At 71.2% G+C, this 112549-nt stretch carries 114 protein-coding genes, 2 tRNA genes and 1 pseudogene (2 of these 117 running past the window's edge); 79 read left to right on the top strand and 38 right to left on the bottom strand.

Annotated features, from left to right (window positions below; all coding sequences use genetic code 11):
- Positions 1–176 carry the end of a hypothetical protein gene (locus AB0J93_RS20715; protein WP_363923938.1) on the top strand. Its footprint begins 448 nt before the window's first position, so only the last 176 of its 624 coding nucleotides appear in the window; its start codon lies beyond the left edge, outside the window; the stop codon is at positions 174–176.
- Between the two features lie 38 nt (positions 177–214).
- Here AB0J93_RS20715 and AB0J93_RS20710 read toward each other — a convergent pair whose 3' ends face one another.
- Both AB0J93_RS20710 and AB0J93_RS20705 read right to left on the bottom strand, forming a co-directional pair.
- On the bottom strand, positions 215–1006 hold the full coding sequence (locus tag AB0J93_RS20710; protein ID WP_363923937.1) for an enoyl-CoA hydratase-related protein: 792 nt from the start codon (positions 1004–1006) through the stop codon (positions 215–217).
- A complete protein-coding gene (locus tag AB0J93_RS20705; protein WP_363923936.1) occupies positions 1003–1827 on the bottom strand; it encodes a PaaX family transcriptional regulator C-terminal domain-containing protein in 825 nt (274 codons plus the stop codon). Before AB0J93_RS20705 ends, AB0J93_RS20710 begins: the two co-directional genes overlap by 4 nt.
- Positions 1828–2017: 190 nt before the next feature.
- On the opposite strand from AB0J93_RS20705, the gene AB0J93_RS20700 reads away from it, so the two are divergent.
- Together AB0J93_RS20700 and AB0J93_RS20695 are read left to right on the top strand one after the other, a co-directional pair.
- A complete protein-coding gene (locus AB0J93_RS20700; protein ID WP_013283866.1) occupies positions 2018–2185 on the top strand; it encodes a DUF3117 domain-containing protein in 168 nt (55 codons plus the stop codon).
- A 149-nt stretch (positions 2186–2334) separates the two neighbouring features.
- Entirely contained in the window at positions 2335–3801 is a 1467-nt protein-coding gene (locus AB0J93_RS20695; RefSeq protein WP_363923990.1) for a leucyl aminopeptidase family protein, read from the top strand.
- Positions 3802–3871: 70 nt separating this feature from the next.
- Here the strand turns inward: AB0J93_RS20695 and AB0J93_RS20690 are convergent, their stop codons facing one another.
- Positions 3872–4546: an O-methyltransferase gene (locus AB0J93_RS20690; RefSeq protein ID WP_363923935.1), complete on the bottom strand. Its 675-nt coding sequence runs from the start codon at positions 4544–4546 to the stop codon at positions 3872–3874.
- 185 nt (positions 4547–4731) lie between these two features.
- Between AB0J93_RS20690 and AB0J93_RS20685 the strand changes: the two genes are divergently transcribed.
- Together AB0J93_RS20685 and AB0J93_RS20680 are read left to right on the top strand one after the other, a co-directional pair.
- Positions 4732–6051 (top strand): trypsin-like peptidase domain-containing protein, encoded by a 1320-nt coding sequence (locus AB0J93_RS20685; RefSeq protein WP_363923934.1) that lies wholly within the window; start codon positions 4732–4734, stop codon positions 6049–6051.
- Positions 6052–6125: 74 nt separating this feature from the next.
- A complete protein-coding gene (locus tag AB0J93_RS20680) occupies positions 6126–6542 on the top strand; it encodes a preprotein translocase subunit TatB (protein ID WP_363923933.1) in 417 nt (138 codons plus the stop codon).
- Positions 6543–6680: 138 nt separating this feature from the next.
- On the opposite strand, the gene AB0J93_RS20675 is transcribed toward AB0J93_RS20680, so the two are convergent.
- From AB0J93_RS20675 to AB0J93_RS20665, 3 genes are all read right to left on the bottom strand, one after another.
- A complete protein-coding gene (locus AB0J93_RS20675) occupies positions 6681–7829 on the bottom strand; it encodes an Mrp/NBP35 family ATP-binding protein (protein WP_363923932.1) in 1149 nt (382 codons plus the stop codon).
- A gap of 65 nt (positions 7830–7894) precedes the next feature.
- A complete protein-coding gene (locus tag AB0J93_RS20670; RefSeq protein WP_363923931.1) occupies positions 7895–8521 on the bottom strand; it encodes a DUF1003 domain-containing protein in 627 nt (208 codons plus the stop codon).
- Positions 8514–9824, bottom strand: a complete 1311-nt coding sequence (locus tag AB0J93_RS20665) for a CBS domain-containing protein (protein WP_363923930.1) — start codon at positions 9822–9824, stop codon at positions 8514–8516. The genes AB0J93_RS20670 and AB0J93_RS20665 overlap by 8 nt, the downstream gene beginning before the upstream one ends.
- Before the next feature lie 177 nt (positions 9825–10001).
- Between AB0J93_RS20665 and AB0J93_RS20660 the strand changes: the two genes are divergently transcribed.
- Both AB0J93_RS20660 and AB0J93_RS20655 read left to right on the top strand, forming a co-directional pair.
- Positions 10002–10871: a PhzF family phenazine biosynthesis protein gene (locus tag AB0J93_RS20660; RefSeq protein WP_363923929.1), complete on the top strand. Its 870-nt coding sequence runs from the start codon at positions 10002–10004 to the stop codon at positions 10869–10871.
- Between the two features lie 22 nt (positions 10872–10893).
- The gene (locus AB0J93_RS20655; protein WP_363923928.1) at positions 10894–11418 is read left to right on the top strand and encodes a hypothetical protein; all 525 of its coding nucleotides are present in this window, start codon (positions 10894–10896) and stop codon (positions 11416–11418) included.
- A 44-nt stretch (positions 11419–11462) separates the two neighbouring features.
- Here the strand turns inward: AB0J93_RS20655 and AB0J93_RS20650 are convergent, their stop codons facing one another.
- Positions 11463–12173, bottom strand: coding sequence for an HAD family hydrolase (locus tag AB0J93_RS20650; protein WP_363923927.1), 711 nt, complete (start codon positions 12171–12173; stop codon positions 11463–11465).
- 107 nt (positions 12174–12280) lie between these two features.
- On the opposite strand from AB0J93_RS20650, the gene AB0J93_RS20645 reads away from it, so the two are divergent.
- Positions 12281–13243 carry a DMT family transporter gene (locus AB0J93_RS20645; protein ID WP_363923926.1) on the top strand — a complete coding sequence of 321 codons (963 nt, stop codon included), beginning with the start codon at positions 12281–12283 and terminating at the stop codon, positions 13241–13243.
- A 15-nt stretch (positions 13244–13258) separates the two neighbouring features.
- Here the strand turns inward: AB0J93_RS20645 and AB0J93_RS20640 are convergent, their stop codons facing one another.
- Together AB0J93_RS20640 and AB0J93_RS20635 are read right to left on the bottom strand one after the other, a co-directional pair.
- Complete coding sequence (locus tag AB0J93_RS20640) at positions 13259–13978, bottom strand: GNAT family N-acetyltransferase (RefSeq protein WP_363923925.1); 720 nt, start codon at positions 13976–13978, stop codon at positions 13259–13261.
- A gap of 96 nt (positions 13979–14074) precedes the next feature.
- Positions 14075–14899 carry an SDR family NAD(P)-dependent oxidoreductase gene (locus AB0J93_RS20635; RefSeq protein WP_363923924.1) on the bottom strand — a complete coding sequence of 275 codons (825 nt, stop codon included), beginning with the start codon at positions 14897–14899 and terminating at the stop codon, positions 14075–14077.
- A gap of 110 nt (positions 14900–15009) precedes the next feature.
- On the opposite strand from AB0J93_RS20635, the gene AB0J93_RS20630 reads away from it, so the two are divergent.
- The gene (locus tag AB0J93_RS20630; protein WP_363923923.1) at positions 15010–15966 is read left to right on the top strand and encodes a CoA ester lyase; all 957 of its coding nucleotides are present in this window, start codon (positions 15010–15012) and stop codon (positions 15964–15966) included.
- Positions 15967–16020: 54 nt separating this feature from the next.
- On the opposite strand, the gene AB0J93_RS20625 is transcribed toward AB0J93_RS20630, so the two are convergent.
- Positions 16021–16593 (bottom strand): DUF4190 domain-containing protein, encoded by a 573-nt coding sequence (locus AB0J93_RS20625; RefSeq protein ID WP_363923922.1) that lies wholly within the window; start codon positions 16591–16593, stop codon positions 16021–16023.
- A 121-nt stretch (positions 16594–16714) separates the two neighbouring features.
- Between AB0J93_RS20625 and AB0J93_RS20620 the strand changes: the two genes are divergently transcribed.
- Entirely contained in the window at positions 16715–17620 is a 906-nt protein-coding gene (locus AB0J93_RS20620; RefSeq protein ID WP_363923921.1) for an SDR family NAD(P)-dependent oxidoreductase, read from the top strand.
- 6 nt (positions 17621–17626) lie between these two features.
- On the opposite strand, the gene AB0J93_RS20615 is transcribed toward AB0J93_RS20620, so the two are convergent.
- Positions 17627–18115: a DUF4190 domain-containing protein gene (locus tag AB0J93_RS20615; RefSeq protein WP_363923920.1), complete on the bottom strand. Its 489-nt coding sequence runs from the start codon at positions 18113–18115 to the stop codon at positions 17627–17629.
- A 209-nt stretch (positions 18116–18324) separates the two neighbouring features.
- Between AB0J93_RS20615 and AB0J93_RS20610 the strand changes: the two genes are divergently transcribed.
- Positions 18325–19521, top strand: a complete 1197-nt coding sequence (locus tag AB0J93_RS20610) for an acyl-CoA dehydrogenase family protein (RefSeq protein ID WP_363923919.1) — start codon at positions 18325–18327, stop codon at positions 19519–19521.
- A 50-nt stretch (positions 19522–19571) separates the two neighbouring features.
- On the opposite strand, the gene AB0J93_RS20605 is transcribed toward AB0J93_RS20610, so the two are convergent.
- The 3 genes from AB0J93_RS20605 to AB0J93_RS20595 form a co-directional block, all read right to left on the bottom strand.
- Entirely contained in the window at positions 19572–20105 is a 534-nt protein-coding gene (locus tag AB0J93_RS20605; RefSeq protein ID WP_363923918.1) for a DinB family protein, read from the bottom strand.
- 42 nt (positions 20106–20147) lie between these two features.
- Positions 20148–20555 carry a CoA-binding protein gene (locus tag AB0J93_RS20600; RefSeq protein ID WP_363923917.1) on the bottom strand — a complete coding sequence of 136 codons (408 nt, stop codon included), beginning with the start codon at positions 20553–20555 and terminating at the stop codon, positions 20148–20150.
- An 82-nt stretch (positions 20556–20637) separates the two neighbouring features.
- Complete coding sequence (locus AB0J93_RS20595; RefSeq protein WP_363923916.1) at positions 20638–22698, bottom strand: intein-containing Rv2578c family radical SAM protein; 2061 nt, start codon at positions 22696–22698, stop codon at positions 20638–20640.
- Between the two features lie 92 nt (positions 22699–22790).
- Here AB0J93_RS20595 and AB0J93_RS20590 point away from each other — a divergent pair, with 92 nt between their 5' ends.
- Entirely contained in the window at positions 22791–23189 is a 399-nt protein-coding gene (locus tag AB0J93_RS20590; protein ID WP_363923915.1) for a DUF393 domain-containing protein, read from the top strand.
- Positions 23190–23247: 58 nt separating this feature from the next.
- Here AB0J93_RS20590 and AB0J93_RS20585 read toward each other — a convergent pair whose 3' ends face one another.
- The 3 genes from AB0J93_RS20585 to trxA form a co-directional block, all read right to left on the bottom strand.
- Complete coding sequence (locus tag AB0J93_RS20585; RefSeq protein WP_363923914.1) at positions 23248–24153, bottom strand: MFS transporter permease; 906 nt, start codon at positions 24151–24153, stop codon at positions 23248–23250.
- Positions 24150–24611 carry a hypothetical protein gene (locus AB0J93_RS20580; protein WP_363923913.1) on the bottom strand — a complete coding sequence of 154 codons (462 nt, stop codon included), beginning with the start codon at positions 24609–24611 and terminating at the stop codon, positions 24150–24152. The genes AB0J93_RS20585 and AB0J93_RS20580 overlap by 4 nt, the downstream gene beginning before the upstream one ends.
- 123 nt (positions 24612–24734) lie before the next feature.
- Entirely contained in the window at positions 24735–25097 is a 363-nt protein-coding gene (gene trxA / locus AB0J93_RS20575; protein ID WP_093408323.1) for a thioredoxin, read from the bottom strand.
- A 601-nt stretch (positions 25098–25698) separates the two neighbouring features.
- Here trxA and AB0J93_RS20570 point away from each other — a divergent pair.
- From AB0J93_RS20570 to AB0J93_RS20520, 11 genes are all read left to right on the top strand, one after another.
- Entirely contained in the window at positions 25699–26214 is a 516-nt protein-coding gene (locus tag AB0J93_RS20570) for a MaoC family dehydratase (protein ID WP_363923912.1), read from the top strand.
- Between the two features lie 150 nt (positions 26215–26364).
- Entirely contained in the window at positions 26365–26832 is a 468-nt protein-coding gene (locus AB0J93_RS20565) for a hypothetical protein (RefSeq protein ID WP_363923910.1), read from the top strand.
- Between the two features lie 196 nt (positions 26833–27028).
- A complete protein-coding gene (locus AB0J93_RS20560; RefSeq protein WP_363923909.1) occupies positions 27029–27652 on the top strand; it encodes an RNA methyltransferase in 624 nt (207 codons plus the stop codon).
- Positions 27653–27833: 181 nt separating this feature from the next.
- Positions 27834–28589 carry a DUF6758 family protein gene (locus tag AB0J93_RS20555; protein ID WP_363923908.1) on the top strand — a complete coding sequence of 252 codons (756 nt, stop codon included), beginning with the start codon at positions 27834–27836 and terminating at the stop codon, positions 28587–28589.
- A 116-nt stretch (positions 28590–28705) separates the two neighbouring features.
- Positions 28706–28864 carry a hypothetical protein gene (locus AB0J93_RS20550; RefSeq protein WP_007455302.1) on the top strand — a complete coding sequence of 53 codons (159 nt, stop codon included), beginning with the start codon at positions 28706–28708 and terminating at the stop codon, positions 28862–28864.
- 6 nt (positions 28865–28870) lie between these two features.
- Entirely contained in the window at positions 28871–29746 is an 876-nt protein-coding gene (locus AB0J93_RS20545) for a PH domain-containing protein (RefSeq protein ID WP_363923907.1), read from the top strand.
- Between the two features lie 100 nt (positions 29747–29846).
- The gene (locus AB0J93_RS20540; RefSeq protein ID WP_363923906.1) at positions 29847–30566 is read left to right on the top strand and encodes a SigE family RNA polymerase sigma factor; all 720 of its coding nucleotides are present in this window, start codon (positions 29847–29849) and stop codon (positions 30564–30566) included.
- Between the two features lie 56 nt (positions 30567–30622).
- Positions 30623–31825 (top strand): hypothetical protein, encoded by a 1203-nt coding sequence (locus tag AB0J93_RS20535; RefSeq protein ID WP_363923904.1) that lies wholly within the window; start codon positions 30623–30625, stop codon positions 31823–31825.
- Positions 31826–31852: 27 nt separating this feature from the next.
- On the top strand, positions 31853–32713 hold the full coding sequence (locus AB0J93_RS20530) for a PHP domain-containing protein (RefSeq protein WP_363923903.1): 861 nt from the start codon (positions 31853–31855) through the stop codon (positions 32711–32713).
- Between the two features lie 40 nt (positions 32714–32753).
- The gene (locus AB0J93_RS20525) at positions 32754–33368 is read left to right on the top strand and encodes a MarC family protein (RefSeq protein WP_363923902.1); all 615 of its coding nucleotides are present in this window, start codon (positions 32754–32756) and stop codon (positions 33366–33368) included.
- A 44-nt stretch (positions 33369–33412) separates the two neighbouring features.
- The gene (locus AB0J93_RS20520) at positions 33413–34348 is read left to right on the top strand and encodes a PD-(D/E)XK nuclease family protein (RefSeq protein ID WP_363923901.1); all 936 of its coding nucleotides are present in this window, start codon (positions 33413–33415) and stop codon (positions 34346–34348) included.
- A 167-nt stretch (positions 34349–34515) separates the two neighbouring features.
- On the opposite strand, the gene AB0J93_RS20515 is transcribed toward AB0J93_RS20520, so the two are convergent.
- Positions 34516–35379, bottom strand: a complete 864-nt coding sequence (locus AB0J93_RS20515) for an oxygenase MpaB family protein (RefSeq protein ID WP_363923900.1) — start codon at positions 35377–35379, stop codon at positions 34516–34518.
- Between the two features lie 127 nt (positions 35380–35506).
- Here AB0J93_RS20515 and AB0J93_RS20510 point away from each other — a divergent pair, with 127 nt between their 5' ends.
- The 3 genes from AB0J93_RS20510 (at position 35507) to AB0J93_RS20500 (ending at position 37326) form a co-directional block, all read left to right on the top strand.
- Complete coding sequence (locus AB0J93_RS20510; protein WP_363923899.1) at positions 35507–35992, top strand: DUF2231 domain-containing protein; 486 nt, start codon at positions 35507–35509, stop codon at positions 35990–35992.
- A gap of 840 nt (positions 35993–36832) precedes the next feature.
- Positions 36833–37006 carry a hypothetical protein gene (locus AB0J93_RS20505; protein ID WP_363923898.1) on the top strand — a complete coding sequence of 58 codons (174 nt, stop codon included), beginning with the start codon at positions 36833–36835 and terminating at the stop codon, positions 37004–37006.
- A 98-nt stretch (positions 37007–37104) separates the two neighbouring features.
- Positions 37105–37326: a hypothetical protein gene (locus tag AB0J93_RS20500; RefSeq protein ID WP_363923993.1), complete on the top strand. Its 222-nt coding sequence runs from the start codon at positions 37105–37107 to the stop codon at positions 37324–37326.
- Positions 37327–37340: 14 nt separating this feature from the next.
- Here the strand turns inward: AB0J93_RS20500 and AB0J93_RS20495 are convergent.
- Both AB0J93_RS20495 and AB0J93_RS20490 read right to left on the bottom strand, forming a co-directional pair.
- Positions 37341–37481 (bottom strand): annotated as a pseudogene (locus AB0J93_RS20495) (FmdB family zinc ribbon protein); the annotation flags it as partial.
- A gap of 61 nt (positions 37482–37542) precedes the next feature.
- Positions 37543–38199: a 5-formyltetrahydrofolate cyclo-ligase gene (locus AB0J93_RS20490; RefSeq protein ID WP_363923897.1), complete on the bottom strand. Its 657-nt coding sequence runs from the start codon at positions 38197–38199 to the stop codon at positions 37543–37545.
- Between the two features lie 91 nt (positions 38200–38290).
- On the opposite strand from AB0J93_RS20490, the gene AB0J93_RS20485 reads away from it, so the two are divergent.
- The 13 genes from AB0J93_RS20485 to AB0J93_RS20425 all read left to right on the top strand — a co-directional run bounded on the left by AB0J93_RS20485 (position 38291) and on the right by AB0J93_RS20425 (position 52173).
- Positions 38291–40426, top strand: a complete 2136-nt coding sequence (locus AB0J93_RS20485) for a diguanylate cyclase (RefSeq protein WP_363923896.1) — start codon at positions 38291–38293, stop codon at positions 40424–40426.
- Positions 40427–40679: 253 nt separating this feature from the next.
- Positions 40680–41633 (top strand): UTP--glucose-1-phosphate uridylyltransferase, encoded by a 954-nt coding sequence (locus AB0J93_RS20480; RefSeq protein ID WP_363923895.1) that lies wholly within the window; start codon positions 40680–40682, stop codon positions 41631–41633.
- Positions 41630–42943 carry a gephyrin-like molybdotransferase Glp gene (glp, locus tag AB0J93_RS20475; RefSeq protein WP_363923894.1) on the top strand — a complete coding sequence of 438 codons (1314 nt, stop codon included), beginning with the start codon at positions 41630–41632 and terminating at the stop codon, positions 42941–42943. Before AB0J93_RS20480 ends, glp begins: the two co-directional genes overlap by 4 nt.
- Before the next feature lie 61 nt (positions 42944–43004).
- Positions 43005–43613, top strand: a complete 609-nt coding sequence (locus AB0J93_RS20470) for a GNAT family protein (protein ID WP_363923989.1) — start codon at positions 43005–43007, stop codon at positions 43611–43613.
- A gap of 178 nt (positions 43614–43791) precedes the next feature.
- Entirely contained in the window at positions 43792–44733 is a 942-nt protein-coding gene (locus tag AB0J93_RS20465) for a hypothetical protein (RefSeq protein WP_363923893.1), read from the top strand.
- Between the two features lie 229 nt (positions 44734–44962).
- Positions 44963–45039: transfer RNA gene (locus tag AB0J93_RS20460), tRNA-Ala, on the top strand.
- Between the two features lie 109 nt (positions 45040–45148).
- Positions 45149–45715, top strand: a complete 567-nt coding sequence (locus AB0J93_RS20455; RefSeq protein ID WP_363923892.1) for a class I SAM-dependent methyltransferase — start codon at positions 45149–45151, stop codon at positions 45713–45715.
- Positions 45716–45733: 18 nt separating this feature from the next.
- Positions 45734–46477: an SDR family oxidoreductase gene (locus AB0J93_RS20450; protein ID WP_363923891.1), complete on the top strand. Its 744-nt coding sequence runs from the start codon at positions 45734–45736 to the stop codon at positions 46475–46477.
- Positions 46478–46664: 187 nt separating this feature from the next.
- Positions 46665–48113, top strand: coding sequence for a family 43 glycosylhydrolase (locus AB0J93_RS20445; RefSeq protein WP_363923890.1), 1449 nt, complete (start codon positions 46665–46667; stop codon positions 48111–48113).
- 56 nt (positions 48114–48169) lie between these two features.
- Complete coding sequence (locus AB0J93_RS20440) at positions 48170–48565, top strand: hypothetical protein (RefSeq protein ID WP_363923889.1); 396 nt, start codon at positions 48170–48172, stop codon at positions 48563–48565.
- Positions 48565–50988, top strand: a complete 2424-nt coding sequence (locus AB0J93_RS20435) for a DUF4132 domain-containing protein (protein ID WP_363923888.1) — start codon at positions 48565–48567, stop codon at positions 50986–50988. The genes AB0J93_RS20440 and AB0J93_RS20435 overlap by 1 nt, the downstream gene beginning before the upstream one ends.
- A gap of 52 nt (positions 50989–51040) precedes the next feature.
- On the top strand, positions 51041–51466 hold the full coding sequence (locus AB0J93_RS20430) for a DUF6153 family protein (RefSeq protein ID WP_363923887.1): 426 nt from the start codon (positions 51041–51043) through the stop codon (positions 51464–51466).
- Positions 51467–51594: 128 nt separating this feature from the next.
- Positions 51595–52173 (top strand): DUF305 domain-containing protein, encoded by a 579-nt coding sequence (locus AB0J93_RS20425; protein ID WP_363923886.1) that lies wholly within the window; start codon positions 51595–51597, stop codon positions 52171–52173.
- 166 nt (positions 52174–52339) lie between these two features.
- Here the strand turns inward: AB0J93_RS20425 and AB0J93_RS20420 are convergent, their stop codons facing one another.
- Genes AB0J93_RS20420 through AB0J93_RS20410 form a run of 3 tightly spaced genes read right to left on the bottom strand, consistent with a single transcriptional unit; the run spans position 52340 to position 55135 of the window.
- Positions 52340–53125 carry a peptidase gene (locus AB0J93_RS20420; RefSeq protein WP_363923885.1) on the bottom strand — a complete coding sequence of 262 codons (786 nt, stop codon included), beginning with the start codon at positions 53123–53125 and terminating at the stop codon, positions 52340–52342.
- 3 nt (positions 53126–53128) lie between these two features.
- Positions 53129–54421, bottom strand: a complete 1293-nt coding sequence (locus AB0J93_RS20415; protein WP_363923884.1) for a VWA domain-containing protein — start codon at positions 54419–54421, stop codon at positions 53129–53131.
- A 57-nt stretch (positions 54422–54478) separates the two neighbouring features.
- Positions 54479–55135: a 4'-phosphopantetheinyl transferase superfamily protein gene (locus tag AB0J93_RS20410; RefSeq protein ID WP_363923883.1), complete on the bottom strand. Its 657-nt coding sequence runs from the start codon at positions 55133–55135 to the stop codon at positions 54479–54481.
- A gap of 233 nt (positions 55136–55368) precedes the next feature.
- On the opposite strand from AB0J93_RS20410, the gene AB0J93_RS20405 reads away from it, so the two are divergent.
- A complete protein-coding gene (locus AB0J93_RS20405) occupies positions 55369–55674 on the top strand; it encodes a hypothetical protein (protein ID WP_363923882.1) in 306 nt (101 codons plus the stop codon).
- A gap of 346 nt (positions 55675–56020) precedes the next feature.
- On the opposite strand, the gene AB0J93_RS20400 is transcribed toward AB0J93_RS20405, so the two are convergent.
- Positions 56021–57601 carry a phospholipid carrier-dependent glycosyltransferase gene (locus tag AB0J93_RS20400; RefSeq protein ID WP_363923988.1) on the bottom strand — a complete coding sequence of 527 codons (1581 nt, stop codon included), beginning with the start codon at positions 57599–57601 and terminating at the stop codon, positions 56021–56023.
- A gap of 192 nt (positions 57602–57793) precedes the next feature.
- On the opposite strand from AB0J93_RS20400, the gene rsmI reads away from it, so the two are divergent.
- A complete protein-coding gene (rsmI, locus tag AB0J93_RS20395; protein ID WP_363923881.1) occupies positions 57794–58642 on the top strand; it encodes a 16S rRNA (cytidine(1402)-2'-O)-methyltransferase in 849 nt (282 codons plus the stop codon).
- 9 nt (positions 58643–58651) lie between these two features.
- Here the strand turns inward: rsmI and AB0J93_RS20390 are convergent, their stop codons facing one another.
- Positions 58652–59593 (bottom strand): hypothetical protein, encoded by a 942-nt coding sequence (locus AB0J93_RS20390; protein ID WP_363923880.1) that lies wholly within the window; start codon positions 59591–59593, stop codon positions 58652–58654.
- 158 nt (positions 59594–59751) lie between these two features.
- Here AB0J93_RS20390 and metG point away from each other — a divergent pair, with 158 nt between their 5' ends.
- Positions 59752–61554 (top strand): methionine--tRNA ligase, encoded by a 1803-nt coding sequence (gene metG / locus AB0J93_RS20385; protein ID WP_363923879.1) that lies wholly within the window; start codon positions 59752–59754, stop codon positions 61552–61554.
- A gap of 111 nt (positions 61555–61665) precedes the next feature.
- Here metG and AB0J93_RS20380 read toward each other — a convergent pair whose 3' ends face one another.
- Complete coding sequence (locus AB0J93_RS20380; RefSeq protein ID WP_363923878.1) at positions 61666–62517, bottom strand: alpha/beta hydrolase; 852 nt, start codon at positions 62515–62517, stop codon at positions 61666–61668.
- Between the two features lie 83 nt (positions 62518–62600).
- Positions 62601–63857 carry a hypothetical protein gene (locus AB0J93_RS20375; protein WP_363923877.1) on the bottom strand — a complete coding sequence of 419 codons (1257 nt, stop codon included), beginning with the start codon at positions 63855–63857 and terminating at the stop codon, positions 62601–62603.
- Positions 63858–63946: 89 nt separating this feature from the next.
- On the opposite strand from AB0J93_RS20375, the gene AB0J93_RS20370 reads away from it, so the two are divergent.
- The 7 genes from AB0J93_RS20370 to AB0J93_RS20340 all read left to right on the top strand — a co-directional run bounded on the left by AB0J93_RS20370 (position 63947) and on the right by AB0J93_RS20340 (position 70095).
- Positions 63947–64855: a TatD family hydrolase gene (locus tag AB0J93_RS20370; protein WP_363923876.1), complete on the top strand. Its 909-nt coding sequence runs from the start codon at positions 63947–63949 to the stop codon at positions 64853–64855.
- A gap of 18 nt (positions 64856–64873) precedes the next feature.
- Positions 64874–65746: a 16S rRNA (adenine(1518)-N(6)/adenine(1519)-N(6))-dimethyltransferase RsmA gene (gene rsmA, locus AB0J93_RS20365; protein WP_363923875.1), complete on the top strand. Its 873-nt coding sequence runs from the start codon at positions 64874–64876 to the stop codon at positions 65744–65746.
- A 9-nt stretch (positions 65747–65755) separates the two neighbouring features.
- Entirely contained in the window at positions 65756–65953 is a 198-nt protein-coding gene (locus AB0J93_RS20360; RefSeq protein WP_363923874.1) for a Uma2 family endonuclease, read from the top strand.
- On the top strand, positions 65950–66897 hold the full coding sequence (locus tag AB0J93_RS20355) for a 4-(cytidine 5'-diphospho)-2-C-methyl-D-erythritol kinase (RefSeq protein ID WP_363923873.1): 948 nt from the start codon (positions 65950–65952) through the stop codon (positions 66895–66897). The genes AB0J93_RS20360 and AB0J93_RS20355 overlap by 4 nt, the downstream gene beginning before the upstream one ends.
- A 116-nt stretch (positions 66898–67013) precedes the next feature.
- Positions 67014–68816, top strand: coding sequence for an ABC-F family ATP-binding cassette domain-containing protein (locus AB0J93_RS20350; RefSeq protein WP_363923871.1), 1803 nt, complete (start codon positions 67014–67016; stop codon positions 68814–68816).
- Between the two features lie 123 nt (positions 68817–68939).
- Positions 68940–69395: a DUF4383 domain-containing protein gene (locus AB0J93_RS20345; RefSeq protein WP_363923870.1), complete on the top strand. Its 456-nt coding sequence runs from the start codon at positions 68940–68942 to the stop codon at positions 69393–69395.
- 223 nt (positions 69396–69618) lie between these two features.
- Entirely contained in the window at positions 69619–70095 is a 477-nt protein-coding gene (locus AB0J93_RS20340; protein ID WP_363923869.1) for a DUF4383 domain-containing protein, read from the top strand.
- A 27-nt stretch (positions 70096–70122) separates the two neighbouring features.
- Here the strand turns inward: AB0J93_RS20340 and AB0J93_RS20335 are convergent, their stop codons facing one another.
- The 3 genes from AB0J93_RS20335 to AB0J93_RS20325 form a co-directional block, all read right to left on the bottom strand.
- On the bottom strand, positions 70123–70809 hold the full coding sequence (locus AB0J93_RS20335) for a TetR/AcrR family transcriptional regulator (protein ID WP_363923868.1): 687 nt from the start codon (positions 70807–70809) through the stop codon (positions 70123–70125).
- Positions 70810–70915: 106 nt separating this feature from the next.
- Positions 70916–71875 carry an acyl-CoA desaturase gene (locus AB0J93_RS20330; protein ID WP_363923867.1) on the bottom strand — a complete coding sequence of 320 codons (960 nt, stop codon included), beginning with the start codon at positions 71873–71875 and terminating at the stop codon, positions 70916–70918.
- Positions 71876–72108: 233 nt separating this feature from the next.
- A complete protein-coding gene (locus AB0J93_RS20325; protein WP_363923866.1) occupies positions 72109–72642 on the bottom strand; it encodes a hypothetical protein in 534 nt (177 codons plus the stop codon).
- Positions 72643–72647: 5 nt separating this feature from the next.
- On the opposite strand from AB0J93_RS20325, the gene AB0J93_RS20320 reads away from it, so the two are divergent.
- The 8 genes from AB0J93_RS20320 to cysN all read left to right on the top strand — a co-directional run bounded on the left by AB0J93_RS20320 (position 72648) and on the right by cysN (position 80322).
- Positions 72648–72719 (top strand) — tRNA-Gln (locus AB0J93_RS20320).
- Positions 72720–72820: 101 nt separating this feature from the next.
- A complete protein-coding gene (glmU, locus tag AB0J93_RS20315) occupies positions 72821–74356 on the top strand; it encodes a bifunctional UDP-N-acetylglucosamine diphosphorylase/glucosamine-1-phosphate N-acetyltransferase GlmU (protein WP_363923865.1) in 1536 nt (511 codons plus the stop codon).
- Positions 74357–74418: 62 nt separating this feature from the next.
- Positions 74419–75399: a ribose-phosphate diphosphokinase gene (locus AB0J93_RS20310; protein WP_164446188.1), complete on the top strand. Its 981-nt coding sequence runs from the start codon at positions 74419–74421 to the stop codon at positions 75397–75399.
- Positions 75400–75653: 254 nt separating this feature from the next.
- Positions 75654–76343 (top strand): 50S ribosomal protein L25/general stress protein Ctc, encoded by a 690-nt coding sequence (locus tag AB0J93_RS20305; protein WP_363923864.1) that lies wholly within the window; start codon positions 75654–75656, stop codon positions 76341–76343.
- Between the two features lie 115 nt (positions 76344–76458).
- A complete protein-coding gene (gene pth, locus AB0J93_RS20300; protein WP_363923863.1) occupies positions 76459–77049 on the top strand; it encodes an aminoacyl-tRNA hydrolase in 591 nt (196 codons plus the stop codon).
- A 161-nt stretch (positions 77050–77210) separates the two neighbouring features.
- Complete coding sequence (locus tag AB0J93_RS20295; protein WP_363923862.1) at positions 77211–78038, top strand: inositol monophosphatase family protein; 828 nt, start codon at positions 77211–77213, stop codon at positions 78036–78038.
- 74 nt (positions 78039–78112) lie between these two features.
- Positions 78113–79021, top strand: a complete 909-nt coding sequence (gene cysD / locus AB0J93_RS20290) for a sulfate adenylyltransferase subunit CysD (RefSeq protein ID WP_363923861.1) — start codon at positions 78113–78115, stop codon at positions 79019–79021.
- On the top strand, positions 79021–80322 hold the full coding sequence (gene cysN / locus AB0J93_RS20285; protein ID WP_363923860.1) for a sulfate adenylyltransferase subunit CysN: 1302 nt from the start codon (positions 79021–79023) through the stop codon (positions 80320–80322). Before cysD ends, cysN begins: the two co-directional genes overlap by 1 nt.
- A 38-nt stretch (positions 80323–80360) precedes the next feature.
- On the opposite strand, the gene galK is transcribed toward cysN, so the two are convergent.
- Positions 80361–81530, bottom strand: coding sequence for a galactokinase (gene galK / locus AB0J93_RS20280; RefSeq protein WP_363923859.1), 1170 nt, complete (start codon positions 81528–81530; stop codon positions 80361–80363).
- Positions 81527–82510: a UDP-glucose 4-epimerase GalE gene (gene galE / locus AB0J93_RS20275; RefSeq protein ID WP_363923857.1), complete on the bottom strand. Its 984-nt coding sequence runs from the start codon at positions 82508–82510 to the stop codon at positions 81527–81529. The genes galK and galE overlap by 4 nt, the downstream gene beginning before the upstream one ends.
- Positions 82511–82588: 78 nt before the next feature.
- Between galE and AB0J93_RS20270 the strand changes: the two genes are divergently transcribed.
- The 5 genes from AB0J93_RS20270 (at position 82589) to AB0J93_RS20250 (ending at position 86745) form a co-directional block, all read left to right on the top strand.
- Positions 82589–83584, top strand: a complete 996-nt coding sequence (locus AB0J93_RS20270; protein WP_363923856.1) for a hemolysin family protein — start codon at positions 82589–82591, stop codon at positions 83582–83584.
- Positions 83585–83616: 32 nt separating this feature from the next.
- Entirely contained in the window at positions 83617–84642 is a 1026-nt protein-coding gene (trpS, locus tag AB0J93_RS20265; RefSeq protein ID WP_363923855.1) for a tryptophan--tRNA ligase, read from the top strand.
- Between the two features lie 36 nt (positions 84643–84678).
- On the top strand, positions 84679–85248 hold the full coding sequence (locus AB0J93_RS20260; RefSeq protein WP_363923854.1) for a 2'-5' RNA ligase family protein: 570 nt from the start codon (positions 84679–84681) through the stop codon (positions 85246–85248).
- Positions 85249–85310: 62 nt separating this feature from the next.
- Positions 85311–86234: a YhjD/YihY/BrkB family envelope integrity protein gene (locus AB0J93_RS20255; RefSeq protein WP_363923853.1), complete on the top strand. Its 924-nt coding sequence runs from the start codon at positions 85311–85313 to the stop codon at positions 86232–86234.
- 73 nt (positions 86235–86307) lie between these two features.
- Positions 86308–86745: a hypothetical protein gene (locus tag AB0J93_RS20250; protein ID WP_363923852.1), complete on the top strand. Its 438-nt coding sequence runs from the start codon at positions 86308–86310 to the stop codon at positions 86743–86745.
- Between the two features lie 164 nt (positions 86746–86909).
- Here AB0J93_RS20250 and AB0J93_RS20245 read toward each other — a convergent pair whose 3' ends face one another.
- Positions 86910–88541, bottom strand: coding sequence for a glycoside hydrolase family 13 protein (locus AB0J93_RS20245; protein WP_363923851.1), 1632 nt, complete (start codon positions 88539–88541; stop codon positions 86910–86912).
- Between the two features lie 168 nt (positions 88542–88709).
- Complete coding sequence (locus AB0J93_RS20240; RefSeq protein WP_357581464.1) at positions 88710–89798, bottom strand: LacI family DNA-binding transcriptional regulator; 1089 nt, start codon at positions 89796–89798, stop codon at positions 88710–88712.
- A gap of 329 nt (positions 89799–90127) precedes the next feature.
- Between AB0J93_RS20240 and AB0J93_RS20235 the strand changes: the two genes are divergently transcribed.
- From AB0J93_RS20235 to AB0J93_RS20225, 3 genes are all read left to right on the top strand, one after another.
- Positions 90128–91432, top strand: a complete 1305-nt coding sequence (locus AB0J93_RS20235) for an extracellular solute-binding protein (protein WP_363923850.1) — start codon at positions 90128–90130, stop codon at positions 91430–91432.
- Positions 91433–91536: 104 nt separating this feature from the next.
- Complete coding sequence (locus tag AB0J93_RS20230; RefSeq protein WP_363923849.1) at positions 91537–92553, top strand: sugar ABC transporter permease; 1017 nt, start codon at positions 91537–91539, stop codon at positions 92551–92553.
- Between the two features lies 1 nt (position 92554).
- Positions 92555–93472, top strand: coding sequence for a sugar ABC transporter permease (locus tag AB0J93_RS20225; protein WP_363923848.1), 918 nt, complete (start codon positions 92555–92557; stop codon positions 93470–93472).
- Positions 93473–93529: 57 nt separating this feature from the next.
- Here AB0J93_RS20225 and AB0J93_RS20220 read toward each other — a convergent pair whose 3' ends face one another.
- Positions 93530–94126 carry a TetR/AcrR family transcriptional regulator gene (locus AB0J93_RS20220; protein ID WP_363923847.1) on the bottom strand — a complete coding sequence of 199 codons (597 nt, stop codon included), beginning with the start codon at positions 94124–94126 and terminating at the stop codon, positions 93530–93532.
- Positions 94127–94228: 102 nt separating this feature from the next.
- Between AB0J93_RS20220 and AB0J93_RS20215 the strand changes: the two genes are divergently transcribed.
- From AB0J93_RS20215 to AB0J93_RS20175, 9 genes are all read left to right on the top strand, one after another.
- On the top strand, positions 94229–95200 hold the full coding sequence (locus AB0J93_RS20215; RefSeq protein ID WP_363923846.1) for a hypothetical protein: 972 nt from the start codon (positions 94229–94231) through the stop codon (positions 95198–95200).
- Between the two features lie 18 nt (positions 95201–95218).
- Positions 95219–95560 carry a hypothetical protein gene (locus AB0J93_RS20210; RefSeq protein WP_363923845.1) on the top strand — a complete coding sequence of 114 codons (342 nt, stop codon included), beginning with the start codon at positions 95219–95221 and terminating at the stop codon, positions 95558–95560.
- A gap of 278 nt (positions 95561–95838) precedes the next feature.
- Positions 95839–96903: a BMP family ABC transporter substrate-binding protein gene (locus AB0J93_RS20205; RefSeq protein WP_363923987.1), complete on the top strand. Its 1065-nt coding sequence runs from the start codon at positions 95839–95841 to the stop codon at positions 96901–96903.
- 161 nt (positions 96904–97064) lie between these two features.
- A complete protein-coding gene (locus AB0J93_RS20200; RefSeq protein WP_363923986.1) occupies positions 97065–98798 on the top strand; it encodes an ABC transporter ATP-binding protein in 1734 nt (577 codons plus the stop codon).
- A gap of 61 nt (positions 98799–98859) precedes the next feature.
- A complete protein-coding gene (locus AB0J93_RS20195) occupies positions 98860–100185 on the top strand; it encodes an ABC transporter permease (protein WP_363923843.1) in 1326 nt (441 codons plus the stop codon).
- A gap of 3 nt (positions 100186–100188) precedes the next feature.
- Positions 100189–101469 carry an ABC transporter permease gene (locus AB0J93_RS20190; protein ID WP_363923842.1) on the top strand — a complete coding sequence of 427 codons (1281 nt, stop codon included), beginning with the start codon at positions 100189–100191 and terminating at the stop codon, positions 101467–101469.
- 15 nt (positions 101470–101484) lie between these two features.
- Positions 101485–102186 carry a cytidine deaminase gene (locus AB0J93_RS20185; protein ID WP_363923841.1) on the top strand — a complete coding sequence of 234 codons (702 nt, stop codon included), beginning with the start codon at positions 101485–101487 and terminating at the stop codon, positions 102184–102186.
- A 231-nt stretch (positions 102187–102417) separates the two neighbouring features.
- Positions 102418–103698 carry a thymidine phosphorylase gene (locus AB0J93_RS20180; RefSeq protein ID WP_363923840.1) on the top strand — a complete coding sequence of 427 codons (1281 nt, stop codon included), beginning with the start codon at positions 102418–102420 and terminating at the stop codon, positions 103696–103698.
- Positions 103699–103804: 106 nt separating this feature from the next.
- Positions 103805–104485, top strand: a complete 681-nt coding sequence (locus AB0J93_RS20175) for a DUF4272 domain-containing protein (protein WP_363923839.1) — start codon at positions 103805–103807, stop codon at positions 104483–104485.
- On the opposite strand, the gene AB0J93_RS20170 is transcribed toward AB0J93_RS20175, so the two are convergent.
- Complete coding sequence (locus AB0J93_RS20170; RefSeq protein WP_363923838.1) at positions 104482–105348, bottom strand: putative RNA methyltransferase; 867 nt, start codon at positions 105346–105348, stop codon at positions 104482–104484. The genes AB0J93_RS20175 and AB0J93_RS20170 overlap by 4 nt on opposite strands.
- A gap of 144 nt (positions 105349–105492) precedes the next feature.
- Between AB0J93_RS20170 and AB0J93_RS20165 the strand changes: the two genes are divergently transcribed.
- Positions 105493–106572 carry an adenosine deaminase gene (locus tag AB0J93_RS20165; protein ID WP_363923837.1) on the top strand — a complete coding sequence of 360 codons (1080 nt, stop codon included), beginning with the start codon at positions 105493–105495 and terminating at the stop codon, positions 106570–106572.
- A gap of 18 nt (positions 106573–106590) precedes the next feature.
- Here AB0J93_RS20165 and AB0J93_RS20160 read toward each other — a convergent pair whose 3' ends face one another.
- A complete protein-coding gene (locus AB0J93_RS20160) occupies positions 106591–106935 on the bottom strand; it encodes a hypothetical protein (protein ID WP_363923836.1) in 345 nt (114 codons plus the stop codon).
- A 460-nt stretch (positions 106936–107395) separates the two neighbouring features.
- Between AB0J93_RS20160 and AB0J93_RS20155 the strand changes: the two genes are divergently transcribed.
- From AB0J93_RS20155 to AB0J93_RS20140, 4 genes are all read left to right on the top strand, one after another.
- Positions 107396–110875: a nitrate- and nitrite sensing domain-containing protein gene (locus AB0J93_RS20155; protein ID WP_363923835.1), complete on the top strand. Its 3480-nt coding sequence runs from the start codon at positions 107396–107398 to the stop codon at positions 110873–110875.
- Positions 110872–111276, top strand: coding sequence for a roadblock/LC7 domain-containing protein (locus tag AB0J93_RS20150; protein WP_013731521.1), 405 nt, complete (start codon positions 110872–110874; stop codon positions 111274–111276). The genes AB0J93_RS20155 and AB0J93_RS20150 overlap by 4 nt, the downstream gene beginning before the upstream one ends.
- 100 nt (positions 111277–111376) lie before the next feature.
- Positions 111377–111754 carry a DUF742 domain-containing protein gene (locus AB0J93_RS20145; RefSeq protein ID WP_091634396.1) on the top strand — a complete coding sequence of 126 codons (378 nt, stop codon included), beginning with the start codon at positions 111377–111379 and terminating at the stop codon, positions 111752–111754.
- A 1-nt stretch (position 111755) separates the two neighbouring features.
- Positions 111756–112349, top strand: coding sequence for an ATP/GTP-binding protein (locus AB0J93_RS20140; RefSeq protein WP_363923834.1), 594 nt, complete (start codon positions 111756–111758; stop codon positions 112347–112349).
- A gap of 96 nt (positions 112350–112445) precedes the next feature.
- Here the strand turns inward: AB0J93_RS20140 and AB0J93_RS20135 are convergent, their stop codons facing one another.
- On the bottom strand, positions 112446–112549 hold the final stretch of the coding sequence (locus AB0J93_RS20135) for an ABC transporter substrate-binding protein (protein WP_363923833.1). It continues 1114 nt past the right edge of the window; the window shows 104 of its 1218 coding nt (coding positions 1115–1218); its start codon lies off the right edge, out of view; its stop codon occupies positions 112446–112448.

Raw genomic sequence — 112549 nt, 5'->3', positions numbered from 1 at the left:
ACCTCCCGATCGAGGCCGACTCGCCGGCGGAGGCGGTCCGGCTGTTCTGGGCGTACGTGCAGGAGCTGGGCCCCCGGGAGCTGCCCGCCTTCGTCTCACCCTCCGGCGACGAACTGGCCATGCAGGCGTTCGTGCTCGGCGCGGAGGCGAACCAGGACCCGGAAGAGGACGACTGACCGACCCGGGCCGGCCCGCCGGGTAGGCCGGCGGCGGCTCAACGGCCCTCGAAGACCGGCCTCTGCTTGCTGACGAAGGCCATGGTGGCGGCCCGGTGGTCCGTGGTCGCGCCGCAGATGGCCTGGGCCTGCGCCTCGGCGGCCAGCGCGTCGGCCAGGGTGCCGGCGTCGGCGACCGAGAGCTGACGCTTGATCGCCCCGTAGGCCACGGTCGGTCCGGCGGCGAGCCGGACGGCCAGTTCCTGCGCGGTGGGCAGCACCTGCTCGTCGTCGTCCGTCATCCGGTTGAGCAGCCCGAGCCGGCAGGCCTCCTCGGCGCGTACCGGCTCGGCCAGCATCAGCAGCTCGACGGCCTTGGCGTGGCCGACCAGCCGCGGCAGCGTCCACGAGGCGCCGGTGTCGGCGGCCAGCCCGACCTTGGCGAACGCCATCAGGAAGCTGGTGGACGGGCCACCGATGCGGATGTCGGCCAGGAAGGCCAGGGAGGCACCCGCCCCGGCGGCCATGCCCCGGACGGCGGCCACCACCGGCTTCGGCAGGCTGGCCAGCCGGGCGGCGATCGGGTTGTAGTGCGCCTGGACGGTGTCCAGCGGGTTGCCGTCACCGCCCTGGAGGGTGTCGACGTGCTCGCGCAGATCCTGACCGGCACAGAACGACCCGCCCGCCCCGGCCAGCACCACCGCCCGGCAGCCACGGTCGGACTCCAGCTCGGCGAGGGTGTCCCGCAGCGCCTCCTTGAGCGCCACGTCGAGCGAGTTCATCGCCGTCGGGCGGTTCAGGGTGAGGGTGACGACGGCGTCGGTGCGGTCGACGAGCAGCGGCTCGGTCACGTCTGGCGACCCTTCTGTCGGGCTATCCGGTGTCCACCGTCGAGACACTGCTCGACGTACCGGTCGGCGGCCGGCCGGAGTCGGGCCGCGTGGCGGTCGAAGAAGCTGGCCGCGGCGATGCCGGGCCAGCGCTCGGGCAGCAGCGCCGGTGGCAGCTGCGGGTCCCGGAACAGGAACGTACGCCATGCGTGCACCAGCCGGAACCGGGCCGCGTACGCCTCCTCGTCGCCGCTGCGGGCGTTGACGCCGGTCAGCAGCGTCCGCTGCTCGGCGACGAACTCCTCGTACGCCCGGCCGATCTCGGCCAGGTCCCAGGCCCGGCGGACCAGGCCCATCGCGCCGGGCGTGCCGGCGGCGTGCGCGGCGCTGAACCGCTCGAAGCGTACGCCCCCCTCGCTGAGCAGCAGGTCGACGTCCTCTGCCGGACGGGTGGCCACCCAGGTCTGCTCGTCCAGCGTGCCGTAGCCGAGGTACCGCAGGTTTGCGGCGAGTCGCTGACGGTCCCGGCGTGCGCTCGGCGCGTCCAGCACCAGCAGGTCGAAACGCCCGTCCCAGGTGACCCGACCGGTGCGGTAGATCCGGGAGGCGGCCTCGTCCAGCCGGCGGGCCGCCTTCGGTGTGATCGAATATCCGGGGCCGGACGCCAGTCTGATCGGTTCGAGCCAGCCCTGGCGCACCATTCGGGAGACCGCCGTACGTACGGCGGGGGGCGCGATCCCGAGCGGCGCCAGTAGCTTGACCAGCGCGGCAACGGGTGCGCGACCACCCCGCGGCCGGAGGTGGTCGCCGTACAGGTCGAAGAGTGCCGACCGTGCCTGCATGACCGCACATTGTGACAGGCCATCTAAGGATAAGCTAGATGCTGTTACATCAATGCTGCTTCGGTTTGGGTCCGGCGGTGTTCATCAGGGAAAATCGTCGGTCGACACCCACGTGCAAGTTGCGGGTGGTCATGGCGAAGTGGCTGTGGGGCAACCCACCGACCCTGGTGTAGGTCTGAGGGGAGACAACATGGCGGCGATGAAGCCGCGGACGGGCGACGGTCCGCTGGAAGTCACCAAGGAGGGCCGGGGCATCGTCATGCGGGTCCCGCTGGAGGGCGGTGGCCGGCTCGTCGTCGAGATGACTCCCGACGAGGCGACTGCTCTCGGTGACGCGCTGAAGGCGGCCGCCGGCTGAGTGAGGCCGGTGCGTCGGCGACGCTCGCCGCCGCGGACAGTTCGTCTGATCCTGGCTCTGAGCCACCGGTCTCACCGGTGGCTCAGAGCCGTCACACCTTCGCGCGGGCCGATCCACCGCGCGTCCGTTTCCAGGAGGTACGGCTCCGCGTGCTCGCCATCCGTCTGACCGCCGAGCCGGAACGGCTCGGCACCCTGGTCCTACCCGTGCGGCCCGGTGCCGGCGACGACGCACCGGCCGAGCTGGTGCCGACCGGAGTGGCCCCACCCGACGGGGTCGCCGACGAGGTGGCCGCGCTGATCCCGGTGGCGCGGTTCCGAGGCCGGGCCGGTGACGTGCACACGCAGCTGCGCCCCGGAGGTACTCCCGGCCGGCTGCTGCTGCTCGGGATCGGTGCGGCGGACGAGGCGGCCTGGCGGGCGGGCGGCGCGGCGCTGGCCCGCGCAGGCAAAGATGAGACTCATATCACACTCGCGCTGCCGACGGGGGTGGCGCCCGAAGCGGTTCGCGGACTGGTCGAAGGGCTGCTGCTGGGGTCGTACCGGTTCCGGCTGGGTGCGGACACCGACGCCCCCACGCTGACCGACGTCGACCTGGCGGTCACCGACCCCGAGGCGTACGAGCAGGCCGTCACCGTGGCGGTGACCACCGCCCGGATGACCCGGCTGGCCCGGGACCTCACAAACATGCCCTCCTCGGTGAAGAACCCGCAGTGGTTCGCCGAGCAGGTCACCGAGGCCGTGGCCGACCTGCCCGGGCTCATGCTGCGGGTCCGCGAGCCGGAGCAACTGGCCGCGGAGGGCTTCGGCGGCATCCTCGCCGTCGGTGGCGGATCGGCCAGCGGCCCGCGCCTGGTCGAGATGGACTGGCATCCCTCCGACGCCCGCACCCACGTGGTCCTGGTGGGCAAGGGCATCACCTTCGACACCGGCGGCATCTCGATCAAGCCCGTGCCGGCGATGAAGCTGATGCGCAAGGACATGGCCGGCGCCGCCGCCGTCGTGGCGGCCACCCTCGGTGTCGCTGCGCTGGGCCTGCCGGTCCGGGTGACCACGCTCGTGCCGCTGGCCGAGAACATGGTCAGCGGGGCCGCGTTCCGGCCCGGCGACGTCGTGCGGCACTACGGCGGGTTGACCAGCGAGACGACGAACTCCGACGCCGAGGGCCGGCTGGTCCTCGCCGACGTGCTTGCGTACGCGGTGCAGGAACTCCAGCCCGACCTGCTGGTCGATCTGGCCACCCTGACCGGTGCCAACTCGGTGGCGTTGGGTACCCGCACCGGCGCGCTCTACAGCGACAACGATCAGCTCGCCGAGGAACTGCTGGCGGCGATCAGCGCGGCCGGCGAGTCAGCCTGGCGGATGCCGCTGCCCATCGACTACGTCGAGCACCTCGGCAGCGACCTGGCCGACCTGCACAGCGCGCCGACGCAGGGCGCCAGCTCCGTGCTGGCCGCCCTCTACCTGCGGGAGTTCACCGGCGACCTGCGCGACCGTTGGCTGCACATCGACATGTCCGCACCCTCCTGGTGTGAACGCGACGACGCGGTGCTGACCAGGGGTGCGACCGGCTGGGGCGTACGCGGGCTGCTGCGCTGGTTGGCGGCGCTGGACTGACCCGGCCGCGGGGCGTGCCGGTCGGCTCGCCCCGCGGCCGGTCGCTCGGTACGGCCGGCCCGGCGGCGGCTCAGCAGCGCACCGCGGCCAGCAACCCGTGGCCGACCGGCAGCAGTGCCGGAATCCAGTGCTCCGACTCGCGGATTGCCTTCACGGTCTCGCGAACCGTGACCGTCTCCGTGTCGCGGGCGGCCGGGTCGCCGATCCGACCGGCGGCCAGCGCACCGTTGAGCACCAGCACTCCCCCCGGCCGTAGCAGCCGCAGCGCGGCGTCCACGCAGGCGGTGAAGGCGGTCACCTCGGCGTCGACGAAGACCAGGTCGTACGCACCGTCGGCGAGCCGAGGCAGGACGTCCAGCGCCCGGCCGGTGATGATCCGGGTCCGGCCGGAGACGAAGCCGGCCTCGGCGAAGATGCGGCGGGCGATCCGCTGATGCTCCACCTCGACGTCGATGGTGGTGAGCACTCCGTCAGTCCGCATACCGCGCAGCAGCCAGACGCCGCTGACGCCGGTGCCGGTGCCGATCTCGACCACCGCGCGGGCGTTGCCGGCGGCGGCGAGCAGGCGCAACGCGGCACCCGCGCCTGCGGTGACCGCGTTCAGACCGACCTCGCGGGCGAGGCTGCGCGCGGTCCGCAGGACGAGGTCCTCGGTGACGTACGACTCGGCGAACTGTAGGGCCGGGTTCGTCGAACTGCTGGAACCGGCGACCGTGGCGATGGGGCACCTCCGGGCGACGAGCATGATGCGCAGGGCGGTTGGGCACTGTGACTCTAAAGGCGGCCCGTCCTGAGCGCAGCGGGGCATCCACCCGCGGTGACAACCGCTGACCCCGCGCGGCGCATCCGTGCAATCCTGGAAGCGGTATCCCGTCGCCCGCGCCGGACCGCGGACGCGTGGATATCGGGGACGGGAGTGGGAGGCACCGAGTGACCGACGGCTGGGACTGGCGCCAGCCCGGCGTGGGCGGAGCACCGGCCGGGCAGCCGGCGGCCGGGTATCCGGCAGCCGGTGGGCCGGCGACACCACAGGACGGCGGCCATGCCGCTTCGCCGTGGTGGTCCGACGCGCTCGCCGATCCGTGGCGGGATCCGCACGCACCGGCGGCAGTGGTGCTGCCCGCCGCCCCGGCGGCCGGCAGCGAGCCGGAACCGGTCACCGATCCCGACGCGGCTGGCCGGCCGAGGCTCCAGCAGCTCCTGCTCATTCCGCTGGTGACCGCCCTGCTGGCGGGCGCGCTCGGTGGTGCGCTCGGCTACGCGTTCGCGATCCGTGGTGGTGCCGGTGGGGCGGTGCTGGGGGCGGTCCCCGGTGCGGCGCCCACGCTCGCCCAACGTCCACCGGAGTCGCTGGCTGGCGTCGCCGAGCGCGTACTGCCCAGCGTGGTCACCGTCCGGGTCGCCGGGCTCGGTGGCACCAGCGAGGGCTCGGGCTTCATCGCCAGCGCCGACGGGCATGTGATCACGAACGATCATGTGGTGGCCGGCGGCACCGGGAAGGCGTCGGTCATCTTCAACGACGGCAGTTCGGCATCCGCGACCGTGGTGGGGCAGGACGCGGAGTCCGACATCGCGGTGATCAAGGTCTCCCGCACCGGGCTGCGTCCGGTCGAATTCGGCGACTCCGACGCCCTGGCCGTCGGTGACCCGGTGCTGGCGATGGGTTCCCCGCTGTCGCTGGCGAACACGGTCACCGCGGGCATCGTCAGTGCCCTGGACCGGACGATGCACGCCGGCGAGCCGGGCGGCCCGACGCGCTACTACGCCGCGATCCAGACCGACGCCGCGGTCAACCACGGAAACTCGGGCGGCCCGCTGGTCGACGCGGCGGGGCGGGTCATCGGCGTCAACTCCACGATCAAGTCGCTGGTCGCCGAGGGGCAGGAGGCCGGCAACATCGGCCTCGCCTTCGCCATCCCGATCAATCAGGCGAAACGGATCACCCAGGACATCATCGGCACCGGGAAGGCCCGCCGCACGGTGATCGGTGCCCAGGTCGGCGGGCCCGGCTCGGGCACCAACGGTGCCGGCGTACGCCTCGCGACGGTCGAGCCGTCCGGTCCGGCGGCCGGCGCCGGACTGCGTGCCGGTGACGTGATCCTGAAGCTCAACGGCCGCCCGATGACCGAGCCGACCGACCTGATCGCCCTGGTCCGCAAGTACGCGCCCGGATCGGTGGTGACGGTCGAGTACCGCCGGGGTTCGACCCGGCAGAACGCCTCGGTCACCCTCGCCGCGGACGCGAAGTGACCTCGCACCCTCTTCTGGCAGCGGCACCTACGTGCGTACTCTGGCTGCGGTAGCCGGGGGAAGGGGGACCGAGGGTGTTCGAGAACCTGAACGTGTGGGAGGTTGGCGCGCTGCTGCTGCTGGCGCTGCTGATCTTCGGTGACCGGCTGCCGGTGGTGATCAGTGACGGACTGCGGATGGTGCGCAACCTGCGCACCATGGCCCGCAGCGCCACCACCGACCTGAGCAAGGAGTTGGGCACCGACATCCAGTTGGAGGACCTGCACCCCAAGGCGTTCATCCGCAAGCACCTGCTCAGCGAGGAGGACGAGCAGGCGATCCGGAAGCCGCTTCAGGGTGTCTACGACGGCCTCCGAGCGGACGTCACAGGCGTGCACGACGAGCTCAAGGACGTCGCGAACGCGGCGGACCCGCGTCGGCCCGGCCCGGCCCCGGCGAGCGCCGGCCCGGCGCCGGCTCCCCGCGCGGTCAGCTACGACGACGTCACCTGACACCTGTCGTCCCTCCGCGAACGACCGGGTCGGGCCGCGAGCCGCCGTCTGAGCGAACGAGGGCGTCGGCCGGGGCCGACCCGAAACGGCATCCTCAGCCGAGGGCCGATTCGGGCCGGACGAGGTTGACCGTGTGGGTCAGCGCCCGGACGGCTTGAGGCCCAGCGGCTTGCCGAGCAGGGACTCGCGGCGCAGCGCGAGCCGGTCGGCCACCTGGCCCAGCGCCTTCGCCGCCGGGGAGTCCGGCTCGGCGAGCACGATCGGGTTGCCCTCGTCGCCGGCCTCCCGGACCCGGGTGTCCAGCGGCACCTGGCCCAGCAGCGGCACCTGCGCGCCGATGGTCTGGGTAAGCGAATCCGCCACCGTCTGACCACCACCGGCCCCGAAGATCTCCATCCGGGAGCCGTCGGGCAGCTCCAGCCAGGACATGTTCTCGATCACGCCGACCACCCGCTGGTGGGTCTGCAGGGCGATCGCGCCGGCCCGCTCGGCCACCTCCGCGGCGGCGGCCTGAGGGGTGGTGACCACCAGGATCTCGGCGTTCGGCAGCAGTTGGGCCAGGGAGATCGCCACGTCGCCGGTGCCCGGGGGCAGGTCGAGCAGGAGGACGTCGAGGTCGCCCCAGTAGACGTCGGCGAGGAACTGCTGCAACGCGCGGTGCAGCATCGGGCCCCGCCAGACCACGGCGGCGTTGCCGGCGGTGAACATCCCGATCGAGATGACCTTCACCCCGTGCGCCTGCGGCGGCATGATCATGTCCTCGACCCGGGTGGGCAGGCCGTCCGCACCGAGCATCCGCGGCACGGAGTGCCCGTAGATGTCCGCGTCCACCACGCCGACGGAAAGGCCCCGGGCAGCCAGCGCGGCGGCCAGGTTGACCGTCACGCTGGACTTGCCGACGCCGCCCTTGCCGCTGGCCACCGCGTACACCCGGGTCCGGGAGCCGGGCTGGGCGAACGGGATCACCGGCTCCGCGGTCGCGCCGCCACCGCGCAGCTTCGCCTGGAGCTCCTGGCGCTGCTCGGTGCTCATCACACCGAACTCGATCTCGACGCGGCTGACCCCGCTCACCGCGCCGACGGCCGCGGTGATGTCCGAGCGCAGCTTGTCCTTCAGCGGGCAACCGGCCACGGTCAGCAGCAACTCGACCCGGACCACGCCGTCCTCGCCGACCTCGGCGGAACGCACCATGCCGAGTTCGGTGATCGGCCGGCGGATCTCCGGGTCGTTGACGGTGGCCAGGGCGGCCAGGACGGCGTCGCTGACGGTGCTGACGGGAGCTGACATGCCCGCAATGCTACGTCGGCGGCAGGCGGCCACCGGTGCCGGTCACAGCGGTGTGAGCGAGTCGATCAGCTCTCCGGGCGGTGGGAGGTCGCCGGGTCGTGACGACCGTCACCCGGTTGGTCGCCGTCCACCTCGTCACGGGGTTCATCCAACCCGTCGCCGCCGGTCCGGGCGGCCGGGTCCCGGTGCCGGCGTTCCAGCCGCTGACGCCGCTGCGCCGCCTCGTCCAACTCCTCGGCGAGCCGGGTCAGCTCGGAGCGGACGAAGTCCCGGGTGGCCACCTCGCCCAGCGCGATCCGCAGCGCGGCGATCTCCCGGGCCAGGTACTCCGTGTCGGCCTTCTGCATGGTCGCCCGGCGCCGGTCCTCCTCCATCGCCACCCGATCGCGGTCGGCCTGGCGGTTCTGCGCCAGCAGGATCAGCGGTGCCGCGTACGACGCCTGGATGGAGAGCACCAGGGTGAGGAAGGTGAAGGTGTACGGGTCGAAACGCATTCCCGCCGGGGCGAGGGTGTTCCAGAGGAACCACGCGCTGATCACCAGCGTCATGTAGACGATGAAGTTCGCCGTACCCATGCCGCGGGCGATGCCCTCGGCCCAGCGCCCGAACGTCTCCTGGTCCACCCGGGGCAGCTTGAACCCCCGAGGCTCCCGCGGCAGGTCCAGCCGCTCCGCGCGCCGTTGCTCAGTCATGGCCACCGTCCGTCGCCGGTTGCGGAACGTTCGAGGCCGATGCCCCGTTCGGTAGGCCGCTCGGCGCCGTGTCCCGGTCCCGCCAGTCCCGCGGCAGCAAGTGATCCAGCACGTCGTCGACGGTGACGGCGCCCACCAGCCGGTTGTTCCGGTCGATCACCGGCATGGCCACCAGATCGTAGGTGGCCATCCGACGGGTGATCTCCGGTAGTGGGGTGGTCGGGCGCAGCGGATCGATGTCGTTGACCACCACCCCGCCGAGCAGATCCGCCGGGGGCTCCCGGAGCAACCGCTGGAAGTGCACCATACCCAGGTAGCGACCGGTGGGCGTGGCCATCGGCGCCCGGGTCACGAACACCTGCGCGGCCACCGCCGGGGAGAGCTGCGGCTCCCGGATCCGCGCGAGGGCCTCCGCCACCGTCGCGTCCGGGGGCAGGATGACCGGTTCGGACGTCATCACGCTGCCCGCCGTGCCCGGCGTGTACTTCAGCAACTGTCGCACCGAATCGGCCTCGTCCGGCTCCATCAGGTCGAGCAGCACGTCCTGTTCCGGCGGCGGCAGCTCACCGAGCAGATCGGCGGCGTCGTCCGGGTCCATCTCCTCCAGGATGTCGGCGGCCCGCTCGCGGTCCAGCGCAGCGAGGATCTCCACCTGGTCGTGCTCGGGCAGTTCACTGAGCACGTCGGCGAGCCGCTCGTCGTCCAGGGCCGCCGCGACCTCGTTACGTCGGGCGTCGGGCAGGTCCTGTAGCGCGTTGGCCAGGTCCGCCGGACGCATGTCCTCCAGTACGGCAAGCAGGTTGGCGGTACCCCGGGTCTCCGCCACCCCACTGAGCCCGCGTACCTGATTCCACTCGACCTGATGCAGGTGGCCCCGACGAGCCAACCGACCGGTCTGCTCGCGGACCGCCACCCGGGTCAGTGACCACTCGCCACTACGACTGCACTCCATCGCCACGTCGACCACCGACGCCGCCCGGCCCTCCGGGGCGACCTGCACCCGGCGGTCCAGCAGCTCCTGTAGGACGAGCAACTCGTTGGGCCGCTTCTCGAACCGGCGGAGGTTCAACGTGCCACTGCCCAGCACGATGGCGTCGGCGTCGATCGAGGTGATCCGGTTGATGGAGAGAAAGATCCGTCGGCGCATCGGCATCTCGGCGACCAGACCCACGACCTCGGGCGGTCGTTGGCTCGCGCGTAGCCGGGCCACCGCGTCGCGTACCCGGCCGACCTGGTCGCCGTTGGGGTCGAAGACGGCGACTCCGGCAAGTCGGGCGATGTACACCCGGGTCGGCGTGCTCACGGGCACCAGCCTAGGGGGTATGTCGACGCACCGGCCCGAGTCGTGGCGAGGCCCCGGCGGCGAACGGGCGGCGCGGGGATCGCCGTCACGTCGTTCGAACCAGCCGGCGACGGTCCAGGGCCGGCACGGCCCGGCAGTGACCCCGATATACGGCCTGAGGGCCTAGTGTCTATCAACATGTCGACCTTGGCTTACGAGATCGTGGACGTCTTCACCGACCGTCCGTACGCCGGGAACCCGCTCGCGGTGGTCTTCGGCGCTGACGGGCTGGCGACCGACCAGATGCAGGCTCTGGCCCGCGAGTTCAACCTCTCGGAGACGGTCTTCGTGCTGCCTGCCACCCAGGTCGGCGCCACCTATCGGGCCCGGATCTTCACGCCGGTCGACGAGTTGCCGTTCGCCGGCCATCCCAGCGTCGGCGCCGCGGTCACCGCCGCTCGTCGGGGCATGTTCCCGACCGGGCAGGTCAACCAGGAATGCGGTGCCGGCGTGCTGCCGATCGAGGTGAGCGACGGTGCCGCCGTCCTGACCGGCGGCAGCCCCACCCTCGGGCCCGAACTGGAGCCGGAGCCGCTGCTGGAGATGGTCGGGCTCGGTGCTGAGGACCATTCCGGTCCAGCGCCGCGGGTCGCCGGCTGCGGGCTGGAGTTTCCGTTCCTGCCGGTACGCCCGGACGCCCTCGCCCGGGCCCAGGTGAACCCGGTCGCGGCCGGGCGGTACGGCATCGAACATGTGAGCGTCTTCTCCTGGAACCCGGCGACCCAAACCGTGCACGCCCGGGTCTTCGTCCCCGGTCTCGGCGTACCCGAGGACCCGGCGACCGGGTCGGCCGCGCTCGGTCTCGGGGTGTGGCTGGTCGCCAGCGGCCTGTTACCCGGCGAGGGACAATCGTCGTACACCGTGCGGCAGGGCGTCGAGATGGGCCGGCCGTCCTCACTGGCCTGCATTGTGACCGCAGCCGGTGGCGTGGCGGTGGGCGCGAGCGTCGCAGGTCAGGTGATGCCGGTGGCGCGGGGGGAGATCCTCGTCCCGCCGTTCGTCGGCTGACGGCCGACGCGGACCGGCCCGGATGCGAGAGGATGCCGCGGTGACCGACGAGCGCGAGAACCATCCCCTGGTCGACGAGGCGATGAAGAAGGCCTCGGTGGCCTGGGTCGCGGTGGCGGACCGCCCGCCACTCGCCCTGTGGTGCGTACCCCTGGAGGCGGCGCTGTTCGTGGTCAGCGGCCCCGGCGAGCAGTCCGCGCCAGGGCTGGCCGAGGCCGACGAGGCCCAGGTGACCCTGCGCGGTGACCACGGGGGCCGGATCGTCACCTGGCCGGCGCGGGTCAGCCGGGTGGCACCCGGCACCGAGCAGTGGGACACGCTCGCGCCGCTGGTGGGGGCCAAGCGGCTGAACGCGCCCGGACCGACCACCGGACTGGTCGCCCGCTGGGCCGCCGACGGCTGCGTCCTGATCCGGCTCGCTCCGGCCGGCCAGCCGACGCACGGCGCCGAGTTGCCGGCCGGCTCGCTGGCCGAGCAGCCCCGGCCGACGCCGGCCGTCCGGGCCACCCGCCGTCCGTTCCGGCTGCACCGTGTCCGGCGTCGTTGACCCGCCGTACCCCGAGGCGACGCCGGCCCGGGGTACGTGCGTGGCTACGACGGTGCGCCGACCGGGCTGGGTGCCTCGTCGACCAGGTCGACCACCTCGCGGAGGGACGCCAGGCTCCGGCCGGCCCAGTCGGCGTCGAGGTTGAACACCAGATGGTTGGCGAGGTCGGGCGAGGCGAGCCGGGCCGCGCTCAGGCCGGCGCGCTGCGCGCCGGTCAACTCCTGGCTGCCGCCGTCACCCACGTAGAGGCAGTCTGCCGGCGACAGACCCAGCCGCGCACAGGCGGCCAGGTAGAGGCTTGCGTCCGGCTTGCATCGCCCCACCTGCACGGAGAACACCCGGACGTCGAGCAGCGGGGCGATCGCCAGCTCCGGCAGGAACGCCGGCAGCTCGTGGGTGCAGTCACTGATCACGCCGGTCCGTACGCCCCGTCGCCGCAGCGCCCGCAGGGTCGGCACGGCCTCGTCCCGTAACCGGGTGTCCGCGCGTACGGCCTGGTGCCGGGCGGCGGCGGCAGCCCGCAACGCCTTGGCCGGAGGGTGTACGCCGGCCTGTTCGCACACCCAGCGCAGGGTCGCCTCGACGCTGCCGAAGCGTCCGCTGGCGCGGTCGTAGAAGCTGCGGTCGAGCACCTCAAGGAAGGTGTCCGGCGGGCAGCCGAGCAGCTCGGCGGTGCTGTGGTGACCCTTGCCACGCTGGACCGGACCGGTCAACGTGCCGAAGAAGTCGAACAGCACCGCCCGGAACCTGGGCATGGGAATGCCTCCGGGCGGATGGGGAGGAGCCCTGGTGAGGACGCGCATGAGCGTAACCGAACATTGACGGAAAGTGGCGTCCGTGGGACGTGTGAAGATTGCACCTCGTGGTCCCCGAAGCTCATCGTCCCCTACTTGACCTGCGGATCGGCGCGGCACTTGCCGTGGCCGTCTTCGCCGTCTCGTCATCCGCGCCGCTGATCGCCTTCGCCGCCGCGCCCGCCCTGGCGGTCGCGTTCTGGCGCAACGTGCTGGCGGTCGCCGTGCTGAGTCCGTTCGCGCTGACCCGCCGACGGTCCGAGTTCCGCTTCGTGGCCACCGGCGCGGGCCGTCGCGAGGGCATGTTCTGTGTCCTGTCCGGGGTGGCGCTGGCGGCGCACTTCGCCACCTGGATGCCGAGTGCGAAGCTCACCTCGGTGGCTGCGGCGACGGCGCTGGTGGCCACCCAGCCGGTCTGGCAGGGGCTGATCGCCCGGGCGCAGGGCCGCCGGCTGCCGGCGGGGGTCTGGGCCGGCATCGGGGTGGCGGTGGCCGGGGCGGTGCTGGCGACCGGAGCCGACTTCACGGTTTCCGGCCAGGCCTTCGCGGGCGACCTGCTGGCGCTGGCCGGTGGCCTGTTCGCGGCGGTGTACACCGCGCTGGGGGAGCGTGCCCGGGTCACCGTCAGCAACGCCACCTACACCACCATCTGCTACAGCGTGTGCGGGCTGATCTTGCTGGTGTTCTGCCTGGTCGGCGGGGTGCCGCTGAGCGGCTTCGACACCGGCACCTGGCTGGCCGTGCTCGCCCTGGTCGGCGGGGCACAGTTGCTCGGCCACTCGATGTTCAGCTACGCGCTGCGGCGGGTGCCGGCCACCACGGTCAGCGTGCTGATCCTCCTGGAGGCACCCGGTGCGGCGCTGATCGGCTGGGCGTGGCTGGGTCAGCTGCCCGACCCGGTGACCCTGCCCGGCCTGTCGCTGCTGCTGGTCGGTGTGGCCGTGGTGGTGTTGTCCAGCGCCCGCACGGGCCGCCGTGCGACCCGGGTCAGTACTGCGGCGCCGGCGGACGCGGCACCGGTCCGCGACTGACGCCGGCCCCGCCGGTCACACCTCGTGCACCTCAAGCACCCGGGCCCGGGGTGCGGCCTCCCCCAGCGTCCCGCGCAGCGCGGTCCGCTCCGGATCGGCCAGGAACGCCTCGTAGCCGGCCCGGGTGTCGAACCGGATGACGTGCACCTCGGAACGCCCGTCCCCGGTACGCAGCCGCCGTTCCAGCCGGCCACCGTGCCGTGGCAGCAGGGCGAGCACCGTGTCCTCGTACCGTTGCCCGGCCTCGACCGCATCGTCGGGCAGCTCCACGAGCGCGACCAGGCGCACCGCTGCCGACGTCTCGGTGACAAGTGACTTCCAGAACTGGTGGTCGACGTGACCGCCCGGGATGCCCTCCCGCCGGCCGGTGTCGAGGTAGCCGTGCCGGCGGTAGAAGCCCGGGGCCTGGAACGAGAACGAGGCGACCGAGATTTCGGTGCAGCCGCGTCGTCGGGCCTCCTGCTCGGCGGCTGTCAGCAGGCGACCGCCCCAGCCTTCGCCGCGCCGGTCCGCGCGGACCCAGACCATGTTGATCCCGGCACAGGTACCCCAGCTCCATCCGGTCAACCCGGCCAGCAGCTCGCCGTCCGCGTCGGTGACCCGGACGGACAACTCCGCCTCGTCGGTGGCACCGGTGGCCCGCTGGTTGAAGGCGGTCAGCTCGGCATCCAGCCGCGCGGCCAGCGCCTCGTCCTTGCCGAGCACCCGCAGGTTGGCGCCCTCTGTGACGGTCATGGCGCGGAGTATCGCAATGTTTCCCGACCGCGGCGACCCGGTTGCCCCGCCCGATGCATCGGCAGGCCGGGCGACCCGGTTGCGCCGCCGGTGTCGTCAGTCCGGAATGCCGACCGCGGCGGCGCTGGCCGCCCAGAGTCGCGCGGCGAGCCGCGGGTCGGCCGCCTTCGGCCATGGGCGGCGTGGTCGGCAGTCGAAGTAGTAGCCACCGTTGTGCAACCGGGACCGGTCCTGGTTGGCCAGCCAGACCAGCGTCTGCGCGCCCTTGGCCGGGCTGCGGAACGGCAGCAGACGCATGCCCATGGCGACCACCCGACTCTCGTTACCGAAGCGGGTCCGCACCACCCCGGGATGGAAGCAGTACGAGTCGATCTGCGGCCACCTCCGGGCCGCCTCGGCGGTGAACAGGATGTTCGCCTGCTTGCTGGTGCCGTACGCGGACATCGGGCGGTAGCGGCGCAACGGCGCGTTCAGGTCGTTCGGATCCAGCGTGCCGCTGCGATGCGCGCCGGAGGCGGTCACCACCATCCGACCCACCCGGTCGGCCAGCAGGTTGGCGAGCAGGAAGGGCGCCAGGTGGTTGGCCTGGATGGACAGCTCGAAACCGTCGACCGTGGTGACCGGCTGGAGCACGATCGCACCGGCGTTGTTGGCCAGCACGTCGATCCGGTCGTACGCGGCGCGTAGCCGCTCGGCCATCTGCCGGACGTCGTCGAGGACGGCGAAGTCGGCGCGGAACACCTCGGGTCGCTCCCCGGAGGCCTCGCGTACCTCGTCGGCGGCGGCCCGCAGCCGGGCCGGATCCCGGCCGACCAGGACCACCTGGTCGCCCCGGCAGGCAAGACCGGTGGCGGCAGCCAACCCGATGCCGGAACTCGCTCCGGTGATCACGACCAGTCGACGGTCAGTGACATCTTCCACAGGTCCATTCACCGCGGTCACGGCACGAGGTTACCGTGGCGTCACAAGCACCTTTGGGATCGTTAAGTCAGGGGCGGCGGGCCTGCCGTACCCCGGAAGGAGCGCCGTCGATGGCCGTTGTTGGGCGTCCCCGCCGGTCCTGTCTGGCCGTGCCCGGATCGAGCGTCAAGATGCTCGGCAAGGCCCAGGGCCTCCCGGCCGACCAGGTCTTCCTCGACCTGGAGGACGCGGTCGCCCCACTGGCCAAGCCGGACGCCCGCAAGAACATCGTGGCCGCGCTGAACGAGGGCGACTGGGCCGGAAAGACCCGGGTCGTCCGGGTCAACGACCTCACCACCCCGTGGACGTACCGGGACGTCATCGACGTGGTGGAGGGGGCGGGGGCCAACCTCGACTGCGTGATGTTGCCGAAGGTGCAGAACGCGGCGCAGGTGCAGTGGCTGGACATGACCCTCACCCAACTGGAGAAGACCCTCGGCCTGGAGGTGGGCCGGATCGGCGTCGAGGCGCAGATCGAGAACGCCGCCGGCCTGGTCAACGTCGACGCCGTCGCCGCCGCGTCGCCACGCGTCGAGACGATCATCTTCGGCCCGGCCGACTTCATGGCCTCGATCAACATGAAGTCGCTTGTGGTGGGGGCCCTCATCCCCGACTACCCGGGCGACCCGTACCACTACATCCTGATGCGCATCCTGATGGCCGCCCGGATGCACGACAAGCAGGCCATCGACGGCCCGTTCCTGCAGATCCGGGACACCGACGCGTTCCGCGAGGTCGCGAAGCGGTCCGCAGCACTCGGCTTCGACGGCAAATGGGTACTGCATCCCGGTCAGATCGAGGCCGCGAACGAGGTCTACTCGCCGGCCCAGGCCGACTACGACCACGCCGAGTTGATTCTCGACGCGTACCAGCACTACACCTCGGAGGCGGGTGGCCGGCTGGGCGCGGTGATGCTCGGCGACGAAATGATCGACGAGGCTTCCCGCAAGATGGCGCTGGTGATCGCCGCCAAGGGCCGGGCCGCCGGCATGACGCGCACCACGACGTTCGACCCGCCGGCCGAGTAGCCGTACCAGTCACCCCGCGCCCGCCCCGACCTCGGCCGGGGCGGGCGTCGCTGGTCAGGTGGTGGAGGACGAGCTCGCGATGGCGAAGGCGATCGCGACGGCGTAACCGATGATCACCAGCGCGAGCAGGCCGGTGAGGATCCAGCCGACGATGATGGCGGCCTTGGCCATTCCCTCGCCGCTCTCGCCGGTCTCCCGGATCTGGCGCATGGCCACGTGTCCCATGATGGCACCGACCGGAGCGGTGATACATGAGCCGATCCCGATCAGGGAGAGGACCAGGGCGACGATCGCCATGGAGTTCGTCTTCTGCTGCGGGTAGCCGTACCCGGGCGGGGGGTAGCCGTAGCCGGGCGGGGCCGGCGGGTAACCGGCGGGCTGAGCCGGCGGGTAACCGGCGGGCTGAGCCGGCGGGTAACCGGCCGGCGGGTACGGCGCGGCGGCCGGGTCCGACTTCATGCCGGCGTACGGGTCGGCCGGCGACGGCTGATACGGATCGTATCCGGACGGTTGCGGGGGAATCGGTGGCTGCGGGCTGACCTGCAGGGTCGGGTCGGCGGGCGGGCCGGACGGCTGGCCGGTCGATGCGGGGTCGGGCCAGCCGCCCGCCGGCGGGGGTTGCGTCATCGGGCTTCTCTTCCGTCGCGATGATGTGGCGCAGTCAGGGTAGTCACCGCCACGCACCCCGCGACGCGCCCGGCACCGGGTGCGCGTTGCCCGACAGCGGCGGGAAGGGCAGGATCTCGGCATGGGGATTGACGCACGTGCGGCGGACCGTTCCGGCAACAGACCGAGACGGGACGTCAGCCGGCCGGGTATGAGCCGGCGGCCACGCCCTGCCGCAGCATCGGAGCCCGGCGACCAGGATGCTCCAGCTTCACTGCCCGAGCCGGTGACCATGCGGTTGGACGGCAAGGTCGCGCTGGTGACGGGGGCGGGTAGCCCGGACGGCATCGGGTACGCGACCGCTCGCCGACTGTCCGACCTCGGCGCCCGGGTGGCGATCGTGTCGACCACCCGGCGCATCCACGAGCGGGCCGGCGAACTCGGGGTGACCGGTTTCGTCGCCGACCTCACCGACGAGTCTGAGGTGGGCGCGCTGGCCGATGCGGTGGCCGAGCAACTCGGCGACGTCGAGGTGCTGGTCAACAACGCCGGTTTGGCCAGTCGGGCCAGCCCGGAGGTGCTGCGCCCGGTCGCCCAGCTCAGCTACGACGAGTGGCGGGGCGAAATCGACCGGAACCTCACCACCGCCTTCCTGTGCAGCCGGGCCTTCATCGGCGGCATGGCCGAGCGCGGTTGGGGCCGGATCGTGAATCTGGCCGCCACCGCCGGTCCGGTCAACGCGCTGCCCACCGAGGCGGCCTACGCGGCGGCCAAGGCGGGCGTGGTGGGCCTGACCCGGGCGCTGGCCATGGAGATGATCGCTGACGGGGTGACGGTCAACGCCGTGGCCCCGGGCACCATCTACACCGCGGCCTCGACCATGGCCGAGATCAAGCAGGGGCTGGGTACGCCGGTGGGACGCCCCGGCACCCCCGACGAGGTGGCTGCGGCGATCACGTTCCTCTGCTCACCAGCCGCGTCATACATCACCGGGCAGATGCTTGTGGTCGACGGCGGCAACAGCGTGCGGGAGGCCCAGTTCCGCTGAACGGGCTCAGGTGCCGGTGCCGTCGGAGCCGGCCCAGATCGCCAGCGCCAGCCAGCCGCAGCAGGCCAGCAGGAAGAGGCCGGTGAAGATGTAGCTGAGGATCAGGCCCCAGGTGGCGAGCTGCTCGCCGTCCTCGCCGCTGGTGCGCAGCTGCCGCTTGGCCAGGTGCCCGAGGGCGATGCCGGCGGGGGCGAAGACGAAGGCGAAGACCAGCGACAGGATGGCCAGCACGTTGGTGCCGCGCCCGCCGCCCTGGCCGCCCGGCGGTCCGTACTGCCCGTAGGGCACCTGCGGGGCGTACGGCGGTTGCTGACCCCACTGTTGGCCGTGCGGCGGCTGCCCCGGATGCTCGTACGACGGCTGCCCGTACGCCGGCTGTCCGTGCTGCTGTTCGCCCGGCTGCTGTCCGTACGGTTGGCCGTACTGCGGCTGCTGCCCGCCGGGCGGTGGCTCGTAGGGCGACGGTGGCTGGTCCGGCTCCGGTGGTTGGCCCACGCTCTCCTCCTCCGTACCGCCCTACGGGTCCCGCGCGACCCGTCCGCCCTGGTGGGGAAGGCCCTCATTGCGGGACGCTACCCGCAGCGGTGAAGCTTTTCACAGCGGTTGTGTGGACTGGTCACCTTGGCCGCCTCGGCCCGGGCGACGATACTGATCGAGCGTTTAGTTACCAGTGAGTAGGCGACGCCGATTCCCCGGAGGCTGAGATGGCTCGACTCGCCCAGACGCCCGGCCTGACCGACGAGCAGCAGTCGATCCTGGAGACCGTCCGGGAGTTCGCGGACAAGGAGATCATCCCGCACGCGCAGCGCCTGGAGCACGCCGACGAGTACCCGGCCGACATCCTCGACGGGATGAAGGAGATGGGCCTGTTCGGGCTCACCATCGCCGAGGAGTACGGCGGTCTCGGTGAGTCCCTGCTGACCTACGCACTGGTGGTGGAGGAACTCTCCCGGGGCTGGATGTCGATCTCCGGCATCGTCAACACACACTTCATCGTGGCGTACCTGATCTCCCAGCACGGCTCCGCCGACCAGCGGGCCCGGCTGCTGCCGAGGATGGCCACCGGCGAGGTACGCGGTGCCTTCTCCATGTCGGAACCGGAGTGCGGCTCCGACGTCTCGGCGATCAAGTCGAAGGCGGTCCGCGACGGTGACCGCTTCGTCATCAACGGCCAGAAGATGTGGCTGACCAACGGCGCGTACTCGTCGGTGGTGGCCACCCTGGTCCGGACCGAGACCGGCGCCGACTCGGTCTACGGCAACATGAGCACCTTCCTGTTGGAGAAGGAGCCCGGCTTCGGCGAGACAGCCCCGGGCCTGACCATCCCCGGCAAGATCGAGAAGATGGGTTACAAGGGCGTCGAAACCACTGAGATGGTGCTCGACGGCGTCGCCGTCCCCGACAGTGCCGTCCTCGGCGGTGCCGACCAGGTGGGCAGGGGTTTCTACCAGATGATGGACGGCATCGAGGTCGGCCGGGTAAACGTCGCCGCCCGGGCCTGCGGCATCTCCATCCGGGCCTTCGAACTCGCCGTCGGGTACGCCCAGCAACGCCGGACCTTCGGTCAGCCGCTCGCGAAGCACCAGGCCATCGCCTTCAAGCTGGCCGAGATGGGTACGAAGATCGAGGCGGCGCACGCCCTGATGGTCAACGCGGCCCGACTCAAGGACGCCGGCCAGCGCAACGACGTCGAGGCCGGGATGGCGAAGCTGCTCGCCTCGGAGTACTGCGCCGAGGTCGTCCAGGAGGCGTTCCGCATCCACGGCGGCTACGGCTACTCCAAGGAGTACGAGATCGAGCGGCTGATGCGGGAGGCTCCGTTCCTGCTCATCGGGGAGGGCACCTCCGAGATCCAAAAGACGATCATCTCCCGGGGCCTGCTCCGCGAGTACAAGCTCTGAGCGGTACGGAAAGGACCCCTCGTGGGGTCAGGGTTCCCGCCTGACGTGGGTCACGCCGAGGAGGCCTGCGCCGCGCGCATCAGCCGGAGCTGACCGATCTCGGCCACGTTCTTCATCAGCTCGGCGTTGACCCAGCCCACCAGGTGCCGGACGGTGTGCCCGCTCTCCGCCGGCCACGGAAACGTGGCAGCGGCCTCAAGATCGCCGTCGGTGAGGTCGTCGAGCACCGCCAGCCACCGGGTACGCAGGTCTCGCAGCCACGACACGGTCTCCGCGCCCGGTCCGGGCCAGTCGACGTCCTCCCGCGCCGGCACCGGGTGTCCGCTCAGGTGATCGGCAGCCGAGGTCCACCACCAGCCGAGGTGCCAGCTCAGCCAGCCGATCGTGGGCACCGGGACCGGATCGGGTTCAGCGTCCGCCCAGTCCGGTTTCCACAGGCCCTCGGAATCGCGGCGCATGGTCCACAGATGCTCGGCCGGCTGCCACCCGAAATCCGCCGGCTCCAACCGTTCGAGGTGGTACTCGAACAGTGACCAGGTGAGGTCGAACTGCCACCGGAGGAGGCTCTGGCACGACGTGGGCATCCGCACAGGATGCCGCTGATCGCCGCCCGGGTCGACTGGTATTCAGCTCCGCCGGGTCAGCCCGGCCCTGGCCCGCTCCACGATCAGGCAGCGGTCCTCGACGTAGTCGATCCCAGCCTCCTCGGCGATCTGCCGAGCCTGCGCCGAGACGATGCCGAGCTGCAACCACACCGCCGGGGCGCCGACCGCCACCGCCTGCCGCACCACTTCCACGGCGTCTTGGGCCGGCCGGAACACGTCGACCAGGTCGACCGGGTGTGGGATGTCGGCCAGGGACCGGTAGACCGGCTCGCCGAAGAGTTTGTCGGCGGTCGGGTTGACCGGAATGATGCGCCAGCCATGCCGCTGCATCTCCAGCGGTACGCGGTGAGCAGCCTTGAACGGATCGCGGGACGCACCGACGACGGCGATCACGGCGGCGTCGGCGAGGATCTGCTTGGCGGCACGCATCCGACGACTGTAGCCGCGTCGCTGTCCAGGCTGCCCCCGATCGACCTTTCGACAACGCTCAGCCTCCCCCGCCCCGCCCTGTTCAGAGCAGGCTCAGCTGCTCCGGTGCTGGTGCTGGCTGCGGCGCGGCACGGTGTTCGCCGGCCTCGGCCCGGATCAGCCCGTGACGGCGGGCGGCGATGCGGACCCGGGCGGTCAGCTCCCGCTGGTAGGACTGCGGCGCGTACGCGCCCGCCCGGAACAGCTCCCGGTAGCGCGGAACCAGATGGGGGTGCTCCCGCCCGAGCCACCGCGCGTACCACTCGCGAGCGCCGGGACGCAGGTGTAGCGCAAGCGGCGTCACGCTGGCCGCGCCCGCCGCGGCGATCGCCGCCACGGTGGCCTCGATCGACTCGTCCGAGTCGGAGAGGCCGGGCAGGATCGGCGCCATCAGTACGCCCACCTCGAAGCCGGCGTCGGCGAACCGGCGTACCGCGTCGAGCCGGCGGCGTGGGCTCGGCGTGCCGGGCTCGACCGAGCGCCACAGTCGCTCGTCGACGAACCCGACCGAGAAGGAGACGCCCACCCGAGCGGCCTCGGCCGCCTGCCGCAGCAGCGGGAGATCACGTTGGATCAGGGTGCCCTTGGTCAGGATGGAGAACGGATTCGCGAAGTCGCGCAGCGCCTCGATGATCGGCGGCATGAGCCGGTAGCGCCCTTCGGCCCGCTGGTAGCAGTCGACGTTCGTGCCCATCGCCACGTGCGCGCCGCGCCAGCGCGGTGCGGCCAGCTCACGGCGCAGCAGCTCACCCGCGTTGACCTTGACGACCACCCGGCTGTCGAAGTCCGCCCCCGCGTCGAAGTCAAGGTAGGTGTGAGTATTTCGGGCAAAGCAGTTGTGGCTCACCACCCCGTCGGCGATGAAGTCACCGGTGCCCGTGGTGATGTCCCACAGCGGAAGGTCCAGCCCGAGAGATTCGATCTCGGTGACCCGCAGCCTGGCCCGGCACTTCACCGCAGCCCCCTCGATCGAACGTTTGCGGGTGATGGCGGGATCGGTCAGGTGGAAAAACCGCAGACGTTCCGCGAGGCCACCCGTCACCCTCAGGGTGCGGACCCGGTTGGCCCGCCCAGAACCCTCGAGTATGGCGGAGAGGTCGAAGTGACGTAACGCGTCCGCTGTCCGGGTCAGGATGGCGTCGTCGGCATTGGAGATCCGGAGGATCCCCCGGCTACAACTTCCTTCGGCGTCGAAGATGCCGGCGAGGAAACCTCGGTACCAGTCGTCGTCGGGCTGCGCGGGCCACGCGATGAGCCTCCGGATGGCGTTCAGGTCCGCCTCCCTGGAGGAGCGGATGGCTCCCATCGCCCGGCGATGTGAACTGGCCGGTGTGAAGGAGAACCGTGTCGTGTCAACTCCGAACGCGCGCAGATAGCGCTGGGTGCGGTGCAGCGCTTCCTCGTCGGCCAGCGCGAGCCGGAACCTGTGCACGACGCCGTACGGGTAGACGTAGGTGCCGAGGTTGCCGTCCCCGCGGATCATGCCGCTGAGATAGCCCTTTCGGTAGGCGTCGTTCTCCTTCGGTCCGGCTGCGAATCGCCCTGTGCCGATCAGGCGGTTGTTCGTGGTCAGGTAGGGGCGCTGGCCGTCGCCGTGCATGGCGCCCGTGACGTGCTTCCAACCCCGTTCGGTCAGGAAGCGGTGATCGCCACTCGCGACAAATGTCGTGCCGTCCTCGAGCGTGAGCCGGTAGGCCGGCTTCATCGTCGACCACTTGGCCAGAACGGTGGTCACCACGTAGCGGCGGTAGGCACCCCGCCGTTCGGTCCCATAGATGCGGTCGCCCACCTCCAGATCGCGTATCGCTCTGATGCCTCCGTCGGCCATCAGGATCGGAGTGTCCCCGGACAGGCAGTACGAACATGCATGGCTGCATCCCCGGTACGGATTGATCGTCCACTCGAACGGGACGCGGGAGGTGCCCGGGACCTTGTTGAGGATCGACTTGGCGCGTACCTCGTAGAAGGTCATGCCGGCGAAGTCCGGTGTGTCGAAGGTGCGGACGACCGCATCGGGCAGCGCCAGCGGCAGGGGTGGCGTCGCTGGCGCTGCCCGTCCGGGAACTCCCTCGACCGGGGGAGCGGTGAGGTTGTCCCAGCGCATGGCCAGTATTCGAACACATGTGCTATCTGCGTGCAAGTGACTCGCCGGACACTCGCGTGTGCGGTAGCCGACGCTGGGGGCAGGATGAGTGCATGTCGACCTTCGTCTACGACGGGGACTGCGCCTTCTGCACCCGCTGCGCGGAGTTCATCGAGCGGCGCATCCCGACCGGTGCCCGCGTGGTGCCCTGGCAGTTCGCCGACCTCGACCGGCTCGGCCTGACCGAGGCGGAGTGCGAGGAGGCGGTGCAGTGGGTCGGCGCCGACGGCAGCCGGGCCGCCGGCCCGGACGCCATCGCCGCGCTGCTCGCCAGCAGCGGCCGTGGGTGGCGGCTCGCCGGAGCCGGGCTACGGATCCCGCCGGTACGCGCCGCCGCCTGGCCCGCGTACCGCTGGGTGGCCCGCAACCGGCACCGCATGCCGGGCGGTACGGCCGCCTGCTCGCTGCCCCAGGAGACCCGGGACCGCCTCTACGGCCCCTCCGCCGGCTGACACCTCGCACGAATGCCTGCCCGCTCCGGGTCGTACGGCGCACGGGATCGTGGGCCGGTCAGGGCGCTGCCGGATCCGGCACCGGCGGGGTGTCGGCCGGCAGCGGGTCCGAGCCGAGCCTTCGCTGGTCGGGCGTGAACCTGCGGGCCAGGAACTGTCGTACTGCGACGAGCGGGCGGACCTTCTCCAGTGGCAGGAAGCTGGTCATGGCGACCAGGTGCGGTGCGAACGAGATGGTGATGGTCGCGATCGTCACCAGGTGGAACGAGTAGAAGAAACCGACCGTTGCGAGCCGCCAGCGCTCGGGCAGCACGAAGACCAAGGGGCTGAGCAGTTCGAAGGCGAGGATGCCGAACTGGGCGACGAGCAGCAGGTGGGGCACCTGCGCGATCAGGTCCGCCAGGTCGGTGCCGCGTCGGATGATCGCCTTGGCGAGCACCGAGCCGGTCGCCCAGTCCAGGCCGCCGAAGCGGAACTTCGCCCAGGCCGCCAGGAAGTAGGTGCAGACCACCGAGATCTGGGTGACCCGCAGCGCCCAGCCGCCTGCCTCCGTCCTGGTCGGGTCGCCGTGCCGGGCCCGGCCCGCGGTGGGCAGCACGGCCAGCGCGACGAGCAGGGCGAACCGGTCGTGGTCCACCTTGCCGTAGCTCATCGCGACGATCATCCACTCCAGGTAGAGCGCGAAGACCGTCCAGCCGAGCAGTCGGGGAGCCCGTCCGGTCGCGGCGGGCAGGGCCAGCAGCAGCAGGGCCCAGAAGATCACGCTTACCAGCGTCGCGGTGGGGGTGGGCAGCGGCAGGACCCGCCCGACGAACAGCGGTTGGTAGAGGTTGCCGGGTACGTCGACGCGATCTCGTACCCAGGGGGTGAAGACGACCAGGTCGGCGGCGACGAAGAGGTAGACAAGCGTGCGGAACGCGGCGACGCGACCGCGGGGCACCGCTTCGGTGAGCCAGCGACTCATCGGGTGACCTGCCAGCGGACGACGGTCTCGTCGACCCATCGACCGGTGGGCCGACGGTCGGTGATGTCGTGCCACCGGATCACGATCCGGACCTCGGTTAGTTCCGGTGCGTCGGGATGGCGCCGGCCGTACGCCTCGGCGATCTCGCGCAGCCGGCTGGGGTCGTCGACGTACCGGCTCTGCTGACCCTCGATCTCGGCCCGGCGGATGCCGGTCGCTCCCTCGCCCAACTCGACGAGGTTGCCGCTGAGGTCGACCCCTTCCACCCGGGTGTCCGGGGCGTCCGCGTCGGCCGGATCGGAGGTGGAGTACATCCGGAAGGGACCGAACGGGAAGTGGTCGTCCGCGCCCCAGGTCGTGCCGGCGAGCAGGACGGCGAGGCCGAGTGCCGTCACCGCCACCCGGACCGTACGGCCGCGGCTCGTCAACGCATCCATCGCGTGCTGAAGATACGGCACGGGCGCTCGTTGGAGTGGCCTGATCGGCGGGCCGTGTCCCAGCTGTGACGGGTCCGGCGTCAGGTGGGAGTGCGGACGCCGATGGCCGGGCCCGATGCGGGCCCGGCCATCGATTCCGTGAGATCAGTGCTTGTGCTCGGCGAGCTTCTTGCGAACGTCGTCCATGTCGAGCGCCTGAACCTGCTCGATGAGGTTCTCCAGAGCCGACTCCGGCAGCGCACCCGGCTGGGCGAAGACGATCACGCCGTCGCGGATCGCCATGATGGTCGGGATGGACCGGATGTCGAACTTGGCGGCGAGTTCCTGCTGCGCCTCGGTGTCCACCTTGCCGAAGGTGATGTCCGCATGCTTGTCGGACGATCGCTCGTAGACCGGAGCGAACCGCTTGCAGGGACCGCACCAGTCGGCCCAGAAGTCAACCAGCACGATGCCGTTGCCCTCGGTCACCTGGTCGAAGTTAGCCGTGGTCAGCTCGACGGTTGCCATGTGAGTCTCTCCGATCACGCGAAACAGCTACGTCTGGTGGAACTCGGGCGTACCCCATCGCATTCCCGCCGTGGTGCCACCGTAACCCTGGTCGCAGTCCGGGTGGGGTCTTTGTCCGCATCGATCATCGTCGGTCTTCGACGGTGTCCGCAGATCGCACATGCATGTCGCATTTGCGTGACCGCCCGTAATGGGAGCGTTTCCAATGAGATCAACGCTCTGACCCGGTACGAAGCAGTAACTTTGGCGTTGACGAGCGGCGATTCGACCTGCAGAGATCGCTTTTTGGCCGACGATCAGTCACTAAGAGTAATGTAACAAAAAGATAAATGTGACCTCGGTCTCTGTGCGACCGGACGGGTGTACGGCAGAATCTTGAGACATCAGAGCGTGGGCGGCGGGTGCCGGGGAGGGCCCCGCCGCTCATTGCGTCCGGCCTCGGTTTCTCCGCGCCGGCCCCGCCCGCTCAGGTGCTGATCAAGCGGCCTTTCCGGGGTCGGCTGGTGTGACATTCCGACGCCTGTCCCGCCCTGCGGTTCGCCTTAACCCTCGATAAGGCATGCTGTGCCGAACTCCGCCGCCTCCGTCGAAGGAGACCAGGATGCAGTTCGGCCGCTACTACGAGGAGTTCGAGGTCGGCGCGGTCTACCGGCACTGGCCGGGCAAGACGGTCACCGAGTACGACGACCACCTGTTCTGCCTGCTCACCATGAACCACCATCCGCTGCACATGGACGCGCACTACGCCGAGACGGCGAGTCAGTTCAAGCGCAACGTCGTGGTCGGCAACTACATCTACTCGCTGCTGCTCGGCATGTCGGTGCCCGACGTCAGCGGCAAGGCCATCGCGAACCTGGAGATCGAATCGCTGCGGCACGTCGCACCCACCTTCCACGGCGACACGATCTACGGCGAGACCACGGTGCTGGACAAGCGCGAGTCCGCGTCCAAGCCGGATCGTGGCGTGGTGGCGGTGGAAACCCGCGGCTACAACCAGGACGGCACGCTGGTCTGCGTCTTCCGGCGCAAGGTGATGGTCCCCAAGCGGGAGTACGCCGCGGCATCCGTGCCTGACGGCGTCGACCCCGAGCGGCCCAGTTTTCCCGAGCCCCGCTGACCCGTGCGCGGGTGATTCCGCCCGAGGACGGGCTCGTCGCGCCCGGTCGGGTCGCAGCCGGCGGGGGTAGGGCGGCGCGCCGCAGCGGGTTCCCGGCGTAGGGGTTCCGTCCCCGGTCCGGGCGCATATGCTGGCGCCGGAGGTCCCGCCATGAGCGAGCGAATCACCACCGCCACCGCCTATTCCGCCACCGAGTGGGACCTGCTCACCAGCCTGCCCGGGCGGGTGATCGTGGCCGCTGCCGAGCCCGGCCCGGGGCGCCCGCACCGGGGCGTGGCGGCTGGCCTGGCCGGACTGGACGCGGTGGCGGCTGGGCGAGCCTTCGACAGCGATCTGGTCCGGGCGGTGGTGGCCGCGATCTACGCCCGGCACGACGGGGCATCCCCGCCAGCGGCCCAGCTCACCGACCTGGTGGACGTGCTCGCCGCCTGCCGGGCCGTCGTGCGGGTACTGGATCGCCATACCGACCCCGCCGACTCGGCGGCCTACCGACAGTGGGTGCAGTCGGTGGCCGCACGGGTCTGTCGTACCGCGTCCTCGGCAGGGCCCGGCGGCATGCTGGCTCCCGCCGACCGCCGTTTCCTCGACCGGCTCGGCGGCGCCCTCGCCCTGCGCTGAGCGGCACCCGCACCCCGCGCTGAGCGGCGCCTTCGCCTCGCCCTTACTGACGCGCTCTCGCCCTGCGCTGACCGGTGCCCTGGCCCGGTGGGAGCCGGCGGCCGGGCGGCAGGCGTAGGTCGGACGGCAGGCATAGGTTCGGCGGTGGCCGGGCGGCGGGGTGTGGCCCGAACTGCGGGGCGTAACCTGCGTGATCGTGACCGGTGAGCAGCTCGACGTCGGCGTGGGTCCCTGGCCCGGGGACCTGCCGGAGGATCCCCGCTACGACCCGGAACTGCTCGCCGAGGGGGATCGGCGCAACGTGGTCGATCGCTACCGCTACTGGCGGCGCGAGGCGATCGTCGCCGACCTGGATCGGCGGCGACACGACTTCCACGTGGCGATCGAGAACTGGCAGCACGACCTCAACATCGGCACGGTGGTCCGCAACGCCAACGCGTTCCTCGCGGCCGAGGTACACATCGTGGGCCGGCGGCGCTGGAACCGCCGCGGCGCGATGGTCACCGACCGCTACCAGCACGTACGCCACCACGAGACGATCGATGAGTTGGTCGGCTGGGCGGCGGAGCACGACCTCCCGCTGGTCGGGATCGACAACCTGCCCGGCTGTGAGCCATTGGAGACAAGCACGCTGCCGCGGCGATGCGTCCTGCTGTTCGGTCAGGAGGGCCCGGGCCTGTCCGGGGCCGCGCATTCCGCGTGCGACCACGTCTTCTCCATCGCCCAGTTCGGCTCGACCCGCTCGATCAATGCCGGGGTGGCCAGCGGAATCGCCATGCACGCCTGGATCCGCACCCACGCCACCCCACCCCCCGCCTGACCGCCCACCCACACCTGCTCTCCCCCCACCACCAGCTCCCGTCGATCATGAAGTTGTTGTCGCGACACGCCGGGGGGCGAGGGAACAACTTCATGATCGTGTAGCTCCGCGTTCGGCGGCGGAGCCGGCCGGGGGGTGGGGGTGGGGGTGGGGGCGGCTCGGTGGGGGTGGGGGCGGCTCGGTGGGGGGCAATGAGGGCGCTCGGCTTGACGGGGGGCGGCCACGGGGTGACGGTGGAGTAGTGACGGTTGCGGTGAGTTGTCCCAGATGCGGTGGGCCGGTCCGGTCGCCGGACCTCATGCACCCGGATTCCCGCTGCCCCGACTGCGGGCCGGTCGCACCCCTGCACGTGCCCGAGCACATCGGCGCGGAGATCGTGGCCAGCGTGGTCGAACACATCCAGGCCGCCACCCGGCCGCAGCAGCCGGCGGTTCCGCTGTGGTGCCCGTGGCCGCTGCCTCCGGGTTGGACCACGACCGGCGTGGCGTGGGCCGGCGACGACCGGCTCGGAGTGCGGGCCACGGCGGTCGCCTGCGCCGGGCCCGCCCCGCTGGCCGGTGGCCCGGCGGACCTGGTCTTCGTGGCCGAGGAACCCGGCGTGGGACTGGGCACGCGATACGCCGGGGTGCTCGGCCCGGACGCCGGACCGGAACTGGCTGAGGCGCTGACCGACCCGGGCCCGGGGCATCCCGGCCATGTCGGACGCGCCGGGATCAGGGTGGCTGGCCACCCAACTCCACTGTGGCTGGTGAACTCACTGCCGGATCGAAGCGCGTACGCCGGCGAGGCTCGGGGAATGTGGCTCTATGCGATAGCCTGGCCGGCGAGTGCGGGGCATCTGCTCGCGGAGGACGTGCTGCTGCACGACCTGGTCGAGTGGACGCCACCCGAGCTCGTGTACGGCGCTCCATCTCCGTACCTGCACGGGAAGGCTTGACAAGCCTCCCGGAATGTCGGAGAACGGACGCAGATATTCACGGTAAGACACCACGCTGATACTCTGGGTGCCGCTGCGGTAATGGGACCCGGCGCCGCGCGAGAGGATGGCCCGCCATGGTCAAGAAGGTCCTCACCTGGGCCGGAATCGCATTCTTGATCTTCTTCGTCGCCTACCGGCCAAATTCCGCCGCGGACGTGTTCAAGTCGCTGGGCGGCGGCATCATGGACATCGCCCAGGGCTTCGGCGACTTCTTCACCTCACTGGTCGCCTAGCCTCCGATGGGAAGCCCCTCCGGCCCACCCTTCGATCCCGACGATCCCGACCGGGCCCGCCGGGAACGCGACACAGAGCCGATCCCTCGAATCGATCCCGACGACGGGCCGGGCTACGGATCCGGCGCTCGCCTCTCCGACGGTCCGTCCTTCTCCGACGACGCCGGCTACGGCGACGGTCCGGGGTACGCCGGCGAGGGGCGGTCGGGTCGGGCCTGGGTACGCGATCCGGAGGCCGGTTATCTGCCCCCGGAGATCTCCGAGGAGGAGCTGGCCGGCCTGCGTGCCGATGCCAGCGGTGCCGCCCCCCGCCGGGTGCTGCCGCTGGAGGACGAACCCAGCTCGTTGGTCGCCCGATACCTCTTCCCGACCGAGCGGTACCGGGGCGAGTGGAAGCGGCACTGGGTCCACCTCGTCACCCCGATCATCGTCGGCGTCGCCGCCACCTTCGTGCTCGGCTACCTCTCCGGCTTCCTCGCCGGTCAGGACGTCGGCGCGCTCACCACGATCGCGGTGCTGCTCTGGTTCGCGGTGATGGGCTGGGTGGCGTGGCGGGTCGCCGACTGGTGGTACGACCGCTTCATCCTGACCAACAAGCGGGTCATGGTGGTCAACGGGATCATCACCCGGCGAGTGGCGATGATGCCCCTGGTCCGGGTGACCGACATGAAGTACGAGCAGACGCCAGCGGGCCGGGCGCTCAACTACGGCACCTTCGTGCTGGAGTCCGCCGGTCAGGAGCAGGCGCTACGCGAGGTCAAGAACCTGCCGAACCCCAACGAGCTCTATCTGCGCGTCGTCGAGGAGATGTACGAGCCGCAGGCGGTCGAGGCACGGTTGGGCAAGGAGCAGGACGAGGCGAAGGCCGACGACGGAGCCTGAAACTTCCTGACCGAACATCGGAGATATTGCGCACCTCCCGTCCTCGACCCGCTGGTCACGCTGTGGCAGGCTGCGGCAGGATCAGGCACGGAGGTGGCGTGTGGCCAGCAGCAACCCGCTGGAAGAGGAGTTTCGCGACTTCGTCGCGGCCCGCTCCGGCGCCCTGCTGCGTACCGCGTACCTGCTCACCGGGGACTGGGGCACGGCGGAGGACCTTCTCCAGACCGCGCTGACCAAGACGTACCTGGCGTGGAAGCGGCTGGGCGGGATCGAGGCGATCGAGCCCTACGCCCGACGTGTCATGGTCAACACCTCGACGAGTTGGTGGCGGCGTCGCTGGCACGGTGAGCGGCCGACCGAGGTGCTGCCGGAACATGCCGCCACCGACGAGATCGAACGCCAGTTGGACCGGGACGTGCTCTGGCGGCACTTGCGTGCGCTGCCCGCCCGGCAGCGCGCGGTGCTGGTGCTGCGTTTCTACGAGGACATGTCGGAGGCGCAAACCGCCGCCATACTCGAGATCTCGCCGGGCACCGTGAAGAGTCAGACCTCGCGGGCACTGGCCACGCTGCGGCGACGGATCGGCGCGGAGGAAGCCTTCGGCCTGCGCGCCCGCAGGCCGGAGCCAGCCGAGCAGCCGGCCGGCGGGACCGTCCCGGCCGGCGGCGCCGACCCCGGCGGTGCGACGGCCTCCCCTGACGTGGTCTCCTCGCTCGGCACGCCTGGGTCGGCAGGGGCCGGCGGGCGTGCCGACCCGGCGACCGCACCCGGGTCGGCGGCAGCGCAGCCCGACGGCGCGCTGGTCGGAGAGCGACGGTGAACCGGAAACCACCAGCTCATGACAACCAGAGCCGGTTCCCGGATCGTTCATTGGACGTGCCGCCCAACGAGCTGGAAGGTGCCCTCCGGGAGATGTTGTCCCGGCGGGTAGCCGTAACGCGTGCGGTCGCCGTCGACCCAGCGGGTGCGGCGATCCGACGGGCCAACCGGATCCAGCGCCGCCGGACCCTGGCCGGGATGGGCCTGGCCGTGATGGCGATCGTGGCGGTCAGCGCGGGCAGCCTGCAATTGCGCGACAACCGGCCACCGGCGGGTGGCACGGTGGTGATCGGAGACCCGGATCAACGACCGCTCGTCGATCGCACCATCCCGCCACCCGGGCCGGACACCGCGCCCCCGCTCGCCGAGGTCGATCTGGTGATTGACGGGTCGATCGCCACCGCGCAAGGTCGACGGGTGCCGCTGCTCGGCACCGGCGAGGTGGAACGGGCACATCGGCTCACCGACGGTCGTGGCTGGCTGGCCGTCGGGGCGTCGACCCTGGCCGGGCGGTTCCTGTGGGCGGTGGCTGCGGACGGCACCGCCCAGGTGCTGCTGGCCGGTGCCGACGAGATCGTCCTGGACGCAGACGGCCGGCAGGTCGCCTGGAAACAGGGCACGGTGCTGGCCGCCGCCGGGATCGTCAACGGTGAACTCGCCACCACCGTTCGGGCCGAGGCGCCGGCCGAGGCGGTGCCGCTGCGATTCGTCAACGGTGCCGTGCTGGTCAGGTTGGCGCCCGACCGTCCCGGCCACGCGCTGTGGTCACTGCGGCCCGGTCCACTGGCCCAGGGCGCTGACCGGGCCAGTACCCACATCTTCGGTGCGCTGCCCGACGGACGCCTGGTCGGTGAGATCAGCCCGGGTGCCGGGCTGCCCGTCTGCCTGGCCCTGCTCGAACCGGCCCGGGATCTCGGGCCCAGCCAGCCGGACTGTGGGCCGAAGTCGGCCGGCGACGGCCGGGGTGCGGTGTCACCGGACGGGCGCTGGCTGCTGGTCAACGGGCGGACGGCGGGTGCGGACTCGGCGCTGCTGGTGGACCTGGCCGAGTTCGACAAGTCCACCGGGGTACGGCCCGCCGGGCCGCCGATGAGCGGCACCGTGGTCTGGGGTACGCCCGACACGGCCTACTACGCCGACGCCGCCGGCGGCCTGGTGCGGGTGGCCGTGGATCGGGTCATCGCAGGCCGTCCCGCCGCGCCGACCGCCCTGCCCGGCCTCCCCGCCGGTGAGCTACCGGTGGTGGTGAGCGGTGGCTGACCGGGCAGCCGGTAACGGCGGGCGGCGATGACTTCCCGGATCGACCTGCACACGCATTCCACGGCCAGCGACGGCACTCTCGACCCGGCCGAGCTGATGCACGCCGCCGCCGCGGCGGGACTGGACGTGGTGGCGATCACGGACCACGACACCACCGACGGTTGGGAGCCGGCGCTGGGAGCCCTGCCGCCCGGGCTGCGGCTGGTCCGTGGCGCGGAGCTTTCCTGCCGATGGGACGGCGAGCAGCCCCCGGTGCCGCTGCACCTGCTGGCGTACCTCTTCGATCCGGAGCATCCGGAGCTGGTCGCCGAGCTGACCCGGGTGCGGGCAGCGCGGTTGGCCCGGGGAGAACGGATGGTGGACCTGCTGCGTGCCGACGGTATCGACGTGGACTGGCCGGAGATTCTGGCCTTGGCCGGCGGCGGGACGGTGGGCCGGCCGCACATCGCCCAGGCGCTCATCCGGGCCGGTCTGGTCACCACCACCACTGAGGCGTTCGGGCCGGAGTGGCTGGGGGAGCGGTACCGGCTCCCCAAGGAGGACATCGACGTGTTTCGGGCCGTTCGGCTGATTCGGGCGGCCGGCGGCGTGGCGGTGTTCGCCCATCCCCGGGCGAGCCGTCGCGGCCGGATCGTGCCGGACGAGCTGATCGGTGAACTGGCTGGGGCGGGACTGGTCGGCCTGGAGGCCGACCACGAGGACCATTCGCCGGCCGAGCGGGCCCAGGTACGCGGTTTGGCCGCCGAACTGGGCCTGCTGGTGACCGGCTCGTCGGACTTCCACGGCAGTCACAAGACGGTACGGCTCGGTGCCTTCACCACCGGCGTCGACGCGTACGAACGGATCGTCGCCGCCTCATCCGGGGTGACCGAGGTCGCTTCGGGCTGACCTGGGTTTCGACGCCGACCGTCACGGCTACGGTGACCGGGTGGATCTCAAGCTCTTCGGCGAGGTCTTCGTGACCCTGCTGGTGATCGTCGACCCGCCCGGCATGATGCCGATCTTCCTGGCGTTGACCGGCCCGCTGTCCGCGCGGGAGCGCAACCGGGCCGCCTGGCAGGCGGTCGCGCTGGCGCTGGGCGTGATCGTGATCTTCGCGGTGGCGGGTCAGACCCTGCTCGCCTACCTGCACGTCGACCTGCCGGCGTTGCAGGCGGCCGGTGGGCTGCTGCTCATCCTGGTCGCGCTCGAACTGCTGACCGGCAAGACCGACGACCCGACCAAACAGGCCACCGCCAACATCGCCCTGGTGCCGCTGGGTACGCCGTTGCTGGCCGGGCCCGGGGCGATCGTGGCGACGATGCTCTTCGTCCAGCGGGCCGACGGGCCGGCCGACTTCTCCGCGATCGCCGCCGCCATCGTCGCGGTGATGCTCACGGTCTGGATCGTGCTGCGATTCTCCGGAGGCATCGTGAAGGTGCTGCGTCCGGGCGGGATCGAGGTGCTCACCCGGATCGCCGGCCTGTTGCTGGCGGCGATCGCCGTACAGCTCATCGCGGACGCGATCGCGGCGTTCGTGGGCCAGTACAGCGGTGCCGGCTGACCGGCTCGCCCGTTCTGTCGGGGGTGGATGGCAGGATCAGGTTCGTGCGACGAGCCTCCCCAGCCGGACGACCCGCCGCCGGTGGCCGCCCGCCCCGGCCCCGCGACCCGCAGCCCGAGCAACTCGGCTTCGACGGCATGCCGGAGCGACTGTTCGTCTGCACGCCGAGCCGCCTCGGTGCGTACGCCGACTGTCCACGGCGCTACCGCTACTCCTACGTCGATCGCCCGCCGCCGCCGAAAGGTCCGCCCTGGGCGCACAACTCGCTCGGCGCCAGCGTGCACACCGCCCTGAAGAACTGGTATGCGCTGCCCGTCGACCGACGCCGTCCAGAGGTGTTGCCGACCCTGCTCAAGGGCACCTGGGTGCGCGAGGGCTACCGCGACGACGAGCAGGAGCGTGAGGCCTACCGGCGGGCGCTCGGCTGGCTGGAGGCGTACGTGGGCGGGCTCGATCCGGCCGACGAGCCGATCGGGGTGGAACGGGTGGTGGCGGTGAAGACCGGGGTGCTGGCCTTCAACGGCCGCGCCGACCGGATCGATTCGCGGTCCGGCCCGCAAGGGCCCGAACTGGTCATCGTGGACTACAAGACCGGCCGCGCCGGGTTGGACGGCGACGACGCGCGCGGTTCGCAGGCGCTGGCGCTGTACGCGTACGCGGCCGAGCGGGTGTTCCGCCGGCCGTGCCGCCGGGTCGAGTTGCACCACCTGCCGAGCGGCACCGTCGCCGCACACGAGCACAGCGCCGAGTCGCTGGCGCGGCAGGTGACCCGCGCGGAGGAGACCGCCCGCGACATCATGGCCGCCGAACGGGTGGTCGCCGACGGCGCCGATCCGGACGAGGTCTTCCCGACCGCCCCCGGCCCGCGCTGCTCCTGGTGCGACTACCGACGCACCTGCCCGGCGGGCTCGGCCACACCGGGCAAGGAACCGTGGGCCGCCGTGGAACGCTTCGCCGTGCCGGCAACCGAGGAGGACTGACCCGGATAGCTCGTCCGACATGGACGATCCACCCGGTCGCGGCGTGGCGTCACCCGTCATTGGCGCTGCCCGCGCTGAGGCTGCCTGCCGGAACGCCGCTGAGACGGGTGCTGCGCCGCGCTGTGGCTGTCCCGCCGGTGCGCGGGCGAAGGTGCTGAGGTTGTGGGTCAGGTGGTGCTGGAGGCGGCGGTGAGTCGCGCCGCGCGTTCCTTGGCAGCGCGCTGCACGGGGCCTTCCCGCCAGTCGCGGGGCAGGGCGGTGAGAGCGAGCCGCAGCGCACGTACCGTCACGTCGGCGGACAGCGCGGTGGTCGGCAGGCCCAGCCCGCCGTACAGCCGCCGTGCCCACGGCGGCAGCAGGGCGAGCGCGGTGCCGGCGATGCCCAGGTACGCCCACCGGGGCGGGCCGAGGTTCAGCCCGATCCGGGCCGGCAGGCTGAGCTTCCACGGCAGGGGTGGAGCGGTCAGGAACAGGGCGGTCTCGGCGGCCTCCCGGGTCATCCGCAGCTCGGGCCGGATCCGCTGGTAGTAGTCAGCAACCTCCGCGGCGGTGCCGGGCACGGTCTCCGGAACCAGCCCGACGAGGGCAGCGGTCCGTCGCTGCTCGGTGTAGTAGCGATCCACCTCGTCGGCGTCCAGCGGTACGCCGGCCCGCCGCGCGGTGTCGAGGAACGACTCCACCTCGGTGACGTGCACCCAGCGGAGCAGGTCCGGCTCGTCGATCCGGAAACGCTCGCCGGTGGTCGGGTCGACCGCGGTCATCCGGGCGTGCAGCCGACGTAGCCGCCGTCCGGCCCGCTCCGCCTCGTCGGTGGTGCCGTAGACGGTGGTGCCCACGTAGTCGGCGGTGCGGATCAAACGTCCCCAGGCGTCCTGACGGTAGTTGCTGTTCTGCGTCACTCCGGCCATCGCCCGCGGATGCAACGCCTGGAGGTAGAGGGAACGCAGACCGGCGACGAACAGGATGGGCTCCTGGTGCAGCTTCCAGGTGACCGAACCGGGACCGAACAGGCCGACGTCGACGGTATCCACCAGTCAAGGGTGCCACGTCGACCGACTTGAACCCGTCCGGTCCGGCCTGCGTGTGGAGCAACAGGGCGTTGGGCGGATCAAGCATGGGCCCGTACGCTGACACCCACGATCACCCTCGGAGGTGCCGATGTTCGAGAAGGCGCTGGGCCTGCCCCTACACGTACTGGTGGTGCACGCGGTCGTCGTGTTCGTGCCGCTGCTGGTGCTGCTCGCCCTCGCGTACATCGTGCTGCCCCGGTTCCGCGCGCGGCTGGACTGGGCGGTGGCGGTCCTGGCGGTGGTCGCGCCGATCACCGCATGGGTCGCCACGAGGTCCGGCGAGGCGCTGCAGGCCCGGCAGATCGAACGGGGGTTCTCCGGCGAGATCCTCGACAAGATCAACGAGCATGCGGCACACGGCGAAGTGCTGTTCCGCGTGACGTTGGGACTCGGCCTGGTGGTCATCCTGCTGCTGGTCGCCACAAGCAACCACCCCCGGGTGCCGAAGTTGCCCGGCTGGGTGCCTGCGGTGCTGTCCGTCGTGGTGCTGGGGCTGGGCGTCGCCGCCCTCATCTACGTCTGGCTCAGTGGTCACTCCGGTGCCGAGATGGTCTGGGGCAACACCTACGAGTAGGCCGTCCACGGCCGCTGTGAACAGGTCGTCCACGGCCGGCACCGGGTGCCTCCTCCCCGGGTGCCTCCTCAGAACAGCAGCCGGGTGCAGAGCAGACAGGTCAGCACCACCAGGACGGCTCCGGCGATCGCGCCGACGGCCCAGGTGACCCGCTGCGCCCGCTGCTCCTGCGCGTCCAGGCTGATCATGTCCTGGCCCGGTAGTTGGCGAGGCGGCGCCGCTTGCAGGTGCACCGGTGGCCGCCAACCGGGCGGTGGCGCGGTGGTGGCTGGTGGCCCGCTGTAGCCGCCCGCCCCGCCCGAGACAACATGCCCAGGGCGCGGGGTTGGGGCGCCGCCGGGACTCGGTCCGCCGCTCGGGGATGAGGTGCCGCTCAGGGCTGGGGGGCCGCTCGGGTTCAGGCCGTGGCTCGGGCTTGGGGTGTCCGGGGTGTGAGTTGGGTTGGTGGTGCCGGTCAGTCCACCGCCGTCATCGGGGCCTGTGCCGCTGGTGGGGCTCAGGGGGGTGATGGGGTCGGAAACCGGGCCTGATACGGACGGTCCCGGGGGCGAGGGCTGACTGGCGTCGGCCGGTGCCGGGACGCGCTCCGCCGGAGGGCCAGCGGAGGACCCGTCGCCGGAATCGGGCCGGCGCCAAGGATCGTCGGGATCCTGACCGGGTCGGGGCATCGTCACGCCGTCCGACGCTACCAACCACCTCACCGCCGCACCGTCAGGCCGCGCCCGTAGCGATTGACTCGGACAACTTCGGCGATAGTGCTGTCTGCCGTGACCGAGACCCAGCGCTATCGCCGAAGTTGCTCGGACCTTCGGTGCCGCAGCTGCGTTAGCCTTGCCGTTCGTGAGCATTCGCGAACCCGACGGGCGGGGCGACGATGATCGCGCGGTCGAGTTGACCGACGACTTCGTGGTGCTGCCGGAGCAGACCGCAGACGACACCGACCATGGGTGGGGCGAGCGGGCCGGCGGCAACGACGACTGGCTGCTCGCCGAGCGCCCGCCACACTGGGACTGAGCGTCCCGCGAAGGCTGACGCCCGAACTCGCCGGCCGACGCCGTGCCGTCCGCCGCGCCCGCAGCCGGGAACGGGCGATCGGTCAGGAGGGGCCGGCCGTGGCCGTCGCCTTGCTCGCGCCGCCGGAGGACCCTCCCGACGAGCTTCCGGACGACCCGTTGCCGGAGCCGGACGAGCCAGCGTCGGACGAGGTGGAACCGGACGAACTGGAACCGCTCGACGAGGAGTTCGACGAGTTCGAGCCGGAGGACGACTCCGACTTGCCGCTGGAACCGTTCGACGTGGTGTCCGAGCCGGAGGAGCGGGAGTCGGTGCGGTAGAAACCCGAGCCCTTGAAGACGATGCCGACCGAGTTGAACAGCTTACGCAGTCGTCCCTCGCACGCCGGGCAGTCGGTCAGCGGCTCGTCAGAGAAGGACTGCACCGCCTCGAGCTGGTGACCGCACGCGGTGCAGGCGTACTGGTACGTGGGCACGTTCTCCTCCGGATCTGGCACGGCCGGTTGGCACTCGACGTATTCGAGTGCCAATGGTGCGTCATCGCCCCCCGGTTCGTCCAGCGGAAGTGTGGGGCACGACACCCGGGAGGGTCAGCAGGCCGTGGGTCGGCGTGACCACCGCCCGTACCGGCTGGTCGTGCGGCTCGGCCGGCAACGCGGCCAGCAGCTCACCGTCGTACAGCGGCACCACCGTGAGCACGGTCGCCGGCACCCGCGCCAGGGCGCGATCGTACGACCCGCCGCCGCGACCCAGGCGGACGCCCCGCTGGTCGACCGCCAGCGCCGGCACCACCATCAGGTCGGCGGTGGCGAGGGCGGCGACGCCCAGCCGGGGCCCGGCCGGCTCGCGGATGCCCCGTCCGGCGGCGACCATCGCCTGCGGTCCGTCCCAGGCGGCCCAGTCCAGGTCGAGGTCGTCGCGGAGCACCGGCAGCAGCAGGTCCGCCCCGGCGGGCAGCGCGTCGGCGAGCACCGTCGGCAGGTCCGGCCCACCCGGTTCCCCGCCCACCGGGGCGTACGCGGCCACCCGGCCCGGCCGCAGCCGGCGTACCAGGGAGGTCAGCTCGGCCTGGACGCTTGTCGCGGCGAAGGCGCGCTCAGCTTCGGTGCGGGCGCGGCGGCGCGCGAGCAGCCCGACTCGCGCGGCCTGCTTCGCGTCATGCGCCACTTCCGCTCCTTCAGCAAATTCCGGCACGCAACACTCCTCACGCAACGCTCGTCCCGCCGTCGCTCTGTGTCAGCATCGCAGGCAACGGTCGCGCAACTTCCGGGGGGAAGGGGAAGCGTTGACGCTACGCGGGCGGTTGACCGCAGCCTTCCTGGCGGTGGCGCTCGGCCCGGTCCTGCTCGGTGCCGTCTTCGTCGCCTCCACCGTAGCGGCGGTTGACCGCAGCCGTGCCACCGAGCGGCTGGCGGTGGCCGCCACGGCCGTACGTACCTCGATCGACGCCCTCTGCCAGCAGCTACGCGCCGCCGCCGACGCGGTCGCCGTCACCGCTGACCACGCCGAAGCCGCCGCCCAGGTGGTCAGTCGGGGCCTGGCCACCGCGGTGCTCGTCACCGACGTGACCGGTCGGGTCAGCTACGCCACCCCCGACCCGCCCCCGGCACCCTGGCGGGACTGCACCGCGCAGGCCACGCCCGGCGGACCGGTGAGCGCCCTCGTGGTGCGGGTGCAGCTGCGCGACGCCGCCGGCTCGGCACTGGGTACGGTCGCCGCCGCCCTCCCGGTCGATCCCGCCTTCGTCGCGCGACTCGCGGCGGTGACCGGGGTGGCGGTGACCCTGCTCGACGGGGTCGCCCCCATCCAGGTGGCCCACACCACCGAGTCCGGCAGCGGTCGGGACGCGGTGCTCGCCGCTGCGGCCTCCCTACGCGACGAGCATGTCACCGGCACCACCGAGGGTCGGTATGTGCGCCGTGCCGGCCCGACCGTCGGGCAGCCGCTGCCCCTGCTGCTCTCGGTACCCAGTGACCAGCCGCCCGGTCTGCACGCGGTGCTGGTCGCCGTGGTGCTGATGGCCGCGTTGCTGGGGGTGGCCGTCGCCTGGCGGCTGGCCCGGGTCACCACCCGGCCGCTTGTGGAACTGGCCGGTGCGGCGGACCGGGTCGCCACCGGCGATCTCACCGCCCGGGTGCCGGTACGCAGCAGCGACGAGATCGGTCGGCTGGCCGTCGCCTTCAATCGGATGACCCGCGAGACGGGTGGCTACCTGGCGGCGTTGGCCAGCAGCCGGGACCAGCTGCGCGGGCACCTTGCCGTACTCGGCGACACCCTGGCGAGCACCCATGACCTGCCCCGGATCCTGCGGGTGATCCTGCACAGCGCGCTCGCCGCGACGGGGGCCCGGGCAGGAGCTGTGCTGCTCACCGAGGAGGGTGAGCGGCTCGTCGCCCGGTGCAGCGTGGGGCTCGACGACCGCTGGCCCGACACCGAGCCGCTGCGGGTGCCGCTGGGCAGCGGGGTGGTCGGCGTGGTCGCCGCGACCGGTCAGCCCCGTCGGGGTCGGATGGAATCGACAAGCGCCGCCTCGGACGAGCCGCGCTGCCGGACGTACATCGCGGTGCCGTTCGCCGCCCCCGACGGGACCGGCGGCGACGCACCGGGCGCGGCCTCGGTGGCCGACGCTTCGGGCCGACCAGCGGAGGTGGTGTTGGGCGTGCTGGCCCTCTACGACCGCCTGGGCGGGGAGGAGTTCGACGACGAGGACCTGGCCACCCTGCGCACCTTCGCCCGGCACGCGGCGGTCGCGGTGGACAACGTACGGGTACACGAGGAGGCGCAACGACTGTCGCTCACCGACCCGCTGACCGGACTGTGGAACTACCGTTACCTGCGCGAGTCGCTGCGCCGGGAGGTGGAACGGGCCAGTCGGTTCGGTCGCATGGTCGGCGTGCTCGCCCTCGACCTGGACCGCTTCAAGAGAGTCAACGACACGTACGGGCACGCGGCCGGGGATACCGTGCTGGCCGAGTTCGCCCGACGGGTACGCGGCGAGATCCGGGAGGTGGACCTGGCCTTCCGCCGGGGCGGCGAGGAGTTCGTGGTGCTGCTCCCGGAAACCGACGCCCGTGGCGCGGCCATCGTCGCCGAGCGGCTCGGCGCGGCCGTCCGCGACACCCCGGTGACGGTGGTGGGGCACGCCGGGGTCCGCGAGCTGATCCCGGTGACCGTCTCCATCGGCATCGCCGTCTTTCCCGACCACGCCGACACCGGTCCGCAGGTGTTGGCGGCGGCAGACGAGGCGCTGTACGCCGCGAAGACCGCCAGCCGGGACACCTGGCGACTGGCACCGGCCCGGGAGCCGTCGCCGACCCGTGAGGTTCCAGTACCGGTGGCGGCCCGCAGCCCCGCCGACGGACTGCCCCGGGCCGGACCCGACGTGCCGGTCGTCACCGGCGACCCGTCGGCTGCGCCCTGACCTGCCGGCGTCGGTCTGTCGGGCTGGGCCGCACCTTGCTGGCGTCGACGCGTCGGCTCGGCCCTGAGGCCGGTCCGGGCAGGCCGGTCACCGGCGGTCCACCGGCCCGACCCTGGCACCACCGCAAGCCGGCCACCGGCAATCCACCGGCCCAACCGGGGCACCACCGGCAACCGGCAGAACCGGTCCGGTGGGCGGCGCGTCTTCTGGTCCTCACCCGCCGAGGCAGGGCCATGGCCGATAGTCTCGCGACATGTCGGAGCACTCAGCGAACCCCTCAACGGCCGCCGCCACCGGTCGTCCCCGTGCCGTCAAGGCCGTCATCCCGGCCGCCGGCCTGGCCACCCGGTTCCTGCCGGCCACCAAGGCGGTCCCCAAGGAACTGCTGCCGGTCGTCGACCGTCCGGTGTTGCAGTACATCGTCGAGGAAGCCGCCCAGGCCGGCATCGGCGACGTGCTGCTGATCACCGGCCGAGGCAAGACGTCGATGGTGGACCATTTCGACCGCCGCCCCGACCTGGAGGAACGGCTCGCGGAGAAGCCCGACCTGCTCGCCGCCGTCAAGCGGACCGAGGAACTGGCGTCCATCTACACCTGCCGCCAGCCGGAGCAGTTGGGTCTCGGGCACGCCGTCGGGTACGCCGAGTCGCACGTCGGCAACGAGCCCTTCGCGGTGCTGCTCGGCGACGAGTTCGTCAACCTCAGCGAGCCGCTGCTGCCGGCGATGCTGGAACTCCAGGCGCGTACGGGTGGGGTGGTGCTCGCCTTCTTCGAGGTCGATCCGGCGGAGACGAAGCGGTACGGAATCGCCTCGGTCGAGCCGGCCGAGTCCGAGCTGACCGACATCGGTGAGGTCGTGAAGGTGACCGGCATGGTGGAGAAGCCGAAGCCGGAGGACGCGCCGAGCAACCTCGCCGTGCTCGGCCGGTACGTGCTGCCCGGCAGGATCTTCGACGCCATCCGCCGGACGGAGCCCGGCAGCGGCGGCGAGATCCAACTGACCGATGCGATGGAGATCCTGCGTACCGAGGGCACACCGGTGCACGCCATCGTCTACCGCGGCATCCGTTACGACACCGGTATGCCGCTGGGCTACCTGCAGACCGTGGTCCAGATCGCCGCCGACCGTGAGGATCTGGGCGGCGAGTTCCGCAAGTGGCTGGCCGAGTTCGTCAACTCCGACGCGTCGGGCGGTCCGAATACATGACCGCGACGGCCGACGCCGAGGCGGCCGAAAACGGGTTGACGCCGCTCGCCGACTACCTGGGCAGCGTGCTGCGCAGGTTGCGCGCGCTGCCTCCGCTCGACCTCGACCTCACCCAGGCGTACGGCAACGTCCTCGCCGAGGACGTCGTCGCCCCGCATTCGTTCCCGGCCTTCGACCAGGCGGCCGTGGACGGGTACGCCGCGCGCTGGGAGGACATCTCGGGCGGGGGTCGGGGCGTGGGATACGTCCCGGCCCAGTCCAGTCGGCCGGGTGGTCGCACCGTACGGCTAAATGTCGTCGGTGATCTCGGTGCGGCGAGCTGGCGGCCGGTCCGACTCACCCCGGGGTCGTGTTTCTCGGTGGCGGCCGGCGCACCACTGCCGATCGGCGCCGACGTGGTCGTCCCGGTGGAGTGGACCGACCAGGGCATGGCGGCGGTGGAGATCTTCCGGGTTCCGAAGCGGGGGTACGGGGTTCGTCGGACGGGCGAGGAGGTGGCCGCCGGTGCGCTGCTCGCCCGCTCCGGCACCTACGTCTCGCCGGCGCTGGTGGCGGTGCTCGCCGCGACCGGCATCGGTCACGTGGTGGTGCGGCCGAGCCCCCGGGTGGTGATCGTGGCCACCGGCGATGAACTTGTCGACGTGGGTCGGGGCAGCCAGCCCGGTCAGGTCGTGGACGCCAACTCGCACGCCCTGACCGCCGCGGCGGCGGAGGTGGGGGCGCTGGCCTACCGGGTGGGCATCTGTGACGACGATCCGGAAGGACTGCGCGGGCTGCTGGAGGACCAGACCCTGCGGGCCGACCTGATCATCACGACCGGCGGCACCGGCACCGGTCCGGGCGACATGGTCCGCCGGATCCTGTCCCGCCGGGAGGGCAGCCGCGCCGGTCCGGTCACCTTCACCGACGTGGCGCTCTATCCGGGTACCGCCCTCGGTTTCGGCACTGTCGGTGCCGAGGAGGTGCCGGTGGTGTGTCTGCCCGGCGACCCGGGGGCCGCGATGATCGGCTTCGAGGTGTTGGCCCGGCCCGCGATCAACCTGCTGGCCGGCGCCGAGCCGGTGTTCCGTCCCAGCGTACGGGCGCACCTGCTGGAGACCGTCTCCTCGCCGGCCGGGCTGCGCGAGTTCCGGCCCGCGCACGTCGCTGAGCGGCGTGGCGGGGGTTACACTGTTCAGCCGCTCAACGGCGGCCCGTTCACGCTCTCCGGCCTGGCAGAGGCGAACGGACTTCTCGTTCTCGGCGAGCGGGTGACCGCCGCCGCCGCCGGCTCCACCGTCGACGTGTTGCTGCTGGACCGCCGCCGGTGACCCACCGGTGACGCTCGGGAGTGGAGGTTCGGTGTTCCGACGGGCGCCTGGCTGGCCGGCTGTGCTTTCCGACGGCCCGGTGCTGCTGCGGCCGTACCGGCGGTCGGACGCGGTGGCCTGGTCGCAGGTGCGTCGGGCCAACCGGGAGTGGCTGGCCCCCTGGGAGTCGTCGGTACCCGGTGACTGGGACGACCTGAACTCCCCGGCGACGTTCCGCTGGGTCTACCGCGACCAGCGACGCTCGGCGCGTACCGGCGAGGGGATGCCGTTCGCGGTCTGCCTGCACGATGACGGTGTGGAGCGGCTGGTCGGTCACATCAACGTGGGCAACATCGTGCGCCGGGCCTTCTGCTCCGGGTACGTCGGTTACTGGGTGGACCGGCGGGTCGCCGGCCGAGGGGTCATCCCCACCGCGCTGGCCCTGGCCGTCGACCACGCCTTCGGCTCCGGTGGGTTGCACCGGATCGAGGTCAACATCCGCCCCGAGAACCGGCCGTCCCGTCGGGTGGTGGAGAAGCTGGGCTTCCGCGAGGAGGCGTACCATGCGCGCTACATGCACATCGACGGTGCCTGGCGCGATCACATCGGCTACGCGATGACCAGCGAGGAGATCGCCGCCGAGGGTGGCCTGCTGGCCCGTTGGCACCGGCTGCGCGCCCGTACCCCGTGAGCCGTCCCACGTGCGGGATCGGCGCGGCGCGGCGGTTCCGGCGACGGTGACCCGTAACCTCAGGTAACTGCAAGCTGCGGCAGGCGCTGCCCGCCCCGCATGATTCACGTCGCCGACGCAGATCGGTGAAAGATCCTGCGGCCGGTCGGTGCTTGCTCCGAATCTGGTGACGGGAGGGGTGAGGGTGCCGACCTCGGTGCTCCTCGCCGTCCTCGCCGCCGCCGGGCTGCTCGCCCTCGCGCCGGCGCTGGTCCGCCGGTACGACGCCGCCGAGCGGCTGGTGGCGGAGCGGGCGCAGTCGACGGCGCGGGTGCTCCAGCGCCGCCGGCGCCGTCGCACTGTCCCCGGTCGGCGACCGGTCAACCCGTCCCGTGCCCTGGTGATCACCCTCAGTGAGGATCGCGCCTCGGGGGAACTCGCCACTCCGGTCTCCGGCCCGCCCGCTCTGCGTCGCGCGGTTCCCGCCCCGCCTCGCTCAGGTGAGGCACCCGGCGGGGTACCGCGCTCGCGTCCCGCTGATGACCCAGGTGATGGCCGCTCCGGCGGTAAGGCAGCGCGCGGTGGGGAGGCCGGGCGCGCGCTGCCCCGCCGTTCCGGTCGGCCGAGCCGGCTGCGCGCCGTGCCGGCAGGCGGGAACCGTCCCCGCCGCCGCCCCGACCGGCGGCACCACCACACCCCCGCCATCTACCGCCGCCGTCGGGTGCTGGCCGCGCTGGTGCTGCTCAACGCCGTCGAGCTGATCGGCGTGCTGGTCGTGAGCCCCGGCTTCTGGATCAGCTTCGCGGTCACCGCCACCCTGCTGATCGTGTACGTCGTACACCTGCGCGCCCGCGCGGTGGCCGACCGCCGCCGACGCCGGGCCCTGGCCCGCGAGGCCGCATGGCTGGCCGCCCGCCAGGCCGAGGTGCGCCGGGAGCAGGCGCGCCGGGCGGCGGCCCGCCGGGAGGCGCAGCGCCGCCTGGCGGCCCAGCGGGAGTCCGTCCGGCGCAGTGCGATGGGCCTGGACCGGCCGGCCGACCTGCCACAGGCGGCGAACGGCGGCGGCTCGGTGTCCTACCGCCGGGCCGGCGGCCTGCGTGGCCGCCCCTACGAGGCCGGCCCCGGCTCCCACAGCGCCTGACCGCGCTGAGGACGCCGTCCCTCGCCCGGCCCCCTCGCTCGGGCGAGGCGACAAGTTCGGGGAAGGTGCTGCCTCACCCGGGCCGAAGGTCGCATTGGCGGGGAAGCTGCGCGGATCTTGCGGGGCGCCGTGGGCGGGGTGGTTCGCGGCAGGAGCGCTCGACCTGTTAGCCTTGTCGCCGGCCCGCCCGGTGACAGCCGGGTGGGACCGACGCCGGTTGACCGGCGGAGGGGCTGTGGCGCAGACCGGTAGCGCACCTCGTTCGCATCGAGGGGGTCAGGGGTTCAAATCCCCTCAGCTCCACCAAGAAAGTAAAGGTCAAAGGGCAGGTTCTCGAAGATCGAGAGCCTGCCCTTTGACCTTTCACCGGCGGCTGAGCACCGCCAGGGCGCCGAAGCTGGTTCAGACTGGCGGGATGCGGGGTGAGGAACGGACAGCGCGGGTTCGCAAGGTACGCCGCCGGCTTGCGCAGTACGGTCCGCCGTGGACGCGAGATCATGAGCGGGACTTCGAGACGGTCACGCTGCCGGAACGGGACTGTGATCTGCTCCGGGACCTGTTGATCTCTGATCGGGTCGCGGCTGTCGTCGAGGTCGGGCTCGCGTACGCCAGCTCCGCGCTCGCGATCGGGGAGGCGCTGGTCACGGTCGACCCGCCGCACCCTCGGCACATCATTGTCGATCCCTTCCAAGGGCGGGCATACGCGAATGTCGGCTGGGAGCTGCTGTGCGCCGCCGGTCTGGACTCCACCGTGCAACTGATGCGCGACTGGTCCTCGATCGCGCTTCCGGAACTCGTCACCGACGGGCTGGTCGTCGACGCGGCGTTCGTGGACGGTAGTCACCGCTTTCACGAGGTCTTCGTGGACCTCTACTTCCTGCGCAAGATCGTTCGGCCGGGCGGGTTGATCGCTGGTCGAGCCGCCATTCGAGCGGTTCCACCCGTTCTGACCAGGGCCCCGCCTCACCTCTGTCCTGAGTGAACTGTCAGGATTGCCGGCATGACGGTCCGACTTGGTGACAGGGTCGCGCTGGTCACGGGTGGCAGCCGGGGCATCGGTGCCGCCGTCGCGCGGCGGCTCGCCGCCGACGGCATCGATGTCGCATTCACCTACCGCACCGCGGGGGACAGCGCGAAATCGGTCCTGGCCGACATCGAGGCGTACGGGCGTGCGGGCCTGTCGATCAGTGCGGACAGCGCGGATCCGGCGGCGGTGGTCGGTGCTGTGGAACGGACCGCTGCCGAGTTGGGGCGGCTGGACATTCTGGTGAACAACGCCGGGGTGTTCGCGGGTGGGCCGATCGAGTCGGTCAGCTTCGACGCTCTCGATCGAGCTGTCGCGGTCAACGTACGCGGGGTGTACCTGGCCACCCAGGCGGCGGTACGCCACATGGGCGATGGTGGTCGGATCGTCAACATCGGCAGCAGCTTCGCCAGCCGGGTCCCCGCTCCCGGGGTGAGCGCGTACGCGATGACCAAGAGCGCGGTCAACGGGCTGACCCGGGCGCTGGCCCGGGAACTCGGACCGCGCGGAATCACGGTCAACCTGATCCTGCCCGGCTCGACCGACACCGACATGAACCCGGCGGACAGTGTCGGCGCCGACGCCCAGCGGTCGCACATCGCTCTCGGCCGCTACGCGGCACCCGCCGACGTGGCGGCCACGGTCAGTCATCTGGTCGGCGACGGCGGACGGCACATCACCGGCGCGTCGATCGCCATCGACGGCGGCGCGACCGCCTGAGCGGTCTGCCGCCACCGGCTGGGTGGCGGGCGGCCACGGCGTCGGCGGTGCGGCAGATACTTGTCATTGCCTTGACGTTGATAAATGTTAACGCTATCAATGAGGAAGCGGGCACGGCGGGCACGGTCGGACGGGGACCGTGCCCGTCCCGGATGGCCGGCTCGCGGTCGGCGGGAGGGCGAAGGCGATGGCGCGTCGGAAGCTCACGTACCGCAGTTGGGCAGCGGTGACCGCCGCCCTGGTGATGGCGGCGATCAGCTCCTTGGCGGGGCCGGCCGTCCCGGCGCGGGCCGCCGCCGTCACATTCACCAACCCGCTGGCCGAGCAGCGCGCCGATCCGCACATCTACCGGCACACCGACGGCTACTACTACTTTACCGCCACGGTGCCCGAGTACGACCGGATCGTGCTGCGCCGCGCCACCACCCTCCAAGGGCTGGCCACCGCCGCCGAGCGGGTGATCTGGCGCCGGCACGGCAGCGGCGAGATGGGCGCGCACATCTGGGCCCCGGAGATCCACTTCATCGACGGCCGGTGGTACGTCTACTTCGCCGCCGGCCGCACCGACGACATCTGGGCCATCCGGCCGTACGTGCTGGAGAGCGGCGCCGCGAACCCCCTCGACGGCCCGTGGACGGAGCGTGGCCAACTCCAGCCGGCACGCAACAGCTTCTCCCTCGACGCCACCACCTTCGTACACAACGGCCAGCGCTACCTGGCCTGGGCGGAGTACGCCGGCAACAACTCGAACATCTATCTCGCCCGGGCCGTCAACCCCTGGACGTACGCGGGCACGCCGACCCTGATCGCCACCCCGACGTACGCCTGGGAGACCCGGGGTTACCGGGTGAACGAGGGACCGGCGGTGCTGATCCGCAACGGCCGGGTGTTCATGACCTACTCGGCGAGCGCCACCGACGCCAGTTACGCCGTCGGGCTGCTCACCGCCTCGGCGAGCAGCGATCTGCTGAACCCGGCGTCGTGGACCAAGCGCGCCACACCGGTGCTGGCCAGCGACGGCCGGACCGGCCAGTACGGCCCGGGGCACAATTCGTTCACCGTCGCCGAGGACGGCAGCGATGTGATCGTCTACCACTCCCGCAACTACGAGCGGTATCTCGGCAACGGCTACGACCCGCTGAGCGACCCGAACCGGCGTACCCGGATCCAACGGGTCTACTGGAACGCCGATGGCACTCCGAACTTCGGCGTACCGGTGCCGGACGGCCTGACCCCGGTCCGGCTGCGCGCCCACGACCTGCCCGATCGGTACCTGCGGCACTGGGAGTTCCGGGTCCGGCTGGAACCGAACGTCACAAACCTGGCCGACTCGCAGTTCCGGATCGTCGCCGGCCTGTCCAACTCCGCGGCGATCTCGCTGGAGTCGACCAACTATCCCGGCTATTTCCTGCGGCACCGTAACCACCAGATCTGGGTGGAACGCAACGACGGCTCGAACCTCTTCCGGCAGGACGCCACCTTCACCCGGCGGGCCGGGCTCGCCGACGCGACGAAGGTGTCCCTGGAGTCGGTCAACTTCCCTGGCCAGTACGTCCGTCACCGCGACGGGCTGCTCTACCTGGAGGCGGTACCGGACGTGGCCGGACGCGCGTCGGCCACCTTCGCCCTGGAGTAGCCCGCCGCGGCCCGTGTCGGCCTGCCTGTCGGAGGGCGTACCTAAACTCTCGCGACATGGCGACGGTGACCTTTGTGGATGAGAGCACCGCGGGTGCTCGGATTCCCGCGTGGGCCTTGCAGATCTTCGAGGAGCGGTTGACGCTTCGTGAGCTGATCCACCGGCGGATCCATCAGGAGGTGGCCGAGCACAACGCGGCCAGCCCGGAGCCCCGCCGGCTGCTGGTGCAGCCCACCGCGACCGAACGTGCCCTCAACGGCGACCGGGGCGAGCCGCCTCGACGCCGCGTCGACCCGCAGCGGCAGATCGCCCTCGCCGAGCAGGCGTTCCGCGGCAACGGTTTCGTGGTGCTGGTCGGCGACCGGCAGGTCGAGGAGCTGGACGACGAGGTCGATCTGCGTCGCGACACCGAGGTCACCTTCCTCAAGCTCGTCCCGCTGGTCGGCGGCTGATGACCACCACCACCGAACCGGTCTGGTACGCCGACCGGGCCCGCGAGTTGGTCGCCGCGAACGATCTGGACAACCTGGCGGCTCACCTTCACCGGCACGCCCGCATCTGCCGGGACGACCCGGAGGTACGCGCCGCGCTGCGCAAGTTGTCCCGGGCGGACGTGGCACCCCTCGTGCTGGCCATGGCCGCCCGCGTGCGGCAGGACGGTAAGCACTTATGGCCGCCGCGCGACCTGATCGGCCAGCTGTCCCGTCGGTTGCCCACCGAGCTGGCCCCGGAGCAGCTCCAGGAGCTCGCCGCGTTCGCCGTCGACGAGCCGTACTCGTTGTCACCGACCGCGCTGGAGACGGTGGCCCGTGGCCTGGCCGCCACCGGCCCGCTCTCCGCGGACCTGATGGAGGTGCTTGTCGACCGGTCCGACGAGAGCCAGCGGCTGCGGCAGTTCATCGCCGAAGTGGCCGGGCCACGTCTCGACGCGGACGACCCCTGGGCCCGGCAGATCCTGGCCGAGCTGCCCACCCTCGACCCGGCGTGGCGGCAGCTGGTCACCCACGCCAGCACCGCCACCATGCCCCGCCCGAGCGCCGGCTGGTCGGCCGAGGCGGCCCGGCTGCTCGCCGAGGTCGACCTGAGGGAGGCCGGGCAGCGCTTCGACCGGTGGCTGGCCACCGCCTCCCGCGCCCCGCACCAGCAGCCGAGCTCGGTAAACGCCGACCTGTTGCGTGGCCTGCTCTGGCTGGTCGAACGGACCGGGCCGGCGCCGGAGCAGGTACGCCGCATCGGCGGCCTGGTCGAGGTGATGCTGCGTCGGCTACCCGGCGTGGGGCCGGCCTGCCCGAAGGTGGCAAACGCGGCGGTCGGGGTGCTCGGGCGACTCGACGGCGAGCCCGCGCTGGCGCAGCTCGCCCGGCTGTCGGCGCGGGTCACCTACAAGGGCACCCGCAAGGAGATCGACAAGGCGCTCGACACGCGTGCCGCAGCCCTCGGCATCAGCCGGGACGAGATCGAGGAACTGGCCGTTCCGGACTACGGCCTGGCCGGGGTGGGGCGGCACGAGGTGTTCCTGGGCGGTTGTCGGGCCGAGCTGTCGATCGTTTCCACCGGCGTCGCCCTGGTCTGGTACACGGAGGCCGGCCGGCAGGTGAAGAGCCCACCGGCGGTGGTACGCCGGGATCACGCGGCGGAGTTGGCCGACCTGAAGGGCCTGGCCAAGGAGATCACCGGGATGCTGACCGCCCAGGTGGCCCGGCTGGACCGGCTCTTCCTGGCCCAGCGCAGCTGGACCCTGGCCGCATGGCGGCAGCGCTACCTGGATCACCCGCTGGTCGGCGCGCTGGCCCGCCGGCTGCTCTGGCTGGTCGACGGGGTGCCCTGCGGTTGGGCCGACGGCGCGCTGCGCACCCTGGACGACACTGCGGTGACCGCTGGCGACGCCGCCGAGGTGCGGATCTGGCACCCGATCGGTAGGCCGGTGCCGGAGGTGGTCGGTTGGCGGGAGTGGTTGGAACGGCACCGGGTCGTGCAGCCGTTCAAACAGGCACATCGTGAGGTCTACCTGCTCACGCCGGCCGAGGAGACCACCGGCACGTACTCGAACCGGTTCGCCGGGCACGTCCTGCGGCAGCACCAGTTCCACGCCCTGGCCGCGGCTCGGGGTTGGACGGACCGGTTGCGCTTGATGGTCGACGACTCCTACCCGCCGACCTTCCGGGAGTTGCCCGGGTGGGAGCTGCGCGCCGAGTACTGGGTGGAGGGGATCGGCGACGACTGGACGGCCGACACCACCGACAGCGGGTCGTACCTGCGGCTGGTCACCGACCAGGTGCGCTTCTATCCGATCGCCGCCGCACAGAACTGGTCACACGCCTCCGGCGGCGGCTACTCGGCAGCGCGGTGGACGGACGCCCGGCCGGGGGATCCCCTGCCGCTCGACCGGATCCCCCCACTGGTGTTCAGCGAGATCATGCGCGACGTCGATCTCTTCGTCGGGGTGGCCAGCGTCGGCAACGACCCGACCTGGTCGGACGGTGGCCCGCAGGGCCGCTTCCGGGACTACTGGTCGTCGTACAGCTTCGGTGAGTTGTCCGCGACCGCCGAGACCCGCCGGGAGCTGCTGGCCCGGCTGCTGCCCCGCCTGGCGGTGGGCCAGCGGGCGCACATCGATGGCCGCTTTCTGGTGGTCGACGGCGACCTGCGCACGTACCGGATCCACCTGGGATCGGGCAACATCCTGATGAGCCCGAACGACGAGTACCTCTGCATCGTGCCGGACCGTGGCGCGGGCCGGACCGGGGAGCAGCAGTTCCTGCCGTTCGAGGGGGACGGCCTGCTCGCGGTCATTCTCAGCAAGGCGATGCTGCTGGCCAAGGACGCCGAGATCACCGACGCGACGATCACCCGCCAGATCAGACCGGCCGGGTAGCTGACGGACGGGATCGCGGTGCTGGTGGTATGCCGCGCGATACCGTGATCGGGTGCGAGGCGAAGCGGCAACCACCGGGCGATGGCTCCGGTTCGTGCTGCTGGCGTGCACCCTGTTCGGGCTGGCCGTGATGCACAGCCTGGGCCACGATCCCGTCCTCGGCGCGGCCGGGCACGGCAGCCATGCCGCACCGATCTCGTCAACTCACGTCGACGGCTGCCACACGGGGCAGTGTGTGGCACCGGCCGCCCAGAGCACGCAGGAGCCGGGACACGGTCACCCCTCGGGCTGGGCGGTCTGTGTGGCGATCGCCGCCGGCTTCGCACTCGCCGTCGTGCTCACCGTCCGCCTCCTTCGGCGTACGCGCAGCGTGCTGCCACGGGATCGTCGGCTCACCCGAGCCCGGGGCGCCCGTGCCCCGCCCGACTTTCCCATGATCGGCCTGACCACGGCCGCCGTGTCGGTGCTGCGGATATAGGAGCGACCAGCGCGCACCCGGTTGGGTGACCGCGCGACTCGCTTCTGTCCACCGACTCCTGAAAGGCCCTGTCAACCATGAATCGCACCCGTACACGCCGTGCCGTCTGGGCCGGCGTGAGCCTCAGCGTGGCGATCGGTCTTGCCGGCTGCGGCTCCGACCATCCGGCCGGTGCTGGCCACGACATGCCAGGTAACCCATCGTCAAGCGCGATCAGCGGCGAATCCGCCACCAGCAACGCGGCCGACGTGATGTTCGCGCAGATGATGATCCCGCACCACGAGCAGGCGGTCGAGATGTCCGACCTGGCCACCACCCGCGCGTCCGACCCGGAGGTGAAGCAGCTCGCCACGCAGATCAAGGACGCTCAGGCGCCCGAGATAGCCCAGCTGCGGACCTGGCTCACGTCCTGGGGCGCACCGATGCCGATGGCCAGCAGCGACGCCCATGGCATGCCCGAGATGGACCACGGGATGCCGGGCATGATGTCCGAGGCCGACATGACCCGCCTCGCGGCAGCCTCCGGCACCGAGTTCGATCGACAGTTCCTCACCATGATGATCGATCATCACGAGGGGGCCGTCACGATGGCCGAGGAGGAGGCCGCCCAGGGTGCCAACCCGGACGCCAGAGCGTTGGCGCAGCGGATCGTCACCACGCAGCAGGCCGAGATCGACACCATGAGGACGATCCTCGCCCGGCTCTGACGTCGGCCGGTGCCCGGGCGCTCCCGCCGCCCGGGCACCGTTGCGCACCGATGCCACCGCCGACCGCTTCCGGATGCGGTGGCGCTGTTCCGCTGCCGGCGACGGCTGATTGGGTGGGACCGCCGGCAGGTCGTCTGGGCACCTCAGCACGACCTGCCGGCGGGGCTCACCTGATGGCGGGACGGCGGGTGAGGGCGAATCCGACCACGCCCGCGACCGCGGCCAGCATCCCGCCGGCGGTGGTCCAGATCCAGCGGGAGCCGGCCTCGGGCAGCCAGCCGGTGAGGCTCAGGTTCCAGCCGTCGTCCCCGTCGCTCTCCGGTGCGACCGTCGGCTCGGCGTCCACGACGGTGCCGGCGTTTGTCGGTGGCACCAGCGCCGCCTCCAGTCTGCCGTCGTCGGCGGAGCTGCCGGCGTCGTCGGTGGTCGATACCAGCAGGTCCACGTCGATCGGTAGGCCGAGGTCGGGCTCGGGCACGTCGACCACGGCCAGGCGCACGTAGTAGGTGCCGGGCAGCGGGTCACCGGACCATGGCTCGGCCCAGGGGCGCACCCGCCGCATCGTGCAGCCGATGCCGACGGTACGCGCCGAGGCGTCAGCGGTCGGCGTCTGCGCGCCGGCCGTGCACGCCTGCCGGCGGCGCAGGCCGTCGAAGACCTCCACGCTCCAGGTGGATCGACCGTTGCGGTTCTGCGCGAGGGTGACCGTCGCGGTGATCTCGTGAATCTCACCCGCAGCGGCTGGGAACGACCAGTAGAGGTATTCACCGGTCGAGGCGGCGACCCGGACGGGTTGGCCGGCGGCGACCGGGGTGGCAGTGAGATACGAGGTGCCGGCCCTGGTGACGGTGACGGCACCGGGGGAAGGGGTGGGCGCGGCGAGCGCGGTGCCGGGGGTCAGGGCGACACCGGCGGCGATCAGCGCGGCGGCGGTTGCCCAACGGATACGCATCACTCAGTTCCTCCAGGTGGCTACCCACCAGCGGGTGAGCAGGCCGGTGACGAGCCCGGTGAGCAGGCCGGCGAGGGCCAGCAGGAGCAGCAGCACCCAGCCCCGGCCCAGGTCCGGACCGTCCGGGGCGGACGACGCGGCGACCACGTCGACGGTCAACTCGACGGGCATGCCCGGATCCGCGGCGGTGCCCGCCCGGGGCGAGAACATGTTGCTGACCACCAGGCAGACGGTGGTGACGGTCGAGGGCGCGCCGGCCGTCGGAGTCGGGTCGGTGCCCTCGGCCCGCTCGGCGTCGTCCCCAGCCGACCAGCGCAGACCGGTGGAGACCACGTCGGTACGTCCGCTGCCGGCGTCCACCCCGCGGACCAGTTCCCGGCCGTCGGCCGTCGTCGCCCGCAGCAGTACGCCGTAGTCGGGGTTGACCGGGCGGTCGAGCGCGACGCTGACCGAGGCCCGTAGCTCCTGTCCCGGCCGTACCGGCACCCGGTACCAGCGATGTTCGGAGAAGGTCTCCCGGTCGGTGTAGACACCGGGGGAGAGCAGGGGTGCACCCGGGCAGGTGTCCGTCCCGTCGACCTTCGCCGGGATGGTGGCGTACGTGTCGCGGGCCCGGTCCACCAACTGCTTCAGCCGGTCGGTCAGATCCTCGGCGCTCTGCGCGGCCGTGTAGGTGCCGCCGGTGGCGGCGGCGATGCAGAGCAACTGCCGGCGCACCTTCTCGTCCGGTGCGAGGCCGAGGGTGTCCACCACCAGCGTGGTGCCCTGGGCGGCCAGTTCCCGGGCCACCTGGCAGGGGTCCGGCGGGGCGCAGGTGTCCTCGCCGTCGGTGATCAGCACGATCCGGCGGGCGGTGGTGCCGGTACCGAGATCCTTGGCGGCTTCGCGCAGGGCGAGCCCGACCGGGGTGAAACCGGTCGGGCGTAAAGTCGCCACGGCGGCCTTGGCCTGCGTCCGGTCGACTGGACCGACCGGCACGATCTGCTGGGTGTCCAGGCAGCCCTGCTGCTTGTTCTTGCCCTGGTAGGTGGCGCCCAGCACCCGGATGCCCAGCTGCGTCTCGTCGGGCAGGGCGTCCACCACCTCGCCGAACGCCTGCTGGGCAACCGAGATCCGGCTGCGCCCGTCGATGTCGGTGGCCCGCATCGAGCCGCTCACGTCCAGTACCAGCTGGACCCGGGGTGGCTCGGTGGGCGGTTCCGCCCGGTCGTCGGCGAGTGCCGGCACCGGGCCGGCCAGCGTGGTCGCCGTCAGCAGCCCGAGGAGGACGGCTGACGACCATCTCTTGTTGATCACCGGGCGGAGTGTAGACAAGTCCACTCAGGACTGATCATCCGGCCGTGGTGCCGGTCGCTACGGCGGGGTGAGCGCGGTGGCCGTGCGTACGAGGTCGGCGTCGACCGCGAAGCGACCGTTGATCAGCGTGGGCGGGTGGTCGACCGGTGCCTCGTCGACCCGGGCGGGTGAGATCCGCGCGGTGAACGTCCCGGCGTCGGGATCGAGGCGCACCAGAGCGTCGTGGAAGTCGAGCCAGTTGCCGACGATCGGATGCCACACCTTGTAGACGGTTTCCTTCGCACTGAAGATCACCGCCGGCCAGTGGACGCCCGCGGGAAGCCGTTCGACCTGCTCGTCCTCCTCGGGCAGGCAGATCAGTCGGCGTACCCCCGCACCGAGTTCGCGGTGTTGCTCGGCGTCCATGCCGACCGCCCGGATCTCGTCGCTACGGGCAACGGCTGCCGCGCAGTAGCCGCGGGTGTGCGTGATGGTGCCGACCAGGCCGGCCGGCCAGACGGGTGAACGGTCGGCGGCGGCCGGTACGGCGACCGGCGGCAGGCCGAGTGCGGTCATGGCGCGGCGGGCGCACATCCGACCGGCGGTGAAGTCACGGCGGCGGCTGTCCACCGCGCGGTCCCCGAGACAGGCCGCCTCGGCCGCGTGCAACCGACCGGACCAGTCGTCCGGACCCGCCACGGCCACCGCGACGGCGGGTGGGAGCAGATCACGCACCTGCGGCTCCGGGATGGTGCTTTCGGCCAGTGGCACCGGTGCCAGCGACCGGCGACGATGGATGCTTCCGGTTGATGCATTGCCTGGGGCGGGTCGCGGCGGCCATGGTTGGTCAACGTACCGCAACGACGTAACGCCGCAGCGTTCCCGGACGCTGTAGATGCGCACGGGCATGTTCGACCCGGCGGTGGGCGGCAGGCCCGCCGTCACCGGTGGAGGCGGAGAGGAGCGCGATGACGGGTGTTACGGATCGCTCGGGTGTCACGGTGGCGGAGGCGGACGGAGCCGCGTCCCCCGAGCGGGTGGGCGAGCACGCCCCGCTGACCCCCGAATGGACGTGTGGCACCTGTGGCGCCGAGTGGCCCTGCGCGCCCAAACGGGAGCAGTTGCTGACCGAGTACGGCGTGGATCGGGCGATGCTCAGTGTCTACCTGGGTGCCTGTCTCGCCGCAGCCGCCGAGGACCTGCATGTCGTCGGGTCGACGTCATTGCAGGACCGGTTCTTCGGCTGGTTGCCGCGCCGCCCGAGACGACACTGACTTCTCGTCCGGACGATCGCCCCGACCGACGGCGCTTCGATGACGGGCGATGCCACGCGTGGCTGAGCGGCTGCACGGATCGGTTCAGCCGTCCGCCGGACGGCGGCTCCGGGGCGGCGCAGAGTCCGCGCGGAGTCACGCAGCGACAACGGTGGCCGCGACTTCTTGTCGCATTCGGCATTCGTCGGAAATCTGACCCACGCCGCCCCGTTGTGCCCTCGGTCGCTGGTGGTTAAGCTGCTGGTGCGCGCCCCAATCGCCCGCTTCCCCCGTGGCAGGCGATCGGGGCGCGTCCTATTTCCCGACGGAGGGCCCGCACGCCTCGGCGTGCGGGCCCTCCGTGGTGTCAGATCCAGCGGCCGTCCAACCACATCCGCGCCGACCAGTCCTCGTACGGCAACACCAGGCCCACGAAGATCGGGTAGAAGTACGCGAAGCAGAGGACGACAAGCGCCACGTACGCCCCGGCGATCACCCCGCCGACCAGCCGGCGGTCCCGGCTCGCCTCCTCGTCGGCACCGGTCACGGCCTGGGTGCCGCTCGGCCCCGCCGGCGAGGCGATCGCACCGAGCACGTAGACCACGGCGAGCACCAGGAACGGCACCGTGGGCGCGGCGTAGAAGGAGAACATCGTCCGGCCGTCGAGGGCGAACCAGAACCAGGGCAGCAGCCCGGCCGCCACGGCGAGCAGGATCGCGCCGGCCCGCCAGTCCCGCCGGGCCAGGCCGAGCCAGACCAGCGCCACCAGCGCGGGCAGGAACGACCACCACAGCAGCGGGGTACCCAGCAGCAGCACCTCCTCGGCGCAGCTCGCCGCGCCACAGGGGCCCTCGCCGGTCCAGTGGAACGCCACCGGCCGACCCAGCAGCAGCCACTGCCACGGCCACGACTGGTACTTGTGCGGATCATCGAGCTGGCTGTGGAAGCCCAGTGCCGCCTGGTGGTACTGGATCAGGTTCCACAGCGGACCGACGATGGGCGCGTCGCTGAGCCCGGCGTCCGGGTACCGCTCGGCGAGCCGGTAGTAGCCCTCCTGGCTGAACAACCAACCGGACCACGTCGCGACGTAGGTCACCGCCATCAGCAGACCGGCGAGCACCATCCAGGGCACGCCGTCGAGCAGGGTGTCCCGCCACGGTCGGGGTACCCCGGCCGACCGTCGGGCGCCGACGTCCCAGAGGAGCATCAGCAGCGCGAAGACGGGTACGAAGAACAGCGCGCTCCACTTCACCGCGAAGGCGCAACCGAGCAGCACCCCGGTCGCCAGCCGCCACCAGGGCCAGTTCCGCCAGCCGCCGGGCGGGCGGCCGGCACGCCCCCGGGCGGTCGGATCCAGCCCGGACTCCAGTGCCCGGGCCCACCGGCGGCGGGTCGCGTCCCGGTCCAGCACCAGCGCGCCGAAGGCGGCCAGGATGAAGAAGAGCAGGAAGATGTCGAGCAGCGCGGTGCGCGAGAGCACCAGGTGGAATCCGTCGACCGCGAGCAGCAGGCCGGCGGCGCAGCCGAGCACCGTGGAGCGGAACATCCGGCGGCCGATGCGGACCAGCAACAGCACCGACAGGGTGCCCATCAGGGCCGCCGAGAAGCGCCAGCCGAACTCCGGCGCGGTGGTGAACAGGTGACCGGGTACCGAGATGCCGTGCTCGGCGTCGCTGTAGCCGAAGGCCCACTCGCCGAAGCCGATCAACCACTTGCCCAGCGGCGGGTGGACCACGTACGACGGGGCGTTGTTCGTGTAGTTCCACTCCACGCCCTTGTCGATCAGCCCCCAGCCGTCCCGGGCGTAGTAGACCTCGTCGAAGATCTTGCCCGGCGGATGGCTGAGATTCGCGAACCGGAGAACCGCCGCGATGACCACGACCACCGCCGTGGCCAGCCACGAACGGTCGTCCAGCCCGGCTTCGACGGTGGCCAGCCGGCGGCGGATCGCCGCCGGTACGCCACCCCTCGCCGGACCGGGGGCGGTGGCTGTGGCCGCGCCCGGCTCCGCGGGCTGGTCGGGGCTCGCGCTCTGTGCTGTCGACGCACTCGTCACCCGGCGATCGTAGGCTGCCAAGGGGGTCGGTGGCGCCTGTCGTCCCCATATCCGGTACACCCGTCGATGAAGGAGTGCGCTGCTGTGGGTGGAATGTCCGAAAACGGTCGCCTGATTCTGCTCGGCGCGCCGCTCGGCAACCCCGCCGACGCCTCCGGCCGACTGCGGGACACCCTCGCCGTGGCCGACGTGGTCGCCGCCGAGGACACCCGTCGGCTGAACCGGCTCGCCCGCGACCTCGACGTGACCATCGCCGGTCGGATCGTCTCGTACTTCGAGGGCAACGAGGAGCGGCGTACCCCGGAACTGGTCGACGTGCTCACCGCGGGATACGTGGTCGCGCTGATCACCGACGGCGGCATGCCGAGCGTCTCCGATCCCGGCTACCGGTTGGTCCGCGCCGCCCTGGACGCCGGGGTGCCGGTCACCGCCGCGCCCGGTCCCAGTGCCGTCACCACCGCCCTCGCCTTGTCCGGACTGCCCTGCGACCGGTTCTGCTTCGAGGGGTTCCTGCCCCGTGCCCCCGGCGCCCGGCGCGCCCGGCTGCGGGCACTGGCCGCCGAGGAACGGACGCTGGTCCTCTTCGAAGCGCCGCACCGGATCGCCGCCGCGTTGACCGACCTGGCCGCCGCGTTCGGCGCCGACCGGCCCGCCGCACTCTGCCGGGAGCTGACCAAGACCTACGAGGAGGTGCTGCGTCGCCCGCTCGGTGAGCTGGCCCGGTGGGCCGCCGACGGCGACCCGCGCGGCGAGATCACGCTCGTGGTGGCCGGCGCGCCCGCCGCACCTGCCGTCCGTCCCGACGACGACTCGCTGCGCGCAGCGGTGGCCGAGCGGGAGGCGGCGGGCCGGAGTCGCCGGGACGCGATCACTGACGTCGCGGCCGAGTACGGGTTGCGCCGGCGCGACGTCTACGCGCTCGTGCACCAGTGAACCTGGGTGCTACCAGGCGGCGATCAGGAAGCCGAGGGCGGTCAGCAGCGGGCCGGCCAGCGAGGCGGCGACCGCCCAACGCCGCTCAGCCGGATCGGGCAGCCGGGTCGCACCGGTCCAGCGGGCGATGCCCACCGCGCAGCCGAGCACCCCGAGCACCCCGAGCAGCCAGCGCAGCTGAGCGCCCACCCCGCGGTCGGCGTACGCGACGTGTCCGTCCGGGCCGGTCACCCGGGCGGGCAGGGCCGAACCGGGCACGGCACGGTCCCGGGATACCCCGCTGACCCGTACGCCGTGGATCCGGAACTCCTCCTCCGTCGCCGTGAAGATGCCCCGGCACCGCTGGGTCAGGCCGTCGCCGGTGCACCTGGTGACAACCACCGTGCCGGAGGTCGCATGCCCCACGGCGAGCCAGAGCGGGCCGGCGCTGACCCAGGCGAAGAAGGCCGCCGCGAGGCTCAACCCGATCAACACGGACAACCCCGCCAGGGGATCCGGCGGATGGCTGCTCCGTTCCCGGCGCCGCAGTACCGGTCGGAACCGCTTCCACCACGGATCGACGTCGCCGGGCTCCTCCTGCCGCACCGGCGTGCCGTCCCAGTGCACCTGCTCGATCGGTGCCCAGAAGGTGTCCTCGTCCGGCGTACCGTCGTCGCGCGTCCGGTGCCGGCGGCCCCGACGCCCGGCAGGCCGGACCGGGACCCGCCGCGGCAGCGTGTCCACCGGTGCGCCGGTCGTCGGCTCCACCTCGCCTCCGCTTCGTGACTCGACGGTGGCGGGATCGGCCCGGTCCGGCCCGGTCGCGCCGGCCGCACCCTCGGGTGCCGCCGAGGGCACCGCGCGGGGCTGGGGAGCCACCGTCTGGGTGCGCGGCGCCGCCGCGGTGGAATCCGACCCGGCGTCGGGGAGAGGGCCGTCGGAGTGGTCTCGGGCGGCTCGGCTGCCAGTCACGCGTTCATTGGACACCCGTGAGGGTGGTTGATCAGGCAGCTCAGGCAGCGTGTCGACGACAATTCGGACTATTTGCCGACGGCGGTTCGGTCCTCGGGCCGACCGGGGACCCCTATTGGTTCGCGGTCACCTCGCGGGGGTCACTAGGCTTTCTGTCCATGAGTTACGTTCTCGCGGCAGTGGCCTGGCCGTACGCCAACGGTCCGCGCCACATCGGCCACGTCTCCGGTTTCGGCGTTCCCTCCGACGTCTTCGCCCGGTACATGCGGATGGCCGGCCACGACGTGCTCATGGTCTCCGGCACCGACGAGCACGGCACCCCGATCCAGGTGCAGGCCGACGCCGAAGGGCTCAAGCCGCGGGAACTGGCCGACCGGTACAACCGGGTGATCGTCGAGGACCTGCACGGCCTCGGCCTCTCCTACGACCTGTTCACCCGTACCACCACCGGCAACCACTACTCCGTGGTGCAGGAGCTGTTCGAGGGGATGTACCGCAACGGATACATCGTGCCGAAGACCACCATGGGGGCCATCTCGCCGTCCACCGGACGGACCTTGCCCGACCGGTACATCGAGGGCACCTGCCCGATCTGCGGCTACGACAGTGCCCGTGGCGACCAGTGCGACAACTGCGGCAACCAGCTCGACCCGATCGACCTGATCAACCCCCGCTCGAAGATCAACGGGGAGACGCCGGAGTTCGTCGAGACCGAGCACTTCTTCCTCGACCTGCCCGCCCTGGCCGACGTGCTGCGGCAGTGGCTGGACACCCGGGAGGGCTGGCGCCCGAACGTGCTGCGCTTCTCCCGGAACCTGCTTGACGATCTGCACCCCCGGGCCATCACCCGCGACCTGGAGTGGGGGGTACCGATCCCGCTCGACGGCTGGCGTGAGCGCACCGACAAGCGGATCTACGTGTGGTTCGACGCCGTCATCGGCTACCTGTCCGCGTCCATCGAGTGGGCCCGCCGCACCGGCGACCCGGAGGCCTGGCGGAAGTGGTGGTCCACCGATGGTGAGGGAAAGGACTCGCAGTCCTACTACTTCATGGGCAAGGACAACATCGTCTTCCACTCGGTGATCTGGCCCGCGCTGCTGTCCGGCTACTCCGGCGAGGGCAGCCGGGGCGGCGAACCAGGCCAGCTCGGACGGCTCAACCTGCCCACCGAGGTGGTCTCCAGCGAGTTCCTGACCATGGAGGGACGCAAGTTCTCGTCCTCGCGCCGGGTGGTCATCTACGTCCGGGACTTCCTCCAGCGGTACGACGCCGACGCGTTGCGCTACTTCATCGCGGTGGCCGGGCCGGAGAACAACGACACCGATTTCACCTGGGCCGAGTTTCTGCGCCGCAACAACGACGAACTGGTCGCCGGCTGGGGCAACCTGGTCAACCGGTCCATCTCGATGGCGGCGAAGAACTTCGGCGAGATCCCACCGATCGGCCCGGACGGGCTCACCGAGGCCGACGAGGCGCTGCTGGCCGTGGCACGCGCCGGCTTCGGCACGGTCGGCGACCTGATCGCCAGACACCGGCAGAAGCAGGCCATCGGCGAAGCGATGAAGGTGGTCGCCGAGGCCAACAGGTACCTCTCCGAGCAGGCGCCGTGGAAGCTCAAGGACGAGGCCGCCAAGCCCCGGATGGGCACCATCCTGCACGTCGCCCTCCAGGTGGTCAGCGACGCCAACACGCTGCTCACCCCGTTCCTGCCGCACTCCGCGCAGAAGATCCACGAACTGCTCGGCGGCACCGGGGTGCACGCACCGATGCCGGTGATCGAGGAGGTCGCCGACCTCGACGCCGGGCCCGGGTACCCGGTGCTGACCGGTGACTACACCCAGGGCGCGAGATGGGAGTCGGTACCGCTCGTGGTGGGCCGGGCGCTCGCGGCGCCCAAGCCGGTCTTCCGCAAGCTCGACCCCTCGATCGTCGACGAGGAACTGGCCCGGCTCGAAGGCTGACGGTCCGGTCGTCCGCGCGACGGGCGCGACCCGCTCGGGGTCGCGTCCGTGGCGTGAGTCGCTGGCCGCGCGTCCGTCGGCGGTACGCGCCGGACGTCGGCTCGGCCTGCGTCAGGCGCGGGCCATGGCCGGCGAGCCGATGAACTCCATGATCGCCTTGTTCACCTCGTCGGCGTTGGTCCACGGGGTACCGTGCGGTGCGCCCTTGAGGGTGATCAAGCGGCTGTCGGCGAGCATCGGCTGCAACCGCTGGCCGGTCTTCGGGTACGGCAGCACGTTGTCCTTGTCGCCCTGCACGATCAGCACCGGCACGTCGATCCGGGACACGTCGGCCCGGAAGTCCGTACCCCAGGCATCCACGCTGTCGTGCGTGGCCTTGGCGGAGGCCATCGCCCCGATGTTCCAGTGCGCCCGGTACGCCTCCTCGCTGACCAGCCTGCCCTTGTTCTCGTCGTAGTTGAAGAAGTTGTTGCAGAACTGCGTGAGGTAGGCGAACCGGTCCTGCGTGATCGCCTGCTTGAACCCCTCGAAGAGGCTCGCCTCGACACCCTCGGGGTTGTCCGGTGCCTTCCGCAGATACGGTGCCAGCGGTGCCAGCAGCACCGCCCGTTCCACCCGATCCGAGCCGTACGCGCCCAGGTAGCGGGTCACCTCGCCGGTACCCATCGAGTGGCCGACCAGGATCGTGTCACGCAGATCCAGCTCCGTCATCAGCACGTCGAGGTCGGCGGCGAAGGTGTCGTAGTCGTACCCGAACGCCGGCTGTGCCGAGTTGCCGTAGCCGCGCCGGTCGTACGTGATCACCCGGTATCCGGCGTCGAGCAGCGGTCCGGAGACCTTCTCCCAGGTCGCCCCGTTGAAGGGGAATCCGTGGATCAGCACGATCGGCTGACCCGACCCATGGTCCTCGTAGTACAGGTCGATGGGCGCGGAGTTCTCCGTGCCGACGGTGATGAAGGGCATCTCGTCCTCCTGTCAGGGTGGGAAACCGAGGCTTCCCCGGCGGGCATCCGATATTCCTGCGCCACCCCACCCGACAGACCAGGTCAGAGGAGATACGGGTGGTCCACCACCTGGTCGTCGGTGACCTCACCGCCCGGGGCCCACGTCTCGTACACGCCCCGTTCGTGACACTGTGCGCCGACCGCAGCGACCGCGTCCGGATCCGGACGTCGCAGCCGCAACCGCAGCCAGCCCGCCTCCTCACGCAACACCAGACACGGCACCCCCCGCCAGGCGGCCAGCCGCAACCGTCGGCTCACCCCGTCGACCGGGTAGCGGGCGGCCCTGGTCAGCGCCAGCACCCGGAAATCGCCGGGCAGGTCGGCGACCGCCTCGTACTCCCCGCCCGCGTACGTGCCCACCAGCCGGGTCGAACGCGGCGCCTCGCCGGTCGGCACGTACTCCTGATCCGGCGACAGACCCGGCACCGCGGCGAGCAGGTGTCGCCACTGCGGCCCGACCATCCGGAGCCAGCCCCGCTGCTCGGCCTGGTAGGCGTAGAGCACCACCTCCAGGCCCTCCGCCGGGTAGGCCAGCAGGGTGGCGTTCGCGGGCATCGGCAGGTCGGCGAAGTCCCGAGTGACGAACTCGGGGATCAGGTGGTGACTGCTCGGCGTGAAGCCGGTACCCAGCACCGCCGGGCCCAACCGGTCCCGGGCACCCAGCGCCGCCAACCCGCGGTACGCCGCGCCCGCCGGCACGTCGTAGTCGCCCGGGTCGGCGGCACGCCAGCGCAACGCGTACGTCACGTCCGCACCGTCCCGCCCGTCCCCGCCGTCCGTACGCAGCACACTCGTCGTCGTCGGGGTACGCAGATGCGCCACGTCGTGTTCCCGGTAGCAGAACCCGTGCGGCAGCCAGCCGCGTACGTAGCCGGCGAGCTGCCGGGCGGAGAGGATCTTCATCATCCGGGTGCCCCGCCGTACGCCGGCCGAGGCGCGTACCGCCGTGATCAGCGGGTCGTCCGCGCCGGCCGGCTGCTGGGCGAGCCGGTGCACCTCCGACCAACCCCGCTCGCGATGCAACGGCACCAGCAGGGGCAGCTCCGGATCCTCGGCCTGAGCGGTCCCCCCGTACACGGCGCCGACCTCGGTGACGTGCACGAACCGCCGCCACGGCAGCGCCGAGTTCACCCGGGGCGCCCATTCGAAACCGGCCACCTCGGCGGCGCTGAACAACTCGTACGCCGCACCTCGGGCGATCTCCTCGGCCGGGTACACCGCGCCGCCGAACGCCACCCGCAGACCGGTCCGCTCCGGCGCCGTACCGCCGGGCCGGGAAAGCTCGCTTCGCGCGTCCACTCCGCGACGGTAGGGGCGCGGGGCGTAGCCGAGGTGAACTCCGGGTGGCTTCCGGGTGGACTCGTCCGGTGTGTGATCCTGTCGAGGAGATGAGCGAACCGACCGAGTCCCGTAGCCAGCGTGCGGCCCGCCGCGCCGGAGAGTTTCCACCCGCACCCGAGCCGCTGCCCCGACCGGTGCTGGACAGCCACACCCACCTCGACATCACCGTCAACGAGGCCGGGATACCCGGTGGTGGCGACGCCGCCGACCCGGTCGCGGCGGCCATCGACGTCGCCGCCGCCGTGGGGGTGGACCGGCTGGTGCAGGTCGGTGTGGACGTCGCCTCCTCCCGTTGGGGCGCCGAGGTGGCCGGCAGATACCCGGCGGTACTGGCCACGGTGGCGCTGCACCCCAACGAGGCGCCCCGGCTGGCCGACCTCGACGGCGCCCTGCGCGAGATCGAGGCGCTGGCCGGTCAGGAGCGGGTCCGCGGTGTCGGTGAGACCGGAATGGACCGCTACCGCACCGGTGACGAGGGCCGCGCCGCGCAGGAGGAGAGCTTCCGGGCGCACATCGCCATCGCCAAGCGGTACGGCCGGACGCTGGTGATCCACGACCGGGACGCGCATGCCGACGTGCTGCGCATCCTCGACGACGAGGGCGCACCGGACACGGTGGTGATGCACTGCTTCTCCGGCGACGCCGAGTTCGCCGCCGAGTGCGTCCGCCGGGGCTACCTGCTCAGCTTCGCCGGCACGGTCACCTTCGCCAGTGCCGGGGCGCTGCGGGAGGCTGCCGCGCTGACCCCGCTGGACCAGATCCTGGTGGAGACCGACGCGCCGTACCTCACCCCCGTCCCGCACCGTGGCCGGCCCAACGCCTCGTACCTGATCCCGCTGACCGTCCGGGCGCTGGCCGTTGCCACCGGCGCCGACCTCGACGAACTCTGCGCCGCCATCTCGGCCACCGGGGAACGGGCCTTCGGTCCCTGGCACCCGGCTGGCATCGGCGGCTGACCCGTACGCTGTCGGGTTATGGCCGCAGACCTGCTCGGCCCGGCGGAGATCCGGGACCTCGCCGCCCGGCTCGGCGTCGCACCCACCAAGAAGCTCGGCCAGAACTTCGTGCACGACCCCAACACCGTCCGCCGGATCGTCGCCACCGCCGGGCTCGCCCCCGACGACGTGGCGTTGGAGGTCGGCCCCGGGTTGGGTTCACTCACCCTCGCCCTGCTGCCCGCCGCCACCCACGTGCACGCCGTCGAGATCGACGCCACGCTGGCCGGTGCGCTCGCCGGCACCGCAGCCCGGCACGCCGGCCCGTCCGCCGAACGGCTCAGCGTGCACCACGCCGACGCCCTGCGGGTCACCGCCGCCGACCTGGCCGACCCGGCGCCCACCGCGTTGGTGGCGAACCTGCCCTACAACGTCGCCGTACCCGTGGTGCTGCACCTGCTCGCCGAGCTGCCCAGCCTCCGGCATGGCCTGGTGATGGTGCAGAAGGAGGTCGCCGACCGGCTCGTCGCCGGTCCCGGCTCCAAGGTGTACGGCATACCGTCGGTCAAGCTCGCCTGGTACGCCCACGCCCGTGCCGCCGGGAAGGTGCCGCCGAACGTGTTCTGGCCGGTGCCCAACGTCGACTCCGGTCTGGTCGCCTTCACCCGCCGCGAGCCGCCCCGCACCGACGTTCCCCGGGAGCAGGTCTTCTCGGTGGTGGACGCCGCCTTCGCGCAGCGACGCAAGACCCTGCGCGCCGCCCTGGCCGGCTGGGCCGGCGGCGCCGACCGGGCCGCCGCCGCGCTCATCGCGGCCGGCGTCGACCCCGGAGCACGTGGCGAGTCACTCACCGTCGAGCAGTTCGCCGCCGTGGCCGCGTCGGCCCCGAGCCGTACCCCGGCAGCCCAGTAGGCTGAGCCCGTGCCCGCCGACGAGAAGCCCGCCGACTACGCCGACGCCGGGATTCCGCATTACTGGCGGATCGAGCAGAATCCCGTGCACGTGTACGCGTACGACCTTGTCGACGGCCGCTACGAGCTGGTCGCCGACTCCGCCGAGGAGCTGATCGTGACCAAGCCGTTCGACGTGCGGTTGCCCATCCGGGACATCACCCCGTGACCGAGGCCTGGCGTCCGGAGGATGACGAGCCGCGCGGGGCGACCGGTCCGGTCCGGGTACGGGTGCCCGCCAAGGTCAACCTGCATCTGGGGGTCGGCCCGCTGCGCCGGGACGGCTACCACGAGCTGAACACCGTCTACCACGCGATCTCGATCTACGACGAGCTGACCGCCCGACGCGGCGACACGCTGACGCTCACCATGGAGGGCGAGGGCACCGGAGAACTCGCCCTCGACGACTCCAACCTGATCATCCGGGCGGCGCACGCCCTCGCCGGATACGCCGGCGTGATGCCGCATGCCCGGCTGCACCTGCGCAAGCAGATCCCGCTGGCCGGTGGGCTCGCCGGCGGTAGCGCCGACGCCGCCGCCGCCCTGGTCGCCTGCGACGCCCTGTGGGGCACCGGCCTGTCCCGTGACGAGTTGGCGAGCATCGCCGCCGACCTCGGCTCGGACGTGCCCTTCCTGATCCACGGCGGTACCGCGCTGGGCACCGGCCGGGGTGAGGCGGTCAGCCCGGTGCTGGCCCGACCCACCTCCTGGCACTGGGTGGTCGCCATCGCCGACGGCGGCCTGTCCACCCCACAGGCGTACCGGGAACTCGACCGGCTCCGCGAGACAGGTGCCGCCGGTCCGCCGCTGGGCAGCACCGACGGCCTGCTCGCCGCACTGCGGCAGCGCGACCCCCGGGTGCTCGCACCGACCCTCGGCAACGACCTCCAGGACGCCGCCCTGGCCATGCGACCGTCGCTGGCGAACACCCTGAAGGCCGGCGAGGCGGCCGGGGCGCTGGCCGGCATCGTCTCCGGCTCGGGACCCACCTGCGTGTTCCTCACCGCCGACGCCGCCGACGCCGAACGCGTCGCCGCCGAACTGGAGGCCGCCGGGGTGTGCCGACAGGCCCGCGTCGCCCACGGCCCGGTACACGGCGCCCGCGTCAGCTGACGCCGACGGACCGCCCTCGGGCGCCGGAGGGTGGGGATGCTCCGCGTACCCTGGAACGACAGGCGTCCCCAGGTGCCAGCCGGCACCGGGACGCCTTGATCATGAAAGGTGGGTACGTGGCCAACATCGTCAACCTGGACCGGGTGTCCAAGGGCTACGGCGCGGCCGGGCCACTGCTCACCGATGTCTCGCTCGGCCTGGAGGACGCCGATCGGATCGGCGTCGTCGGGCTCAATGGCGCCGGCAAGTCCACCCTGCTACGGATGCTGACCCGCACCGAGCAGCCCGACGACGGCCGAGTCACCCACCGCCGCGACCTGCGCGTCGCCTGGCTGCCACAGAATCTCACCCTCAGCCCCGAGGCCACCGTCCGGGACGTCGTCCTCGGCACCGAGTGGCTCGCCGAGAGCATGGGCGCGGAGCACGAATGGGCCGGCGACGCCGGCGTACGCGCCATCCTCGACGGGCTCGGCATGCCGCACCTGGGCCTCGACGCCCCGGTCGGGCCGATGTCCGGTGGCGAGCGCCGGAGGGTGGCACTGGCCGCGCTGCTGGTCCGCGAAGCCGACCTGCTCATCCTCGACGAGCCCACCAACCACCTCGACGTCAGTGGCGTCGACTGGCTGGCCCGGCACCTGCTCAGCCGCAAGGGTGCCCTGGTCGTGGTCACCCACGACCGCTGGTTCCTCGACGCCGTCTGCACCACCACCTGGGAAGTCGCCGACCAGACCGTCCACGCCTACGAGGGTGGCTACGCCGCCTGGATCCTCGCCCGCGCCGAGCGGGAACGAATCGCCGCCGCCACCGAGGCCCGCCGGCAGAACCTGCTCCGCAAGGAAATCGCCTGGCTGCGCCGTGGCCCCCCGGCCCGCACCTCGAAGCCGAAGTTCCGCATCGACGCTGCCAACGCCCTCATCGCCGACGTGCCGCCGCCGCGCGACGCCATGTCGCTGCAACGGCTCGCCACCGCCCGGCTCGGCAAGCAGGTGTACGACCTGGAGCACGTCCGGCTGCACGCCGGTCCCAAGACCATCCTCGACGACGCCACCTGGCAGGTCGGCCCCGGCGACCGGGTCGCCATCCTCGGCGCCAACGGCGCGGGCAAGACCACCCTGCTACGGATGCTGGCCGGCGTCACCCGCCCCGACAGCGGGCGGCTGGTCACCGGCAGCACCGTACGGCCCGCCTTCCTCTCCCAGGAACTCGCCGAACTGCCCAGCGACCTGCGTGTCCTCGAAGCCGTCGAGGAGGTCGCCCGGCGGGTCCGCCTCGGCGATCGGGAGATCTCCGCCGCCCAGCTCGCCGAGGTGTTCGGCTTCGACGACCGGCGCCTCTGGACCCCGGTCGGCGACCTCTCCGGCGGCGAGCGGCGTCGGCTCCAGATGCTGCGACTGCTGGCCGGCGAACCGAACGTGCTGCTGCTCGACGAACCCACAAACGACCTCGACACCGACACCCTCGCCGCGTTGGAGGACCTGCTCGACTCCTGGCCCGGCACGATCGTGGTGGCCAGCCACGACCGCTACCTCATCGAGCGGGTGACCGACTCGGCGTACGGCATGTTCGGCGACGGCCGGCTGGTGCACCTGCCCGGCGGTGTCGACGAATACCTCGCCCGGGTCAACGACCGACCGGGGCTCGACCGTACCCCGGCACCCGCGGCACCGACCAGCGTCCCGGCCTCCGGCGGGATGAGCGCCGCCGAGGCCCGGCAGGCCCGCAAGGAACTGTCCCGGCTCGAACGGCAGGTCGGCAAGCTGGAACAGAAGGAAGCCGCGCTGCTGGACCAGCTCGCCGCGAACGCCACCGACTACACCAGGGTGGCCGAGCTGGACGCCCAGCTAACCCAGGTACGCGGCGAGCGGGAGGAGGCCGAGCAGGCCTGGCTCACCCTGGCCGACGAGATCCCCGCGAGCTGACCCGCCCACCCCCGACCGGCACGCCACCCGGCGTGGCGTGCCGGGACCCCGTGTGCGGCGTCACACAACCGGATGCGGGAGAATCGCCGTCGACCCTCAACCAACGGCGTTGGAGACACAGACATGGCCCACACCCCCGTCAACCACCCCGCGCGGCCGATCTACCGGGCGATCGGCGGGCTGATCGGTCTGTACCTGGTGGCCTTCGGTGTGATCGGCCTCCTGACCAGCACCGGCGAGCCCTTCTTCGGCCAGGGCGACACCCAGGCCCTGGGGCAGGGCACCAACCTCGGCTTCTCCCTGTTCAACATCGTGGTCGGCGCGATCGTGCTGGCCGGCACCGCCATCGGGCGCAACCTCGACGTGCTGATCAACCAGTGGTCGGCGTACCTGATCATGGCGGTCAGCCTGGCGGGCCTCGCCTTCATCCGGACCGAGGCCAACATCTTCAACCTGAGCGTCGCCACGGTGATCGTCCAGATGCTGCTCAGCCTGGTGCTGCTGATGGCCGGAATGTACGGCAAGGTCGGCAGCGACGACGAGCACGAGGCGTGGCAGAAGGCTCGGCTCGTGCTCTGAGGTTTTGCTTTCTGGTTCCGGTTTGGGGTTTTCGCCGGAGCCCGACCCGCTCCGGGCGGTCAGGCTTGATCCCTGCGCGGGTCGGGCTCCGGCGAAAACCTGTCGGGGTTGCGCATCCGTCCGGAGCGCCCGGCCGGAAGCGGGGGATCTTGGCGTTTGGGGGGCGTGGGCTGCGTGGTTGCGGGACAATGTCGTTGTTGTCCCGCTTTGCGTGGAGGAGTCGATGCCGCATTTTCCGGTCAACCATCCGGCGCGGCCGTTCTACCGGGCGCTGTCCGGTCTGGTCGGGCTCTACATCCTGATCTTCGGCGTCTGGGGGACTGCGCTCACCTGGGGCGATCCGCTGTTCGGCCGGAACGGCGACTGGGCTCTCGGCCTCCGCACCAACCTGGCCTTCTCGCTGGCCTCCGTCGCCTTCGGCATCGTGCTCATCATCGGGGCGTCCCAGCGAACCAACCTGGGCCACTACATGAACCTCACCGCCGGAGCCGTCTTCCTGGTCACCAGCATCCTGATGATGTCGGTGCTCCAGACCGACGCCAACTTCCTGAACTTCTCCATGTCGACGGTGGTCGTCTCGATGCTCTTCGGGCTGATCCTGCTCGGCACCGGCCTCTACGACAAGGTCGGCCCGCATGAGGACGCCGAGGCCGAGCGGAGCCGCCGGAACCACCCGGTCGCCGAGATCCACCGCCGCTGAGCGTGTTCGAGGAGGATCGCCGGCGGGTCAGCGACCGCCTGCGGTGATCAGACCCGGCTTGGCCTCCAGATGCGACAACCCGTTCCAGGAGAGATTGACCAGGTGCGCGGCCACCGTCTCCTTGCGCGGCTTCCGCACCTCCAACCACCACCGGCCGGTCAACGCGACCATGCCCACCAGCGCCTGCGCGTACAACTCCGCCAGCTTCGGGTCGTAGCCGCGACTGGAGAACTCCGCGCCGAGAATGTGCTCCACCTGGTGCGCCACGTCGTTCATCACGCTGCTGAAGTTGCCGGTCGCCGAGAGCACCGGCGACTCCCGTACCAGCACCCGGAACCCGCTGGTCTCCTCCTCGATGTAACCGAGCAGGGCCAGCGCGGCCTGCTCCAGCAACTCCCGCGGATGACCTGCCGTCAGCGCCGTGGTGATCCGGTCCAGCAGGGACCGGACCTCCCGGTCCACCACCACCGCGTAGAGCCCTTCCTTGCCGCCGAAGTGTTCGTAGACCACCGGCTTGGAAACCTTCGCACGCGACGCCACCTCCTCGATGGAGGTGGCGTCGAAGCCGCGCTCGGCGAAGATCTGCCGGCCAATCGAGATCAACTGCTCGCGACGCTGAGCGGCGGACATGCGTACCCGGGACGTCGGCTTGACTGCGGCGGCGGGCACCGCCCGCCGCCGCTTGCCGCCCTCCACGTGGGGAGTCTCGGCCATCTCGTCACCTCGCTGGCGCTCAGTGACGCCCTGTCGTGGGATGCTGCCTGTTTTCCGCCCGGTCACCCGAACATACTGCCAGGTAACTTGCGGGTTGGCCGCCCGGTTACCGCTGGGCCGCCGGCTTGGCCAGCTTCGCCGCGATCCGTTCCGGCTTCGGCCAGCGCACGTCCCACGCCGCGCCGACCTTCTCGAACAGCCAGATCACCCGGGCCGAGATATCGATCTGCCCCCGCAGGACACCGTGCCGGGCGCTCGTCGGATCGGCATGGTGCAGGTTGTGCCAGCTCTCCCCGAAGGACACCAGCGCCAGGGGCCAGAAGTTCGCCGCCCGGTCGCCGTGGCGCATCATGAACGGCCGCTCCCCGTACACGTGGCACACCGAGTTGATCGACCAGGTGACGTGGTGCAGCAACGAGATGCGGACCAGGCCGGCCCAGAACAGCGCGGTCAACGCCCCCTGCCAGGACCACGTCAACAGCCAGCCCATCGCCGCCGGCCCGAGCACCGAGACGATCACCAGCACCGGAAAGAACCGGTCCATCCGCCGGATGTCCCGGTCGGCCACCAGATCCGGCGCGAAGCGCTCCCGGTTGGACAACTCCCGGCCGAACAGCCAGCCCATGTGCGCGTGGAACAGGCCCTTGATCAGACCCCGCACGGTGGTGCCGAACCGCCACGGCGAGTGCGGGTCCCCCTCCAGGTCCGAGAAGGCGTGGTGCCGCCGGTGGTCGGCGACCCACTGGATGATCTCGCCCTGCACGGCGAGTGAGCCCGAGGCGGCCATCGCGATGCGCAGCCACCGCTTCGCCTTGAACGAGCCGTGGGTGAAGTAGCGGTGGTAGCCGACCGTGATGCCCAGGCCCGACACCACGTACCAGAAGGCCGCGATGCCCACGTCGACCCAGCTGAGCCAGCCACCCCAGGCCACCGGCACGGCGGCGATCAGCGCCGCGAACGGGATCACCACGAAGGACCACAGCGCGATCAGAATGCCGCGTGACTGGGTGCCCTGGGTGAGGGGCTTGGGGCTGGTCGGTTGCGGGTCGAGAACGGCGGCGGACATGGCACCTCGCAGGGGTCGATCGGTCTGCAATCTACGCCTACGTCACCGTAACTTAAGGGCTCGGAAGATCGCATCAGACAGCGGCGCGAATGGATGCCTGACGTGTCGCACGCTCGTCCTAACCTGCACCACATGACTGGTATCGACGCCACCGAAGTGCGCCGACTGCGTACCGAGGAGCAGCTCTCGGTCCGGGAGATCCGGGCCCGCACGGGCCTCGGCCGCAACCGGATCTACGAGATGCTGCGGGGCGTCCCCGCGCCGGACCGGGTCCGACGCCCCAGGGCAAAGGACGACCTGCGTGCGGAGGCGGTGGCGCTGGTGATCTGCTCATCCTCGGTGCGGCGATCTACTGGTGCGAGGGCACCAAATCGAAGCCGTGGCGTCGCGATGACCATCTTCAGTTCGTCAACAGCGATCCGGGCCTGCACGCCCTTTTCCTGCGTTTCCTCGAAGTCTGCGGGGTCGACCGCGCCGTGCCGACCTACCGGGTGAGCATCCACGAGACTGCCGATCCGGACGTGGCGGCCGAGTGGTGGGCGGCCGAGCTCGGCGTACCACGCGAGCGCTTCCGCCGGGCGAACCTGAAGAAGCACAACCCCGCCACCGTCCGTCGAAACGCCGGTGACGAGTATCGAGGCTGTCTCGTGATCAATGTGCCGCGGAGCCGCGAGCTCTACTGGCGAATAGAAGGTATGATCGCCGAGCTGTTCCGGTCCGTGGCTGAACGCGCTCCTATGGTTTGACGCGGCCTGTCGGCTTGACATGTATATGGGGTGTGGGGTAACGGCAACCCGCAGGCCTTTGGAGCCTTGAGCTCCTGGTTCGAATCCAGGCACCCCAGCAAGCACCAGTGACTGCCGATCCTCGTGCCCCTGCCGAACAGGCCGGATTGTCTGGTTAGCATGGCCGCGAGACTGTCCGCGTTCCGACGGGAGCCACGTCGTGCCCGAGCCCCACACCCGTACCGTCGTCGTACTCGCCGCCGGTGAGGGCAAGCGGATGAAGTCCTCGTTGCCCAAGGTCCTGCACCCGCTGCTCGGCCGGACGCTGGTGGGCCACGTCCTCAACGCGGCCGAGCCGCTGGCTGCCGCGCGGACCCTGGTGGTGGTGGGGCACGGCGCCGATCAGGTCCGCGCCCACCTCGTCGGGATCGCCCCCGAGGCCACCGCGGTTCACCAGGCGGAACAGCTCGGCACCGGGCACGCGGTGCGGATCGCGCTGGAGGCCGCCCCGGAGGTCACCGGCACGGTGGTGGTGCTCAACGGCGATGTGCCCTTGCTGCGACCCGAGACGGTCGGCGAGCTGGTGACGGCCCACGAGAGCGAGGGCGCCGCGGCGACCGTGCTCGCGGCGGAGGTGCCGGACCCGGCCGGGCTTGGACGCATCGTGCGGGACGGGACGGGCCGGCTGGAACAGATCGTCGAGCAGCGTGACGCGACACCCGCGCAGCTGGCGGTTCGGGAGATCAACGCCGGGATCTACGCGTTCGACGCGGCCCGGCTGCGGGACGTGCTCGGCAAGCTGTCGACCGACAACGACCAGGGCGAGGAGTACCTCACCGACGTCTTCAAGATGTTGGTCTCCGCCGGCGAGCCGGTGGGGGTGCACCTGGCGGCCGACCACACCGAGACGCTCGGTTGCAACGACCGGGTGGAGCTGGCGGCGTTGCGCCGGCTGTTGCGTGACCGGGTCAACGAGCGGTGGATGCGGGCCGGCGTCAGTCTGCTCGACCCCGAGACCACCTGGATCGACGTGACGGTGGCCCTGGACCGCGACGCGGTGGTGGATCAGAACACCCAGCTACGTGGCGGTTCGGTGGTCGGCAGCGGCGCGGTGGTCGGGCCGGACGTGACGTTGATCGACACGGTGGTGGGGCCCGGCGCCACGGTGCTGCGCAGCCACGCGGTCGGTGCCGAGGTGGGTCCGGGTGCCAGCGTCGGGCCGTACGCGTACCTGCGGCCGGACGCGCGGCTGGCTGAGCGGTCGAAGGTCGGCACGTTCGTCGAGGTGAAGAACTCCGAGCTGGGTGCCGGTGCCAAGGTGCCGCACCTGTCGTACGTGGGCGACGCGACGATCGGAGCGAGGGCGAACATCGGCGCGGCGACGATCTTCGTGAACTACGACGGGGTGAACAAGCACCGCACCGTGGTCGGCGAGGCGGCGTTCGTGGGCTGTGACACGAGCCTCATCGCACCTGTCGAGGTGGGTGCCGGGGCGTACGTGGCGGCGGGTAGCGCGATCAGCAAGGACGTGCCGCCGGGGGCCCTGGGGTTGACCCGGGCACCGCAGCGCAGCGTGGAGGGCTGGGTGGCGCGCAAGCGTGCCGGTACGGCTTCCGCGGAGGCGGCGGAGCGTGCCCTTCGGGGTACGCAGGGTGCTCCGGCTGCGACGTCGTCCGCAAGCGAAGGTGAGGCAATCCACGGCACCGCCGAGTCGGTGGGCGGTACGCCCGGGCCGGGAGATACTGCAACCGAATAGTCCCCGGCCGACCACCACCGCAGGCCGGGTACCGCCGACCGAATACGGGAGCAGACGGGCCCATGGGCAGCATCGTCGCCGAAAACCGCAAGAGCCTGATGCTCTTCTCCGGACGTGGTTTTCCAGAGTTGGCCAAGGAGATCGGTGAGGTGCTCGGCGTCGCGCCGACGCCGGCCGACGCGTACGAGTTCGCCAACGGCGAGATTTTCGTACGGTTCAAGGACTCGGTACGTGGTTCGGACGCCTTCGTGGTGCAGTCGGTCACGCACGGGGTGAACACGTGGGTCATGGAGACCCTGATCATGGTCGACGCGCTGAAGCGTGGTTCGGCCAAGCGGATCACGGTCGTCCTGCCGTTCTATCCGTACTCCCGGCAGGACAAGAAGCACCGTGGCCGGGAGCCGATCTCGGCGCGGCTGGTCGCCGACCTGCTGAAGACCGCCGGGGCGAACCGGATCCTCACCGTGGACCTGCACACCGCGCAGATCCAGGGTTTCTTCGACGGCCCGGTCGACCACCTCTTCGCGATGGACATCCTGGCCGAGTACGTGGAGCGCAAGTACGCGGGCCGGCCGATGACCGTGGTCGCGCCGGACTCGGGCCGGGTGCGGGTGGCCGAGCGGTGGACGGACCGGCTGGGTGGTTGCCCGCTGGCGTTCATTCACAAGACCCGGGATCCGATGAAGCCGAACCAGGTGGTGGCGAACCGGGTGGTCGGTGAGGTCGAGGGTCGGGTCTGCCTGATCGTCGACGACATGATCGACACGGGCGGCACGATCTGCCGGGCGGCGGACATTTTGAAGGAGTCGGGGGCGGCGGACGTGATCGTGGCGTCCACCCACGCGCTGCTGTCCGATCCCGCGACGGAGCGGTTGAAGAACAGCCCGATCAGCGAGGTCGTGGTGACCAACACGCTCCCGTTGCCGCCGGAGAAGCAGCTCGACAAGCTCACCGTGCTGTCGATCGCGCCGCTGCTGGCGCGGGCGATCCGCGAGGTCTTCGACGACGGTTCGGTGACCACTCTCTTCGGCGGGCTGAGCTGAGCGCGGTTCGTCGCTGAGACGTCGGGTCGGTGCCGGGCGGGTACGGGGACTGCCGGAAACCCGGGAAACCGCTCGGGTAGACTGGTGCGGTTGCCACGGCGAGGGTGCCCTGCGGGCCGCTGAGAAGCGCCGCACGGAGGCACCGTGATCGACGCGGTGCTCCGGGCAGTCTTCTGACGCATGAGCCCCTGCGAGCCCCCCGCCCAGCACCGCCAGACGACAAGCTGCCGCAGCGAAGCATCAGGAGTTTCCCCGTGTCCGAGGTAAAGATCAGCGCCGAGCCCCGCACCGAGTTCGGCAAGGGTGGTGCCCGCCGTACCCGCCGGGCCGGCAAGGTGCCCGCCGTGCTGTACGGCCATGGCGAGAAGCCCAAGCACATCGCGCTGCCGGCCCGTGAGTTCGCGGCGGCCATCCGTAACGGTGGCGCCAACCAGCTCCTCGCGCTCGACATCAGCGACGGCACCCAGGCGCTGGCGCTGCCCAAGGCGATCCAGCGGGACCCGATCAAGGACACCTTCGAGCACGTCGACCTGCTGCTGGTGCGTCGCGGCGAGAAGGTCACCGTGGACGTGCCGGTCCAGCTCACGGGTGAGGCCGCGCGTGACACGCTGATCGTGCACGACCACGACACCCTCTCGGTGACCGCCGACGCGACAAAGGTGCCGGATCACCTGGAGGCTTCGATCGAGGGCGCCGAGGCGGGTTCCCAGATCACCGCCGCTGACGTGTCGTTGCCGGCGGGTGTGGAGCTGGCCGTCGACCCGGAGATGCTGATCGCTTCGATCACCGCCGCGCCGACCGCCGAGCAGTTGGAGTCGACGCTGCCCGAGGTCGAGGAAGCCACCGAGGAGGCCGAGGCCGAGGTCGGCGAGGTCACCGAGGGTGCCGCCGAGACGCCGGCCGCCGAGGGCGAGGCGGACACCGAGGGCCGCACCGAGGCCTGACAGTTTCTCAGTTTGCGGCAGGCGTCCCCGGTTCTTCGGGGGCGCCTGTCGGCGTATAAGGATGATCGGCGGCGCGGGTGGTGGTTGACCGCGGTGCGAGCGGGAGGGGCGGGCGGTGACGGACGAGACCGGGCCGTGGCTGGTGATCGGCCTGGGTAACCCGGGCCGGGAGTACGCGGGCAACCGACACAACGTCGGGTTCATGGTCGCCGACCTGCTGGCCGGTCGGCTGGGTGGGAAGTTCGGCCGGCATCGGCGAGCGGTGGCGGAGGTCGCGGAGGGGCGACTGGAGTTGGGTGGGCCGAAGCTGGTGCTGGCCAAGCCGCTGACCTACATGAATCTGTCCGGTGGTCCGGTGGCCAGCCTGGCGCAGTTCTTCAAGGTGCCGCCGGGTCGTGTGATCGCGGTGCACGACGAGCTGGACATCGGTTACGGCCAGGTGCGGGTCAAGTGCGGCGGCGGTGAGGGCGGGCACAACGGCCTGCGGTCGATGTCGAAGTCGCTGGGCACGAAGGATTACGTGCGGGTGCGGTTCGGGATCGGTCGACCGCCGGGGCGGCAGGATCCGGCGGACTATGTGCTGTCGGATTTCGGCACGGCGGAGCGCAAGGAGTTGGACTTTCTGGTGGACCGGGCCGCGGACGTGGTGGAATCCGTGGTCAGCCGGGGTGTGGAGCCGACCCAGAACCTCTACCACGGGGTTTGACGCGGGTGCCGGGACCTCCGCCTCGGCTCCCGAAGGACCGCGACACACGCGCCAGAGGCGGACTGCGGCGGTCGGGTTCGCCAGTGGCCCGGTAGTGTGCGGGTTCGGCGGGGCGGGCCGGCCGCTCGGCGTACGCGGATCGTGGCGACGGGAGCGGAAGCATGAGCGGTCCACCGATGATCGACGGGGCGTTCGCGCGGTGGCTGGCGGATCGTGCCGGGCAGGCGCTGCTGGGCCTGCGGGCGGAGATGGGGTTCGCCGATGCCGGTGCGTTGAAGTCGGCGGGGGACAAGGTCTCCCACGACCTGATCCGTACCGAGTTGGCGAAGTGGCGCCCGGGTGACGCGGTGCTCTCCGAGGAGGACGAGGGTTCCCGGCTGGCGTGGGCGGCCGAGGTGAACGCCGGTGCCGTGTCGCGGTTGACCGCCGACCGGGTCTGGATCATCGACCCGCTGGACGGTACGCGGGAGTTCAGCGAGGAGGGGCGCGCGGACTGGGCGGTGCATGTGGCGCTCTGGGCCCGTAACGCGACCACCTCGCATGGTCTGGTCGCCGGTGCGGTCGGGCTGCCGGCGCAGCATCGGGTCCTGGGTACGGACCTGCCGCCGGCCTATCCACCGATGACGCCGGAGGCGGCGACGGCGGGCGGTGCGGTGCGGTTGGCCGCGAGTCGCAGTCGGCCGCCGGTGTTCCTGACCGATCTCGCTGAGGAGGTCGGGGCGCAGTTGGTGCCGATGGGCTCGGCCGGGGCGAAGATCGCCGCAGTGGTGACCGGTGAGGTGGACGCGTACATCCATGCCGGCGGGCAGTACGAGTGGGATTCGGCGGCGCCGGTCGCTGTGGCGACGGCCACCGGACTGCACGCTTCCCGGATCGATGGTTCTGCGCTGAAATACAACGAGGCGGATCCGCGCCTGCCGGACCTGCTGGTGTGCCGTAAGGATCTCGCCAGCCGGTTACTTGCGGCGTTGCAGCGGCATTGCGGGTAGCCTGTCGCTACTTCCTGACATCCCCGACCGGAAAGGTCTGGAAAGCGGATGACCGAGCGAATCGAGCCGGTGTCATGACCAGTGCTGCGTACCAGGTCACCCATCTCGACGCGCTGGAGGCGGAGAGCATCTTCGTGATGCGCGAGGTGGTCGCCGAGTTGGAGCGGCCGGTGCTGCTCTTCTCCGGTGGCAAGGACTCGATCGTCATGCTCCGGCTGGCGCAGAAGGCGTTCGCCCCGGGTCACATTCCGTTCCCGGTGATGCATGTCGATACGGGTCACAACTTCCCGGAGGTGCTTGACTACCGCGACCGGCGGGTGGCCGAGCTGGGCCTGCAACTGGTGGTGGCCAGTGTGCCGGAGGCTCTGGCCAGCGGCCTGGTCCGGGAGCCCGCGGACGGGACGCGTAACCGGATCCAGACGCCGGTGCTGCTGGAGGCGGTGGAGAAGCATCGTTTCAACGCCCTCTTCGGCGGGGCCCGGCGGGACGAGGAGAAGGCCCGGGCGAAGGAACGGATGTTCAGCTTCCGTGACGAGTTCGGCCAGTGGGATCCGAAGAACCAGCGGCCGGAGCTGTGGGCGCTCTACAACGGTCGGCATCATTCGGGCGAGTCGATCCGGGTGTTCCCGCTGTCCAACTGGACCGAGTTGGACGTGTGGCACTACATCGCCCGCGAGCGGATCGAGTTGCCGTCGATCTACTACGCGCACGAGCGTGAGGTGGTCGAGCGCGACGGGATGCTGTACGCGGTGAACGAGTTCCTGCCGGCGCGGGCCGGTGAGGAGCGGTTCAAGGCTCGGGTGCGGTACCGCACGGTGGGCGACGCCTCCTGCACGGCGGCGGTGCGCTCCGACGCGGACACGGTCGAGAAGGTCATCGAGGAGGTCGCCGCGACCCGGATCACCGAGCGTGGTGCGACCCGGGGTGACGACCGGGTCAGCGAAGCCGCGATGGAGGACCGCAAGCGGGAGGGCTACTTCTGATGAGCACCGAGACTCTGGACGCCGCTCCCGTGGCCGAGGGCCGGCCGATGGACCTGTTGCGTTTCGCCACGGCCGGGAGTGTGGACGACGGCAAGTCGACCCTGATCGGTCGGCTGCTCTATGACACGAAGTCGCTGTTCACCGACCAGTTGGCGGCGGTCGAGGCGGTCAGCGCGGCCCGGGGTGACGAGTACACCAACCTGGCGCTGCTCACCGACGGGCTGCGGGCGGAGCGGGAGCAGGGCATCACGATCGACGTGGCGTACCGCTACTTCGCCACGCCCCGACGCAAGTTCATCATCGCCGACACCCCCGGGCACATCCAGTACACCCGGAACATGGTCACCGGGGCCTCCACCGCCGACCTGGCGCTGATCCTGGTGGACGCCCGCAAGGGTCTGGTCGAGCAGTCCCGCCGGCATGCCTTCCTCTGCTCGCTGTTGCGGGTGCCGCACCTGGTGCTCTGCGTGAACAAGATGGATCTGGTCGACTTCTCGCAGGAGGTCTTCGAGCGGATCGCCGACGAGTTCACCGCGTTCGCCGCGAAGCTGGACGCACCGGATCTGACGGTGGTGCCGATCTCCGCGTTGCGGGGTGACAACATCGTCACCCGTTCGGAGAACATGCCCTGGTACGAAGGCCCGGCGTTGCTGCACCACCTGGAGCGGGTGCACATCGCCAGCGACCGTAACCTGGTCGATGTCCGCTTCCCGGTGCAGTACGTGATCCGCCCTCAGTCGACCACGGTGACCGACTACCGGGGCTACGCCGGCCAGGTGGCCTCGGGGGTGCTCAAGCCGGGTGACGAGGTGATGGTGCTGCCTTCGGGCTTCACCAGCCGGATCGCCGCGGTGGAGACCGCCGACGGGCCGGTCGCGGAGGCGTTCCCGCCGATGTCGGTGACGGTACGCCTGGAGAACGAGATCGACATCTCGCGTGGTGACATGATCTGCCGGCCGAACAACGCGCCGGCGGTGGCCCAGGACATCGAGGCGATGGTCTGCTGGATGGACGAGACCCGTCCGTTGCAGGTCGGCGGCAAGTACTCGATCAAGCACACGACCCGCGCGGCGCGGGCCATCGTCCGGGGCCTGCACTACCGTCTCGACATCAATTCGCTGCACCGTGACGAGTCGGCGAACGAGTTGCGGCTCAACGAGATCGGCCGGGTCCGCCTGCGGACCACCGTCCCGCTGCTGGCCGACGAGTACCGCCGCAACCGCACCACCGGCGGGTTCATCATCATCGACGAGGCCACCAACCGCACGGTCGGCGCCGGCATGATCGTCGAAACCCCCTGACCCACTTACCCGGAGCCCCCGGGAACCCTGGTTGAGGGTCAGTCCAGGCGGGTGGCGCCGGGGGCGGGGGTGGCGGGGGTGACGGTGGGGGTGGGGAAGGCGCGGTTGGCGTAGGCGGCGGTGACGGCGGTGCCGACGCGGTCGGACTGGTCCGCCTCGACCAGGGCCAGCACGCAGCCGCCGAAACCACCGCCGGTCATCCGGGCGCCGAGCGCCCCGGCGGCCAGCGCGGCCTCGACGGCGGTGTCCACCTCGGGGACGGTGATGGCGAAGTCGTCCCGCATGGAGGCGTGCGAGGCGGTGAGCAGCGGCCCGATCTGCCGGACCTGCCCGTCGCGGAGCAGCGCGACGGTGTCGAGTACCCGCTGGTCCTCGGTGACCACGTGGCGGACCCGGCGGCGGGTCTCGTCGTCGGGAAGCCGGGCGAGCGCGTCGTCGAGGCCGGTCGGCGGCACGTCACGCAGGGCGGGCACGTCGAGCAGTGCGGCCGCCTTCTCGCAGCTGGCTCGGCGGGCCGCGTACTCGCCGTCGGCGTGTCGGTGCGGGGCTCGACTGTCGATCACCAGGACCGCGAGGCCGGCGCCGTCGAGGTCGAACGGGATGTGTTCGACCCGCTCGGTGCGGCAGTCGAGGAAGAGGGCGTGGCCGGCGCGGCAGCGGATCACCGCCGACTGGTCCATGATGCCGGTGGGTGCGCCGACGTACTGGTTCTCGGCGCGCTGGGCCAGCCGGGGCTGCTGGTCGGCCGGCAGCTCCAGCCCGCCCAGGTCGACAAGTGCGGTGAGCACGGCGGCTTCCAGCGCGGCGGAGGAGGAGAGGCCGGCGCCGAGCGGCACGTCGGAGGCGACGGCCAGCCGGGCACCGGGTACGGGGTGCCCCGCCTCCCGCAGCGCCCACACCACCCCGGCCACGTACGCCGCCCAGCCGGTCACCCGGCCAGGGCGGGTCACCTCGTCGGTGCCGAAGCTGACCGTCTCGCCGGTCAGCTCGGAGCAGACCGTCCAGCTGCCGGTCGGCTGCGGCGTAGCCGCGACGACGGTACGCAGCGGGAGTGCGAACGGCAGCACGAACCCGTCGTTGTAGTCGGTGTGCTCACCGATCAGGTTGACCCGGCCGGGAGCCGCCCAGCGGCCGGCGGGCGCCTGGCCGTACGCGTGCTGAAAGCAGGTGGTGGCGCGGTCGGCCACCTCGTCGGGGTGGTTGGTCACGGGCGGTCCAGGACCTGCGCACGGTAGAAGGCCCAGGCGTCGGTGACCATGTCGTGCAGGGTGGGCTTGCGGGGTTCCCAGCCCAGTTCGGCGCGGGCCAGCGCGGAGGAGGCGACCAGTTCGGCCGGATCGCCTTCCCGGCGGGGCGCCACCTCGACCGGCACCGGGTGCCCGGTGACCTCGCGGACGACCTCGACCACCTGCCGGTTGGTGAAACCGTTGCCGTTGCCGAGGTTGTAGATGCGGTGTTGTCCGGCGGTGGCCGCGTCCAGGGCGAGCAGGTGAGCCCGGGCCAGGTCGGAGACGTGGATGTAGTCGCGGACGCAGGTGCCGTCGACGGTGGGGTAGTCGTCGCCGAAGAGTTGCAGCTTGTCCCGCCGGTCGGCGGCGACCTCCAGCGCGATCGGGATGAGGTGGGTCTCGGGCTCGTGCCGTTCGCCGAGGACGACGTCACCGTCGAGGTGGGCACCGGCGACGTTGAAGTAGCGCAACGAGACGGCGGCCAGGCCGTGCCCGATCGACTCGGAGGTGAGCGCCATGTCGACGGCGAGCTTCGTCGCCCCGTACGTGTTGGTGGGTGCCTTGACCGCGGTCTCCGGGATGGGCAGCTCGGTGGGATTGCCGTAGACGGCGGCGGTGGAGGAGAACACCAGCCGTGGTACGCCGGCGGCCCGCACCGCGTCGATCAGCGCCAGTGTGCCGACGGTGTTGTTGTGCCAGTACCGTTCGGGGGCGACCATCGACTCGCCGGCGGCGATCAGCGCGGCGAAGTGCAGTACCCCGTCGAAACCGGCCTGCGGGGTGAGCACCTTGGCGGCGTCGTGGATGCCGGCCTCGACGTGGGTGGCGTCGGGGGCGAGGGCCGCCCGGTGGCCGGTGCGCAGGTCGTCCAGCACGACCACCTCGTGCCCGGCGTCGAGCAGCAACCGGGTCACCACGCTGCCGATGAAGCCGGCCCCGCCGGTGACGAGCAGTTTCACGTCGGTTCCTCCCGCCTGGCCGGCACGGTCGCGGCCTTGGTGGTCACCATACGGCCTGGGCTGGCTACCATCACTCCTATGCGGGCCTCGCGTCGGCGCATATCCCGACGGCGTAGCCACGACCTGCACCGCCGTCAGCCGGGACCGGTGGGCCGAGCGGTCGCCCGGGTCGTGGTCCGGGCCGCCGACGGCGCCCTGCGGCTCGTCACCGACCTGCTCGGTGCCGGCCCGACCGCCGGCCGGGAACGGATCAGCGAGGCGGAGTTGCGGGACCTGGTCGCCGCCAACACGATTCTGGATCCGGTGGAGCGGCGCATCATCGACGACGTGCTGGTGGCCGGTGCGAGCCTGGTGCGCGAGGTGATGATGCCCCGCACGGAGGTGGTGTTCCTCTCCGCGGCGCTGACGATCGCCGAGGCGGAGCCACTGGTGCGGGCCGGCCCGCACACCCGTTACCCGGTGGTCGACGGCACCCATGACGACGTGGTCGGCGTGGTGCACCTGCGTGACCTGCTGTTCGGCCCGGACCGGGAACCGGGCACCACGGTCGGTCAGCTGGCCCGCGAGGTCAAGCGGCTGCCGGCCAGCAAACGGGTGCTCGCCGCGTTGACCGAGATGCGACGGGAGGGGCATCACCTGGCGGTGGTGGTCGACGAGTACGGCGGCACCGCCGGCATCGTCACCTGCGAGGATCTCATCGAGGAACTGGTCGGTGAGATCCATGACGAGTACGCGGACGTTCCCGAGCCCGCGTACACCGGGCTTCCGGCGGTGGTGGACGGTCGGCTCAACCTCGCCGACTTCGCCGAACGCACCGGTGTGCCCCTGCCGCCGGGACCGTACGAGACGGTGGGCGGCTTCGTGATGGCCGCGCTGGGGCGGCTACCGGCACCGGGTGACGAGATACCGGTCTCCGCCGAATCGGCGGGAGTGCCGGCCGGCGGCTGGCTGCTACGGGTGCTGACCCTGGAGGGTCGACGGGTGGCCCGGCTGGCGGTCACCGTCGCGCGCCTGCCCGAACAGCGGCGCGTGGTCTCGGCCGCCGCCCGGGCCCGACCCGCCGGCCCGTCATGACGTACGCCGGGCTAGCTGACAGAATTGCCGGCATGTCCGACGTTCCCGTCCGCCCCCGCGTCTTCTCCGGCATCCAGCCGACGGCCGATTCGTTCCATCTCGGCAACTACCTCGGGGCGGTGCGGCACTGGGTGGCGTTGCAGGAGTCGCACGACGCGTTCTACTGCGTGGTCGACCTGCACGCCATCACCGCCGGGCACGACCCGAAGGTGCTGCACCAGCGTTCCCGGGTGGCCGCCGCGCAGCTGCTCGCGGTCGGTCTGGACCCGGAACGCTGCACCCTGTTCGTGCAGTCCCAGGTGCCCGAGCACGCCCAGCTGGCGTGGGTACTCGGCTGCATCACCGGGTTCGGCGAGGCCAGCCGGATGACCCAGTTCAAGGACAAGTCGCAGAAGCAGGGCAACGAGCGGGCCAGCGTCGGCCTGTTCACCTACCCGATCCTGCAGGCCGCCGACATCCTGCTCTACCAGGCCAACGCCGTACCGGTCGGTGAGGACCAGCGCCAGCACCTGGAGCTTTCCCGTGACCTGGCACAGCGGTTCAACTCGCTGTTCGGCCGGACCTTCACGGTCCCGGCGCCGCACATCGTGAAGGCCACCGCGAAGATCACCGACCTACAGGACCCGACCGCCAAGATGTCGAAGTCGTCCTCGTCGCCGGGCGGGATCGTCGATCTGCTCGAGGACCCGGCGCGTTCGGCGAAGAAGATCCGCTCGGCGGTCACCGACACCGGCCGGGAGATCGTCTTCGACGAGGTCACCAAGCCGGGGGTCTCCAACCTGCTCACCATCTTCTCGGCGTTGAGCGGGCGGGGCATCGACGACCTGGTCGCGGCGTACGACGGTAAGGGCTACGGCGACCTGAAGAAGGACCTCGCCGAGGTGGTCCGGGAATTCGTCAGCCCCATTCAGGAGCGCACCCGTTCTTATCTCGACGATCCCGCCCAGTTGGACAAGCTCCTCGCCGCCGGCGCGGAGAAGGCCCGCGCGGTGGCGGCGCCGACGCTGCGTACCGCGTACGAGCGGGTGGGTTTCTTCCCACCGGCGCGCGGCGAGTGACCGCCCGAGCGAGGGCGGCGGTGCGGGCAGGGGTCGATGGCCGGAGGGGTGGCGTGCAGCGTGGATCAGGGGACCGGGGCGCCGGCGGTCGGTGACAGCGTCCAGATCGGCATCGCGGTTGACATCCCGGAGCCGTGGGGCAGCCTGCTGACCCGGCGTCGGGTGGAGGCCGGTGACCCGAACGCGGTGCCGGCCCACGTCACCCTGCTCGGGCCGACCGAGATCCCGGTGACCGCGTTGCCGGCCGTGGAGCGGCACCTCGCCCGGGTCGCCGCCGCTCACCTGCCATTCAGCCTGCATCTGCGCGGCACCGGCACCTTCCGGCCGGTGACCCAGGTGGTCTTCGTCGCGGTCGCCGCCGGCATCAGCGAGTGCGAACTGCTCGCCGCCGCGATCAATGCTGCCCCGCAGCTACGCCGGGAGCTTCGGTTTCCCTACCATCCGCATGTGACGGTCGCCCAGGACGTCGCGCCGGAGGCGCTGGACAAGGCGTACGAGGACCTGGCGGACTTCTCCGCGATGTTCGAGGTGGACCACTTCACGCTCTTCTCGCACAGCGGACAGGCGCGGTGGCAGCCACGCCGGGACTTCCGGCTGGGCGGCTGACCGTCCGGCCGGCACGTCGGGTACCTCTGACGCGGCGACGACGGATCGGTGAGGATGACGACGTGAACCTTCTGGGTCGGGTCGAGGCGGTCGTCGACCGCCGGCTGGCTGCCGCGCGCCGCCGCTCCCGGGTCTTCGGTCACCTGTGGCGTGCCGGGGTGCTCTACACCGACCTCCAGGGTGGCCGGCTGGCCGCCGCGATCGCCTACTACGGCTTCTTCGCGGTCTTCGCCCTGGCCCTGGTCGCGTACGCGATCTTCGGCGCGGTCCTGGAGGACAACGACGAGGTGAGCGAGGCGGCGGAGGAGTTCCTCGGCGAGAATCTGCCGTTCCTCGATCCGACCCAGGTCGCCGACAGCAGCGGCACCGCCGGGGTGGTCGGTCTGTTGATCCTGGTGTTGACCGGGATCGGGTGGGTGGAGGCGATCCGTTCCTCGCAACGGCTGATCCACGGGCTCAATCAGCATCCGGGCAACCTGGTCGTGCGCCGTCTTGTCGATCTGGGTGTGCTGCTTGTCGTCTTCGTGCTCCTCGGCCTCTCGGTAGCGGCCGTGGACGCGTTGGAGACGCTGCTGCGGTTCCTGCTGCGCAGCACCGGCTCGTTCGCGCTCACCACGGTCAGTGCGCTGCTCAGCGTGTTGGTCAACGCGGTACTGGCCACGCTGCTGCTGGTCGCGGTCCCTCGGGTACGGATGAGCCGGTCCCGGCTGCGGCCGGTGGTGCTGATCGTCGCGGTCGGCATCACCCTGCTCAACACCGTCGGCCGGTTCTGGGTGGGCCGGGTCGAACACAACCCCGCGTACACGGTGGTGGCCACCGCCGTCGGGCTGCTGGTCTACCTCTACCTGCTCAACCAGCTGGTGCTCTTCGGCGCCGCGCTGGCGGCGACGAGCCGGCGCGGGCGGACGGTGGACCTGGCCGGTCGGCGCCCGCCGGTCGACCTCGACCTGGACACCGATCCCGGGACGCCGGGCGGCGCGGGTTGAGCCGCTGATCCCGCCTGCCGCACGTTCCGCCGAACCCACCCCCACCTGCCCGGACACCGACGAAGATGGGGTCGTGGGGGCACTCGTGACGTTGGACCTGCCGGCCGGCTCGCCGATGCTGGAGCTGCCGTGGATCATCACCTTCGGTCCGCTCAGTGACGCCGACGAGTGGGAGCCGGTGGTGTGCGGCCCGTACGAGCGACCGCACGCGTTGGCATTGGCCGAGGCGGTGGTCGCCGAGGAACAGCTGATGGCGGTGGTGGAACCGCTGGTGCCGGCGGTGTCGGTGGAGCAGATCCGGGGGGAGATCGCCGCCGCGCAGTTCGCCGCGCAGGACGAGGTGGCGCGGGTGGACCAGGCCGACCTCTACGGCGACTACGAGGACACCATCGACGAGGAGGAGTTGGAGGCGGCCGAGCACGACCGGGCAGCCGGCCCGCTGCCGGCGCCGGACGTCGCCGAACTGCGTGCCGGGTTCGCCCGGATCGCGGCCCAGCTCACCAGTGGCTGATCCGGTCGATCGGCGGCCGTGGCCGGAACCCAGGTGCCGGTGCCCCGAGGGGATCGCCCCAGGGGCACCGGCACCGTCGCACCCCCCACCACAAGGGGTCGTGCCCAGCCGCCCGGCGGCGCGCAGCACGCCGGACGGCCGAGTCGGTGACGGGGCTTACCCGCTCAGCACCGCTCGAACCACACCGCCGCGTCGACGGGCAGCAGGTGGCCGCCGTCGCGTTCGGTGAGCGTCGCGCTGGCGACGAGCGGCGTGCCGTACCCGTCGATCACCACGGGTGCGTCACTGATGTTGACCACGCAGGTGAGCACGGTGTCGCCGGCCTCGCGTTGGAAGGCGAGCACCCCGGGGCCGGTCTCCAGCCAGGTGATGTCGCCGAGGCCGGCCAGCGCCGGATGGGTGTGGCGGATCCGCAGTGCCGCGCGGTACAGCTCCAGAGTGGAACCGGGCGTGCCGGTCTGCGCGGCCACCGAGAGGGCACGCCAGGTCGTCGGGGCCGGCAGCCAGCTCAGCTCACTGCCGGCCGGTCCGAAGCCGTACGGCGCCAGTTCGCCGCTCCACGGGATCGGCACCCGGCAGCCGTCCCGGCTCTCGCCGGTGCGCAGGAAGGCCGGGTCCTGACGCAGCTCGTCGGGCAGGTCGAGCACCTCGGGCAGGCCCAGTTCCTCACCCTGGTAGAGGTAGGCGCAGCCGGGCAGGGCGAGCATCAGTAGCGCGGCGGCCCGGGCCCGGCGCAGCCCGATCTCGCCGTCGCCGTAGCGGGTGACGTGCCGTTGCCGGTCGTGGTTGGACAGCACCCAGGTGGTCGGGGCGCCGACGATTGTGGATTCGGCAAGCGCCGTGTCGATCACCTTGCGGAACGAGTCGGCCGACCAGGTGGCGTCGAGGAAGTCGAAGCTGAAAGCCTGGTGCAGCTCGTCCGGGCCGATGTAGCGGGCCAGCCGCTGCGGTGTCTCGGCCCACGCCTCGGCGACGGCCATCCGGCCGCCGGGGTAGCTGTCCAGGATGGGCCGCCAGGCGCGGTAGATGTCGTGCACCTCGTCCTGGTCGAAGTAGGGCAGCCGGCCCTTGCCGAGCAGCTCAGACTGCCGGCGGCCGGTGGTCATCGAGTTGAAACCGACGTCCGGCAGTCCGTCGGCCTTGATCATGCCGTGGGCCACGTCGATCCGGAATCCGTCGACGCCACGGTCCAGCCAGAAGCGGAGGATGTCCTCGAATTCGGTGCGTACCTCGGGGTGCCGCCAGTTCAGGTCGGGCTGGGCGGGGTCGAACAGGTGCAGGTACCACTGGCCGTCGGGGACCCGGGTCCAGGCCGGGCCGCCGAAGATGCTCTCCCAGTCGTTGGGGGGCTGCTCGCCGTTGTCGCCCTTGCCGTCGGCGAAGAGGTAGCGCGCCCGTTCGGGTGAGCCGGGGGCGGCGGCCAGTGCCGCGGTGAACCAGGGGTGCTTGTCGGAGGTGTGGTTCGGCACGATGTCGACGATGATCCGCAGGCCAAGCGCGTGGGCGTCGGTGATCATCGCCTCGAAGTCGGCGAGGTTGCCGAACATCGGGTCCACGTCGCGGTAGTCGGCGACGTCGTAGCCACCGTCGACCATGGGCGAGGTGTAGAAGGGGGTCAGCCAGAGCGCGTCGACCCCCAGCGTGCGCAGGTAGGGCAGGCGTTCGCGGATGCCCTGGAGGTCACCGATGCCGTCGCCGTCGGAGTCGGCGAAGCTGCGGACGTAGACCTGGTAGACGACGGCGGAGCGCCACCAGTCGGCGTCGGAGGTCAGCGGCGAGGGGGTGCTGACGGTCATCGGGTGTTCCCCGTTCTGTGGCGCGGGACGGCGGCCACCCGGCGTTGGCGAGGTGGGGACGCACGGGTGTCTGAGAAGAATGCCGCGCCAGCTCTGCAAGAGTCAAGCATTTCTTGCGCAAGAAGGGTCGGTGATGCTCCTGCTGCGGGCTACGTCACGCCGTATCGGTCATGCCGGAACCGCGAGTGCGGGTGGTGCCGGCCGTTGCCGGCCCGGGCCACCGCTCGGAGCGGACGCGGCGTCCTGCCGTGCCACCGCCGTGGACCCACGCACCACCAGCTCCGGCCGGAACAGGTACTCCGAGTGCGGGGCGCCGTGTCCGTTGATCTCGTCGACCAGTGCCCGTACCGCGGCCACCGCCATCGCGGCCACCGGTTGCCGCATGGTGGTCAGCGGCGGATCGGTGAAGGCCATCAGCGGCGAGTCGTCGTAGCCGACCACCGAGAGGTCCTCCGGTACGGACATGCCCCGCTGCCGGGCGGCCCGGATGGCACCGAGTGCCATCAGGTCGGAGCCGCAGACGATGCCGGTGGCGCCGCGCTCGATCAACCGACCGGCCGCCGCCTCGCCACCCTCGACGCCGAACAGCGACAGCTCGGTCAGCTCGGCCAACTCGTCCTCGTCGACACCGGCGAGGCGCTCCATCGCCGCCTTGTAGCCGCTGACCTTGCGCTGTACCGGTACGAAGCGGTCGGGGCCGGTGATCAGGCCGATCCGCCGGTGGCCCAGGGCCACCAGGTGGGCCACGGCCAGCTCGGCGGCCTCCCGGTCGTCACAGGAGACGAAGGGCGCCGGGATACCCGGCGCGTACCCGTTGATCATCACGATCGGCAGCGGGCGGGCGAGCAGGGTCCGGTACCGGTCGTGGTCGGCGGCGGTGTCGGCGTGCAGGCCGGAAACGAAGACGATCCCGGAGACCTGCCGGTCCAGCAGCATCTCGACGTACTCGTCCTCGCGTACGCCGCCGGGGGTCTGGGTGCACAGCACTGGGGTGTAGCCGGTGGGGGCCAGGGCCGACTCGATGATCTGGGCGAACGCCGGGAAGATCGGATTGTCCAGCTCCGGGACCACCAGGCCGACCAGTCCGGCGCTGCGCTTGCGCAGCCGGGCGGGGCGCTCGTACCCGAGCACGTCGAGGGCGGTCAGGACGGCCTGCCGGGTCTCGGGTGCCACGCCGGGGCGGTCGTTGAGCACCCGCGACACCGTGGCCTCGCTGACGTCGGCCTGCTGGGCGATGTCGGACAGGCGAGCGCGCATGGCGGCACTGTAGCTCACCGCCAAGTTCTTGCGCATTAGCCGGCAAGAACTTGCAGGATCGAGCAGCGGGCGTCGGGAGCGTGCCCACGATCCCTGCCCGGGCCGGCCACTACCGGAACGAAGAGTGTGCCTTCGGTGTGCGCTGGGTGACTGTGGTTGGGAGTTCGGTCACCGCAGATGGGCGCAAAATGCCCAGAGAGCGACACTTGTCGGCTGTCGAAGTTGCGGATGGGGCACGGTTGTTGCAGGGGTGTTCGCAAGGGGTTTCTAGTTACGAAAGTTCTTGCTACTGTCCCCGCCGTTACCCGGCAGGCAACTTAGGAGCGAACATGCGCCGCACAGCCAGGGGAATCGCCGTACTCGCCGCTGCCACTCTCGCCCTTTCCGTCGCCGCATGCGGCGGGGAGGACGACAAGGCGGGCGAGGAGCAGCCGGCGGTCGACCCCGCTTCCCTCACCGCAGAACTGACCTGGTGGGACACCTCGGATCCGAAGAACGAGGGTCCGGCGTTCCAGGAGTTGATCGCCAAGTTCAACCAGACCTACCCGAATGTCAAGATCAACTACCAGTCGGTCCCGTTCGGTGAGGCGCAGAACAAGTTCAAGACCGCCGCGCAGGCCAGGACCGGCGCCCCGGACATCCTGCGGGCCGAGGTCGCCTGGGTGCCCGAGTTCGCCTCGCTGGGCTACCTGTACGCGCTGGACGGCTCCGAGCTGCTCGCCGACGAGTCCGACTTCCTGGAGACCCCGCTCGCCTCCAACAAGTTCGACGGCAAGACCTACGGCGTTCCCCAGGTCACCGACAGCCTGGCCCTGATGTACAACAAGGAGCTGCTGAGCCAGGCCGGCATCAGTGCGCCCCCGAAGACCTGGGCCGAGCTGAAGACCGCGGCGCAGACCGTCAAGGAGAAGACCGACGCCGAGGGTGTCTACATCAACCCGGCCGGCTACTTCCTACTGCCCTTCATGTACGGCGAGGGTGGCGACCTGGTCGACACCGCGAGCAAGAAGATCGTCATCAACTCGGAGCAGAACGCGGCCGGACTGGCGATCGCCAAGGACCTGATCGACAGCGGTGCGGCCGCCAAGCCGTCCGCCAACGACGCCTACGGCACCATGATGACCCTCTTCAAGGAGAAGAAGGTCGCCATGATCATCAACGGGCCGTGGGAGGTCAACAACGTCCAGCAGGCGCCGGGCTTCGGCGGCCTGGAGAACCTGGGCATCGCACCGGTGCCGGGTGGCTCGGCCAAGGCCGGTGGCCCGGTCGGCGGCCACAACTACGTGATCTGGTCCGGCATGCCGCAGGAGAAGGTCGACGCCGCCGTCGCGTTCGTCAAGTTCATGAGCTCCGCCGAGTCGCAGGCGTTCCTGTCGGAGAAGCTGGGCCTGCTGCCGACCCGCACCTCGGCGTACGACCTCGACGCGGTCAAGAACAACGCGACCGTCGCCGCGTTCCAGCCGGTCGTGGAGGCCGGGGTGGGCCGCCCGTGGATCCCCGAGGCCGGTCAGTTCTTCGGCCCGCTCGACCAGATGGCCACCGAGGTCCTGATCCAGAACAAGGACCCGAAGGCCGCGCTGGACACCGTCGCGAAGAAGTACAAGGCCGAGGTCGTCCCCTCCTACGAGAACTGACCTCACCGCCGGCTCCGGCCGGTGACCTCTCGGCACCCGGCAGGGTCGCGTGACCGTACCCGGTCACGGGGCCCTGCCGGACCTCCCCTCCTGGAGCGCAGCTGATGACCACCGTGACAGCCGACCCGGCGCCGCCCTCGACGCCGTCCGGCCGATCCGCTCGTCCCTCCCGGCTGCGTCGCAGCTGGGAGAAGCACTGGTACGCCTGGGCGATGGTGCTGCCCGTCGTCATCGTCCTGGCGGTTCTGATCTTCTACCCGCTGTTCCGCGGGATCTGGCTCTCCTTCACCAACCTCAACGAGGCGAACCAGGTCGCCGAGATCTGCACCAAGTCGATCACCGGGAGCGAGGTCTGTGCCGACAACCCGAACAAGTGGGAGTTCGTCGGGCTGGACAACTACGTCCGGGTGCTCACCGGTGAGGTGGGCGAGTTCTGGCAGTGGACCGGCACCACGCTGATCTGGACCTTCGTCTGCGTGGCCTTCCACTTCGGCCTCGGCCTCGGCCTGGCCACCATGCTCAACCGCCCGATGCGGTTCCGGGGTCTCTACCGGGTGCTGCTCGTGCTGCCCTGGGCGGTGCCGGCCTTCGTCAGCGCGTTCGCCTGGAAGTTCATCTTCAACGAGCGCTTCGGCCTGGCCAACGCGCTGCTCACCGCGGTCGGCATCGACCCGGTGTCCTGGTTCGCCGACCGGTGGACGGCGCTGCTCACCGCCATCGTCACCAACATCTGGCTCGGCGTGCCGTTCATGATGGTGGCGCTGCTCGGTGGCATGCAGACCATCCCGTCGGAGTTGTACGAGGCGGCCGAGATCGACGGCGCCTCCGCCTGGCAGCGGTTCAAGAACATCACCCTGCCCGGCCTGCGGCCGGTAAGCATGACCGTGATCCTGCTCGGCACCATCTGGACGTTCAACATGTTCCCGATCATCTTCCTGGTGACCGAGGGGCAGCCGGCCGGGCAGAGCGAGATCCTGGTGACCGGTGCCTACCGGGCCGCCTTCGAGGGCATCCGTAACTACTCGCTGGCCTCGACCTACGGCGTACTGATCCTGTCCATCCTGCTGGTGTTCTCGGTGTTCTACCGGCGGGCGCTGCGCAAGCAAGGCGAGGTGTGGTGACATGAGCCAGGTGACGTCGCCACCGCCGGCGGCCCCGGCGGCGGCAGGCCCGGCGTTGGCCGGCATCCGCGCGGCGAAACGGCCCGGACGCGGCGGGCGCAGCCGGGTGCGGTCCGTCCTGCTGCACGGCACCCTGATGCTGGCCTCGTTGATCGCGATCGGCCCGATCGTCTGGGTGCTGCTCTCCTCGCTGAAGCCCGGGTACGCGATCCAGAGCAGCGAGCTGACCCTGTTCCGGGACACCACGCTGGCCAACTACAGCTACGTGCTGACCGAGACGAGCTTCCCCAGGTGGTTCCTGAACTCGGTGATCGTCGCGGCCTTCACCATGAGCATCGGCATCTTCCTGTCGGCCACCACCGGGTACGCGGTGTCCCGGTTCAACTTTCCGGGCCGTCGGCCGCTGATGATGGTCTTCCTGGTCACCCAGATGTTCCCGGTGGCCATCCTGATCGTCCCGATCTACACGATCATGGCCCGGCTGGGGCTGATCAACACGATGCCTGCGCTGATCATCGCGTACCTGACCATCGCGGTGCCGTTCTGCGCCTGGATGTTGAAGGGCTACTTCGACTCCATCCCGACCTCGCTGGACGAGGCGGCGGCGCTGGACGGGGCTGGCCCGTTCGCCACGTTCTGGCGGGTGGTGCTGCCGCTGGCCCGCCCGGCCGTGGCGGTCACCGCCTTCTACACCTTCCTCACCGCGTGGGGTGAGGTGGCGTACGCGTCGGCCTTCATCCAGACCGACAACAAGTTCACCCTCGCGTACGGGCTCCAGCAGTTCGTGCCGCAGTTCAATCCGCAGTGGGAGTACCTGACCGCCGCGGCCGTGCTGGTCACCCTGCCGGCCGGACTGGTCTTCTTCTTCGCCCAGAAGCACCTGGTCTCCGGCCTGACCGCCGGCGGCACGAAGGGCTGATCAGCCGGGGCGCGGGCGGGCGCCGTCAACTGCGCCCGCCCGCGTCGACGGTGGTGGTCAGCGTTGCCGGCCGAACAGGACGCGGACGCCGGAGAGGTAGGTCGCCACATCGGGGCCGCCGGTGATGATGCGTTGCAGGAACCAGCCCGGCAAGAGGCCGAACAGGGCCGCGGCCACGGCCGCCGGGTCGGCGTCGGCGGGTAGCTCGCCGGCTTCCTGTGCCCTTCTGACCAGCACCTCGAAGTGGCCGCGAAGCTTGGTGTACCTGCTCGCTGCGAACTCGCCCAGTGCCGGGTCCCGTTGCGCCTCGCCCCACACCTGGATCGCGATCCGCAGCATCCCCTCGTCGCCGGCCTGGTTCTCCATGTAGGCCAGCGCGTACTCCAGCGCCTTGTCCAGGGGTAGCGGTGGATCCTGCCGGGCCAACTCGTCGAGGACCTGTTCGGCGCCGCCGATGGTCTCCTCGGCGATGGCGCTGATCAGGGACGCCTTGCTCGGGAAGTAGCGGTAGACCGCGCCGACCGAGAGCCCGGCCTCGGCGATCACGTCCTGCATCGTCGTGCGGTGGAAACCCTCGCGCAGGAAGCAACGGCGCGCCGCGTCGACGATCTGGCGGCGGCGGGCGGCGAGGTGTTCCTCCGAGACACGTGGCACGGGTTACATCGTAGAACGAGCGTTCGTTCTTGACAGGAATCGATGAGCGGGAGGAGCCTGGGGTCAATAAAGAACGAGCGTTCGTTTTGGGAGAGTGGAGCGATGTCGACCAGGAACCGGTCACCCCTGCTGCTAGCCGTCCTCGTCGCCGCCCTCGCGGTCACCGGGCAGGCGCTGCTCGTACCCCTGTTCGCGGCTCCGGCGGCGAACCTGGCCCCGCGTGACCTGCCGGTCGCCGTCGCCGGCCCGGCGCCCGCCGTGGCCGAGACGGTCAGGCGGCTCGCCGCCGCGCGTCCCGGAGCCTTCTCGCTGACCACGCTGCCCGACGCGGAGGCGGCCGACCGGGCGCTGCGCGACCGGGAGGTCTACGGCGCGTTCGTGATCGGAGCCGACGGCGTCGCCCTGCACACCGCGTCGGCCGCCAGTCCCACGGTTGCCGCACTGCTCACCGAGGCGGCCGGCCAGTTGGGCGGAGGGCGGCCGGTCGCGGTGGTCGAGATGGTGCCGACCACCCCCGACGATCCCCGGGGTGCGGGGTTCGCCGCCGGTTTCCTGCCCCTGGCAATGACGAGCCTGCTCGCCGGTGCGTTGCTCGTGCTGCTGGTTGCCGGCGGCCTGGCGCGCCTGGTCGGGCTGGCCGCGACCGGCGTACTGGCGGGTCTGGTGGGCGTGGTGGTCCTGCATGGCTGGCTGGGCGTCATCGCCGGGGACTGGCTCGCCGAGGGCGCCGCCATCGGCCTGTTCGCCCTGGCCGCGTCGGCCGTCGTGGCCGGCCTCGGCGCGCTCCTCGGACGACCCGGCATCGGGCTGGGCGCGCTGCTGGTCTTCCTGATCGGCAACCCGCTCTCCGCGGTCGGCGCCGCGCCGGAGTTGCTGCCGCAGCCGTGGGGCGCGCTCGGCCAGTGGCTGCCGGTGGGCGCCGGCGGCACACTGCTGCGCTCGGTCGCGTTCTTCGACGGCGCCGGCGCCGGTCGCCCGATCGTCGTGCTGGCCGGCTACGCGGTGGTCGGGCTGGCGTTGGTGCTGGTGGCCTCCCGGATTCACCCGGATGCCTCTACTACGAACCGTCGTTGATAGGGCAGGATGGGTCGGGTGGAAGCACTTCGACTCATCCTCCTCTACGTCCATCTGATCGGGTTCGCGTTGCTGCTCGGCGGCGCGATCGCGCAGTATCTCAGTGGCAAGATCCGGATCAACGCCGCCATGCTGTGGGGTTCGGTGATCCAGTTGCTGACCGGCATCGGCCTGAGCGCGCCACTGCGCGACGGCGACGAGCCGGCACCCGCGAAGCTTGTGACAAAGCTGGTGCTCGCCCTGCTGATCTTCGTCATGGTCTTCTTCTCCCGTAAGCGGGCCGAGGTCAACCGGGGGCACTTCCTCGCCGTCGTGGGATTGACCCTGCTCAACGCGGCCGTGGCGGTCTTCTGGCGATAGCCGGCGACCACCGCGCCGAGCGGGGAAAAAAGGGGCTTTTCCGACGCGAGTGCGCCCGCCTGCCGGCACCCTGAGTGATGTGCCCCACCCAAGCATTACGTAGGGGTAACAGGGCTCCAACAGTCCTGCACGATTGTCGGTCGGCAGGTGGGCGCGGGCGTACGCTCTGCTCCCGTAACGTGGGACGCCGGCGGCAAGGCGCAGGCCGGCTCAAGGGCTGCCACCGCGTACCACGCGGTGTGCAATGGGAAGGAGACGTCTTGCGCTCGGTGCGTGGGATGCGGATCGCCTCGATCATCGCGGCGGGTGGGCTCGTACTGAGCGCCGCCGCCTGTGGCGAGGCTCCGGATGAGGACAACAACGCCGGCTCCGGCGGCGAGAAGTACACCGCCTGTATGGTCACCGACGTCGGCGGCATCGACGACAAGTCGTTCAACGCCTCCGCCTGGAAGGGCCTGGAGGACGCGAAGGCGGAGAACGACAACATCGACATCAAGTACGTCGCCTCCAAGGCCGAGGCGGACTACGAGCCGAACCTGACCCAGTACGTCAACCAGGACTGCAACTTCATCCTGGCGGTCGGTGGCCTGATGGGCGACGCGACCAAGGCGATCGCTGAGGCGAACCCGGACCAGCAGTTCGGCATCGTCGACGCCGACCCGGGCGTTTCCAACGTCTACCCGATGCAGTTCGACACCGCCCAGGCCGGCTTCCTGGCCGGCTACGTCGCCGCCGGCATGACCGAGAGCGGCAAGGTCGGCACCTACGGCGGCCTGAAGATCCCGCCGGTGACCATCTTCATGGACGGCTACGCCGACGGGGTCGCCTACTACAACGAGGCCAAGGGCAAGAACGTCCAGGTCCTCGGGTGGAACAAGGAGACCCAGAACGGCTCCTTCACCAACGACTTCGTCAAGCAGGACGAGGGCAAGAAGGTAAGCGACGCGCTTGTCGCCCAGGGCGCGGACATCATCATGCCGGTGGCCGGCGGCGCCGGCCTCGGCACCACCGGTGCGGCCCAGGCCTCGGGTGGCAAGTACAACACCATCTGGGTGGACGTCGACGGCTGTGAGAGCACCCCGAACTGCCCGGCGATCATCACCACCGTGGTGAAGAACATCCCGGGCGCGGTCAAGGAGGCCGTGCTCAAGGCCGCTGGTGGCGAGCAGCTCCAGGCGGACCCGGGCTTCATCGGCACCCTGGCCAACGACGGCGTTTCGATCGCCCCGTACCACGACTTCGACAGCAAGGTCCCGGCCGAGCTGAAGGCCGAGGTCGACAAGCTGAAGGCGGACATCGCCGCCGGCACCGTCAAGGTCGAGTCGGCCGCCCAGCCGAAGTGACCCATCGCCGGCCGCCCCCGGTGAGACGATCACCGGGGGCGGCCGGCGAGCAGAGCCACACCTGATCCGGCCGCTGCGGCACGGGGGAGACCCGCCGTGCCGCAGCGGCCGGTCCGCGCCACCGGTCCGGCCGACGCCGGGCCCGCTCGCCAGCAGCTACGCTGCACCATCGCTTCGCACTCCAGGAGGTTGCGCTGAGACTCGAACTGCGCGGCATCACCAAGCGGTTCGGTGATCTGGTCGCCAACGACCACATCGACCTGACGGTGGAGCCTGGAGAGATCCACGCCCTGCTCGGCGAGAACGGCGCGGGCAAGTCGACCCTGATGAACGTGTTGTACGGGCTCTACCAGCCCGACGAGGGCGAGATCCTGGTCGACGGCAAGCCGCTGAGGCTGCGCGGCCCCTCCGACGCGATCGCGGCCGGCATCGGCATGGTGCACCAGCACTTCATGCTGGTGCCCGTCTTCACCGTCACCGAGAACATCATGCTCGGCGCCGAGCAGGTGCGCGGCGGCATCACCGGGTTCCTGGACCGGCGCCGCGCCCGACGCGAGGTCGCCGAGGTCTCCGAGCGGTACAACCTGCGGGTCGACCCGGACGCGGTGATCGAGGACCTGCCGGTCGGCGTCCAGCAGCGGGTGGAGATCGTCAAGGCGCTCACCCGGGACGTCGACCTGCTCATCCTGGACGAGCCAACCGCCGTGCTCACCCCGCAGGAAACCGAGGAACTGCTCACCGTGATGCGGTCGCTCAAGGCGGCCGGCAAGTCGATCGTCTTCATCACCCACAAGCTCGGCGAGGTCAAGGCGATCGCCGACCGGATCACGGTGATCCGGCGCGGGAAGACCGTGGGTACGGCCTCGCCCGAGGCCAGCCGGGACGAGTTGGCCGCGCTGATGGTCGGCCGCACCGTCCGGCTCACCGTGGACAAGACCCCGGCCACCCCGGGCGAGCCCGTCCTGGAGCTTTCCGGCCTGGTCGTCGACGACGACCGTCAGGTCCGGGCCGTGGACGGCGTCGACCTGACCGTACGCGCGGGCGAGGTGCTCGGTGTCGCGGGTGTGCAGGGCAACGGACAGACCGAGCTGATCGAAGCGATCATGGGGCTGCGCCCGGTGCTCGCCGGCACGATCACTTTGGCCGGGCAGCGGGTCGACGGCTGGTCGACCAAGAAGGTGCTCCGGGCGGGCGTCGGCTACGTGCCGGAGGACCGCAGCGTCGACGGCCTGGTCAAGGAGTTCACCGTCGCCGAGAACCTGGTGCTGGACATGTACGACCGGCCGCCCTTCGGCCGGGGCCTGTCCCTGCGGCCGGACGAGATCAACAGGTCGGCGCGGGAACGGATCGAGCAGTTCGACGTACGTACCTCGTCGGCCGATGCGCCGGTCGGCACCCTCTCCGGCGGCAACCAGCAGAAGGTGATCGTGGCTCGGGAGCTGTCCCGACCGCTGAAGCTGTTCATCGCCGCCCAGCCGACCCGGGGGGTGGACGTCGGCTCGATCGAGTTCATCCACAGCCGGGTCGTCCACGAGCGCGACGCCGGCACCGCCGTGCTTGTGGTCTCCAGCGAACTCGACGAGGTGATCGGGCTGGCCGACCGGATCGCGGTGATGTATCGCGGGCGGATCATCGGCGTGGTGGGGCCGGACACCCCCCGCGAGGAGATCGGCCTGCTGATGGCCGGCATCACCCCGGACGCGACGGGTGGTTCCCCGCAGGACGGGTCCGCGCCGACCGCGACCACCGACCCGGACGTGGTGGCCACCACCGACGCGGACGTCGTGTCCGACACCGGTACCCCGGCAACCACCGACCGGGACGTGGCCGCCACCACCGACGGCGTGGCACCTGCCCCCGAGGGTCCAGGTAGCGAGGACGAGAAGGACCGATGAGCGAGCGAACCATCAGGCACGGCGGCCCTGCGGCGGCACGGAGCGGAGCGGAGTTGCCGGCATGAGTGACCCCAACGCCCAGCCGGGTTCCCCGGACAAGGAACCGGCGAGTGAGGACCAGGCCACCCGGACCGCGCTCGGCAACACCGAACGCGCCGAGGCGGCCACCACACCCGGCGGGCCCGGGCAGCGCCCCACGCTGGGGCGGCTCTTCCTGGAGAACCTGTGGGCCGCCAACACCTTCACGGTGACCCTGCTGTCGCTGGTCCTGGCGATGGTCGTCGGCGCCGTCCTGATGATCATTTCCGACCCGAAGGTGCTGGCCACCTACAGCTACATCACCGCCCGCCCGTCGGACGCGATAAACGCCAGTTGGACACTTGTCAGTGAGGCGTACGCGAACCTGTTCAAGGGTTCGGTCTTCGACCCGGCCGCGAACAGCTTCAACGCGGCGTTGAGCCCCATCTCGGAGACCCTCACCTACACCGCACCGCTGGTCTTCACCGGTCTGTCGGTGGCCCTGGCGTTCCGCGGCGGCCTGTTCAACATCGGCGCGCAGGGACAGGCGACGATGGGCGTCATCCTGGCCGCGCTGGCCGGCTTCCTGCTGCCGCTGCCGCCCGGGCTGCACCTGCTGGTCGCCGTCCTGGCCGGCGCGATCGGCGGGGCCATCTGGGGCTTCATCCCGGGCATCCTCAAGGCGCGGACCGGCGCCCACGAGGTGATCAACACGATCATGCTCAACTACATCGCGGTCTACTTCCTCACCTGGCTGATCGTGCAGAACGGGGTGCAGGACCCGAACCGCACCGACGCGATCAGCCGGCCGGTGGACGCCTCCGCCCAACTGCCGCGACTCTTCGGTGACGGGCTGCGCGCCCACGCCGGCATCATCCTGGCCGTGCTGGCCACCTGGGCGGTCGCCTGGCTGCTCAACCGCTCCACGCTCGGCTTCGAGCTGCGGGCGGTGGGCGCCAACCCGGACGCCGCCCGCACCGCCGGCATCAGCGTCACCCGGACGTACGTGCTGATCATGGTCTTCGCCGGGGCGCTGGCCGGCCTCGGCGGCTCGCAGATGGTGCTCGGCACCACCGCCGCAGCCCTGACCCCCCTGGTGGTCGCCCAGATCGGCTTCGACGGCATCCTGGTCGCCCTGCTCGGTCGGGTGAAACCGTGGGGCGTGGCGCTGGCCGCGCTGCTGTTCGGCGCGTTGCAGGCCGGCGGCAACCGGATGCAGTCGTACTCGGGGATCTCGCTGGAGTTGGTCACCGTGCTCCAGGCCCTGATCGTCATCTTCATCGCCGCGCCGGCACTGGTGAAGGCGATCTTCCAGCTCCGGGCCGCGCGGGCCGCCCGGTTGCAGACGAGCCTCGCGAAGGGCTGGTGAGGCATGTCCACCACGGCTGTTCCCGACGTCGCGGTCGCGGCGGTCGACGAGGGCTTCTGGACCCGTAACCGCAAGGTCGGCCTGGTGCTGCTGGCCCTCGGCCTGCTGGCGACCGTGCTGTTCGGCGCGCTCGCCACCGGCGAGCAGGCCCGCTTCACGCTCAGCGAGGACGCCGCCGGCGCCGCGCTGGAGGTCGACGGCACCGTCGGCGCGATCGTCTTCGGCGTGATCGCGCTCGCCGCCGGTGGCGCGATGCTCGCCGGCCTGCCGAAGCGCTGGTTCGTCCCGGTACTCGCCGTCGGCCTGGTCGCCTTCGTGCTGTCGTTCCTGTGCTGGCAGGTCTCCGCTGCACCGACCGGGCAGAACTTCATGCCGCTGGTAAACATCGTGCGGGGCACCTTTCTGCTCGCCCTGCCGCTGATCTTCGGCGCGCTGGCCGGCGTGCTCTGTGAGCGCTCCGGCGTGGTAAACGTCGCCATCGAGGGGCAACTGCTGATGGGCGCCTTCAGCGGCGCGCTGTTCGGCAGCATCTCGGGCAGCGTCTGGGTGGGACTCATCGCCGCCGCCATCGGCGGATCGCTCATCTCGCTGCTGCTGGCCGTGTTCAGCATCCGCTACCTGGTCGACCAGGTGGTCATGGGCATCGTGCTGAACCTGCTGGCGGTCGGCATCACCGGCTTCCTCTACGAGCGGCTGATGCAGACCGACGCCGCCCGCTACAACAGCGCACCGCGGTTCAGCAACTGGGAGATCCCGCTGCTGTCGGACATCCCGCTGCTTGGGCCGGCACTGTTCCGGGGCAACATCTTCCTCTACCTCGCCCTGCTGCTGGTGCTCGTGATCCACATCGCGCTGTTCCGTACCCGGTGGGGTCTGCGCACCAGGTCGGTCGGTGAGCACCCGACCGCGGCCGACACCCTGGGCGTGCGGGTGCTCGGACTGCGCTACCGCAACGTGATCATGGCCGGTGCGGTCGCCGGCATCGGTGGCGCCTCCTACACGCTGGCGCTCTTCTCGTTCACCAAGAACATGATCGGCGGCAAGGGCTTCATCGCCCTGGCGGCACTGATCTTCGGCCGGTGGAGCCCGACCGGTGCCCTGCTCGCCGCGCTCTTCTTCGGGTTCGCCGACCAGCTGGCCACCTACCTCGGCGCGATCAACAGTGTGATCCCCGGCCAGTTCCTGGCCATGCTGCCCTACCTGGCGACGATCCTGGCCGTGGCCGGGCTGGTCGGTCGGGTACGGGCACCGGCCGCCGACGGCAAGCCGTACATCAAGGGCTGACCCAGGGAGCGGACCATGGAAATCGACTGGGAGCGGCTGCGCGCCGCCGCCACCGAGGTGATGCGGCACGCGTACGTGCCGTACTCGAAGTTTCCGGTCGGTGCCGCGGCGCTTGTCGACGACGGCCGGGTCGTGGTCGGCTGCAACGTCGAGAACGCGGCGTACGGCGTGGTGCTCTGCGCCGAGTGCGGGGTGGTCTCCTCACTGCACGCCACCGGCGGCGGTCGGATCGTCGCGCTGTCCTGCGTCGACGCCACCGGCGAACCGCTGATGCCGTGCGGGCGTTGCCGGCAGTTGCTCTGGGAGCAGGGCGGGCCGGAATGTCTCGTCGAGGCCAAAGGTGGCCCGCTGCGGATGGCCGAACTGCTGCCGCACGCCTTCGACGTGGCCGACATCGAGGCGGTCACCGGGGAGCGGCCGGTGCCGGTGGTACCCGACCGGTTGGCGGCCTGGCGCGGCCGGGGCACCGTCTTCGTGCACCCCGACCTCTCTGCCGGCCAGCAGGTCTGGACGGCCTACTGGGAGCGCTCGGCCGGTGACGACGCGGGCGCCGAGACCGGCGTGCTGGAGGAGGGCCCGAGCTGGGACGACCCGGCGGAGGCGATCGGCTGGGGGTTGGCGCGTACGCCCCGGGTCGTGGTGGTCGACGCGTCCGGCACGATCTTCTGGGCCGGTGAGGGTGAGCCGCCGTCGGAGATCCCGGTTCGCTGGGGTTGATCTTGTCGTTGGTTGCGCTTGGGGCCGGGGCCGACCGTGCGACCGCGGTTGCGGTTGGGGCCGGGGGCCTGCCGTACCCGGCTCCGGGCGGTCAGGCTTGATCCCTCCGCCGGGCACGGCAGGCCCCCGGCCCGTCGTGGTCACCGGCCGCGTGGCGGTGAGGGAAATTTCGTCCCTCGATGGGCACGTTGCGTGAATCTTGCATTGCGGACGACTAGGGAAGATCTTCTGATGAGTGGGTTTGCGGCGGTTGATGTTATTCGGGTGAAGCGGGACGGGGGGGTGTTGTCGGACGGGCAGATCGACTGGGTGGTGGACGCGTACACCCGGGGGGTGGTGGCCGACGAGCAGATGTCGGCGCTGGCCATGGCGATTCTGTTGAACGGGATGACCGGCCCGGAGATCGCCCGCTGGACGGCCGCGATGATCGCCAGCGGCGAACGGCTCGACCTGTCCTCGGTGGCCCGGCCGACCGTCGACAAACACTCGACGGGCGGGGTCGGCGACAAGATCACCCTGCCGCTCACCCCGCTGGTCGCAGCCTGCGGAGCGGCGGTTCCGCAGCTGTCCGGGCGCGGTCTCGGCCACACCGGCGGCACGCTGGACAAGCTGGAGTCGATCCCGGGCTGGCGGGCGGCGCTGAGCAACGAGGAGTTCACCGCCCAGCTGCGTGACGTCGGCGCGGTGATCTGCGCTGCCGGCTCCGGGCTCGCACCGGCCGACCGCAAGCTGTACGCGCTGCGTGACGTCACCGGTACCGTCGAGGCCATTCCGCTGATCGCCAGCTCCATCATGAGCAAGAAGATCGCCGAGGGAACCGGTGCCCTGGTGCTTGACGTGAAGGTGGGCTCCGGCGCGTTCATGAAGTCGGTCGACGATGCCCGGGAACTGGCCCGCACCATGGTGGAACTGGGCGGCGCGCACGGTGTGAAGACCGTAGCCCTGCTCACCGACATGTCCACCCCGCTCGGCCGGGCGATCGGCAACGGCATCGAGGTGACCGAGTCGGTGGAGGTGCTCGCCGGTGGCGGGCCGGCCGACGTGGTGGAACTGACCCTGGCGCTGGCCCGGGAGATGCTCGACGCGGCCGGGCTGCCCGATGCCGACCCCGCTGCCGCTCTTCGCGACGGGCGGGCGATGGACGCCTGGCGGTCGATGATCCTGGCACAGGGCGGCGACCCGGACGCCCCGATGCCCGAGGCGCCCGAGGTCGAGGTGGTCCGCGCCGACACGGACGGTCACGTCGCGACGGTCGACGCGTACGCCATGGGGGTGGCTGCGTGGCGGCTCGGCGCGGGTCGGGCGCGTAAGGAGGACCCGGTCAGCGTGCCGGCCGGGGTGCTGCTGCACAAGCGTCCCGGCGACCCGGTACGCGCCGGAGAACCCCTCTACGAGCTGCGGGCCGAACGGGCGGAGCTGATCCCGGCGGCGTTGGCGGAGGCCGCCCGGGCGGTGACCGTCGCCGCCCGGCCAGCCGCCGCGACGCCGCTGGTGATCGAACGCGTCGAGTGACGAAACCCTGGTCCGGGCCATGGTGTCGGAGCGTGAGGGCCGCTATTCTCGCAGGCCAGGGGGGACCGTCGGCGCCGAGACGTCGTGATCAGACAGGGATGTTGCCGTGATCGTGCCTGCCCCCGACCCCCGCGAGGTGCGTGAGGCGAGCCTGGACGAGCTGTCCCGGTTGCGGCTGCCGCTGCCGCCGCCGCAGTTTCCGCTGGTCTGGGAGCCGGGCGATGACATCGAGCTGCGGCCGACGGCGGAGATCGAGGCGCGGATCGCGGTGCTGCACCTGATCCTGGCCCGGTGCTTCGGCATGCCGCCCCAGGCCGCGATGAGCTGGCTGCTCGCCTCGCATCTGGTGGAGATGGTCACTCCGCCGGAGTTCCATTTCGTCACCGGGGCCAAGGGCGACCACCGCTCGTTCGTGCTGCACCACGACGCCCTGTTCTCGCTGGCCTGGGTGCTCGGCCTGACCAAGCAGCTGGACCCCAGCATGCCGGCCGACGACCGGCTGCTGGAGCGGCTGCCGCACATCGTCGAGGGGGAGACCTTCCGGCAGTGGCGGTCCCGGATCCTGGCCGCGCCGCAGCATCCGGCGGATGCGGCTGCCCTGCTCGACCTGCACTACTGCCTGGACTGGTCGTACCTGGAGGTGAGCCGCGCCGGCCGGAGCCTGCCGGGGCTGGTGGACGCCAATGCGATCGGTCAGCGGCGGTGGGCGCTGGAGTGGGCGGTGATCCTGCGCGGGCCGTACCACGACGAGCCGCCCGGCTGGGAAGAGGTCGACCTCTCCACCTAAGCCCGGTACGTCCCGAGCCGCACCGCGACGGTCACCCGGACCGGCTCGCCGAGGGCGTCGATCCGGGCGGTCAGTCCCGCCGGGTCGGTGTGCCAGGCGCTCGGACCCATGCCGACCAGGGTGGCCACCTCCGGGCCGGACAGCGTCAGCTCCTGCCGGTGCACGGTGGTCGACTCCTCGGTGAAGTGTCCGGCCAGGCTGGCCGCCACCCGGTCCGCCTTCGCCGGGTCGACTCGCAGCAGGCCGAGTGCCGCGACCAGTTCGGTGAGGTGGTCGGTGGCCGGGGTCACCACCAGCAGCCGCCCGCCCGGGGCGAGAACCCGGCGGAACTCGGCGCCGTTTCGGGGTGCGAAGACGTTCAGCACCAGCGCCGTCGAGGCGTCCGCCAGCGGTAGTCGCTGCCAGGTGTCGGCCAGCGCGGCGGTGACCCGCGGGTGGGCGCGGGTGGCTCGACGCAGCGCGGGTTTGGAAATGTCCAGCGCGAGACCGGCGGCTGCGGGCACCGCCGCCAGCACCGCGGCGAGGTGCCGGCCGGTGCCCGCGCCCGCGTCCACCACCAGCGGGTACGCGCCAGGGACAGTCGGGTGGGGGGTGGCGAGGGCGGCGTCGGCGGCGGCGGCGAGGGCGGTGGAGATGACGTCGTAGTGACCGGCGGACAGGAAATCCGCCCGGGCGGCGACCATCTCGGCGGTGTCGCCGCTGTGCGACGTGCGGCCGGTGAGCAGGTTGACGTAGCCCTGCCGGGCGATGTCGAAGCTGTGCCGGCGCGGGCACCGCAACGCCCGGGATCCACCCGTCACGACCTCGGCGAGCGGGTCCTGGCAGACGGGGCAACGCAGCCGCGCCAGGACGCAGGAATCCATCACGGCTGTCTCACGCGTCGAGTCTAGGGGTGTGTCGGAGCCGTCCTGGCCGGCGGAGGGTCTTCGACACACGCCCTGCGCGGGCGCCGGGCCGGACGAGCGGACTAGGGTCGGGAGCATGGGCTGTGAGCGGGGCGAGGGGCGATGAGCACGGATATCGGGTACGAGGACATCGTCAGGGCGCCGAAGGCGTTGTTGCACGATCACCTGGACGGTGGCCTGCGCCCCGCGACGATCGTCGACCTGGCCGCGGAGATCGGTCATGAACTGCCCACCACCGACCCGGCGGAGCTGGGGCGCTGGTTCGTGGCGGCGGCCGACTCCGGCTCCCTGGAGCGCTACCTGGAGACCTTCGCGCACACCGTCGCCGTGATGCAGACCGCCTCCGCGCTGCGCCGGGTGGCCCGGGAGTGTGCCCTTGACCTGGCTGCCGACGGGGTGGTCTACGCCGAGGTCCGGTTCGCCCCGGAGCAGCACCTGGAGCAGGACCTGACCCTCGACGAGGTGGTCGAGGCGGTGCTGGCCGGCTTCGTGGAGGGCAGCACGCTCGCGGCCGAGGCCGGCACGCCGATCCGGGTGGGCACGCTGCTCACCGCGATGCGGCACGCGGCCCGTTCACAGGAGATCGCCGAGTTGGCCGTACGGCACCGCGACCACGGTGTGGTGGGCTTCGACATCGCCGGTGCGGAGGCGGGTTTTCCGCCCACCCGTCACCTGGACGCCTTCGAATACCTCCAGCGGGAGAACTTCCACTTCACCATCCACGCCGGTGAGGCGTTCGGGCTGCCCTCCATCTGGCAGGCGATCCAGTGGTGCGGCGCCGACCGCCTCGGCCACGGCGTCCGCATCGTCGACGACATCACCCCCGGCCCGCAGCCCCAGCTCGGCCGGTTGGCCGCGTACGTGCGGGACAAGCGGATCCCGCTGGAGCTGTGCCCGTCCTCGAACGTGCAGACCGGCGCCGCCGCGTCCATCGCGGAGCATCCGATCGGGCTGCTGCGGGACCTGCGTTTCCGGGTGACCGTCAACACCGACAACCGGTTGATGAGCGGCACCTCGATGTCCCGGGAGATGGCGCTGCTTGTCGACGCGTTCGGCTACGGCTGGCGCGAGCTTCAGTGGTTCACGATCAATGCGATGAAGTCCGCGTTCATCCCCTTCGACGAGCGGCTCCGGATCATCGACGAGGTGATCAAACCGGCGTACGCGAAGCTGCTGGGCTGACCGACGCCCGGCCGGCGGTCAGCCGAGCCTCGGCGGATGGCCGGCGGCGAGCAGACCGGCCACCCGGCGCAGCACATCCCGACCACGGGCGGCCTCCGCACCGAGCCCGGTCTGGCGGCGCAGCACGGCCGGCTCGGCGCGCAGCAGCGCCAGGCCGCGCAGCAGCAGGACCCGTGGGCCCTTGCGCTGCTCGGCGAGGTCCCGGGACAGCCGACGGAGGAAGGTCGCGCTGCGCGGCCGACGCAGGGCGTACGCCCCGGCGAGGAGGCCGCGTCGCCGGCACTCCCCGACGATCTCGGCGGCGAAGATCCCTTCGGCTACGAAAAGTGGCGAACTGGCCAGCTCGAAGCGCCGAGTGGCCACCCGTCGGTCCTCATTGATGGCATACACCGGAACGTCCGCCCGGCCGTGTCGGACCAATTGGTCAATAACCTCCACCGCCGCCTCGGCGTCCCACGAATCGGGCGACTCCCAATCGATCTGACCGTTCCGTCTCGGTAACGTTGGGTCATCGCCGTCCTTGTAGAAATCGTCCAAACAGAGCACTGGCAGCCCGGTTTGCTGCGCTATATACGACTTTCCGGAGCCGGAAGGGCCGGCCAGGAGGACGACTCGGTGCGGGTTGCTCATTACTTCAAGTAACTCCGAACAGACGGACCGCGATCAAATTGCATCAACATCTCATCACACCTCCGGCTGCGGCCAACCTGGGCTTTCTCTTTCCGTGGCGGCGTGATGGAATCTCGGATGGTCCGACCCGCCGGGTCGGCTGCTGGGCGTTGTCCGGGGGCAACGCGGACGCTGCAATCACGAGGGCGGTGACGTGAGCAAACGGCCGAAGACGGCAGGTTCTCTCCTGTCGCGTCTACGCCGGCCGGCAGGTCGGCTCCGCGACATGCCGATCTGGTCCAAGCTCGGTCTCATCATGATCGTGCCGACCATCGCCACGGTCGTCGTGGGTACCAGCGGTCTGATCGACCACCTGGATGCGCTCGACGACGCCAACCGGGCCGGCGACCTCGCCGAACTCATCGATCACTCCGGTGATCTGGTGGACGGCCTTCAGGACGAGCGGACCGCGGCGGTGCTGCTGCTGGGCCTGGACCCGGAGAAGGCCACTGCGGCGCAGAAGGAGGCGGCGTCCACCCGCTACAACGAGGTCTCGGCGCGCGTCGACCAGGGCAAGGCCCCCTACTCGCAGCAGCGGTCCGACCTCAGTGATCTGCCCGTCAGCCTGAACGGGCTGCTCGGCCAGATCGATCAGGGCCTCGGTGACCTGCCCGGCGCCCGCAGCCAGGTACTGAACGGCAAGTTCCGGATCACCGACGCGCTCCAGTCCTACGACGAGCTGATCAATCAGCTGCTCACCGTCCGGGACTCGGCCAGCCAGCTGGCTGGTGACAACGACCTGAGTGACCGGATGCGGGCCGCGGCCGCGGTGGCCCGGGAGAAGGAATGGCTCTCCGTCCGCCGGGTGGTCGTGCACCGCGCGCTGATCCTCGGCGGCATGAGTTCGACCGTGCGGACCGACTACATCTCCAGTGAGACCGGTCAGCAGCAGGCGCAGCAGAGCTTCGACGCGGTGGCCACCGAGGCGGAGGCGGAGTTCCACGCCCAGACCATCGGCGGCGGCGACCGCCGGCAGGCGACGATCTACATCAGCCAGGTCAACGCCGACAACTCCCAGAACCTCGCCGGCATCTCGTTCACGCCCGAGCAGTGGGACGAAGCGCTTGTCGCCAACGGCCAGCTGATCCGCTCGGTCGAGTCGAAGTTCGACGCCGACGTGGTGGAGCAGGCCGGCGAGCTGCGCTCCGAGGTGCAGCGCACGGTGTTCCTGGAGACCGGCCTGCTGCTCACGATGCTGCTGCTGGCCATCTTCCTGGCGTTCCTGGTGGCCCGCTCGATGGCCCGCTCGCTGCGTGAGCTGCGTCAGGGTGCGCTCTCCATCGCCCAGTACGGGCTGCCCCAGGCCGTCGCCCGGCTGCGCGACCCGCAGGTCACCGGGCAGCTCTCGCCGGTACAGCTGGCCAACCAGATCGCCGAACCGCTGCCGGTACGCAGCAAGGACGAGTTCGGTCAGGTGACCGAGGCGTTCAACGCGGTCCACCTGGAGGCCGTCCGTACCGCGGCCGAGCAGGCCGCGCTGCGGTCGTCGGTCGCGACGATGTTCGTCAACCTGGCCCGCCGGTCCCAGATCCTGGTCGACCGGCTGATCGGCCACCTCGACCGGCTGGAGCGAGGCGAGGAGGACCCGGACCGGCTGGCGGAGCTGTTCCAGCTGGACCACCTCGCCACCCGGATGCGCCGCAACGACGAGAACCTGCTGGTCCTCGCCGGTGCCGACTCGACCCGTGTGCAGCGCGAGCCGGCCGCACTGATCGACGTGCTGCGGGCCGCCCAGTCCGAGGTCGAGCACTACACCCGGATCGAGTTCGGGGTGATCGACCGGGACATCGAGGTCGCCGCGCACGCGGTCAACGATCTCGTCCACCTCGTCGCCGAGCTGTTCGACAACGCGACCGCCTTCTCCCCGCCGGATTCCCAGGTGCTGGTGGAGGCTCGCCGGGTCGGTGACCGTGCCTCGCTGTACGTCGAGGACCGCGGTATCGGCATCAGCGGCGAACAGTTGACCGACCTGAACGAGCGGCTGGCCACGCCGCCGCAGGTGGACGTCGCCGTCTCCCGGATGATGGGCCTGGTCGTGGTCGCCCGTCTGGCCTCCCGGCACGGCGTCAAGGTCGAGCTGCGGCCGGGCGGCGACCGGGGCACCGTCGCCGAGGTCACGCTGCCGCCCACCGTGCTGGTGCCTCGGGCACTGTCCGGCCGAGGGCAGCAGCCCCCCGCGCTGCCGGCCGCCGCCGGCCCCTCGTCCGGGCCGGCCCCGGCGTTCGGTGCGCTGGCCGCGCTCGGCAACGGCGCGCACCCGCCGGCCCCGCCCGCCGCGCATACCCCGGGCAGCTCGGGTAACCAGGTGACCCTCGGCGGTCGGCCCTTCGACCCGGCCAGTCGTAACGGCTCCGGGACGCCGACCACCGTGGGTAGCGGCGGCAACCTGCCCGCCTGGTCGGACCTGACCGGTGCCAGCGGCACCAGCGGTGGCAATGGCAACGGCTTCGCCCCACTCGGCTCGAACGGTCACCCGATCGATCCGCTGCCGCAGCGCCGGTCCACCGACGAGCCGAGCGGTCAGCCACCCGCCATCCCGCGCCAGCTGCCGAGCAGCCCCGAGACCGGTCCGTACGCCCCACCGGCGGTGTCGGCTCCGCCGGTGCCCCCGGTGTCGTCGCCCCCGGTCTCCGGTACGCCGTATTCGGCCCCGCCGGTCTCGGCGGCTCCGGTCTCCGGTCACCCCGTGTCGGCCTCGCCCGTCTCCGGCTCACCCGTCTCGACTCCGCCCGGTGGTTCGCTGCCGCAGCGGCCGGTCTCGGCGGCACCCGGCGCCGGTGCGCCCTCGGCGCCCCCGGCCTGGCCGCCGGTCGCCGGGGAGCCGGCCGCCCCGCCCGTGCCCGAGCGGCTGGCCGCCGCCCTGGACATGACCACCGAACTGCCTCGGGTGCAGCGTCAGGCTCCGGCCGCGCGACCCGCTCCCGTGCAGAACCAGCCGACCACACCCACGCCGCCGCAGGCCCAGAACCGGCAGCGGTACGCCGACGAGACGATGGAGCTGCCGATCTTCCGGGAGCTGGAGTCGGCGTGGTTCCGTACCCGTCGGCCGGGTCCGGAGGAGTCGGCGGGCGCGCGTAAGTCGGCCACGGCCGGTGCGACGACCCAGCAGCTCTCCACGGTCGACGTCGTCAATCGACCGGCCCAGCAGACCCAGACCGGGACGACAGGTAACGCACCGATGGCACAGACTCCGACGGGGGCGGGCGCGTCCGGCGGGAACGGCGCGGCAGGGAGTGGCGGGCCCCGGCCCGGCGCTGCCGACAGCGCACCCGCGCACCGCCCGACACCACAGGAGAACATCTGGCGGACCGCGGCCGACGACGGTTGGCGGGCGGCCACCGCCGCCAGCCAGGCACCGGCGGCTGGCACCACCGAGACCGGGCTGCCGAAGCGTACGCCGATGGCACAGCTCGTGCCGGGGGCGGTGGAGAAGCCCACCACCTCGGTGCAGCGGCGTAACCCGGAATCGGTACGCGGTCTACTTTCCGCCTACCACCGGGGTGTCCAACGGGGACGTAGTCACCCCTCGGACAGCAACCCGACCGGCCCGGACGGAACTCCGGGCGGGCAGCAATCCTCGCAGTCTGGCTCTGGCCCGGTGGCCGGGAGCGGGCAGAAGGAGCAAGAAGGATGACTAGTACGCAGGATCTCGGTTGGCTGCTGGCCAACTTCGCCGATCGGGTGCCCGGTGTCGCGCATGCGGTCGCCGTCTCTGCGGACGGCCTGCTCCTGGCGTCGTCCCGAGACCTCCCCCGGGACCGGGCGGACCAGCTGGCGGCGATCGCCTCCGGCCTGGTCAGCCTGACCCAGGGCGCGGCCCGCTGCTTCGAGGGAGGCGCCGTGCTCCAGACCGTGGTCGAGATGGACAATGGCTTCCTGTTCCTGATGTCGATTTCCGACGGCTCGTCGTTCGCGGTACTCGCCGCGCGTAGTTGCGACGTGGGACAGGTCGGTTACGAAATGGCCCTGCTCGTTGACCGGGTGGGCGACGCCCTGACCCCGCAGCCGCGCACGGCTGTGGGGATGATGGGCTGATCGTCGCGCCAGCCGGTGGGGGCGGGCGGGGCGACAACATTGCATACGACGGGTTGCACCGGTCCAACCGGTGCCGGGTACGAAGGAGGTGAGCGGCAACATGGCTGATCGTGACGAGCCGACCGGCGCGCTGGTCCGTCCATACGCCGTGACCCGCGGTCGTACCCGTCCCCGCCTCGACATCGCCCTGGAGGCGCTTGTCGAGACGACGGTGCGCGGTCGGGCCGCTGCCACTGGCAATGGTGGCCAAGGCCGTGAGCACCAGTACATCGCCGCGCTGTGTGACGGACGCGTGCAATCGCTCGCGGAGATCGCGGCGCGGATGCAGCTTCCGCTCGGCGTGGCCCGGGTGCTCATCGCCGACATGGCGACGGACGGCCTGGTCGCGGTCCACGAGCCGACCATCCTGGACGACTCGGACGACGCGGTGGGCACTGAACTGCTGGAGAGGGTGCTGAGTGGACTTCGCAGGCTCTGACATGTCGCACCGGCCGCCGGCCCCGAGCGGGCGCGTGACGTCGGCGAAGATCGTTATCGCCGGTGGATTCGGCGTCGGCAAAACGACGCTGGTCGGCTCGGTCTCGGAGATCACGCCGCTGACCACCGAGGCCATCATGACCTCCGCCAGAGTCGGCGTCGACGACACCCGGCAGGTGCCGGGCAAGACGACGACCACGGTGGCCATGGACTTCGGCCGCATCTCGATCGATCGTGACCTGATCCTGTACCTGTTCGGTACGCCGGGTCAGACCCGTTTCTGGTTCATGTGGGATGAGCTGGTGCGGGGAGCGATCGGCGCGGTCGTGCTGGTGGACACCCGCCGGCTGGCCGACTGCTTCGCGGCGATCGATTTCTTCGAGCATCGGCGGCTGCCCTACCTGGTGGCCATCAACTGCTTCGACGGGATGCAGTACCACGACCCGCAGGACGTCCGGGATGCGCTCGCCATCTCCAGCGACGTGCCGGTGGTGGCCTGCGACGCCCGGAACCGGGAGTCGACGAAGCACGTACTGATCTCGCTGGTCGAGTACGTGCTCACGATGCGTCGCTCCCGGGCCGTCGCGCCTGCGTGAAGCTCGGCACCAGTGCCCGGTGACGGCCACCGCCGACACCGGGCGCTGGCTGGCGGCCGGATGACGTGGGTGGGCGCCCTGGGGCGCCCACCGTCGTCAGCTGAGCCGGTTCCAGGCGCCGCCGTCGACGCGGTACACCCCGAGGGAGTGGCGGTCCATGCCGCTGTGCCGGATGGGCGTGAACGAGTACATCCCCGCCA

Origin of the sequence: Micromonospora sp. NPDC049374 (assembly GCF_040677165.1) — a bacterium.
Taxonomy (GTDB): Bacteria; Actinomycetota; Actinomycetes; order Mycobacteriales; family Micromonosporaceae; genus Micromonospora.
This window is presented reverse-complemented; position numbering and strand designations above follow the sequence as displayed.

Bases quoted from the DNA above. Each gene is read 5' to 3' on its own strand.
- AB0J93_RS20705 (WP_363923936.1), bottom strand. From the start codon at position 1,827: ATGCAGGCACGGTCGGCACTCTTCGACCTGTACGGCGACCACCTCCGG.
- AB0J93_RS20700 (WP_013283866.1), top strand. From the start codon at position 2,018: ATGGCGGCGATGAAGCCGCGGACGGGCGACGGTCCGCTGGAAGTCACC.
- AB0J93_RS20690 (WP_363923935.1), bottom strand. From the start codon at position 4,546: ATGCTCGTCGCCCGGAGGTGCCCCATCGCCACGGTCGCCGGTTCCAGC.
- AB0J93_RS20675 (WP_363923932.1), bottom strand. From the start codon at position 7,829: ATGTCAGCTCCCGTCAGCACCGTCAGCGACGCCGTCCTGGCCGCCCTG.
- AB0J93_RS20670 (WP_363923931.1), bottom strand. From the start codon at position 8,521: ATGACTGAGCAACGGCGCGCGGAGCGGCTGGACCTGCCGCGGGAGCCT.
- AB0J93_RS20660 (WP_363923929.1), top strand. From the start codon at position 10,002: ATGTCGACCTTGGCTTACGAGATCGTGGACGTCTTCACCGACCGTCCG.
- AB0J93_RS20655 (WP_363923928.1), top strand. From the start codon at position 10,894: ATGCGAGAGGATGCCGCGGTGACCGACGAGCGCGAGAACCATCCCCTG.
- AB0J93_RS20650 (WP_363923927.1), bottom strand. From the start codon at position 12,173: ATGCCCAGGTTCCGGGCGGTGCTGTTCGACTTCTTCGGCACGTTGACC.
- AB0J93_RS20640 (WP_363923925.1), bottom strand. From the start codon at position 13,978: ATGACCGTCACAGAGGGCGCCAACCTGCGGGTGCTCGGCAAGGACGAG.
- AB0J93_RS20630 (WP_363923923.1), top strand. From the start codon at position 15,010: ATGGCCGTTGTTGGGCGTCCCCGCCGGTCCTGTCTGGCCGTGCCCGGA.
- AB0J93_RS20625 (WP_363923922.1), bottom strand. From the start codon at position 16,593: ATGACGCAACCCCCGCCGGCGGGCGGCTGGCCCGACCCCGCATCGACC.
- AB0J93_RS20620 (WP_363923921.1), top strand. From the start codon at position 16,715: ATGGGGATTGACGCACGTGCGGCGGACCGTTCCGGCAACAGACCGAGA.
- AB0J93_RS20610 (WP_363923919.1), top strand. From the start codon at position 18,325: ATGGCTCGACTCGCCCAGACGCCCGGCCTGACCGACGAGCAGCAGTCG.
- AB0J93_RS20605 (WP_363923918.1), bottom strand. From the start codon at position 20,105: ATGCCCACGTCGTGCCAGAGCCTCCTCCGGTGGCAGTTCGACCTCACC.
- AB0J93_RS20600 (WP_363923917.1), bottom strand. From the start codon at position 20,555: ATGCGTGCCGCCAAGCAGATCCTCGCCGACGCCGCCGTGATCGCCGTC.
- AB0J93_RS20595 (WP_363923916.1), bottom strand. From the start codon at position 22,698: ATGCGCTGGGACAACCTCACCGCTCCCCCGGTCGAGGGAGTTCCCGGA.
- AB0J93_RS20590 (WP_363923915.1), top strand. From the start codon at position 22,791: ATGTCGACCTTCGTCTACGACGGGGACTGCGCCTTCTGCACCCGCTGC.
- AB0J93_RS20585 (WP_363923914.1), bottom strand. From the start codon at position 24,153: ATGAGTCGCTGGCTCACCGAAGCGGTGCCCCGCGGTCGCGTCGCCGCG.
- trxA (WP_093408323.1), bottom strand. From the start codon at position 25,097: ATGGCAACCGTCGAGCTGACCACGGCTAACTTCGACCAGGTGACCGAG.
- AB0J93_RS20570 (WP_363923912.1), top strand. From the start codon at position 25,699: ATGCAGTTCGGCCGCTACTACGAGGAGTTCGAGGTCGGCGCGGTCTAC.
- AB0J93_RS20565 (WP_363923910.1), top strand. From the start codon at position 26,365: ATGAGCGAGCGAATCACCACCGCCACCGCCTATTCCGCCACCGAGTGG.
- AB0J93_RS20550 (WP_007455302.1), top strand. From the start codon at position 28,706: ATGGTCAAGAAGGTCCTCACCTGGGCCGGAATCGCATTCTTGATCTTC.
- AB0J93_RS20545 (WP_363923907.1), top strand. From the start codon at position 28,871: ATGGGAAGCCCCTCCGGCCCACCCTTCGATCCCGACGATCCCGACCGG.
- AB0J93_RS20530 (WP_363923903.1), top strand. From the start codon at position 31,853: ATGACTTCCCGGATCGACCTGCACACGCATTCCACGGCCAGCGACGGC.
- AB0J93_RS20510 (WP_363923899.1), top strand. From the start codon at position 35,507: ATGTTCGAGAAGGCGCTGGGCCTGCCCCTACACGTACTGGTGGTGCAC.
- AB0J93_RS20480 (WP_363923895.1), top strand. From the start codon at position 40,680: ATGTCGGAGCACTCAGCGAACCCCTCAACGGCCGCCGCCACCGGTCGT.
- glp (WP_363923894.1), top strand. From the start codon at position 41,630: ATGACCGCGACGGCCGACGCCGAGGCGGCCGAAAACGGGTTGACGCCG.
- AB0J93_RS20455 (WP_363923892.1), top strand. From the start codon at position 45,149: ATGCGGGGTGAGGAACGGACAGCGCGGGTTCGCAAGGTACGCCGCCGG.
- AB0J93_RS20450 (WP_363923891.1), top strand. From the start codon at position 45,734: ATGACGGTCCGACTTGGTGACAGGGTCGCGCTGGTCACGGGTGGCAGC.
- AB0J93_RS20445 (WP_363923890.1), top strand. From the start codon at position 46,665: ATGGCGCGTCGGAAGCTCACGTACCGCAGTTGGGCAGCGGTGACCGCC.
- AB0J93_RS20440 (WP_363923889.1), top strand. From the start codon at position 48,170: ATGGCGACGGTGACCTTTGTGGATGAGAGCACCGCGGGTGCTCGGATT.
- AB0J93_RS20435 (WP_363923888.1), top strand. From the start codon at position 48,565: ATGACCACCACCACCGAACCGGTCTGGTACGCCGACCGGGCCCGCGAG.
- AB0J93_RS20420 (WP_363923885.1), bottom strand. From the start codon at position 53,125: ATGCGTATCCGTTGGGCAACCGCCGCCGCGCTGATCGCCGCCGGTGTC.
- AB0J93_RS20405 (WP_363923882.1), top strand. From the start codon at position 55,369: ATGACGGGTGTTACGGATCGCTCGGGTGTCACGGTGGCGGAGGCGGAC.
- metG (WP_363923879.1), top strand. From the start codon at position 59,752: ATGAGTTACGTTCTCGCGGCAGTGGCCTGGCCGTACGCCAACGGTCCG.
- AB0J93_RS20380 (WP_363923878.1), bottom strand. From the start codon at position 62,517: ATGCCCTTCATCACCGTCGGCACGGAGAACTCCGCGCCCATCGACCTG.
- AB0J93_RS20370 (WP_363923876.1), top strand. From the start codon at position 63,947: ATGAGCGAACCGACCGAGTCCCGTAGCCAGCGTGCGGCCCGCCGCGCC.
- rsmA (WP_363923875.1), top strand. From the start codon at position 64,874: ATGGCCGCAGACCTGCTCGGCCCGGCGGAGATCCGGGACCTCGCCGCC.
- AB0J93_RS20345 (WP_363923870.1), top strand. From the start codon at position 68,940: ATGGCCCACACCCCCGTCAACCACCCCGCGCGGCCGATCTACCGGGCG.
- AB0J93_RS20340 (WP_363923869.1), top strand. From the start codon at position 69,619: ATGCCGCATTTTCCGGTCAACCATCCGGCGCGGCCGTTCTACCGGGCG.
- AB0J93_RS20335 (WP_363923868.1), bottom strand. From the start codon at position 70,809: ATGGCCGAGACTCCCCACGTGGAGGGCGGCAAGCGGCGGCGGGCGGTG.
- AB0J93_RS20330 (WP_363923867.1), bottom strand. From the start codon at position 71,875: ATGTCCGCCGCCGTTCTCGACCCGCAACCGACCAGCCCCAAGCCCCTC.
- AB0J93_RS20325 (WP_363923866.1), bottom strand. From the start codon at position 72,642: ATGTCAAGCCGACAGGCCGCGTCAAACCATAGGAGCGCGTTCAGCCAC.
- AB0J93_RS20310 (WP_164446188.1), top strand. From the start codon at position 74,419: ATGGGCAGCATCGTCGCCGAAAACCGCAAGAGCCTGATGCTCTTCTCC.
- AB0J93_RS20295 (WP_363923862.1), top strand. From the start codon at position 77,211: ATGAGCGGTCCACCGATGATCGACGGGGCGTTCGCGCGGTGGCTGGCG.
- cysD (WP_363923861.1), top strand. From the start codon at position 78,113: ATGACCAGTGCTGCGTACCAGGTCACCCATCTCGACGCGCTGGAGGCG.
- cysN (WP_363923860.1), top strand. From the start codon at position 79,021: ATGAGCACCGAGACTCTGGACGCCGCTCCCGTGGCCGAGGGCCGGCCG.
- AB0J93_RS20270 (WP_363923856.1), top strand. From the start codon at position 82,589: ATGCGGGCCTCGCGTCGGCGCATATCCCGACGGCGTAGCCACGACCTG.
- trpS (WP_363923855.1), top strand. From the start codon at position 83,617: ATGTCCGACGTTCCCGTCCGCCCCCGCGTCTTCTCCGGCATCCAGCCG.
- AB0J93_RS20260 (WP_363923854.1), top strand. From the start codon at position 84,679: ATGGCCGGAGGGGTGGCGTGCAGCGTGGATCAGGGGACCGGGGCGCCG.
- AB0J93_RS20245 (WP_363923851.1), bottom strand. From the start codon at position 88,541: ATGACCGTCAGCACCCCCTCGCCGCTGACCTCCGACGCCGACTGGTGG.
- AB0J93_RS20240 (WP_357581464.1), bottom strand. From the start codon at position 89,798: ATGCGCGCTCGCCTGTCCGACATCGCCCAGCAGGCCGACGTCAGCGAG.
- AB0J93_RS20235 (WP_363923850.1), top strand. From the start codon at position 90,128: ATGCGCCGCACAGCCAGGGGAATCGCCGTACTCGCCGCTGCCACTCTC.
- AB0J93_RS20230 (WP_363923849.1), top strand. From the start codon at position 91,537: ATGACCACCGTGACAGCCGACCCGGCGCCGCCCTCGACGCCGTCCGGC.
- AB0J93_RS20225 (WP_363923848.1), top strand. From the start codon at position 92,555: ATGAGCCAGGTGACGTCGCCACCGCCGGCGGCCCCGGCGGCGGCAGGC.
- AB0J93_RS20215 (WP_363923846.1), top strand. From the start codon at position 94,229: ATGTCGACCAGGAACCGGTCACCCCTGCTGCTAGCCGTCCTCGTCGCC.
- AB0J93_RS20205 (WP_363923987.1), top strand. From the start codon at position 95,839: ATGCGGATCGCCTCGATCATCGCGGCGGGTGGGCTCGTACTGAGCGCC.
- AB0J93_RS20195 (WP_363923843.1), top strand. From the start codon at position 98,860: ATGAGTGACCCCAACGCCCAGCCGGGTTCCCCGGACAAGGAACCGGCG.
- AB0J93_RS20190 (WP_363923842.1), top strand. From the start codon at position 100,189: ATGTCCACCACGGCTGTTCCCGACGTCGCGGTCGCGGCGGTCGACGAG.
- AB0J93_RS20185 (WP_363923841.1), top strand. From the start codon at position 101,485: ATGGAAATCGACTGGGAGCGGCTGCGCGCCGCCGCCACCGAGGTGATG.
- AB0J93_RS20180 (WP_363923840.1), top strand. From the start codon at position 102,418: ATGAGTGGGTTTGCGGCGGTTGATGTTATTCGGGTGAAGCGGGACGGG.
- AB0J93_RS20170 (WP_363923838.1), bottom strand. From the start codon at position 105,348: ATGGATTCCTGCGTCCTGGCGCGGCTGCGTTGCCCCGTCTGCCAGGAC.
- AB0J93_RS20165 (WP_363923837.1), top strand. From the start codon at position 105,493: ATGAGCACGGATATCGGGTACGAGGACATCGTCAGGGCGCCGAAGGCG.
- AB0J93_RS20150 (WP_013731521.1), top strand. From the start codon at position 110,872: ATGACTAGTACGCAGGATCTCGGTTGGCTGCTGGCCAACTTCGCCGAT.
- AB0J93_RS20145 (WP_091634396.1), top strand. From the start codon at position 111,377: ATGGCTGATCGTGACGAGCCGACCGGCGCGCTGGTCCGTCCATACGCC.
- AB0J93_RS20140 (WP_363923834.1), top strand. From the start codon at position 111,756: ATGTCGCACCGGCCGCCGGCCCCGAGCGGGCGCGTGACGTCGGCGAAG.